The sequence below is a fragment of the Maribacter halichondriae genome, assembly GCF_027474825.1.
Lineage (GTDB): Bacteria > Bacteroidota > Bacteroidia > Flavobacteriales > Flavobacteriaceae > Meishania > Meishania halichondriae.
Map to the genome: position 1 here is coordinate 4,234,384 of NZ_CP107030.1, position 115,343 is coordinate 4,349,726.

At 41.0% G+C, this 115,343-nt stretch carries 99 protein-coding genes, 1 tRNA gene and 14 pseudogenes (2 of these 114 only partly in view); 53 read left to right on the forward strand and 61 right to left on the reverse strand.

Features of this window, described 5'->3' with window-relative positions; translation table 11 throughout:
- The 5 genes from N8A86_RS19875 to N8A86_RS19895 form a co-directional block, all read left to right on the forward strand.
- Positions 1–1,406, forward strand: the 3' portion of a protein-coding gene (locus N8A86_RS19875) for a gluzincin family metallopeptidase (RefSeq protein ID WP_337251677.1). It extends 1,138 nt beyond the left edge of the window; 1,406 of the gene's 2,544 nt are visible here — the last part of the coding sequence; its start codon lies beyond the left edge, outside the window; its stop codon occupies positions 1,404–1,406.
- A gap of 163 nt (positions 1,407–1,569) precedes the next feature.
- On the forward strand, positions 1,570–3,981 hold the full coding sequence (locus tag N8A86_RS19880) for an alpha-ketoacid dehydrogenase subunit alpha/beta (protein ID WP_273566967.1): 2,412 nt from the start codon (positions 1,570–1,572) through the stop codon (positions 3,979–3,981).
- A gap of 729 nt (positions 3,982–4,710) precedes the next feature.
- Complete coding sequence (locus N8A86_RS19885; RefSeq protein WP_273566968.1) at positions 4,711–5,223, forward strand: helix-turn-helix domain-containing protein; 513 nt, start codon at positions 4,711–4,713, stop codon at positions 5,221–5,223.
- Between the two features lie 212 nt (positions 5,224–5,435).
- The gene (locus N8A86_RS19890) at positions 5,436–5,855 is read left to right on the forward strand and encodes a DoxX family protein (RefSeq protein WP_273566969.1); all 420 of its coding nucleotides are present in this window, start codon (positions 5,436–5,438) and stop codon (positions 5,853–5,855) included.
- A complete protein-coding gene (locus N8A86_RS19895; RefSeq protein ID WP_273566970.1) occupies positions 5,852–6,337 on the forward strand; it encodes a hypothetical protein in 486 nt (161 codons plus the stop codon). The genes N8A86_RS19890 and N8A86_RS19895 overlap by 4 nt, the downstream gene beginning before the upstream one ends.
- A gap of 198 nt (positions 6,338–6,535) precedes the next feature.
- On the opposite strand, the gene N8A86_RS19900 is transcribed toward N8A86_RS19895, so the two are convergent.
- Positions 6,536–7,990: a M16 family metallopeptidase gene (locus tag N8A86_RS19900; protein WP_273566971.1), complete on the reverse strand. Its 1,455-nt coding sequence runs from the start codon at positions 7,988–7,990 to the stop codon at positions 6,536–6,538.
- 77 nt (positions 7,991–8,067) lie between these two features.
- Positions 8,068–9,315, reverse strand: coding sequence for a M16 family metallopeptidase (locus N8A86_RS19905; RefSeq protein ID WP_273566972.1), 1,248 nt, complete (start codon positions 9,313–9,315; stop codon positions 8,068–8,070).
- A 167-nt stretch (positions 9,316–9,482) separates the two neighbouring features.
- Between N8A86_RS19905 and N8A86_RS19910 the strand changes: the two genes are divergently transcribed.
- On the forward strand, positions 9,483–9,815 hold the full coding sequence (locus N8A86_RS19910) for a DoxX family protein (protein WP_337251678.1): 333 nt from the start codon (positions 9,483–9,485) through the stop codon (positions 9,813–9,815).
- Positions 9,816–9,832: 17 nt separating this feature from the next.
- Here N8A86_RS19910 and holA read toward each other — a convergent pair whose 3' ends face one another.
- Positions 9,833–10,834, reverse strand: coding sequence for a DNA polymerase III subunit delta (gene holA, locus N8A86_RS19915; RefSeq protein WP_273566973.1), 1,002 nt, complete (start codon positions 10,832–10,834; stop codon positions 9,833–9,835).
- A 26-nt stretch (positions 10,835–10,860) separates the two neighbouring features.
- Between holA and N8A86_RS19920 the strand changes: the two are divergent.
- The 4 genes and pseudogenes from N8A86_RS19920 (at position 10,861) to N8A86_RS19935 (ending at position 15,992) form a co-directional block, all read left to right on the forward strand.
- Positions 10,861–11,306: pseudogene (locus N8A86_RS19920) on the forward strand (type I restriction enzyme HsdR N-terminal domain-containing protein).
- Between the two features lie 12 nt (positions 11,307–11,318).
- Positions 11,319–12,319 (forward strand): annotated as a pseudogene (locus N8A86_RS19925) (glycosyltransferase family 2 protein).
- A gap of 100 nt (positions 12,320–12,419) precedes the next feature.
- A complete protein-coding gene (locus tag N8A86_RS19930) occupies positions 12,420–13,274 on the forward strand; it encodes an OmpA/MotB family protein (protein ID WP_273566974.1) in 855 nt (284 codons plus the stop codon).
- Between the two features lie 138 nt (positions 13,275–13,412).
- A complete protein-coding gene (locus N8A86_RS19935; RefSeq protein WP_273566975.1) occupies positions 13,413–15,992 on the forward strand; it encodes a zinc-dependent metalloprotease in 2,580 nt (859 codons plus the stop codon).
- 3 nt (positions 15,993–15,995) lie between these two features.
- On the opposite strand, the gene N8A86_RS19940 is transcribed toward N8A86_RS19935, so the two are convergent.
- Complete coding sequence (locus N8A86_RS19940; RefSeq protein ID WP_273566976.1) at positions 15,996–16,616, reverse strand: L-threonylcarbamoyladenylate synthase; 621 nt, start codon at positions 16,614–16,616, stop codon at positions 15,996–15,998.
- A gap of 48 nt (positions 16,617–16,664) precedes the next feature.
- Between N8A86_RS19940 and N8A86_RS19945 the strand changes: the two genes are divergently transcribed.
- Together N8A86_RS19945 and N8A86_RS19950 are read left to right on the forward strand one after the other, a co-directional pair.
- Positions 16,665–17,507, forward strand: a complete 843-nt coding sequence (locus tag N8A86_RS19945; protein WP_273566977.1) for an alpha/beta hydrolase — start codon at positions 16,665–16,667, stop codon at positions 17,505–17,507.
- 150 nt (positions 17,508–17,657) lie between these two features.
- Positions 17,658–18,302 (forward strand): NAD(P)-dependent oxidoreductase, encoded by a 645-nt coding sequence (locus tag N8A86_RS19950; RefSeq protein WP_273566978.1) that lies wholly within the window; start codon positions 17,658–17,660, stop codon positions 18,300–18,302.
- A gap of 17 nt (positions 18,303–18,319) precedes the next feature.
- Here N8A86_RS19950 and N8A86_RS19955 read toward each other — a convergent pair whose 3' ends face one another.
- The 7 genes and pseudogenes from N8A86_RS19955 to N8A86_RS19985 all read right to left on the reverse strand — a co-directional run bounded on the left by N8A86_RS19955 (position 18,320) and on the right by N8A86_RS19985 (position 24,204).
- Positions 18,320–18,898: a hypothetical protein gene (locus N8A86_RS19955; protein ID WP_273566979.1), complete on the reverse strand. Its 579-nt coding sequence runs from the start codon at positions 18,896–18,898 to the stop codon at positions 18,320–18,322.
- Positions 18,899–18,999: 101 nt separating this feature from the next.
- Positions 19,000–19,359: a DUF1801 domain-containing protein gene (locus N8A86_RS19960; protein ID WP_273566980.1), complete on the reverse strand. Its 360-nt coding sequence runs from the start codon at positions 19,357–19,359 to the stop codon at positions 19,000–19,002.
- Between the two features lie 4 nt (positions 19,360–19,363).
- Positions 19,364–19,903, reverse strand: coding sequence for an SRPBCC family protein (locus N8A86_RS19965; protein WP_273566981.1), 540 nt, complete (start codon positions 19,901–19,903; stop codon positions 19,364–19,366).
- 10 nt (positions 19,904–19,913) lie between these two features.
- A complete protein-coding gene (locus N8A86_RS19970) occupies positions 19,914–20,204 on the reverse strand; it encodes a DUF6958 family protein (protein WP_273566982.1) in 291 nt (96 codons plus the stop codon).
- 124 nt (positions 20,205–20,328) lie between these two features.
- Positions 20,329–20,907, reverse strand: a complete 579-nt coding sequence (locus N8A86_RS19975; RefSeq protein WP_273566983.1) for a Crp/Fnr family transcriptional regulator — start codon at positions 20,905–20,907, stop codon at positions 20,329–20,331.
- Positions 20,908–20,943: 36 nt separating this feature from the next.
- A complete protein-coding gene (locus N8A86_RS19980) occupies positions 20,944–21,819 on the reverse strand; it encodes a glycoside hydrolase family 16 protein (RefSeq protein ID WP_273566984.1) in 876 nt (291 codons plus the stop codon).
- A 56-nt stretch (positions 21,820–21,875) separates the two neighbouring features.
- Positions 21,876–24,204, reverse strand: a pseudogene (locus N8A86_RS19985) (ATP-dependent helicase).
- Positions 24,205–24,334: 130 nt separating this feature from the next.
- Here N8A86_RS19985 and N8A86_RS19990 point away from each other — a divergent pair.
- The 5 genes and pseudogenes from N8A86_RS19990 (at position 24,335) to N8A86_RS20010 (ending at position 29,230) form a co-directional block, all read left to right on the forward strand.
- The gene (locus N8A86_RS19990; RefSeq protein WP_273566985.1) at positions 24,335–24,880 is read left to right on the forward strand and encodes a DsrE family protein; all 546 of its coding nucleotides are present in this window, start codon (positions 24,335–24,337) and stop codon (positions 24,878–24,880) included.
- Positions 24,881–24,889: 9 nt separating this feature from the next.
- Positions 24,890–26,163 (forward strand): annotated as a pseudogene (locus tag N8A86_RS19995) (amidohydrolase).
- Between the two features lie 71 nt (positions 26,164–26,234).
- A pseudogene (locus N8A86_RS20000) lies at positions 26,235–27,808 on the forward strand (FMN-binding glutamate synthase family protein).
- A 51-nt stretch (positions 27,809–27,859) separates the two neighbouring features.
- Positions 27,860–28,633: an OmpA family protein gene (locus tag N8A86_RS20005; protein ID WP_273566986.1), complete on the forward strand. Its 774-nt coding sequence runs from the start codon at positions 27,860–27,862 to the stop codon at positions 28,631–28,633.
- Between the two features lie 78 nt (positions 28,634–28,711).
- A complete protein-coding gene (locus N8A86_RS20010; protein ID WP_273566987.1) occupies positions 28,712–29,230 on the forward strand; it encodes a DUF7935 family protein in 519 nt (172 codons plus the stop codon).
- 73 nt (positions 29,231–29,303) lie between these two features.
- Here the strand turns inward: N8A86_RS20010 and N8A86_RS20015 are convergent, their stop codons facing one another.
- On the reverse strand, positions 29,304–30,215 hold the full coding sequence (locus N8A86_RS20015) for a patatin-like phospholipase family protein (protein ID WP_273566988.1): 912 nt from the start codon (positions 30,213–30,215) through the stop codon (positions 29,304–29,306).
- A complete protein-coding gene (locus N8A86_RS20020) occupies positions 30,215–32,299 on the reverse strand; it encodes a M1 family metallopeptidase (RefSeq protein WP_273566989.1) in 2,085 nt (694 codons plus the stop codon). The genes N8A86_RS20015 and N8A86_RS20020 overlap by 1 nt, the downstream gene beginning before the upstream one ends.
- Before the next feature lie 78 nt (positions 32,300–32,377).
- On the opposite strand from N8A86_RS20020, the pseudogene recG reads away from it, so the two are divergent.
- Positions 32,378–34,482 (forward strand): annotated as a pseudogene (gene recG, locus N8A86_RS20025) (ATP-dependent DNA helicase RecG).
- 49 nt (positions 34,483–34,531) lie between these two features.
- Here recG and N8A86_RS20030 read toward each other — a convergent pair.
- Positions 34,532–35,641, reverse strand: coding sequence for a DUF2911 domain-containing protein (locus tag N8A86_RS20030; RefSeq protein ID WP_273566990.1), 1,110 nt, complete (start codon positions 35,639–35,641; stop codon positions 34,532–34,534).
- 244 nt (positions 35,642–35,885) lie between these two features.
- On the opposite strand from N8A86_RS20030, the gene leuC reads away from it, so the two are divergent.
- The 6 genes and pseudogenes from leuC to N8A86_RS20060 all read left to right on the forward strand — a co-directional run bounded on the left by leuC (position 35,886) and on the right by N8A86_RS20060 (position 42,031).
- Positions 35,886–37,304, forward strand: coding sequence for a 3-isopropylmalate dehydratase large subunit (leuC, locus tag N8A86_RS20035; RefSeq protein ID WP_273566991.1), 1,419 nt, complete (start codon positions 35,886–35,888; stop codon positions 37,302–37,304).
- Positions 37,305–37,399: 95 nt separating this feature from the next.
- On the forward strand, positions 37,400–37,996 hold the full coding sequence (leuD, locus tag N8A86_RS20040) for a 3-isopropylmalate dehydratase small subunit (protein WP_273566992.1): 597 nt from the start codon (positions 37,400–37,402) through the stop codon (positions 37,994–37,996).
- A 154-nt stretch (positions 37,997–38,150) separates the two neighbouring features.
- Positions 38,151–39,667: pseudogene (locus N8A86_RS20045) on the forward strand (alpha-isopropylmalate synthase regulatory domain-containing protein).
- Positions 39,668–39,726: 59 nt separating this feature from the next.
- On the forward strand, positions 39,727–40,074 hold the full coding sequence (locus N8A86_RS20050; RefSeq protein ID WP_273566993.1) for a four helix bundle protein: 348 nt from the start codon (positions 39,727–39,729) through the stop codon (positions 40,072–40,074).
- Between the two features lie 57 nt (positions 40,075–40,131).
- The gene (gene leuB, locus N8A86_RS20055; RefSeq protein WP_273566994.1) at positions 40,132–41,187 is read left to right on the forward strand and encodes a 3-isopropylmalate dehydrogenase; all 1,056 of its coding nucleotides are present in this window, start codon (positions 40,132–40,134) and stop codon (positions 41,185–41,187) included.
- Positions 41,188–41,425: 238 nt separating this feature from the next.
- Positions 41,426–42,031, forward strand: a complete 606-nt coding sequence (locus tag N8A86_RS20060; RefSeq protein WP_273566995.1) for a DUF4242 domain-containing protein — start codon at positions 41,426–41,428, stop codon at positions 42,029–42,031.
- A gap of 22 nt (positions 42,032–42,053) precedes the next feature.
- Here N8A86_RS20060 and N8A86_RS20065 read toward each other — a convergent pair whose 3' ends face one another.
- The 3 genes and pseudogenes from N8A86_RS20065 to N8A86_RS22100 form a co-directional block, all read right to left on the reverse strand.
- Positions 42,054–42,884, reverse strand: a complete 831-nt coding sequence (locus N8A86_RS20065; protein ID WP_337251679.1) for an IS3 family transposase — start codon at positions 42,882–42,884, stop codon at positions 42,054–42,056.
- A 23-nt stretch (positions 42,885–42,907) separates the two neighbouring features.
- Positions 42,908–43,060 carry a hypothetical protein gene (locus tag N8A86_RS20070; RefSeq protein ID WP_273566996.1) on the reverse strand — a complete coding sequence of 51 codons (153 nt, stop codon included), beginning with the start codon at positions 43,058–43,060 and terminating at the stop codon, positions 42,908–42,910.
- A gap of 11 nt (positions 43,061–43,071) precedes the next feature.
- A pseudogene (locus tag N8A86_RS22100) lies at positions 43,072–43,182 on the reverse strand (transposase); the annotation flags it as partial.
- Between the two features lie 24 nt (positions 43,183–43,206).
- Between N8A86_RS22100 and N8A86_RS20075 the strand changes: the two are divergent.
- The gene (locus N8A86_RS20075; protein WP_273566997.1) at positions 43,207–43,749 is read left to right on the forward strand and encodes a helix-turn-helix domain-containing protein; all 543 of its coding nucleotides are present in this window, start codon (positions 43,207–43,209) and stop codon (positions 43,747–43,749) included.
- Between the two features lie 131 nt (positions 43,750–43,880).
- Complete coding sequence (locus tag N8A86_RS20080; protein ID WP_273566998.1) at positions 43,881–44,750, forward strand: class I SAM-dependent methyltransferase; 870 nt, start codon at positions 43,881–43,883, stop codon at positions 44,748–44,750.
- A gap of 247 nt (positions 44,751–44,997) precedes the next feature.
- On the opposite strand, the pseudogene N8A86_RS20085 reads toward N8A86_RS20080, so the two are convergent.
- From N8A86_RS20085 to N8A86_RS20135, 11 genes and pseudogenes are all read right to left on the reverse strand, one after another.
- Positions 44,998–46,578: pseudogene (locus tag N8A86_RS20085) on the reverse strand (NADP-dependent glyceraldehyde-3-phosphate dehydrogenase).
- A gap of 69 nt (positions 46,579–46,647) precedes the next feature.
- Positions 46,648–48,123, reverse strand: coding sequence for a ketol-acid reductoisomerase (gene ilvC, locus N8A86_RS20090; protein ID WP_273566999.1), 1,476 nt, complete (start codon positions 48,121–48,123; stop codon positions 46,648–46,650).
- A gap of 70 nt (positions 48,124–48,193) precedes the next feature.
- Positions 48,194–48,721 carry an acetolactate synthase small subunit gene (gene ilvN, locus N8A86_RS20095; protein ID WP_273567000.1) on the reverse strand — a complete coding sequence of 176 codons (528 nt, stop codon included), beginning with the start codon at positions 48,719–48,721 and terminating at the stop codon, positions 48,194–48,196.
- Positions 48,721–49,488: a class I SAM-dependent methyltransferase gene (locus N8A86_RS20100; RefSeq protein WP_273567001.1), complete on the reverse strand. Its 768-nt coding sequence runs from the start codon at positions 49,486–49,488 to the stop codon at positions 48,721–48,723. The genes ilvN and N8A86_RS20100 overlap by 1 nt, the downstream gene beginning before the upstream one ends.
- A 37-nt stretch (positions 49,489–49,525) precedes the next feature.
- Positions 49,526–50,104 (reverse strand): O-methyltransferase, encoded by a 579-nt coding sequence (locus tag N8A86_RS20105; RefSeq protein WP_273567002.1) that lies wholly within the window; start codon positions 50,102–50,104, stop codon positions 49,526–49,528.
- A gap of 49 nt (positions 50,105–50,153) precedes the next feature.
- On the reverse strand, positions 50,154–51,887 hold the full coding sequence (gene ilvB / locus N8A86_RS20110; RefSeq protein WP_273567003.1) for a biosynthetic-type acetolactate synthase large subunit: 1,734 nt from the start codon (positions 51,885–51,887) through the stop codon (positions 50,154–50,156).
- 70 nt (positions 51,888–51,957) lie between these two features.
- Positions 51,958–53,634, reverse strand: coding sequence for a dihydroxy-acid dehydratase (gene ilvD / locus N8A86_RS20115; protein WP_273567004.1), 1,677 nt, complete (start codon positions 53,632–53,634; stop codon positions 51,958–51,960).
- 366 nt (positions 53,635–54,000) lie between these two features.
- A complete protein-coding gene (locus N8A86_RS20120) occupies positions 54,001–54,858 on the reverse strand; it encodes a 5-oxoprolinase subunit C family protein (RefSeq protein ID WP_273567005.1) in 858 nt (285 codons plus the stop codon).
- Positions 54,851–55,588, reverse strand: coding sequence for a 5-oxoprolinase subunit PxpB (gene pxpB / locus N8A86_RS20125; RefSeq protein WP_273567006.1), 738 nt, complete (start codon positions 55,586–55,588; stop codon positions 54,851–54,853). Before pxpB ends, N8A86_RS20120 begins: the two co-directional genes overlap by 8 nt.
- Entirely contained in the window at positions 55,585–56,328 is a 744-nt protein-coding gene (pxpA, locus tag N8A86_RS20130) for a 5-oxoprolinase subunit PxpA (RefSeq protein WP_273567007.1), read from the reverse strand. The genes pxpB and pxpA overlap by 4 nt, the downstream gene beginning before the upstream one ends.
- 205 nt (positions 56,329–56,533) lie before the next feature.
- A pseudogene (locus tag N8A86_RS20135) lies at positions 56,534–57,725 on the reverse strand (Nramp family divalent metal transporter).
- A gap of 253 nt (positions 57,726–57,978) precedes the next feature.
- Between N8A86_RS20135 and N8A86_RS20140 the strand changes: the two are divergent.
- From N8A86_RS20140 to N8A86_RS20170, 7 genes are all read left to right on the forward strand, one after another.
- Positions 57,979–58,422 carry a hypothetical protein gene (locus N8A86_RS20140; protein ID WP_273567008.1) on the forward strand — a complete coding sequence of 148 codons (444 nt, stop codon included), beginning with the start codon at positions 57,979–57,981 and terminating at the stop codon, positions 58,420–58,422.
- 10 nt (positions 58,423–58,432) lie between these two features.
- The gene (locus N8A86_RS20145) at positions 58,433–58,996 is read left to right on the forward strand and encodes a hypothetical protein (RefSeq protein ID WP_273567009.1); all 564 of its coding nucleotides are present in this window, start codon (positions 58,433–58,435) and stop codon (positions 58,994–58,996) included.
- Positions 58,997–59,180: 184 nt separating this feature from the next.
- Complete coding sequence (locus N8A86_RS20150) at positions 59,181–60,293, forward strand: pyridoxal phosphate-dependent aminotransferase (RefSeq protein WP_273567010.1); 1,113 nt, start codon at positions 59,181–59,183, stop codon at positions 60,291–60,293.
- Positions 60,294–61,279: 986 nt separating this feature from the next.
- Entirely contained in the window at positions 61,280–62,368 is a 1,089-nt protein-coding gene (locus N8A86_RS20155; protein ID WP_273567011.1) for a Gfo/Idh/MocA family protein, read from the forward strand.
- Positions 62,369–62,373: 5 nt separating this feature from the next.
- Positions 62,374–63,372 (forward strand): AraD1 family protein, encoded by a 999-nt coding sequence (gene araD1, locus N8A86_RS20160; RefSeq protein ID WP_273567012.1) that lies wholly within the window; start codon positions 62,374–62,376, stop codon positions 63,370–63,372.
- 41 nt (positions 63,373–63,413) lie between these two features.
- Positions 63,414–64,241, forward strand: a complete 828-nt coding sequence (locus N8A86_RS20165) for a hypothetical protein (protein WP_273567013.1) — start codon at positions 63,414–63,416, stop codon at positions 64,239–64,241.
- A gap of 111 nt (positions 64,242–64,352) precedes the next feature.
- On the forward strand, positions 64,353–65,780 hold the full coding sequence (locus tag N8A86_RS20170; protein ID WP_273567014.1) for a M20 family peptidase: 1,428 nt from the start codon (positions 64,353–64,355) through the stop codon (positions 65,778–65,780).
- Positions 65,781–66,025: 245 nt separating this feature from the next.
- On the opposite strand, the gene N8A86_RS20175 is transcribed toward N8A86_RS20170, so the two are convergent.
- The 20 genes and pseudogenes from N8A86_RS20175 to N8A86_RS20265 form a co-directional block, all read right to left on the reverse strand.
- On the reverse strand, positions 66,026–66,766 hold the full coding sequence (locus tag N8A86_RS20175; RefSeq protein WP_273567015.1) for a hypothetical protein: 741 nt from the start codon (positions 66,764–66,766) through the stop codon (positions 66,026–66,028).
- Between the two features lie 109 nt (positions 66,767–66,875).
- Entirely contained in the window at positions 66,876–68,417 is a 1,542-nt protein-coding gene (locus N8A86_RS20180; protein WP_273567016.1) for a TIR domain-containing protein, read from the reverse strand.
- 317 nt (positions 68,418–68,734) lie between these two features.
- Entirely contained in the window at positions 68,735–69,070 is a 336-nt protein-coding gene (locus N8A86_RS20185) for a YybH family protein (protein WP_273567017.1), read from the reverse strand.
- Between the two features lie 148 nt (positions 69,071–69,218).
- Positions 69,219–69,806, reverse strand: coding sequence for a hypothetical protein (locus N8A86_RS20190; RefSeq protein ID WP_273567018.1), 588 nt, complete (start codon positions 69,804–69,806; stop codon positions 69,219–69,221).
- Positions 69,807–69,904: 98 nt separating this feature from the next.
- On the reverse strand, positions 69,905–70,267 hold the full coding sequence (locus tag N8A86_RS21825) for a DUF3667 domain-containing protein (protein WP_337251680.1): 363 nt from the start codon (positions 70,265–70,267) through the stop codon (positions 69,905–69,907).
- 259 nt (positions 70,268–70,526) lie between these two features.
- Positions 70,527–72,062, reverse strand: coding sequence for a YifB family Mg chelatase-like AAA ATPase (locus N8A86_RS20200; protein WP_273567019.1), 1,536 nt, complete (start codon positions 72,060–72,062; stop codon positions 70,527–70,529).
- Positions 72,063–72,108: 46 nt separating this feature from the next.
- Complete coding sequence (locus N8A86_RS20205; protein WP_273567020.1) at positions 72,109–73,053, reverse strand: hypothetical protein; 945 nt, start codon at positions 73,051–73,053, stop codon at positions 72,109–72,111.
- Positions 73,054–73,085: 32 nt separating this feature from the next.
- Positions 73,086–73,898: a hypothetical protein gene (locus tag N8A86_RS20210; protein WP_273567021.1), complete on the reverse strand. Its 813-nt coding sequence runs from the start codon at positions 73,896–73,898 to the stop codon at positions 73,086–73,088.
- 11 nt (positions 73,899–73,909) lie between these two features.
- Positions 73,910–74,581: a DUF4249 family protein gene (locus N8A86_RS20215; protein ID WP_337251819.1), complete on the reverse strand. Its 672-nt coding sequence runs from the start codon at positions 74,579–74,581 to the stop codon at positions 73,910–73,912.
- A complete protein-coding gene (locus tag N8A86_RS20220) occupies positions 74,548–75,216 on the reverse strand; it encodes a DUF4249 family protein (protein ID WP_273567022.1) in 669 nt (222 codons plus the stop codon). The genes N8A86_RS20215 and N8A86_RS20220 overlap by 34 nt, the downstream gene beginning before the upstream one ends.
- Positions 75,217–75,223: 7 nt before the next feature.
- Positions 75,224–76,543, reverse strand: coding sequence for a DUF4249 domain-containing protein (locus N8A86_RS20225; RefSeq protein ID WP_273567023.1), 1,320 nt, complete (start codon positions 76,541–76,543; stop codon positions 75,224–75,226).
- Between the two features lie 9 nt (positions 76,544–76,552).
- A complete protein-coding gene (locus tag N8A86_RS20230) occupies positions 76,553–77,287 on the reverse strand; it encodes a DUF4249 family protein (protein WP_337251820.1) in 735 nt (244 codons plus the stop codon).
- Positions 77,284–77,781: a DUF4249 domain-containing protein gene (locus tag N8A86_RS20235; RefSeq protein WP_273567024.1), complete on the reverse strand. Its 498-nt coding sequence runs from the start codon at positions 77,779–77,781 to the stop codon at positions 77,284–77,286. Before N8A86_RS20235 ends, N8A86_RS20230 begins: the two co-directional genes overlap by 4 nt.
- Positions 77,782–77,829: 48 nt before the next feature.
- Complete coding sequence (locus N8A86_RS20240; protein WP_273567025.1) at positions 77,830–80,625, reverse strand: TonB-dependent receptor; 2,796 nt, start codon at positions 80,623–80,625, stop codon at positions 77,830–77,832.
- A 371-nt stretch (positions 80,626–80,996) separates the two neighbouring features.
- Positions 80,997–82,976: a protein-disulfide reductase DsbD family protein gene (locus tag N8A86_RS20245; RefSeq protein ID WP_273567026.1), complete on the reverse strand. Its 1,980-nt coding sequence runs from the start codon at positions 82,974–82,976 to the stop codon at positions 80,997–80,999.
- A complete protein-coding gene (locus N8A86_RS21830) occupies positions 82,973–83,191 on the reverse strand; it encodes a tRNA lysidine(34) synthetase TilS C-terminal domain-containing protein (protein WP_337251681.1) in 219 nt (72 codons plus the stop codon). The genes N8A86_RS20245 and N8A86_RS21830 overlap by 4 nt, the downstream gene beginning before the upstream one ends.
- 221 nt (positions 83,192–83,412) lie before the next feature.
- Positions 83,413–84,333 (reverse strand): annotated as a pseudogene (tilS, locus tag N8A86_RS22145) (tRNA lysidine(34) synthetase TilS); the annotation flags it as partial.
- Positions 84,334–84,410: 77 nt separating this feature from the next.
- The gene (locus N8A86_RS20255) at positions 84,411–85,235 is read right to left on the reverse strand and encodes an alpha/beta hydrolase (RefSeq protein ID WP_273567027.1); all 825 of its coding nucleotides are present in this window, start codon (positions 85,233–85,235) and stop codon (positions 84,411–84,413) included.
- 26 nt (positions 85,236–85,261) lie between these two features.
- Positions 85,262–86,605, reverse strand: coding sequence for an anthranilate synthase component I family protein (locus N8A86_RS20260; RefSeq protein ID WP_273567028.1), 1,344 nt, complete (start codon positions 86,603–86,605; stop codon positions 85,262–85,264).
- A 9-nt stretch (positions 86,606–86,614) separates the two neighbouring features.
- A complete protein-coding gene (locus tag N8A86_RS20265) occupies positions 86,615–87,148 on the reverse strand; it encodes an NADPH-dependent FMN reductase (RefSeq protein WP_273567029.1) in 534 nt (177 codons plus the stop codon).
- Between the two features lie 260 nt (positions 87,149–87,408).
- Between N8A86_RS20265 and N8A86_RS21840 the strand changes: the two are divergent.
- The 3 genes and pseudogenes from N8A86_RS21840 to N8A86_RS20275 all read left to right on the forward strand — a co-directional run.
- Positions 87,409–87,498: pseudogene (locus N8A86_RS21840) on the forward strand (hypothetical protein); the annotation flags it as partial.
- Entirely contained in the window at positions 87,476–88,531 is a 1,056-nt protein-coding gene (locus N8A86_RS20270; protein WP_337251682.1) for an acyltransferase family protein, read from the forward strand. The pseudogene N8A86_RS21840 and the gene N8A86_RS20270, both read left to right, overlap by 23 nt.
- 264 nt (positions 88,532–88,795) lie before the next feature.
- Positions 88,796–89,224, forward strand: coding sequence for a hypothetical protein (locus N8A86_RS20275; protein WP_273567030.1), 429 nt, complete (start codon positions 88,796–88,798; stop codon positions 89,222–89,224).
- 47 nt (positions 89,225–89,271) lie between these two features.
- Here N8A86_RS20275 and lpdA read toward each other — a convergent pair whose 3' ends face one another.
- A complete protein-coding gene (gene lpdA, locus N8A86_RS20280) occupies positions 89,272–90,678 on the reverse strand; it encodes a dihydrolipoyl dehydrogenase (RefSeq protein ID WP_273567031.1) in 1,407 nt (468 codons plus the stop codon).
- Between the two features lie 50 nt (positions 90,679–90,728).
- On the reverse strand, positions 90,729–91,190 hold the full coding sequence (locus N8A86_RS20285; RefSeq protein ID WP_273567032.1) for an Lrp/AsnC family transcriptional regulator: 462 nt from the start codon (positions 91,188–91,190) through the stop codon (positions 90,729–90,731).
- Between the two features lie 150 nt (positions 91,191–91,340).
- On the opposite strand from N8A86_RS20285, the pseudogene N8A86_RS20290 reads away from it, so the two are divergent.
- From N8A86_RS20290 to ribB, 8 genes and pseudogenes are all read left to right on the forward strand, one after another.
- Positions 91,341–92,560, forward strand: a pseudogene (locus tag N8A86_RS20290) (aminotransferase class I/II-fold pyridoxal phosphate-dependent enzyme).
- Positions 92,561–92,634: 74 nt separating this feature from the next.
- On the forward strand, positions 92,635–94,128 hold the full coding sequence (gene nhaC, locus N8A86_RS20295) for a Na+/H+ antiporter NhaC (RefSeq protein WP_273567033.1): 1,494 nt from the start codon (positions 92,635–92,637) through the stop codon (positions 94,126–94,128).
- 106 nt (positions 94,129–94,234) lie between these two features.
- A complete protein-coding gene (gene tpx / locus N8A86_RS20300; RefSeq protein ID WP_273567034.1) occupies positions 94,235–94,741 on the forward strand; it encodes a thiol peroxidase in 507 nt (168 codons plus the stop codon).
- On the forward strand, positions 94,734–95,099 hold the full coding sequence (locus N8A86_RS20305; RefSeq protein ID WP_273567035.1) for a diacylglycerol kinase: 366 nt from the start codon (positions 94,734–94,736) through the stop codon (positions 95,097–95,099). The genes tpx and N8A86_RS20305 overlap by 8 nt, the downstream gene beginning before the upstream one ends.
- A 62-nt stretch (positions 95,100–95,161) precedes the next feature.
- On the forward strand, positions 95,162–97,531 hold the full coding sequence (locus N8A86_RS20310) for an FtsK/SpoIIIE family DNA translocase (RefSeq protein ID WP_273567036.1): 2,370 nt from the start codon (positions 95,162–95,164) through the stop codon (positions 97,529–97,531).
- 5 nt (positions 97,532–97,536) lie between these two features.
- Complete coding sequence (gene lolA1 / locus N8A86_RS20315) at positions 97,537–98,181, forward strand: outer membrane lipoprotein periplasmic chaperone LolA1 (protein ID WP_273567037.1); 645 nt, start codon at positions 97,537–97,539, stop codon at positions 98,179–98,181.
- Between the two features lie 75 nt (positions 98,182–98,256).
- Positions 98,257–99,801, forward strand: coding sequence for an LptF/LptG family permease (locus N8A86_RS20320; RefSeq protein ID WP_430682210.1), 1,545 nt, complete (start codon positions 98,257–98,259; stop codon positions 99,799–99,801).
- Positions 99,719–100,849, forward strand: coding sequence for a 3,4-dihydroxy-2-butanone-4-phosphate synthase (ribB, locus tag N8A86_RS20325; protein ID WP_273567039.1), 1,131 nt, complete (start codon positions 99,719–99,721; stop codon positions 100,847–100,849). Before N8A86_RS20320 ends, ribB begins: the two co-directional genes overlap by 83 nt.
- A gap of 62 nt (positions 100,850–100,911) precedes the next feature.
- On the opposite strand, the gene N8A86_RS20330 is transcribed toward ribB, so the two are convergent.
- From N8A86_RS20330 to N8A86_RS20345, 4 genes are all read right to left on the reverse strand, one after another.
- The gene (locus N8A86_RS20330; protein WP_273567040.1) at positions 100,912–101,289 is read right to left on the reverse strand and encodes a nuclear transport factor 2 family protein; all 378 of its coding nucleotides are present in this window, start codon (positions 101,287–101,289) and stop codon (positions 100,912–100,914) included.
- Between the two features lie 3 nt (positions 101,290–101,292).
- Positions 101,293–102,483, reverse strand: a complete 1,191-nt coding sequence (locus N8A86_RS20335; protein ID WP_273567041.1) for a DegT/DnrJ/EryC1/StrS family aminotransferase — start codon at positions 102,481–102,483, stop codon at positions 101,293–101,295.
- A gap of 42 nt (positions 102,484–102,525) precedes the next feature.
- Complete coding sequence (locus N8A86_RS20340; RefSeq protein WP_273567042.1) at positions 102,526–103,158, reverse strand: NAD(P)H-dependent oxidoreductase; 633 nt, start codon at positions 103,156–103,158, stop codon at positions 102,526–102,528.
- 93 nt (positions 103,159–103,251) lie between these two features.
- A complete protein-coding gene (locus N8A86_RS20345; protein WP_273567043.1) occupies positions 103,252–104,007 on the reverse strand; it encodes a sulfite exporter TauE/SafE family protein in 756 nt (251 codons plus the stop codon).
- A gap of 105 nt (positions 104,008–104,112) precedes the next feature.
- On the opposite strand from N8A86_RS20345, the gene N8A86_RS20350 reads away from it, so the two are divergent.
- From N8A86_RS20350 to N8A86_RS20380, 7 genes and pseudogenes are all read left to right on the forward strand, one after another.
- Positions 104,113–104,197, forward strand: a tRNA-Ser gene (locus N8A86_RS20350).
- Between the two features lie 53 nt (positions 104,198–104,250).
- Positions 104,251–105,258 carry a glycosyltransferase family 2 protein gene (locus N8A86_RS20355; RefSeq protein WP_273567044.1) on the forward strand — a complete coding sequence of 336 codons (1,008 nt, stop codon included), beginning with the start codon at positions 104,251–104,253 and terminating at the stop codon, positions 105,256–105,258.
- 102 nt (positions 105,259–105,360) lie between these two features.
- Positions 105,361–105,900, forward strand: a complete 540-nt coding sequence (locus N8A86_RS20360; RefSeq protein WP_273567045.1) for a BatA domain-containing protein — start codon at positions 105,361–105,363, stop codon at positions 105,898–105,900.
- A gap of 26 nt (positions 105,901–105,926) precedes the next feature.
- Entirely contained in the window at positions 105,927–107,279 is a 1,353-nt protein-coding gene (locus N8A86_RS20365) for a hypothetical protein (protein ID WP_273567046.1), read from the forward strand.
- Positions 107,279–108,531: pseudogene (locus N8A86_RS20370) on the forward strand (dihydroorotase). Before N8A86_RS20365 ends, N8A86_RS20370 begins: the two are co-directional and overlap by 1 nt.
- Before the next feature lies 1 nt (position 108,532).
- Positions 108,533–108,856 (forward strand): hypothetical protein, encoded by a 324-nt coding sequence (locus N8A86_RS20375; RefSeq protein WP_273567047.1) that lies wholly within the window; start codon positions 108,533–108,535, stop codon positions 108,854–108,856.
- Between the two features lie 123 nt (positions 108,857–108,979).
- Complete coding sequence (locus N8A86_RS20380; RefSeq protein WP_273567048.1) at positions 108,980–109,639, forward strand: alpha/beta hydrolase; 660 nt, start codon at positions 108,980–108,982, stop codon at positions 109,637–109,639.
- Here N8A86_RS20380 and N8A86_RS20385 read toward each other — a convergent pair.
- Together N8A86_RS20385 and N8A86_RS20390 are read right to left on the reverse strand one after the other, a co-directional pair.
- A complete protein-coding gene (locus N8A86_RS20385; protein ID WP_273567049.1) occupies positions 109,636–110,130 on the reverse strand; it encodes a hydrolase in 495 nt (164 codons plus the stop codon). The genes N8A86_RS20380 and N8A86_RS20385 overlap by 4 nt on opposite strands.
- Before the next feature lie 12 nt (positions 110,131–110,142).
- Positions 110,143–110,907 carry an MBL fold metallo-hydrolase gene (locus N8A86_RS20390; RefSeq protein WP_273567050.1) on the reverse strand — a complete coding sequence of 255 codons (765 nt, stop codon included), beginning with the start codon at positions 110,905–110,907 and terminating at the stop codon, positions 110,143–110,145.
- Between the two features lie 89 nt (positions 110,908–110,996).
- Between N8A86_RS20390 and N8A86_RS20395 the strand changes: the two genes are divergently transcribed.
- The gene (locus tag N8A86_RS20395) at positions 110,997–112,460 is read left to right on the forward strand and encodes a nucleotidyl transferase family protein (protein ID WP_273567051.1); all 1,464 of its coding nucleotides are present in this window, start codon (positions 110,997–110,999) and stop codon (positions 112,458–112,460) included.
- Positions 112,461–112,538: 78 nt separating this feature from the next.
- On the opposite strand, the gene bcp is transcribed toward N8A86_RS20395, so the two are convergent.
- A complete protein-coding gene (gene bcp / locus N8A86_RS20400; protein WP_273567052.1) occupies positions 112,539–112,991 on the reverse strand; it encodes a thioredoxin-dependent thiol peroxidase in 453 nt (150 codons plus the stop codon).
- 53 nt (positions 112,992–113,044) lie between these two features.
- Between bcp and N8A86_RS20405 the strand changes: the two genes are divergently transcribed.
- Complete coding sequence (locus N8A86_RS20405) at positions 113,045–113,707, forward strand: endonuclease III domain-containing protein (RefSeq protein ID WP_273567053.1); 663 nt, start codon at positions 113,045–113,047, stop codon at positions 113,705–113,707.
- Positions 113,708–113,722: 15 nt separating this feature from the next.
- On the opposite strand, the gene N8A86_RS20410 is transcribed toward N8A86_RS20405, so the two are convergent.
- The 4 genes from N8A86_RS20410 to N8A86_RS20425 form a co-directional block, all read right to left on the reverse strand.
- A complete protein-coding gene (locus N8A86_RS20410; RefSeq protein ID WP_273567054.1) occupies positions 113,723–113,866 on the reverse strand; it encodes a hypothetical protein in 144 nt (47 codons plus the stop codon).
- Positions 113,867–113,942: 76 nt separating this feature from the next.
- Complete coding sequence (locus N8A86_RS20415) at positions 113,943–114,524, reverse strand: RNA polymerase sigma factor (RefSeq protein WP_273567055.1); 582 nt, start codon at positions 114,522–114,524, stop codon at positions 113,943–113,945.
- A 413-nt stretch (positions 114,525–114,937) separates the two neighbouring features.
- The gene (locus tag N8A86_RS20420; protein WP_273567056.1) at positions 114,938–115,081 is read right to left on the reverse strand and encodes a hypothetical protein; all 144 of its coding nucleotides are present in this window, start codon (positions 115,079–115,081) and stop codon (positions 114,938–114,940) included.
- 104 nt (positions 115,082–115,185) lie between these two features.
- A protein-coding gene (locus N8A86_RS20425) for an RNA polymerase sigma factor (RefSeq protein WP_273567057.1) crosses the window boundary here: on the reverse strand, positions 115,186–115,343 show its final stretch. Its footprint extends 424 nt past the window's final position; 158 of the gene's 582 nt are visible here — the last part of the coding sequence; its start codon lies off the right edge, out of view; it ends in the stop codon at positions 115,186–115,188.

Consider the following 115,343-nt stretch of genomic DNA (forward strand, 5'->3'; position numbering starts at 1 on the left):
AAAATATCGATTGGTTCTTTAACAATTACGTTTTTTCGGATAGGAAAATCGACTACAAAATCAAGAAAGTCCATAAAACGGAAGACTCTTTAGCCATCACCTTAAAAAATAAGGAGGGCACCGTTGTTCCGATTTCGTTGTTCGGTTTAAAAAATGATACGGTAATCTCAAAGTATTGGTTTTCGGATATAGAGACCGAGAAAACTTTTACTATTCCAAGAAATGGTGAAGATCGTTTGGTTCTGAACTATGACCAAAAGATACCTGAATTCAATCAAAGGGATAACTGGAAATCTTTGGGTGGTTTTCTTTCCAGCAATAAAAAATTAAATTTTACCTTTTTTCGTGATTCCGAAAACCCATACTACAATCAGATATTCTATGTTCCTATAGTTAACTTCAATATTTATGATGGTTGGACACCAGGAATGCGATTGTACAATAAAACCTTTCTTGAGCGACCTTTTGTGTTCGATATTGCCCCCACCTATTCTTTTAGGGAAAAAACGCTGGTCGGTTCTGGAAAACTGACGTACAGAAAATATTTAAGCAAGACCGGTCTATATGTGGCCAATTATGGAATTCGGGGCTCTACGTCACATTTTGACGTAAATTCACGATATTCTACCTTTACCCCTTCGGTTAGTTTCGGTTGGCGCCCAGACGACCTTATCTCTAATAAACGACAGGCACTTTCCTTTAGGTACATAAATATATTCCGAAACCTTGATGAAAGTCTAAGGGCGGCAGGGCAAGCACCAGAAAGTCCTGATTATAGTGTTTTTAATGCGCGCTATTTTGACATCGACAATCACATCATCGATTATAGGTCATGGCTGATCGACTTTCAACAAGCCAGCAAGTTCACTAAACTCGTATTTGAATTCGAATACCGAAAACTGTTCGAAAACAACCGACAGTTTAATCTACGCTTTTATGCCGGTAAATTTCTTAGGAATAAGACCGAGGGCAACTTTTTCAGTTTTGCCCTAGACAGGCCTACCGATTATCTATTTGATTATAATTACTTGGGGAGGTCTGAGGATTCAGGCCTTTATAGCCAACAAATAATAATTGCCGAAGGTGGATTCAAATCGTTTTTAGACGAGCAATACCGTTTTTCGAATGATTGGCTCAGTACGGTCAATACCAGTGTCAACCTCTGGCGTTGGATTGAACTGTATGGTGATGCCGGCTTCGTAAAAAATAAGGGACAAAAGGGCAAATTCGTTTATGATTCAGGGGTTCGGCTCAACTTGGTGACCGATTATTTTGAATTGTATTTTCCACTTTACTCCAACAATGGTTGGGAAGTTGCACAGCCAGACTATAGTCAAAAAATAAGATTTATCGTCACCGTCGATATTAAGACCCTGACCGGGCTGTTTACTCGAAAGTGGTTTTAACTCATTGACGTATTCCTAAAACAAATGAGGGTTTGCATGTTTTAAATATGAAATACGCATTCAAAATGTCATATTTTTAACAATTATATAATAAATATGCCGATTTATCCGTTGTAAAAATCCAATTGATTCGGTACTTTTGCACAAATATCAAACAATTTAAATGGACATATCTTCCAAAACAAGCAACGACATTTCTTTTGATGATTTTAGGACGCAAATCCTAAAAGATTACGAGGTGGCCGTGTTGAGTAGAACCTGTAGTCTACTAGGAAGGAAGGAAGTGCTAACAGGAAAGGCGAAGTTCGGTATTTTCGGTGATGGCAAAGAGCTTCCGCAATTGGCCATGGCACGCTCTTTCAGAAACGGAGATTTCCGTAGCGGATATTACAGAGACCAAACCTTTATGATGGCCTTGGGGTTGCTAACTCCAAAAAACTTCTTTCATGGCTTGTATGCGACCACCGATATGGAAAAAGAACCCATGAGCGGTGGTAGACAGATGGGGGGTCATTTTTTGACAAATAGCCTGAACGAAGATGGCAGCTGGCGCAATCTGACTGAACAAAAAAATAGCAGTGCCGATATATCTTGTACTGCTGGGCAAATGCCGCGACTGTTAGGGCTCGCCCAGGCTTCAAAAGTCTATAGAAAACTATCTGATATCGATGCTACAAACTTTTCTGAAAACGGAAATGAAGTCGCTTGGGGAACCATTGGTAATGCCAGTACGAGCGAAGGCCTTTTTTTGGAGACCATTAATGCCGGTGGAGTTCTTCAAGTACCCATGGTCATAAGCATTTGGGATGACGCATATGGTATTTCTGTACCCGCAGAACATCATACCACCAAAGAGGATATTTCGAAAATACTTAGTGGCTTCCAAAGAAACGAGACCGAAAAAGGATACGAACTTTTAAAAGTCAAAGGCTGGGATTATACTGCGTTGATGCACGTTTACGAAAATGCTTCCGATATAGCTCGCGAAGAACATGTACCCGTAATCATTCATGTTTCAGAGCTTACCCAGCCACAAGGGCATTCTACTTCAGGGTCTCATGAACGTTACAAATCCGATGTTAGATTGGAATGGGAGCGTGAGAATGATTGCAACAAACGTTTTAGGGAATGGATTCTAGAATCGGGCATTTCGACCGACGAGGAATTATCGGAACTGGAAAAGAAAATATCAAAAGAAGTCAGAACTGCAAAGAAAGAGGCATGGTCCGAATTTTTGGAAAGCCATCTTGAGATGAAAAAAAGCTTGGTGAAACTTTTGGACAATGTTTCCCAAAAAAGCGCGAACAAAAGTTTCATTACAACGATAAAAAATGATCTCATTGCCATTGAAGAACCTGTCAAAAAAGATTTGGCAAAGTCTGCCCGTATGGCGCTACGGTATATTTTGGGGGAGGACACTCCTGAAAAGAACGCTTTGAAACAATGGCTAGACAGTTTTTATAAAAAGATTCAACCGAAATTCAGTGCGCATCTTTATAGTGAGGATAGTGACAAGGCCACGAATATTGAGCATGTAAAACCGATGTATGACCCAAATCCTGAAAAGGTAGATGGTAGAATAATTCTCAGGGATAACTTCGATAGGTTATTTGCAAAGTATCCCGAACTCATGATTTTTGGTGAAGATAGTGGAAAAATCGGTGATGTTAATCAAGGCTTAGAGGGATTGCAAAATAAGTATGGAGAAATTCGAGTCGCGGATACAGGTATCCGTGAAGCTACCATAATTGGCCAAGGCATAGGGCTCGCCATGCGCGGCTTAAGACCTATTGCCGAAATACAATATCTAGACTATATTTTTTATGCCATGGCAACCTTGACGGATGACTTGGCAACGTTACGCTATCGAACCTGTGGTAAGCAAAAGGCACCTCTTATCATCCGTACTCGCGGACATCGATTGGAGGGAATATGGCATTCAGGCTCCCAAATGGGCGGTTTGATTCATTTACTACGTGGCGTATACATTCTCGCCCCGCGCAATATGACCCAGGCAGCCGGGTTTTATAATACCCTTCTGAAGAGCGACGAACCCGCATTGATCATTGAAAGTTTGAACGGATACCGTCTTAAAGAAAGTAAACCTAATAATTTAGGAAGCTTTTGTACTCCGATAGGCGTCGTCGAGAAACTAATGGAAGGTTCTGATATCACCTTGCTTTCGTACGGTTCGACGCTAAGAATTGTTCTCAAAGTTGCAAAACAACTAAAAGAAGTTGGTATAGAGGTCGAAGTTATCGATGCCCAGACTTTGCTTCCTTTTGATATTCGTCATGAAGTAGTAAAAAGTGTTCAAAAAACAAATCATCTGCTAATCATTGACGAAGACGTGCCCGGGGGCTGTTCTGCGTACCTCATGCATGAGATTCTTGAAAATCAAGGCGCTTATAAGTTTTTGGACAGTGCTCCCCAGACCTTGACCGCAAAAGCACATAGACCAGCCTATGGAACGGATGGTGATTATTTCTCAAAACCGAATGCCGAAGACATTTTCGAAAAAGTCTATGCCATCATGCATGAAACCAATCCCCGAGATTATCCCAAATTACGGTAATCGATTTCCCTGTCTAAGATTCTTTATATTTAGGAATAAAAAAGAAAAATGTTTCTGACCTTTCCAAATTTTAATATCTACTCTACACCTTTATTGGTACTGGTTAGTCAAGGCATCATCTTTGGGTTTCTTTTATTGATAAGATATCGACATAAAAAAATACCCTCTGACATATTTCTAGCGTTTTTGGTACTAATTACCTGTTATCATCGAACCACATATACCATTGGTTTTATGGATTGGTACGATACTTTTAGGAATACCAAAATCAATTATTGGCTCATAAACTTAGGGTTTGCCATTGCTCCCCTTATCTATTTTTATGTAAAATCGGTTACTACATCTGATTTCAAGTTTAGAAAAAGGATTTCAAACATTTTCTTCCTGCACTTTTATTTGTGATGTATAAGATTACGCTATTTGTTTATGATGCAAACCAAACGGATTTCGATGCAAATCAGAATGGAATTTTAATGAATAAACTTGAAATGGGGCCAACGGGCACTTTCATTAATGCCCTAAATACCTTTCAACTGTTACTGTATCTGGCTTTTACAATTCAGCTATATTATAGTTATAAAAATAAAATCAAGAATTTTTTCTCCAATACCTATCGATTGGAGCTCAACTGGATCAGGAATTTTTATTTATCTACAGTTTTTTATTTCTATATGCTACTTTACAACAGTTTATCGAGTTGACTGTTTTTGAATTGAGCTGGATACAACGATGGTGGTACCAGTTTTTTCTGCGCTCGCTGTTATTTATGTAGGCATTATGGGATATTTTACTGATACAACGATATTAAAAGGTTTGGCATTTAATCCTGTTTCAAAAGAACAATCAAGTGTATCTTCAAATAGAAGAATAATCCCTTCAGAAGATTTAGAAATAAACCCTGAAATAGAGGCCAGAAGGAAAACCTTATTGGCCTACATGGAGCGTGAGAAACCCTATCTGAATCCAGAATTGAATCTTAAGGATTTGGCTTCCAGCACCAATATGACCCGTGCCCAATTGTCGGAAATCATCAATCAAGGTTTCAATAAAAATTTTAATGACTTTGTCAATGATTATCGTGTAGAAAGTTTCAAAAGAATGTTGGAAACCGATAAACAACAGCAACTTTCTTTCCTCGGCATGGCCTATGAATGTGGATTTAACAGTAAGGCGACTTTTAATCGGGTATTCAAAAAGTTGAGTGACACCTCCCCATCCGAATACTTGAAAAGTATTCGATAAACCATAGATTTTACCATTTGAGACGACTCAAATCGTATTTGGGACGACTCTTTACGTTTTGAAGCGTGCACCAAAAGATTGATTCGCAATTTTGACATGTTCAACAAAAAATCAATCGAAATGAAAAAATTCTTTAAAATTCTCATCACCCCTTTCTTCAAAACCACTGGTCCGCAGATTTTCTGTTCGCCATTCCGAGATTTATATGTGGGATGATGCTGACACTAAGTTTTGGTTCCGATAAGTTCGGAATGCCTTGGACAGCAACGGGTCAAAATTTAAAACTATTCGAAGTTGCCGCCTGGTTCCCTGAAGATGTAGCAAATTTTGGAGGCATTTTTGCCATAGCACCAGTTTTCTTCGCATGGATGGGTGCCTTTAGCGAAGTAGTTGGCGGCCTTTTTCTTGCACTCGGGTTACAAACAAGACTAGCATCCTTTCTAATTATGTGTACCATGCTAGTTGCTATATTCTTTCAAAAATGGGGACAAGGTATGTGGGGAATGCTTCCCGCCATGGGCTTTCTTTGGGTATCCATCTATAACCTATATCTCGGTTCGGGCCGGTTCGGCCTTGATTACCTGATCGCGAAAAACATAAAACTATTTAATCATTTAAATCGAAAACTATGAAATCAATTTTAATCTTTCTCTTCATCAGCTCAATCGTAAATATAACGGCCCAAACTACTGTAGAAATATCAGAATTAATGCCTTGGGATGACAGTTCGTGGACAGGAAAACTTATGTATGTTAATTACAGTGATGGCAAAGAGGTTGAACTACGCACTACAATGCAAATGAAACTTAAAGGAAATCAGGTGATTATGGAAACACAATACACGGATGAAACAGATGCCAATTCCAAGTCCGTAATAAGGCTTAAAAAAGGGGGCACTTACTTTGGTGATGAAGAAATAATTGGCAAAAGGAAAAACAAGGATGATACCCTGACAATTCATACAATGTTTAAGGGCAAGGATGATAATCGTCAAGCAACCATTTATAAGACTTATGAGTTTGGAGCTAAGAACATCATTATAACGAAAAAAGTACAGTACGACGATTCGGAAGAGAAATTAATTAGGAACCGCTATAGCTACTCCCGATTTTAAGGATAAAACTGACAAATTCCACAAGTAATCATAATTCAATTATTTTGAACCCTAAATGTTTATATGTTGGATTCATTCAAGTTGGCAATTTTAAAATTGATGATAGAATCTGAGAAAGAAAACGGAAACAATAGGATTATAAAATCAAAAAGGTTCCCTATGACGGTCATAGGGAACCTTTTTCTGAATGTCTTTACTTTAGTTTTCAATATCCGTATTGGTCTCTTTCACTGCAGGAACTTTGGGATTACCGTCAGCGTCAATTTCAATGATATTATCGAAACCTAGTCCGTCTAATTTATCGGCAATTTTGGCCCTGTCCCCAACCATGAACCAATTCACGGCATCGGGTTTGACAACGGCCTTGCTGACCTCTCGAACATCTTTTAAGGAAAGGTTGCGGACACTGCTGTCATAATTTTGATAATAATCGTCAGGAAGATCGTATTTTATCAAATTGACCATAGAACTGTTTACCGCACTGTTCGTTTCCCATTGGCCCGGCAAACTTAATATTTGGTTGGTTTTTACCTTGTCCAGTTCTTCTTGGGTTACAGGCCTTGTAGTAATGAATTCAGAAATTTCCTTTCGTAATTCTGTTACGGATTCTGCAGATTTATCTGTTTGTACGGGTGCATAAACTATAAAAGGACGCTCGGCCTTTGCGCCCATAACAAAACCACCTGCTCCGTATGCCCAGTGCTTATCCTCGCGCAAGTTCATGTTGATCCTTGAAGTAAAATCACCTCCCAAGATACTTACCATCTGCTCTAAAGCCACTTGGTTGACGTCTCCATACTTGCTTGTCAAATGCCCTGCTAGAATTACGGATTGTTCCGACTCTGGCCTATCCATCAGATATAAAGTGTTCTTAGAATTGACTTTTGGTGTCGTAAAAGTGATTTTCGGAACATCGGCCTTCTTCCACTTTCCAAAAGCTTTTTCTAACTTGCTTTTGAGTGCACCCATTTCAATATCCCCCGTTACCACCAAGGTGGCATTATTCGGCCTGATCCAAGTCTTATAGAATTTCTCCATATCCTCGCGCTTCAATTTTTCCACTGTTTCCTCATAACCGCTACCCGTATACGGATTACTGTAGGGATGTCCTTCCCCATATAGATATTTGTTCATGACCCGAAGTGCCATTGCGATAGGCTGCGCTTTTTCCTGTTTGATGGAATTGACCTGTTCATCCTTAAGGCGCTCAAATTCTTTTTCAGGAAATGCAGGATTCAAAACCACATCGGCAAAGAGATCAATGCTCGCATCCAAACTAGGTTTTAAAGTATTTAGGTATACGTTAGAGTTGTCTTGACTTGAGAAGGTAGAAAGACTTGCACCTAACAGCTGAAGTTGTTCGTTGATCTGCAACGAATTCATTTCCTTGGTACCTTCATCCAACAAATCCATCGCCAACTGAGCCGTACCAGGGCTCGACAAATGATCGGTCTTATAACCCGCATCGAACATCAAGTTCATTACCACGGTAGGCACACCGGCCCGTTGGGCCAAAACCACATTTAGACCGTTCGACAATTTTGCACGCTGCAGTTCTGGAAACTTAGAGGTTTTTGTAGTACCCAATTCAGGTAGTTTAGAACGGTCAACTGTACTCTGCTCAACATCGTACTCAGGGAAAGGTTTGCACAACAAAATATGTTTTCCTTGGGTAAGCCATTTTTTTGCGGTCGCTTGTACATCTGCTATCGTTGCATCTTCGACATATTTTAATACCGTCTTGTAATAGGAAGCATCCCCAAAATAGGTTTCGTTTGAAGCCAGTATATCGGAAATACCACCAAAACCACCAATACGCTCTTGCCCTTTAATAAAACTTGAGAAATAAGCGGCCTTAACTCTTTTAATTCTTCTTCTGTCGGGCCTTCATTGATGAGTTTTTGAATTTCTTCTTCCATAATGGCCTGAACCTTTTCAACATCCTCTCCAGGCTTTACATTGGCCCAGGTAATAAAATTACTGGCTATTTCACTGGATGCCTGAAACGACACTACGGAACTGGCGATTTGATCTTCATATACTAAACGCTTGTACAACCTAGAGTTTTTTCCACTGGTCAAAACGGAAGAAATTAAATCGAAATGTATATCTTCTCTGTTGCCAAATTTAGGGGTATTATAGGCGAACAATATTCTAGCCTCGGGAACTCTATCTTCATATACTTGATATGTATCACCGTTATGGACCGGAATGTTCACTTCGTGTCGTGAAATTGTTGGACCCGAAGGAATATCTCCAAAGTATTTTAGCACTTTTTTAAAGACCTCTTGTGGGTCGATATCCCCGGCAACCGCTACCACGGCATTTGCGGCTCCGTAATATGATTTAAACCATTCTTGTACGTCTTCTAGTGAAGCTGCGTTCAAATCTTCCATTTCGCCGATGACCGTCCATGAATACGGATGGCCTTTGGGGTACATCGCATAGGTCAAGTAATCCCACTGTTTTCCATAAGGTTGGTTGTCTCCTTGTCGTTTTTCGTTCTGAACGACACCGCGTTGCTCGTCCAATTTTTCCTGATCTATGGCACCCAACAAGTGTCCCATTCTATCCGATTCCAAGAATAATACTTGATCAAGGGCCGAGACAGGTACATTTTGAAAATAGTTCGTTCGGTCGCTATTGGTGGTTCCGTTCAAATCGGTTCCTCCTATCCGTTCCAGCGCCTGAAAATAGTCGTCATTGAAATTTTCACTTCCGTTGAACATTAAATGCTCGAATAAATGGGCAAATCCGCTTTTACCCGGTTTTTCATTTTTAGAACCAACGTGATACCAAACATTGACCGCAGCTATGGGGGCCTTGTGGTCTTCATGTACCAATAGTACCAAGCCATTGGGCAATACAAAACGTTCGTATGGAATATCTATCTGGTCGGCTTTGAACTCGAAATTCTGAGACTGAACAGTGTTCACAACCAATAGTAAAGCAAAGCAAAGAAATATTAATTTTTTCATGATCGATGATTTTATGATTTTTGTAAATATAGGGCATCCAGTGAATCGAAACAACCCATTTTTCAAGTCGATCAGGAGTTTAAAGTATTGAAGAAACCCAAAAAAATTAATAGCTTTAGGGTCTAAAAAATCACCATATGAAAAACCCCCTTGTAAAAGACATCGGATTGGCTTTCTTTAGAATAACAATGTCAATATTGCTTTTGACCCACGGTTTTCCTAAATTTCAAAAGCTGATTTCAGGAAATTTTGAATTTGGCGACCCCATAGGTATTGGAGCTGCCCCATCTCTATTTTTAGCTGTAATCGGAGAATTTATTTGCCCGCTCTTGATTATTATTGGTTTTAAAACGCGCTGGGCGGCAATACCTTCTGCCATTACTATGATGGTAGCTGCCTTCATCGTCCATTCCCAGGACCCTTTCGGTACCCAAAGAAAAGGCGTTGTTGTTTTTGGTTTCCTTTATTACCATTTTCCTATTAGGTCCGGGAAAATTTAGTATCGATAAAAAATAGTCTAGATGATTTTTACCAATAGCTCTTTTAGAAGGTCGGATTGAGTGGCTGCCTGTGCTCCTACACCTTTGCCCTTTAAGTCCATTTCGCGTAAATGTGAAATGATCTTACTGACCTTTTTCATAGGATAATTTTTAGCGGCAATTTGAAACTCACCGACAAAATAGGGATTGATTCGTAAGGCACTCGCCACACTTTTAGGGGAATGGTCATTGAGACCATGGTATTGCAATAATTGGTTAAAAAAGGAATGTAACAAGGTAATTGTCAACACAAAAGGGTTGTCTTTCGGGTTTTGTGCAAAATAGTTGATAATTTTTGTTGCCTTCTGAACATTTCGCTCCCCGATTGCCTTTTTCAGTTCGAAATTATTATAATCCTTACTGATCCCAATGTGTTCTTCGATGTCGCTCGGGGTAATTTCGGAATTTTTGGGCAGCACCAATTCGAGTTTTTCAATTTCCTTATCGATCTTGCTCAAATCTGTACCCAAATACTCGACCAACAATACCGAAGCTTTTGGCGAGATACCATATCCTTTGTTTTTTAAAACCTTTCGGATCCAATCGGATACCTGATTTTCATAGAGTTTTTTTCCTTCAAAAATGACACCGTTGCTTTGAATGGATTTATAGAGTTTCTTCCGCTTGTCCAGTTTTTTGTACTTGTAGCAAATCACAAGAACCGTGGTCGGCTGAAGATTTTCGACATAAGAGGTCAGATTTTCAATGGTGCGGGAAAGATGCTGGGCTTCTTTTATGATAATCACTTGATGCTCCGCCATCATTGGGTACCGCTTGGCATTCGAAATTATATCTTCTATCGAAACATCCTTACCGTAAAGTACGATTTGGTTAAATCCGCGTTCCGCTTCGGACAACACATTCTCGACAATGAAATTGGCTATTTTATCAATGTAGTATACTTCTTCGCCGTGCAGAAAATAAATCGGCTTGATGCGACCCTCAAGAACATCGTTTACTATCTGTTTAGCTTCATCCATCCAAAAAAAATTATCAAATTTGCGGTGTGATACCACTACAATTTCCTTCCTATACCTTTCGATTCAAAAATAGAGAAAATAAGATCCATATTTTTGATGTGATCCGTAAAAAATTTGTGGTCTTGCTCCCGAAGAATGGGTGCGTCAACACATCGTACACTACCTCATTAACGATAAAAAATATCCGGCGAGCCATATAAACGTAGAGAAACAGTTGAAGGTCAACTCGTTGAAAAAACGATACGATGTGGTGGTATTCAATTCTGATGGTAGCATTCGCATCTTGGTAGAATGCAAGTCTCCCAATATTATGATCGACCAAAATACCTTTGACCAAATTGCAAGTTATAACCTGAAACTGAATGCCGAATACTTAATGGTCAGCAACGGTCTAGAGCATTTCTATTGTAAAATGGATTTTGAAAACGAAAAATATACCTTTTTAGAAGGTATTCCTGATTTTAGCCGTTAATTTGCCACTGTTTTGCAAATAGCCATCGTCATACTTAATTGGAACGGAGAGGTGCTTTTGGAGCGCTACCTACCCTCTGTTGTCCGGTATTCTCAAGGCTGTGATATTTATGTTGCCGACAATGCATCGACTGATGGCTCTGTTACTTTTTTGAAGCAAAACTATCCCAATATAAAAATAATACAGAACGATCAAAACGGTGGGTTTGCAAAGGGGTACAACGATGCCTTACAACATGTAGACGCGGATATTGTATGCTTGTTGAATTCGGATGTAGAAGTTACGGAAGGTTGGTTAGAACCGATTGTCAAAGTATTTCATGATTATCCGAAAGCGTCTATAGTACAACCAAAGATATTGGATCTACTTCGGAAAAAACACTTTGAATATGCCGGGGCGGCAGGTGGTTTTCTAGATCAACTGGGATACCCCTTCTGTAGAGGCCGTATTTTTCAATCGTTGGAAAAAGATAAGGGACAATATGATGACACTTTAGAGATTTTTTGGGCTACGGGCGCCTGTATGTTCATCAAAAAAGAAGTTTTTCATGACCTTGGCGGATTCGATGAGGACTATTTCGCCCATCAAGAAGAAGTCGATCTTTGCTGGCGAGCCAAAAATGCTGGGCATAAAGTATATTACTCGGGGCAATCTCATGTCTACCATCTTGGTGGATCAACGTTGAGCAATATGAACCCAAAAAAACATATCTCAATTTCAGAAATTCTTTGTTCTCCATAACGAAAAACCTGCCTAGAAGAAAGGCATTTTTGATTATCGGTATACGACTGTTGCTCGACGGGGTAGCCGCGCTTCGGTTTATACTCCAATTCAAACCAAGCCATTGTTGGGCCATATTACGGGCTCATCTTAGCTTTTATAGGCAGTTTAATAAGATGTACAGAAAACGTGAAAAAGCCAATTTTGTATTAAAATACTACATCACAAAGTCCATAGTGTGGTCACATTTCGTACATCATGTAAAGAATTTTAACGATTTAGTAAAAGATTAACTAATTTCGCGGAACGACGGGATTGTGAATTATCTAATTTTATCCGCGATTTCAAACCGATAAAACAAATAACAATCAGTATTAATTAAGTAAAATACCTATGAAAAAAATCATTTTTGCCTGCTTGAGTGCAGCAGTACTTTTAACCTCTTGTGTTTCCTCAAAAAAATTCAAAGATTTAGAAGCTAAACACAAAGAAGCCCAAGACCTTTTGAACTCCGCTACCGTTAAATTAAACGATTGTTTGGAAGAAAAAGCAACAGCTTCTTCTAGATTACAGACCTTAGAAGATCAAAATGCCTTCCTTAAGGCGAATAACCAAGAGCTGATCAACAATATGGGCAACTTGACCACCTTGACAACCAAAGGTGCCGAAAACCTTGAAAAATCACTTGAAAGTCTTCAGGAAAAAGATTTAACCATTCGTAAACTACAAGATGCCATTACCCGCAGGGATTCTGTGAACCTCTCTTTGGTACAAAGCCTTAAAGGTGTTCTTGGAAACTTAGATGACGAGGATATTGAGATCAGTGTCGAAAAAGGAGTTGTATTTGTTTCCATTTCAGACAAACTATTGTTCAGCAGTGGAAGTTACAATGTGACCAGCCGCGCCAAGGAAGTATTAGGCAAGGTAGCCCAAGTGGTGAACAACAAACCTGATTTTGAATTTATGGTCGAAGGGCATACCGATGATGTACCTTACAGGGCAAAAGGTGCTATTTTGGATAACTGGGATTTAAGTGTTAAGCGCGCAACAGCCGTAGTTCGTATTTTACAGAACGATTATAACGTAGATCCGAAACGTATGACTGCCGCCGGTAGAGCGGAGTTCATACCCGTTTCACAGACTGAAAAATCTAAAAATAGAAGAACCAGAATTGTGGTATTACCAAAAATCGATCAGTTCTACAGTATGATTGAAGAAGGAATGAAAGATCCTGCTATCAACAACTAATATTTTTTATATTTTAAAGGCCGTACCTCTGAGAGGTACGGCCTTTTTTTTTGAGCAAAAGATTGTAGTATATTTGAATAACCAAGCCGATATACCCGTACAAAATACTATTTAGATAATAATAGCGTTTTTTCTATTATGAGGATATTTTTTGGATTGATTTTCTTGTTTTTCGTAACAAGTTCATGTAGCATTTTAGGATCGGCAAAAAACGCCAATGATCCTAATGCTGTTATCAATAAGAATAAGGTATCTTCAAAGTCGAAGGCAAATTCGTACAATGCAATTATAACGGATGAGGCGGTTTCCCAGCAGGGTTTGTTTACCGTACATCGCGTAGGCAACAAGCATTATTTTGAAATAGCCGATAGCATTTTAAACCATGAAATCCTGGTTGTCACCCGTTTTGTAAAAACTCCCGCAGGCGCCGGAAATTATGGTGGGGAAGAAATAGGCAAAAAAACGATCATTTGGGAAAAAGGGCCTGAAAACAAGCTTTTTCTCCGTATCGGCACGTTGGTCAGCATGGCCGATGAAAACGATGCGATATCGGAAGCGGTCAATAATTCGAACATCACCCCAATACTTGAGGCATTCGAAATTAAGGCGCGACATGAAAAAAAGAAAACTTCCGTAATTGACGTTACCGAATTTATCAATAGTGAAAATACACTACTTGCGCTTAGTGAGCCCCAGAAAGAATCATACAAACTATCGTCTTTGGAAAAAGACAAGTCTTATATCGAAAAAATCACCTCTTTCCCCATAAATACCGAGGTTCGTACCGTTAAGACGTATAAGGCCAAGACATCGAGCAAAAGTAAAAAAGAACTTCCGGCCGCAGTGCTTTCCGGCGTGGTGACCCTTGAACTGAACAGCTCATTTATTATGCTTCCGAAGGAGCCGATGAAGAAAAGATTCTTTGATGAACGAGTCGGATATTTCGCTAGTTCATATTTAGAATATGGTGATGAACAACAAAAGGTAGACCGAAATACGTTCATACATCGCTGGCGTTTAGAACCAAAACCAGAGGATATTGAAAAGTGGGAAAACGGCGAATTGGTCGAACCAAAAAAACCTATCGTTTTTTATATTGACCCCGCTACTCCTAAAAAATGGCGACCCTTCTTGATCCAAGGTATCAACGATTGGCAGAAAGCTTTTGAACAGGCAGGTTTTAAAAATGCAATCGTTGGACAAGAGTGGCCAGAAGAGAATACCAATATGAGCCTTGAAGATGCAAGGTTTTCGGTACTGCGCTATTTTGCCTCACCGAAGAAGAACGCTTATGGCCCTAATATTACAGATCCCCGAAGCGGTGAGATTCTTGAGAGCCATATCGGATGGTATCATAATTTAATGAACCTGCTGCATAGCTGGTACACCATTCAGGCCGGTGCCGTTGACCAAAGGGCGCAAAGTATGGAATTTGAACCTGAACTAATGGGCGAGTTGATTCGTTTTGTGTCCTCTCATGAAGTGGGCCACACCTTGGGCCTACGCCATAACATGGGAGCCAGTTATGCAACTCCTGTAGAAAAACTAAGGGATGCTGAATGGCTCAGAAAAAATGGACATACAAGTTCCATCATGGATTATGCAAGGTTCAATTATGTCGCACAACCCCAAGATAGCATTCCGCCCAAAGATCTTATGCCAAGAATCGGTGATTATGACAAATGGGCCATTCAATGGGGATACGGCAAACTACCAAGAACCCAAGAATTGGCAGATGAAAGGGAAATTCTGAATCAATGGGTGGTGGATAGTATTTCTACGAATCCTCGATTATGGTTTGGTGGCGAGGGGCGTGATTTTGACCCAAGGTCGCAGACCGAGGATTTAGGAGACAACGCCATGGTAGCCAGTACCTATGGGATTATGAACCTACAACGCATCGTTCCCAAATTGACCGACTGGACCAAAGCCAGAAATAGTGATGATTATTCCAATTTGGATGAGATATATGAGAACCTTGTCAAACAATATGAGAATTACCTCTTTCATGTAGCAAAGAATATTGGAGGAATTTATGTTACCCCGAAGACTATGGGAGAATCTGGTGAAGTATATTGTCCTGTTCCCAAAAACCAACAAAAAGAAGCCTTGGTCTTTTTGAACAACCATATTTTCAAAGAACCCAAATGGTTGATCAATAATGAAATCCTCAACAAGACTTCTTCTCCTCAATCCAAGGAATCGATTACCAAAACCATGGAAAGAGTGCTATTAAATTTGATGGGCGGTAGTCGTATGAGCAGAATGACCTTCATAAATGAACGTTATGAGGATGAAGACGTTTATGCTCCAGACGAGTATATCGATGATTTGAATCAACTGATATGGGGCGAGATGAATGTTTTTTATAAGACCGACTCGTATCGTAGAAAACTTCAAAAAGCCTATGTCTCGAATATGATTACACTATATAAGCCGAGTGAGGCAGAGGGTCTCGTAGAGGGTATTTTAGCAAAAATGTCTGAAGGATATACTTCAAATACCGATGTTCGTTCTTTGGCACTTCATAACCTTACGATGCTTCAACGCAAAATCAAGGGAACTATTCCTGTAATCAACCATCGAATGACGAAGGCCCATTTGCTATATATTCAAAAAGAAATAGAAGAAGTCATAGGAGAAACAAAAGATCCTGGCAATCTTTTTATTCCTGCAAATCCTGATTTAGCGATAGATAAGGGTGAAGAAAAAGAATAGTTTTTAGAAGATATCCAAGCTTCCCTTACCTTCCCTGACTACCTCCGGTTCTAATCCTGATAAGTCGATTACCGTAGAAGCCATGTTGTCGCCGTAACCACCATCAACCACCACATCGACCAAATTTTCCCATTTCTCAAAGATCAGCTCGGGATCCGTAGTATATTCGAGCAGTTCGTCCTCATCACGAATAGAGGTAGACACAATGGGGTTACCCAAGCTCTCTACGAGAGCCTTGGCAATGGCATTATCAGGAACCCGAATACCGACGGTCTTTTTCTTTTTAAAATCTTTTGGGAGATTATTGTTTCCCGGCAGGATAAAGGTATAAGGCCCAGGCAAGGCACGCTTTAATATTTTAAAGGTCGGTGTATCGATTTGACGTACATAATCCGAAAGATTACTTAAATCGGCACAGATAAAAGAAAAATTCGCCTTGGCCAATTTGACTCCCTTTATCCGTGCAATACGCTCCAAAGCTTTGGTATTTCTGATATCACAACCTAACCCATAAACCGTATCCGTAGGATATATGGCAAGCCCACCATTTCGAAGAATATCCACTACCCGCTTAACTTCCTTAGGATTAGGATTCTCTGGATATATCTTTATAAACTCTGCCATACCATTTTCGATAGAATAACGTTATACAAAGTACACACAAATTTTCTTATGTCAAGCTTAAAATATTTAGCGGTTTGTCTCGTCTTCACTTTACTTTCATGTTCAACCGACAATACACCCTCCTCTGACAACGAATCTTTGGAATACAAAGCTTTGATCAATGTAGCGTATGGCAATGACGCCAAACAGGTTTATGATATTTACCTACCTGCGAACCGAACAACCGAATCGAAGGTTGTGATTTTGGTTCATGGCGGAGGCTGGAAGGAAGGCGATAAAACCGACATGAACGCATTTCGTGATTTTATTAGGGAGCAGCTTCCAAATATTGTTATGGTAAATATGAATTATCGTCTAGCGGACGTAAACAATCCCCCGCATCCTATGCAGATCGATGATATCACATCCGTAGTAAACGATTTAAAAGCCAAGCAATCGGAATATCAAATCAGCACCGATCTCGGATTTATGGGTGTTAGTGCCGGCGGACATCTTTCATTGTTATGGGCCTACGAATATGATACTGACAACCAAGTAAATATGGTCTGTAGTATGGTCGGACCGACCAATCTAGCAGATGAGGCCTATATTAATTCGGAGAACCAAGATTTACAGGATTTGATTTTTCAGTTCGGCACCGATATCGAAGTTCTTAAAAACGTTAGTCCATTGTATAAGGTAAAAACAACCTCGCCTCCTACTCTTTTATTTTATGGCGGTCAAGACCCATTGATTCCCAATTCACAGGGAATCGATCTAAAAGATAAGCTGGAAGAACTTGAAGTGGTTTATGAGTTCACGCTCTACCCGAACGGCGGGCATGGTTGGGTCGGGTTAGATCTTTTTGACACCTCGGTCAAACTCAAGGCATTTATAGAAAAACATTTATGATCATCCCTTAGGTTTAAAGATAGTTCTTATCTTTAGCGTATTAGATTCTCTTTGTAACATATTCAGCATAGAGACTACCGTCTCTAAAACAGGCATCATATCTTCATTTGATGCAAATCACTTTATTCCATAAACTTTATAAAGAGAAAAATGAAAGAAAATACAAGAATTGCCGTTGTAGGCGGTACAGGTAAATCAGGAAAATACCTTGTTCGAGAACTAATAGATCAAGGTGTCCATTTCAAAGCACTAATTAGAAATCCGGAAAAATTTATAGTCGAAAGCCCATCGGTTGAAATTGTTTATGGCGACATATGCAATATTGAAACGGTCAGGTCATTGCTTTCAGACTGTGATGCGGTAATAAGTACCTTGGGCATGGGAATTCCTTATAACAATCCCATAGTTTGCAGTACAGGGACAAAGAACATCTTAAAGACGATGGACGAATTGGGAATAGGACGCTATATTGTAGTCACAGGTTTGAATGTCGACACACCCTTTGACAAGAAAAGTCCAAAAACAAAGTTTGCCACCGACTGGATGTATCAAAACTATCCGAAGACCACTACAGATCGACAGGATGAATATAATTTACTTTTAGAAAGTAAGTTGGATTGGACTTTGGTACGACTGCCGTTAATCGAATTGACCGACGAACGTCGAGAAGTCAAACCTGATTTAGAGGATTGTTTAGGAGATAAAATCAGCGCGACGGATTTGGCACATTTTCTAATCGGGCAATTTGATGATAAGACGTATATCAAAAAAGCCCCTTTTCTGACCAATGTCTAAGTGAAATGCCCTGAGGATCAAAACTTCTTGGGGCTTTCCTTAACCAATCTGCTTATTGCCACTAAATGCGAAAACAGTACAATCGGAACTACAAGTGCCGGCAACCAAACCATTGGAAAATACAAGATGGCAATGTTGGGCTGGTCAAAAGCGAATTGTTGAAAGGGTAAGGGAGCCGATAGTATTGCGTTTATAATAATATTCAACAGTAAAAGTAGACAGACGATATTCCAAAATAGAATACCCTTCCTGCCTATCTTACTTTTTACAAAACCGAAATAATAAACAAAAGGTGCCGTGATACCTGCCAGAATATCAAAATTACGGCCTTCATAGGTCATCAGTTCGGGAACCACCTTATTAAGAAAAAGCCAATATAGAACGAATTCTACGGGAATTCGAACACCATGAAGTAAGGTTAAAGTCTTTAAGTCAAGGTCATTCATCCATTTTCTTCCACTCGAGGTCGCAAACAGTGCAATAATCAATAACAATGTAGGTGCAAAAGCAAGGAATATTCGGGGCGGTACGGCTTCTAGATTTTGGTAAAATCCGAAATAAGCCAATAATCCATGAAGGGCGAGCCAACTGGTCAAAACAAAAAAGACCTTTTTTGAATACTGGCTAGCTTTTAAGAATAAAAATAAAGTGAAACAAGTAGTAAGTATAAAAATGATGGAGATATAGCTCGGCAAATTCATTGCCTTTTTGAAATTTCAATGGCTTTCTGTATATACTCTATTAGTACTTTATCTGCGGGTAAATCGGAAACTTTGGTAATCTGTTTTATTCCTTTCATATTTGACTTCTCACCTATGTTTTCCAGCAAGTTCTTCGCATCATCGAGCTGTTTACCCTGATGGAACATAAAATTGACGTGCTTTTTAAAAGCCATGATGTTGCAGATTATTTTACCATTCAATTCAAAACTAGGAGCGTTCCATTTAATGTTTTCCCTTATTTCAGGGGAAGTCCTGTTTATTAGCGATCTAAGATGTGAAATAATGGGTTGCGTACTTTCGGAAGAATTAGCAATGTAATCGTCAACAGTTTTCATTTGTTTAATTTTCAAGTTTGTCCTTTAGGTTCTTTAGTCCGGTCTGCAGGTCATCGCCGATCATTCCCTCAAAATCCATAAACAATAGCATCAGGTTCATCGGGTATTTCATTTTTCCGTCAAAGCCCCATTTTACCTTGGTCTGGTTTTCGGAAATGCTTTCGGTCGAAACATATGCCAAATCGGAAGACTCGAACGGTTCAAAAAAACGGAGTTCCATATCGATCCGTTTTCCTTCGTCGATCTTTAAAATTTCCTGCTCCCCTGAACCCACATCGGGATTGTCGCTTTTCCAAGCCGAAACAAAACCTACGGTAGCGTCAGTTCCACGAAACGATTTTTCCATATCGGGATCCATGCTGGCCCATTTGCTGTACTCATCTTGGTTTTTTAAATATTTTACATATTCAAAGACCTCGTTTTTAGGTCTGTCGATGGTTATTTCTTCTACTATGGTATACTCTTTTTTGGTAAACAAGGCCAAGATTAGCGGAACGGCTATAATTATGGCTAGGGCCAAAAGTAATTTTTTAAGGATTTTCATTTTTGTTGGTTTAATTGGTATTTGATAATCTAATTTTATGTGGACTTGTATTCGCAACACGTTCGATAATATTTCTAGCTTCGAGGTCTAGCTTCACGGAAACAACGTACCAACCAACTTTACCGTCAAAAGAACTCTTCAATTCCTCTACGGCCAACCTATTCAATTCTTGGTACGTTATTTCTTTATTATTTTTCAGGGTGCTCATGATAAACCTCTTAATTGCCTCATATCTTCGTTTCAAAATGTTCACCCCTTTTTTTCCTTGGGGGTGCAGGGTCAGAATTTTTTCCTCTGTCATGATAGATGATTTAAGTTGATCGATGTCTAAACTCCTTGCAATTGACCATAAGGAATAACCTTTTTCAATTACAATACTAACTTAAATGAAAAATAAGAATGTCGACTTACCATATGGCAAGAAATCAAATTTGCGCAGTTTCCTTTCGAATTCTGCTCAAAGAGGTATCGGTAATGCCCAGATAGGAAGCAATCTGTTTTAAGGGAGCGTACTTAAGAACATCAGGTTTATGTTGCAAAAGGTTAAGATAACGATCCGTTGCTGAATCCGTTATCATAGAAACGGAGCGGTTTTTAAATTCAAATAGGCTCTGTGACATCCATGCACGGCCCCATTCCCGAAATCCTTCAATAGAATGAAAAAGTTCTTGAAATATCTGAAATTCGATTTTCCAGCAAACACAATCCGTCAAAGCCTGAATATTCTCGTTGGTCGGTATACGCTGAAATAGAGAAGAAACCTCGATTACTATTTCGTCTTCCGTAAAAAAATTTGTGGTGATGTCTTTTCCATCAAAATTATGGACAAAGGCACGTATCAGGCCTTGTTCTAAAATCAAATATTCATTGGCTATCTGACCTTCTCGAAGCAAGAAGTCGCCCTTATTGAGCATAACTTTTTTGTGGGCGCCAAAAATAGCTTCCAAATCTCCATTTTGAAGCAAGGGATGCTGATAGACTTGTTTTAATGTATTCGGTTCCACTTCTTGATTTGAAGTTTAAGTTGTTCCTATTAATGGCTATTTCACTTGATAGACCCTTACAAAATCCACTTCCATGGTTGCCGGAAAAATAGAGTCATCGACACCTTCGAGTCCTCCCCAATTTCCGCCAACGGCAATGTTCATTAAAAAATAGAAGTATTGATTAAAAGGCCAATTTTCAGAATTGGAAACGGCAGGCCGTGAAAAGTTCAATTTAATATTTTCAGGGTCATCGATATAAAATTTCAAGTATTTATCGGTCCATAGAAATCCATAGGTATGGAATTCCTCTTCGATTGTTTCCAATGGAAGTGCCCCAGAAGTTACTTGGGTACCGATTACATGATTATTGGCCGTACTGTGTATCGAAAAGTGCATCTTATTTGGGTCGAAACTGACATATTCCATAATATCGATTTCGCCACAGGCCGGCCAGCCGACGGAACCTATGTTCGAACCCAACATCCATAATGCCGGCCATATACCATTACCTTTGTAATCGGGTATCTTTGCCCTAATCTCGATTTTTCCGTACCTAAATGATTCCTTACTGTTCAGTCTGGCTGACGTATAGTTCGCTGAACCGCTCGACTCTTTTTTTGCAGTGATCTTAAGTGTGCCCTCGCTAACTTCAACATTGCTATCGGCAACGTAATCTTGAAGTTCATTATTGCCCCAACCGTGGGCTCCGGTCTCAAAGACCCAGTTGTCCGGCGAAAGTTGATTACCGTCAAACTCATCGCTCCAAACCAGTTCTGCGGCATCCCAATAATCTTCTGCAAAGACATCTTTCAGCTCCGCTATTGGTAGGGTGTCTTCCTGGGCTATCTCTTGTCCCGTGGCACTCTCTTTTCCACATCCGACCAGAATAAGAAAAATCAAACATGCCGAAAAATACTCTTTATATATCATGTTGTTTTTAATATAAATTATACATCATTGGCAATTTAAGCAAAAGTCATGTGGCATTATTTCAAGACTTCCAGCTTTGCAAAACGCAATAGAAGCTTCTTTATATCACCTTGTTCAAATTGTATTTCAGCCTTTTTATCATTGCCTACACCTTCGATTTTCATCACCTTACCCCTACCAAAGCGTGTATGGTTGACCAACGAACCTTCCGCTAGGTTTGGGTCAATGGTATTTGTGTTCCCGACGGGCTGGGCCAACTGCGGTTTCAATTTGCGCAATTTGCGTAATTGGGTTTCATTAGGTTTTCGAATGCTTGGGGGCGTTCCGTTCGAAGGCTTTTGCTGTCGAAGTTTTGATTTGTCAACATCACCAAAAATATCAGTATCGATCAAGGATTTATAACGATACTTATTATCAATCGGGGTCAAATTCTCTATATACTGCTCATCTATCTCCTCGAGAAAACGACTCGGTTCGGCATCTATCAATTTTCCCCATCGATATCGGTTTTGCGTATAAGTCAAATAGGCTTGTTTTTCGGCCCTGGTCAAGGCTACATAAAAATAGTCTTCGCTCCTCTTCCAGTTCGCTTCTGGTATTCATGCTCATCGCAGATGGAAATAAGTCTTCCTCCATTCCTACAATGTAGACATATGGGAATTCCAGTCCTTTGGCCAAATGTATGGTCATTAAAGCCACTCGATCATCATCTCCCGTGTCTTTATCCAAATCTGTTGCCAAGGCAACATCTTCTAAAAACTCACTAATATTGCCCGTTGCATCTGCCAATTCCTTTTGACCCTCGACAAAATCCTTGATACCATTGAGTAATTCCTCGATATTCTCCATTCGGGCAATACCTTCGGGGGTACCATCTTTTTTGAACTCAAGCAAGATTCCCGTTTTTTTTGCCACATGCTCCGCTAAGGTAAAAGCATCCGCTCCTTCGTTCATAATCTGGAAGCTTTTGATCATGGTCACAAAATCTTCTAATTTCCGTTTGGTACCTGAATTGATTTTTAGATCGATGCGATCCAAATTCTCTATTACTTCAAAAATCGAACGATTATAATGATTTGCGGCAACCACCAATTTATCGATGGTGGTCTGACCAATACCCCTCGCGGGAAAATTGATGATCCGCTTCAAAGCTTCCTCATCCTTCGGATTGATAACCAAACGTAGATACGATAGTACATCCTTGATTTCCTTTCTTTGGTAAAATGACAATCCCCCGTAAATGCGATATGGAATATCCCGTTTTCGCAAGGCATCTTCTATGGCACGTGATTGGCTATTGGTGCGGTACAGTACTGCAAAATGTCCGTTGGACAATTGGTTTTGCATGCGGTTTTCCCAAATGGAACCTGCCACGAAACGACCTTCTTCGGCGTCGGTAATACTGCGGTGTATTTTTATCGAAGCGCCTTCATCATTGGCCGTCCATACGACTTTTTCCAATTGATTTTTATTTTTTGCGATAATGGAATTAGCGGCGTTGACGATATTCTTGGTAGAGCGATAATTCTGTTCTAAACGGTACATGCCCACATCATCGTAATCTTTCTGAAAATTCAGGATGTTCGTAATATTCGCTCCTCTGAACGAATAAATACTTTGAGCATCATCGCCTACGACACATATATTCTGGTATCTGTCGGCAAGTGCTTTTACAATCAGGTATTGTGAGTGGTTCGTGTCTTGGTACTCGTCGACCAAAATGTATTTGAACCGTTCTTGATATTTCATTAACACCTCAGGAAATCGGTTCAACAATTCGTTGGTGCGCAATAAAAGATCATCAAAATCCATAGCCCCTGCCTTAAAACAGCGTTCGACATAGGCTTGATATATTTCTCCAGTCCGAGGACGCTTTGCCATGGCATCGGCTTCTACCAATTCTGGATTATTGAAATAGGCCTTTACGGTAATCAAACTGTTCTTATAGGAGGAAATACGGTTTTGGATTTGTTTGTACTTATAAATATCCTTATCAAGGCCCATTTCCTTGATGATGGATGCAATAAGTCGTTGCGAATCTTGGGTGTCATAGATTGTAAAGTTGCTGGGAAAGCCCAATTTATCACCATCGAAACGCAACAACTTGGCAAATACGGAATGAAAGGTTCCCATCCACAGATTTTTTGCCTCAGAACTACCAACAATATCGGCAATTCGTTTTTTCATTTCCCGGGCCGCCTTATTGGTAAACGTCAGGGCCAATATATTGAAGGCATCGACCCCTTGCTCCATGAGGTGTGCAATACGGTAGGTCAATACCCTGGTTTTGCCCGAGCCAGCACCTGCAATGACCATTAACGGCCCATCTTTGTGCAACACGGGAGCCTTTTGGGCATCGTTCAGATCATCTATAAAAGTTTTCAAATGCTATGCTATTTAAAAGTGTGAATTTAGCCATAAATAGGATGATCCAAAAGCGGTATCTGCACAATTATGAGTAACACAAAGATAATTCTATCGAATTTGAATATATTTAGGCAGTTAATATAAGCGCATGTTAAAATCTCTAGTTTCCCTTACGACCGCTTGCTTTCTTTTAATAGGCTCTAGCTCCTTTTCCCAGAATAAATCCAAAGGTCCGATTATCACAGAATATGGCGAGGTTTTCGAAGTCAAGAACCCCGAGTTCAAGGTCGACACATCAAAAGAGTACAGGGCGGTGTTCGATATCATGAACTCCCCGGAATCTCATACGGATTTAAATAAAAGTATCGAAACCGCCGCTCGGTTTCTAAATATGCATGCCCAAGCGGGAGTTCCGAAAAATCAATTGAAGGCCACTTTGGTGGTACATAATGCTGCTTCAAAAGATATTATTACGAACGAAGCCTACCAAAAAAAATATGGAACCGATAACCCCAATCGAGAATTGATTCAAGCTTTACTCGATGCGGATGTACAAATCATCTTTTGCGGACAGTCTTCAGCAGCGCGAGGTTTTCCGAAGGAAGAGCTCATAGAAGGGGTGCAACTATCATTATCGGCGATGACGGCACTCATCGAGCTTCAAAACCAAGAATACAGACTCATTAAATTTTAATATACAATTATGAAAAAGCACCTATGTATCGGAGCGTTCTTTTTAGGGTTTTTGGCAATGGGCCAAGGACCAAAATTGGATAAGGACTATTCCGCGGTTGAATCCAAAGTCATCGAATGGCGACGAGACATTCACCAAAACCCCGAACTTTCGAATAGGGAGTTCAAAACCGCGGAAAAAATAACCGAACATTTAAAATCGTTAGGCATAGAAATACAGACTGGTGTGGCCCATACGGGTGTTGTAGGTATCCTAAAAGGTAAAAAACCTGGAAAGGTCGTAGCCCTCCGTGCGGATATCGATGCGCTACCTGTACTTGAAAGAAATGATTTGCCTTTCAAGTCTACGGCAAAAGGCGAATATATGGGCGAAGAGGTACCTGTCATGCATGCGTGTGGCCATGACACCCATATTGCTATTTTAATGGGGGTTGCCGAGGTACTATCAAAAAATACTGATAAAATCAAGGGAACCATTAAATTCATCTTCCAGCCCGCTGAGGAAGGTGCACCTCCGGGAGAGGAAGGTGGTGCCGAGCTAATGGTCAAAGAAGGCGTACTCGAAAACCCCAAAGTCGACGTTATTTTCGGATTGCATATCAATTCGCAGACCCCGGTCGGCGTCATTGGATATAAACCTGGCGGGGCCCTAGCCGCAGTAAACAGCTTTGAAATCCATGTGAAAGGAAAGCAATCCCACGGCTCGCAACCCTGGTCGGGCATAGATCCCATCTTGATAAGTGCCAAAATTATCGATGGCCTGCAGACCATTATCAGCAGAGAGGCCGAACTCATTAATGAGGCCGCGGTTATCACCGTAGGTAAGATTTCAGGAGGCGTTCGCTCGAATATTATACCCGAATCAGTAGAAATGTTGGGAACCCTACGTACTTTGGATTATGGTATGCGGGAAATGATCCAAAGAAGGATGAAGGAAATGGTACCCGCTATTGCCAAGGCTTATGGTGGAGAGGCTATCCTGGAATTCAATCTCGGATATCCAATCACCTATAACGACCCTGAACTGGTTGAACAAATATTACCTAGTATTCAGAGAGTAGCGGGTTCGGAAAATGTAAAACTTAAAAAGGCGACCACCGGAGCGGAAGACTTCTCTTTCTTTCAGGAAAAAATTCCCGGTTTTTCTTTTTTCTAGGTGGGATGACTCCGGGCAACACCGAATCTTTTCCACATCATACTCCCGATTTTTTTATTGACGACAGTGGTTTGTTATTAGGGGTAAAGGCCCTAACGGAAATGAGTTTGGATTATCTTAATAAGTAGTCGGTTACAGTAAAGTATTTTAGTTGATATTTAATAAAACTTGAAATATATATAAAGTCGCATAGCTACAAATGGAATCTATTTTAGATGTATTAAGGAGTGTACCTTGGTGGGCATATGTTTTAGGTTTTCTTGGCTTGGTCGCAATCCGCGATATATTTTTCCAGCGAGCTCACACGATTAGCCACAACTTTCCGATAGTAGGTCATTTACGCTATTGGCTGGAAAGTATTGGTCCTGAAATGCGCCAGTACTTTGTGGCCAACAATAGGGAAGAACTTCCCTTTAACCGTTTCGAAAGGGGATGGATTTATGCCTCGGCCAAAAAGGAGAACAATTACGAAGGTTTTGGTACGGACCGTGACATTTATGCGCATCAGCACATTTTCATCAAAAATAGGATGATGGCTTACAAGGTACCGGAACAGCATCCGAATACAACGGATGCTTCCTTTGTACCCTGCGCCAAGGTTATTGGAGCCTATAACAAAAGAAGAAAACCTTTTCGCCCCAGTTCGGCAATAAATGTATCGGCCATGAGTTTTGGATCCTTATCTGCAGCGGCCATAGAAGCTTTGAATAAAGGTGTCGCAAAGGCTAACGCCTACCATAATACCGGTGAGGGTGGACTCTCTCCCTACCATCAAAAAGGTGGTGATGTTGTCTTTCATTTTGGCACAGGTTATTTTGGGGTACGAACGCCGGATGGAAATTTATCCATGGAAAAATTGAAGCAATTGGTCGAAGAAAACCCATGTATAAAAGCCATTGAAATAAAACTGTCCCAAGGGGCCAAACCCGGTAAGGGTGGCGTGCTTCCTGGAGCAAAAATCACTCAAGAACTTGCTGAAATTCGAGGTGTTGAGGTAGGTAAAGATGTACTTTCACCTGCAACACATAAAGCATTTGATAATGTGCCCGAACTCCTTCAATTGATAGAGGACATCGCCGAAGAGACCGGACTCCCAGTTGGAATAAAAGGTGCAATAGGTAAACTGGATCAATGGGAAGAATTGGCCGAATTGATGGTCGATACGGGTAAAGGCCCTGATTTTATAACCGTTGATGGTGGTGAAGGTGGTACGGGTGCCGCACCACCCTCTTTTGCCGACCATGTATCGTTACCATGGGTGTATGGCTTTTCGAGTCTGTACAAAGTTTTTCAAAGAAGGCATTTAACGGATCGTATCGTATTTATAGGAAGTGGAAAACTCGGGTTCCCGGCCAAAGCCGCTATGGCATTTGCGATGGGGGTCGATTGCATCAATGTCGCCCGCGAAGCGATGATGAGCATCGGTTGCATACAAGCTCAGGTTTGTCATACCAACCGTTGCCCTACAGGAGTAGCTACGCAAAACAAGTGGCTGCAAAAAGGAATCGATGTCCCCTAAAGTCAGATCGTTTGGCACAATACTTCAAAAATTTCCGAAAAGAATTTCTTGAAATCACGCATGCCGCGGGGTATGAACATCCCTGTCAATTCACCATGGACGATGTGCAGGTCAATGTGGACGATGATGAACTACATCGAACTTTGCGCTCTTCATACGGGTACAATAAGAATCCCGTTCCGTTTGGCAACATGCAAGAACTCTACGATTGTGAATATTTGGGAGGAAATATTTCCCAAAAAGTATCGGTTTGATATACCTTTGCTACGTATCGAACGTTATTAAACAAAATTTTACTTAGGCATATGAAGAAAATTATACTCCTATTTAGCATGTTATTTTGCTTTACGGCACTTACCCATGCCCAGAAAAAAAGTGAACTGATCGCCGAAATCGATGGTCTGAAAAAAGAACTTGACTCGGTGAAATCATTGGTGACCGTGGCCCAAAAAAATGAAAGAGTGGCTACTGTAAAAGCTGAGTCTTTTGAATCACAGGTTCAAGAACTGCAAGATGCCAACGCCACCTTGATGAAAAACCTGAATAGTTTTGCAGAGGTTTCCAATAAGAATTCGAACATTGTAAATAGTGCCATGGCAAGTCTAGAGGCTAAGGAAAACCAGCTTAAGGCCATTAATGATGCCATTAGCAGCAACGATTCCACCGCTTTGGTCGTTTTGACGAACGCTAAGCAGACCTTGGGCGAAAATGCCAAAATAGGCGTAGCCGATGGTGCTGTGATTATTTCTGAAAAATTGGACGCACTTTTTACCAGTGAGACGGGTTTCGAGGTAAATGCTACCGCTGAAGCATTTTTGGGTAAGATAGGTGAAATATTGAAGGCAAACCCTACGGCAAATCTTACTATAGAAGGGCTCAGTATGACCGGTGACCTTGATTTACCTGCCAAACAAGCTTCTTCTGTAGCTGATATTTTACAGAACAAATTTGAAATACAACCAGAACGTATTGAAACCTTGGGCAGGGATGGTAATTTAAAAGAAGGCGTATTGTTGAAAATTCGACCTGATTATAAAGCTTTTTATTTGATGGTACGTGAGAGTATGAAGAATAATTAGAGTTTCTTCCCTGTTTGTTTTATCGTATAATTTTTATAAAATTCCGACGTTCTACTTCCGTAACCAAAAACCAAAAACATGTCAGAAGAGGGAATTTTACAAATGTTCGGCTTTTTATTGCCTGCCGTAGTTACCGGTGTAGTCGCCTTTTATTTTTTCAAGCTACATACTAAAAATGAAGACGGCAGACGTCGTTTTTTACTCCATAAAGACACCCAGAAAAACACTTTGCCCATTCGCCTACAAGCCTATGAACGTATGGCGTTGTTTCTAGAACGCATTTCGATACCAAGTTTGGTCGTGCGCGTGGCCCCCAAATCTGCGGACAAAGCGGAATATGAAAATCTTCTGATAAAAAGTATCGAAAACGAATTCGAACACAATCTATCGCAACAAATCTATATCTCTGACGAGTGTTGGAACATCATCAAGGCGGCCAAAAGTGCAACCGTTCAAATGATACGTAAGGCCGCCATGAGCGAAACCGATTTAGCAGATAAGTTAAGGGAAGATGTACTTACCGAAACCATGGACAAAGCTTCCCCATCGGCTACTGCCCTGTCATTCGTCAAAAAAGAAATCGGTGAGCTTTGGTGAAAGATTCAAGCGCAAGAACAATACTACGCAGGAGTTTCTTAAACTTTGATGTCTTACTGCAACTGCCAGCCGGCTACTCCCCTTCTGGTTCGATTTGATTTAGTTCGATGTTCTTGAACTTCGCAAAATTGAATCCGCTTTCCCACCATGCGGTCATTTTTTCTTTGTTAAAGATCAACGAGTTGGTCGTCAACACCGTCGGTGTATAGTAAAAATTGATAATCGCATCGTTATGGGCGGCCACAAACTTCCCGATTCGCACATTTTGACTTTCAATGCGGTCCAACATAAAAGCGAACATACTTGTAAGAAGCGCAAAGGCATTCTTTGAAGGCATTCTATTGAACAAAGTGGTCTCGGTCTGAAGTATGATTGCATCCACTTCGGTCGCGCCGCGTTTTATCGCTTCTTCGATAGGTACCATGTTGCCCAACCCCCCATCGGCATACTCGCATCCATCTTTTTGAACAAGTGACATGAAGGGCGTGTAATTGCATGATATCCAAATCCATTCACAAAATTCTTCATAGGTACAATCATTTATCGACTTGTACTCAACTTGATTCAGGGATAAGTTCGAAACCGTCACTATAATTTCTTTTGGACCAGTTTTTAGGTTCTCAAACTCCTCAACAGTCAAAGTGTTTTTAATAAGTTCAAGTAAATTGTGGCTTTCTCCAAAAGTCTTGCTGCCATTGTAAAAATTTTTAAAAACGTTCCAGTGATCAATGGCGATATCTTCAACGCCGTGCTTTTTTTTAATGAGAAACGGGCAATTGCTAAAGATGCTATCTTGATTTACCGAAGTATATACCTCTTTTATTTTTTCAATTTCTTGAAGTGCCAGATGTGAGATCAAAAGGCTTCCTGTAGAGGTTCCCAGAAAAAGGTCGTAACTATGGTCAAGTTCTTGCATTAGGTATTGCGCGACGCCCCCCGCAAAGGCACCCTTGCTACCACCTCCAGAAATAACCAATGCTCGCATTATTCTTTTAGTTTCGTATTGATATAACGTAGTTCGTCGTCTTTTAGTTCTTTGGCCAACCCTTGAATTCGTTTTTTATAATCAGTGTCCTGCAACAGCTTTTCCAATAAATTTCGCGCATATTTCTTGAACTGCCAACTGTGGTGCCCCGCCGCATTCATCAAATTCTTTAGACTTTCGTCGGTAAAACCAATTTCGCTTACGAATTGAAATGCCCCCATTCGTATTTCCCATCCATACTCTTTGCCGGTATACCCACTCAATTCCTTAAAATAGGTTTGGGTATTTTTGGCATCGTAATCATTGGTCAATATGGCCAAAGTCAACCATAATAAGCGGACATTTTTGTTCGGGAGTCCGATAACATCCTTAGTTTGTTCCAGATATTTTTTTTGGTCTTCAGGATATTTTTGCCAAAGTACAATTAATGCATTTTCTTTTGTGATATAACTTTCATCTTCCAAAAGAGATTCCAATCTTTCTTTAGTAAGATACCGCGATAAGTCCCTGCCTGATAAAAACACCTGACGAATAGGTATTGTATCGGACTCAAAAGCTTTGGAATAAATTTGTTCAGGAAGCGAAGTATGGTAATTTTTTAACAAATGCTTTTTTAGGTGGATGGATTTTGTCGTATCCCAATAGCTTTTACAATCGATATCATCGCTTTGTGCAGTTTTTAAATCAGCTCCGATGTTCGATAATATTTTCAATGAAAGAGATTTATCGGCCAATTGCTTTTTAGATTTTTCAAAAGGAAAATTTTTATTCTTCAACCACTCTTCTTTGAAGTCAGTTAAGTCTTCACCACTAGCAGTTTCCATTTCATTTAAAAAATTATCAATGGTCACATTTTTAAAAGAATATTTATTTAAATATGATTTGATTCCTATTTTGAAGGCAGAATCCCCAATTTCATTTCGTAGCATAAACAGTGCCCAAGCTCCCTTTTCGTAAAAGGTCAAGCTACTTGCTTTTGGGTCGAGTAAACTTTGCCCTTCGTCCCTATCAACAATATCTTTCAACTGATCGAGCGAGTTGTAAAGTTTCCAATAAAAATGGTCATCGCCAAATAAGTGCCGTTCAGCCAGATAGGCGTAATAGGTGGCGAATCCTTCATGTAACCAATGATGGTTTCCATCTTTTTCGGTCACCAAATTGCCAAACCATTGATGCGCCAGTTCGTGGGCGTTTACGTTGACATAGTTCTTATCGACAAATGCAGTGGAATCGATGACATAGCCGTCGGAAAAGATAGTCGTTCCCGTGTTTTCCATACCGGCATACAGAAAATCACGAACGGGAATCTGCTTATAATTCTGCCATGGATAGGGCACACCGATTTCGATTTCCAGAAAGTCGAAGATTTCTTTGGTGTAGCGATAAGTGGGTTCGACACGCAAACTATCTTGAGGGTAATAGTAGTTTTCTATAGGAATTCCACTTGCAGATTTTAGTTCGTGCTTTTGGTAATTGCCTATCGCAAAGGCCAATAGATAGCTACTCATGGGTTGCAACATATCAAAATGCCATTCATCTATTTCGCTATTTCTAGTAGTTGAGGTATAAACATATTCGCCATTTGCAATCACGGTTTTTTCATTCTTTACAGCTATGGTCAAGTCAAACTCCACTTTTTCTTCCATATCATCGAAGCTAGGAAGCCAATAACTAGTATATTTTCCTTGACCTTGCGTCCATATTTGTTCATTACCTTCGATACCGTCTTCCCAACCTAAAAAATAAGCCGTTTGTTTAGGTTGCACATGATACTCAATTGCTATTCGGTGTTTCATCCCAGCTTCGAAGTTGTTATAAATGGTAATCGTTTTCTCGGTACTAGAATACTTGACACTTCTATCATCTAAACTTATCTTTTCAAAATCCATGTTCTTGGCATCAAGGAAAACTGAATCCACATCTTTTAAAACGTCGAACTCATAAGCGACACTACCAGATATAGCTTTTTCCAATGGATCGGGCACCACGAAAACCTCACCACGAATAAAATCAACCTTATCTTGATGTTGGGCAATTCCCAAAAAAGAAATCGAAAGGGAAACAAGAAGTAAAAGTCTTTTCATGCTCTTATGACTACAAAGTCTAGACCAAATTTAAGGTTTTAGATTGCACTTGATTGGATGAACCCCTAATTTAGTCGAATGAACGCCAATTACCTTCAAACCCCAATTACCTATCTCAAAGGTGTCGGCCCTAACAGGGCCGAGAGTTTGCAGTCAGAATTGGGCATTCATACCTATCAAGACCTACTCAATCTCTTTCCCAACCGGTATTTGGATAAAACCCAATATTACAAAGTTGCCCAACTGCAACGCAATAGTTCAGAAGTGCAGATTATTGGTAAAATAATCAATATCAAAACGGTGGAACAGAAAAAGGGAAACGTTTGGTCTCCACCTTCTTGGACGATACCGGGAAAATGGAACTCGTATGGTTCCGTGGACAAAAATGGATTCGAGAAAATCTCAAGCTGAATACTCCGTATGTCATTTTCGGTAAATGCAATTGGTTCAATGGGGTATTCTCAATGCCCCACCCTGAAATGGAACTGCTTTCAGAACACGAACAAGGGCTCAAGGTCTTTATGCAACCTATTTATCCGTCTACCGAAAAACTCAGCAATAAGGGCATTACCAACCGTGTGTTAAGCAAGTTGATACGGCAACTTTTTATTGAAACCCAAGCCGATTTTTCGGAAACACTTTCTGATAGCGTATTGCACGAGCTACGGTTGATGAACAAAAGCGATGCGTTGTTGAATATCCATTTTCCTAAAAGTCAGGAGTTGTTGGCGAAGGCCCAGTTCCGCTTAAAATTTGAGGAACTTTTTTACATTCAAATGCAGCTTTTGGTCAAAAAAATGCTACATAAACAAAAGATAAAAGGCTTCAGTTTTGACCAAGTGGGCGAACTCTTCAATGATTTCTATAAAAACCATTTACCTTTTGAGCTAACGGATGCACAAAAACGGGTCATAAAGGAAATCCGTCAAGACTTGGGCAGCAATGCACAAATGAACCGCTTGTTGCAGGGCGATGTGGGTTCGGGAAAAACTATTGTCGCTGTAATGATTATGCTATTGGCCATCGATAACGGATATCAAGCATGTTTAATGGCTCCCACAGAAATTTTGGCAAACCAACATTATTTCGGAATCAAAGAACTTTTGGACAAGGTCGGAATCCATTGTGCCTTGCTTACCGGCTCCGTTAAAAAGTCTGCGAGAAAAACTATTCATGAACAATTGGAAAATGGCGAGCTGCATATTCTAATTGGCACCCATGCCCTACTCGAAGATAAAGTACAATACAAAAATCTAGGACTCGCCATAGTTGATGAACAACATCGATTCGGAGTGGCGCAACGTTCGAAATTATGGCACAAGAACGAGTATCCACCGCATATTCTCGTTATGACGGCTACACCCATACCTAGAACGCTGGCTATGAGTTTATATGGAGATTTGGATATTTCGGTCATTGATGAGCTTCCTCCCGGTCGTAAACCGATTAAAACAGTGCATCGATACGACTCCAATCGCTTAAAGGTTTTCGGGTTTATCAAGGATGAAATAAAAAAAGGAAGACAGATTTATGTAGTATATCCCTTGATCCAAGAATCGGAAGCGATGGATTACAAAGATCTTATGGATGGCTATGAGAGTATCGCGCGCGACTTCCCACTACCCGATTATCAAATATCCATCGTTCATGGTAAAATGAAACCTGCCGATAAAGATTATGAAATGGATCGTTTTGTCAAAGGCGAAACCCAAATTATGGTGGCCACAACCGTAATTGAGGTTGGAGTCAACGTGCCGAACGCTTCGGTCATGATTATTGAAAGTGCAGAACGCTTCGGATTATCACAATTACATCAATTACGAGGTCGTGTAGGCCGAGGAGCGGACCAAAGTTTCTGCATTCTGATGACCAGTCATAAATTATCCTCAGAAGCGAAAACAAGATTGGAAACCATGGTACGTACAAATGATGGTTTTGAAATTGCAGAAGTAGATCTCAGATTACGTGGCCCAGGTGATTTGATGGGTACCCAACAAAGCGGAATTCTGAACCTGAAAATCGCCGATATCGTCAAGGATAATGACATTCTGAAAACCGCGCGATATCATGCCATTCAATTGTTGAAAAGTGACTCTTCCCTAGAGAAACCGGAAAATTTGGTCGTTCGACATGCATATGCACAACTGGTCAAGTACAAGAATATTTGGAATTACATAAGTTGAAAACAGCCCACCAAAAGGCGGGCTATTATTAATATCATGAATTCAAAAATTAATTGATATCCTCGTTGTTTTGAAGTTTTACCATAAAACCTGCTATCGCATCTTTGTTCGGTTGATCCGGAGCTCTATTAGCAGCAATTTTTAGATGCTTAAGAGCGGTTTTATATTCTCCCTTAGAGGCGTATCCCCTTGCCAATCCGAAATCAACAGGCCATTGTCCCTTGTTCGTTTTAGCATTTTTCTTGAATACCTCCAACGCTTTATCTTTTTGTCCTTGAGCTATTAATTGTCTGCCGTAGCCATGAATATCGAAAACGGTTCCAATCGACATGGCATCTTCCATTACCTTGTTCGCCTCATCAGCTTTACCTAGTTTAGCGAGAATTTGTGCCTTCGTGCTCAGGTTATTAAAATTCTTTTGGCTGTAAAACTGACCTGCGATGGCATTGTCTATCCAACCAAGAGCTTCGTTAAGGTCACCGTCGTTATTCAAAGAAAATGCGGCGGCTTGTTCCCAAGTCTGTCGGTTAAACCCAGGGGAGTCTTGAAGCTTTTTGCGGATATCTGCCAGTACTACATTGGTGACATCGACTTCGATTTTAAAAGGAATTTGCTTTTTCTCCCAATTCAGTGCAATAATAGCGGAATTGGCATCCACTTCATTGAATTCAAAAGTCAATTGTTCGGTATGTGGTGTCTTTTCTGTAGCTACATCCACTTTTAAGGCATCTCGAGAAGGGTCATAAAAATAGCTTCCCCACGCCTCATGGTCCTTAGAAAATATAATAGTCGCCCTATCCTCTTGGTGAACTATCATATGAAGGCCATATTTCCCAGCAGGCAAGGATTTCTCTTCAATTTTTACATCATCAGAAAATTTAATCACTGTATTTTCATTGGCTCCAGCACGCCAAGGGGACTCTTTTGCGGTACCAAAACCCAGGTTATTCATTCCGTAAGGAACCAACTTACCCCAAACCTCCCTCTCATTCACGCTGGGGCGAGAATAAACGATTGTTACGTCGGTAATACCGATTCGCTGCGACACCTTGGCCATCTGGCTGCCTCTTGGAAGGTCAAGTTGTCCGGTTGCATTGCTACTAAATAAGAGCAATCCCATCACTGTTATAAACAGACTTTTTTTGTAAAATAGTTTCATGTGTTCATTTTTTGATTAATAATCGATTAGATGATGACAACAAGATATTTAATAGGCGTTCTCAAAAACGTTACTATTCTGTTAAAATAAGAGTGCCATACGTTAAACCATAAGGAGCGGTATATTTTCAGACTGGAATCATTCGACTAAAAAATCCGCAACTTTGAACATCGTAATTTCTTACTGCAAAAATTTCCAAAAACTACTACTTTCCTTAGCTTTGTCAGCTTAGAAATGAAAGAACATGAGTGCAACGAAAACACTATTTGACAAAGTTTGGGATTCCCATGTTGTCCATCAAATTGAAAACGGTCCAGACGTACTGTTTATCGACCGTCACATGGTCCACGAGGTTACAAGTCCGGTAGCTTTTTTAGGTCTTAAAAATCGAGGGATTCGGGTAATGCATCCTGAAAAAACATTCGCAACCGCAGATCATAACACCCCTACCATCAATCAACATTTACCTGTTGCGGATCCTTTATCCGCCAATCAATTAAAAATGTTGGAGGAAAATGCCAATGAATATGGTATTTCCTATTGGGGATTGGGCCATGAAAAAAACGGAATCGTACATGTCGTAGGTCCGGAATATGGTATAACCCTTCCAGGGGCGACTATTGTTTGCGGCGATTCGCACACCTCTACGCACGGAGCTTTCGGAGCCATCGCTTTCGGTATCGGAACTTCAGAAGTTGAAATGGTTTTGGCGACACAATGTATAATGCAACCCAAACCAAAAAGAATGCGCATCAATATCACAGGTGAGCTTCAATATGGAGTCACCCCAAAAGATGTGGCGCTGTTTATCATATCACAATTGACTACCTCGGGCGCTACTGGGTATTTCGTGGAATATGCGGGAGATGTTTTCAAGAATATGACCATGGAAGGCCGAATGACGGTCTGTAATCTCAGTATCGAAATGGGTGCCCGTGGCGGAATGATCGCGCCCGATGAAACTACGTTCCATTATATAAAAGGAAGGGAATTCACGCCCAAAGGCGAAGCATGGGATAAGGCAATGGACTACTGGCAAACGCTTTACACCGATCCGGATGCAATTTTCGACAAAAAATTGACCTTTGACGGCTCATTGATCGAACCCATGATTACCTATGGAACGAATCCCGGCATGGGCATGGGAATCAAAAATGACATACCCACCGCCGATATGGTGCAGGGCGGAGCTTCGACTTATAAAAAATCTTTGCAATATATGAAGTTCGATGAGGGCGACTCCATGATCGGCAAACCTATCGATTTTGTTTTTCTCGGAAGTTGTACCAATGGTAGAATTGAAGATTTCAGGGCTTTTGCGTCCATCGTAAAAGGAAGAAAAAAGGCAGACAATGTAACCGCATGGTTGGTACCCGGAAGTCATAAAGTAGAATCCGCCATCAAAGAAGAAGGTATTTTGGACATTCTTACGGACGCCGGTTTCGAACTCCGGGAACCCGGATGCTCTGCCTGTTTAGCAATGAACGACGATAAAGTACCTCCTGGAAAATTAGCGGTCAGCACCTCAAACCGAAACTTCGAAGGAAGACAAGGACCTGGTTCAAGAACCTTATTAGCGAGTCCACTTGTTGCGGCTGCCGCGGCAGTTACTGGAAAAGTTACTGATCCCAGAGAATTAATGCATGAAATAGTTGCTGGTTGATAGTTGTCGGTTGATAGTACGAAGTACATCAACCAACCATATGACCATCAACGAATAACCATCAACGAACAACCATCAACGAACAACGAAACAACATGGCATACGATAAATTCACAACCTTAACATCAACAGCAGTTCCACTACCCATAGAGAATGTTGATACTGATCAAATCATTCCCGCACGTTTCTTAAAAGCTACGGAGCGTAAAGGTTTTGGCGATAATTTATTCAGGGATTGGAGATACAATCAAGATAACTCTCCCAAGGAGGATTTCGTTCTAAACCATTCAAAATACAGCGGAAAAATTCTTGTCGGAGGAAAGAACTTCGGGTCCGGATCATCACGCGAGCACGCTGCTTGGGCGGTTTACGATTACGGATTCCGTTGTGTGATTTCGAGCTTTTTTGCTGATATCTTTAGAGGTAACTGTTTGAATATCGGGGTATTGCCTGCTCAGGTTTCGGCGGAATTCCTTCAGAAAATATTTACGGCCATCGATACCGACCCAAATGCCAAATTCGAAGTAAGTTTGATCGAGCAAAAAGTAACCATTTTGGCTACAGGCGAAAGCGAGTCTTTTGATATCAACCATTATAAAAAGGACAATATGACCAATGGCTTTGATGATATCGACTATTTATTGAACATCAAAGGCAAGATTCAGGAGTTTGCGACAAGTAGGCCACTATAAATACGTTATTGCGAGGAGCATTTTCGCGACGAAGCAATCTGTTGAATCCTTGCTATAGACTTCAAAAGATTACTACGTCAACAAATCCTCTTTCAGAGATTTGATTCCTAGCAATGACGAACACCAATATTATACTGAAACAAGTTCAGGATACATGAAAAAAAGAGTTTTGGAAATCATGGATACCACACTTCGCGACGGCGAACAGACGTCAGGTGTGTCTTTTTCCGCTTCCGAAAAATTGACCCTTGCCAAGTTATTACTTGATGAGCTGAAAGTCGATCGCATTGAAGTAGCCTCAGCTCGGGTTTCCGAAGGGGAATTACAAGCCGTACAACAGATTACGGAATGGGCGGCAACTAAGAACTATTTAGAAAGAGTTGAAGTACTCACCTTCGTTGATGGCGGTGTTTCCTTAAAATGGATGGAAAAAGCGGGCGCAAAATCGCAAAACCTACTGACAAAAGGCTCTTTGAACCATTTGACGCACCAACTTAAAAAGACGCCAGAGCAGCATTTTAAAGAAATCGCAGCTGTTTTCAAATCCGCGAAGAAAAAGGATTTATCAATAACATTTATTTAGAAGACTGGAGCAACGGTATGCGAAACTCCAAAGATTATGTTTTCCAATTTTTAGATTTCCTATCTACCCAGCCGGTCAAAAGGATACTGCTACCAGATACCTTAGGTGTTTTGACCCCAAGGGAAACCTTCGATTTTCTATTAGAAATCATCCAAAGATATCCGGACCTGCATATCGATTTCCACGGCCATAACGATTACGATTTAGGTGTAGCGAATATTATGGAAGCGGTCAAGGCAGGTTGCCATGGACTCCACCTTACCGTAAACGGAATGGGCGAGCGTGCCGGTAATGCCCCTATGGCCAGTGCCATCGCCGTCATCAATGACTTCTTACCAGAAGTAAAAATCGGTGTTAATGAAAAGGCATTGTTCAAAGTGAGCAAGTTGGTATCGGCATTTACCGGAGTTGGTATACCATCAAACAAACCGATTGTCGGAGATAATGTGTTTACACAAACGGCGGGCATACATGCAGATGGAGATAACAAGAACAATCTTTACTTCAGCGACCTAATGCCGGAACGTTTTGGCAGAAAACGAAAATATGCCCTGGGTAAAATGTCCGGTAAAGCCAATATCCAAAAGAATTTACAGGAACTTGGTTTGACGTTGAACGATGATGAACTTAAAAAGGTAACCGCCCGTATCATAGAACTTGGCGACAAAAAAGAACGGGTAACCAAAGAAGACCTGCCTTATATTATCTCCGATGTACTGGACACCGATTTTAATCAGAAGGTCTTTGTGAAATCGTATGTACTAACACATTCGAAGGGATTGAAGCCCTCTACTACCTTATCTGTAGAAATAGATGGCAAAACTTACGAAGAGCACGCCCAAGGCGACGGACAGTACGATGCCTTTATGAACGCCTTGCGAAAAGTATATCAATCGCGAAAAATGGAATTGCCCAAATTGGTAGATTATGCGGTGAGAATTCCGCCAGGAAGTAATTCCGACGCACTATGTGAAACTGTCATCACTTGGGAATCATCAGATGGTAAAGAATTCATTTCAAGAGGATTGGATTCGGATCAGACCGTTTCGGCGATCAAGGCGACGGAGAAGATGTTGAATATTATTTAAAACGCCGCACGCTATACGCCAATCGCAGATTATTGCAGAAATTGATATTCTAGAATTAAATGAGAAATTATAGAAAGTACACGGTCTGGGAAATGGGACATGAGATAACCTTGGAAATCTATAAACTAACCCAAAATTTTCCAAAACAGGAAATGTACGGTCTAACGAGTCAAATGCGAAGGGCATCATCATCGATTCCGGCAAATATTGCTGAGGGATGTGGAAGAGAATCGGATGCCGAATTCAAACGATTTCTTATTATCGCCCAAGGTTCTGCAAATGAATTAGAATATTTCACATTACTTGGTAGAGACCTTGGCTATATCAAGGAATCTATTTTTATCCAACTAAATGATAACGCTGATAAAATCAGAAGAAGTTTAAACAGTTTAATAAAGAAATTATAAACAGAGCGTAAAGCGTGCGGCGATAGGCGTACAGCATTTTCGCAAAGCGAACAAACCATGAAACTAAACATAGCCCTTTTAGCCGGCGACGGAATCGGCCCTGAAGTAATCGACCAAGCTGTAAAAGTTTGCAATGCCATTGCAAAAAAATATAATCATGAAATCACTTGGAAACCGGCATTGACCGGTGCAGCTGCCATTGATGCCGTCGGTGAACCATATCCTGATGAGACCCATGAAGTTTGTGCAAATGCGGATGCAGTATTATTCGGAGCTATTGGCCACCCTAGATTTGATCATGACCCTACGGCAAAAGTGCGTCCCGAACAGGGTTTATTGAAAATGCGACAGAAATTGGGACTTTTTGCCAATGTAAGGCCGACATTTACTTTCCCTTCCTTGATTGATAAATCCCCTTTGAAAAGGGAGCGTATCGAAGGGACCGATCTAATCATCCTACGCGAATTGACCGGAGGAGTCTATTTCGGGGAAAGAGGTAGAAAAGATGACGGCAATACCGCTTTTGACACCATGACGTACACCCGCGCCGAAATTCAGCGTTTGGCGAAAAAAGGGTTTGAAATGGCGATGACGCGGTCAAAAAGATTATGTTGTGTGGATAAAGCCAATGTTCTGGAATCATCAAGATTATGGCGCGAAACCGTGCAAGCTATGGAAAAGGACTATCCAGAAGTGGAAGTATCCTATGAGTTTGTAGATGCGGTCGCGATGCGTTTGGTACAATGGCCAAAAGGCTATGACGTCATTATTACAGAAAACCTGTTTGGCGATATTTTGACTGACGAAGCTTCTGTAATTTCTGGTTCTATGGGATTGATGCCTTCTTCCTCGGTAGGTAGTAAGGTTTCTTTATACGAACCTATTCATGGATCGTATCCACAGGCAGCAGGTAAAGATATTGCCAACCCGTTAGCGACCGTACTATCGGCCGCCATGCTTTTTGAGGATATGGATTTACAACAGGAAGCCGATGATATTCGCCGTGTCGTCAACAAATCACTCGCCGAAGGTATGGTAACCGAAGACTTGGCCGATGGCGGAAAAAGCCATAAGACTAGCGAAGTTGGGGATTGGTTGGCGGAAAACATTTAAAACTCCCCACGTTCCTACATAAAGGTAATTTCTAATTGGCCCAAAGACTATTTTTTTTGGCTTTTTTTAGTTGTAATGTCTAAAACTATTAAAAATTTAGTCCGTAAATTCTTGAATTTAAAACAGAAATCGTCGAACTTCGTTATCGACCACCTTTACCGAGCCTTTCGAATTATTAAAACTCCTCTTAGCTCAAAGTTGTAGGTAATTTTAGAAAATAACAATAAAAGAAGATAGCATGCCATTATACATGGATATCCATACTGTTGATTCTGACGAGTTCTCTGCAGAAGATGTTGTAAAAGCACATATGGAAGATCTTGCCATAGAAGATAAATTCGGTGTAAAACAATTGAAATATTGGGTTAATGAACAAGGTAAAACAATCTTTTGCTTGATGGAAGGACCGAGTAAAGAAGCCTGTAATCAGGTTCATCTTGAATCACATGGAAACACAGCTTGCAATATCATTGAAGTAGCAGACGATGAATACAACCTCTTCATGGGACAAGGTACCGACGTTAATGATTTAGCAAAAACTGATTCTGGAGATCTTGATCCTGGCTATAGAACTATGCTTCTTTCCAATATCGTATGCTTTTCTCAAAATAGTAATGGATATTTTAAAAAAATAAAAGATCTAGTTATTGAACATAACGGAGTAATTATCCGTGAACCAACTAACCAAATAATGGTTACGTTCATGTACGCAACAAATGCCATTTCTTGTGCAACATCAATAATGGAATTACTTGAAGTTACTTCCAGTAAATTAGAATTTAATTTAGCAGTAGTAAGTGGAAATCTGAACATCCCCCCGTCTTTAGGACAGGTTTTGCTTTAAATTAAGTTCTGTTTATTATTAATCATGCTACTTTTCTTTGTTCTGTCAAATACCTTTTAAAAGGTATTTGATTGTCGATTCCCTGATGTCTTCTTCTGTTATTGTAATAGTCAAAATACTTTTTCAATTGTTCGTACAGGTCGATTCCCGAATCGGGTGGGTTAAGGTATATACTTTCGTATTTGACACTTCTCCACAGTCTTTCTATGAAAACATTGTCGATAGCCCTTCCTTTGCCATCCATGCTCAGTTTTATTTCGTTGGATAGGACCGAACGGGTAAATACCTCGGATGTGAACTGGCTTCCCTGATCGGTATTGATAATCTCCGGTCTGCCGTGCACTGATATGGCCTCTTCCAAGGTCTCTTTGCACCATTGGGCATCCATGGTGTTCGATACCGACCAGTTGAGTACATAACGGCTATGCAAATCTATGATGGCCGCCAAGTACATAAAGCCCTTGCGCATCGGTATGTATGTGATGTCGGTCGCCCATACTTGGTCAGGTCTTTCAACTTTCAGGTTACGTAAAAGGTACGGATAAACTTTATGCGCCTTGTTGCGCCTAGAGGTATGTTTGCCCGGCATAATGGCTCTTAGCCCCATTACCTTATAATATAACCGGTCTATACGCTTTTGGTTTACCTTGTACCCTTTGTCCATGGTAAGCCAAGTGTGCATTCGCTTGGCCCCCTTGAAATAATGGTCGGCGTAATGTTCGTCCATAAGGCGCATAAGCTCTAGGTTGAGTTCGCTTTCACCTTTAGGTCTGTAATAGAACCCCGAACGGTGAAGCTGTAAAAGTTTTGACTGCTTTACGATGCTTAGGCCGGAATGATCCTTGCTTATCATTTCTCTTCGTTCTTTGATGGGTCTTAGCGCAAGGCGTTCTTTAAAAAATCAAGCTCCACTTTTTGCTTGCCGATTACTTTCAGCAACCGGTCTTCCTTTTCCTCGGCCTCGCTCTTGGGAGATCTGCCTCCTTGGTGAACACGGATTCGGCCTGTGATAGAAACTCCCGTTTCCATAGATTGACCTGCTGGGGCGATATTTCGAACCTTTGTGCGAGTTCCTTTGCCGTTTCACGCTCCTTGAGTGCCTCTAAAACTACCTTGGTCTTGAATTTTGAAGTGAATTTTCTTCGTGTCATATCAGTAAATTTAAGTTTCTTTTTATGAACTTAATTTACTGTCCTATTTTCGGGGGGATGCTCAATCCTGTTGATGAAGAAGGTACTACATTCTTTGAAGAAACAAAAAGTAAAATTAATAGCCTTTGTTCTTTAGGCCTCAATAAAAAACTTTATTTAGATAATAAAACTGTTGCACTTTCAAAAAAAGAATTACAGGAACAACAAGAAATACAAACCAACTTTACCCCAGTCAACAATGACGACTTTGTCTTTTCTTTGATGCTGCATAATACAATAAACAAACATTTCAACCGATCCGACTTTAAAAGTGATGATTTATTTGCTGAAATCGGAATGAGTAAATCTCAAACAAGTCGAAAGATCAAATCATTAACAGGACAAACTCCAAATCAACTTATTCAAGAGTCCCGACTTCAAAGCGCATTGAATAAAATGTCGCAAAACCAAAAAACAATTGCCGAAATCGCTTACCAATCTGGATTTAATAGTCCAACGTACTTTACCCGTCTTTTTAGGAAAAAATTTGGAATTTCTCCAACTGAATTCGTAACCCAACTCACTTAATTTCAAAAAAATATTGTGATTGAATCAATTGTTTCAGGATTTGAATCAATTGTGAAATACTTTTGTTTCTATGTGTTTCATATTTGCATCATAAAGTATGATAAATATTTAACACATAAAAAATTTCAATCATGGAAACAGTAAAAGTATTTAATCCAGAACATTACAAAACAACAACTAGAGAGCAATGGCAAACGGCCGCAGAAGCATGGCATCGTTGGCGTCCAACCTTAAAAAATTGGCTAGGACCCGCGACTGACCTCATGCTCGATATGGCAGAGGTTAAAGAAGGATATCGTGTATTAGATATTGCAGCTGGCGCTGGAGAACAATCAATCACCGCTGCGGAGAAGGTTGGACCAAACGGGTATGTTCTAGCAACTGATCTAGCGCCTAAAATTCTTGATTTTGCATTAGAACTTGCCTCTGATAAAGGAATTAATAATATTGAAACGAAGGAAATGGATGGTGAAAACCTAACCGTTCCTGATAATTCCTTTGACACCGTGATTTCAAGAGTTGGATTGATCTTCTTTCCTGACCAACAAAAAGCGCTTAAAGAAATGAAACGAGTTTTAAAACCTGGTGGATTTGTAGCTGCTATTGTTTATTCTACCGTTGATAAAAACCTGTTCTTTTCGACTCCTGTTTCAGTGATTAGGAGGCGTGCTCAACTTCCTCCTCCCTTTGCTGGACAACCCGGTCCTTTTAGCCTTGGTGCGGAAGGTGTATTAGATAACGCGTTCAATCAAGCTGGTTTTATCAATGTTCAATCCAAAACGGTAAGTGCTCCAGTAAAGATGGACAAGGCAGAAGACTGTGTTCAATTCGAGTATGAATCTTTTGCTGCACTCCATCAAATGCTTGGGGGCTTATCAGATAGTGAAAAAGCTGCAGCTTGGGAAGAAATTCGTGTTGAGTTATCAAAATTTGAAGATGAAAATGGTTTCTCAGGGCCATGCGAGTTAGTAGTAGGGGTTGGCCAAAAACCACTAGAGTAATAACTACCTACAACAACGTATATAAAAAGTAGCTATTCAAGCGCAAACCACGAGGTTTGTGCTTTTTTATTTTCTTAGACTAATTCATTAGTATGTAATTGTTAATCCGCTACTTTTCATATACAAGAGCGATAACGAAACTTTCTCAATCCTATATTTTGCTGCATTATTACCTCGTATCAAAACAACAATAAACAAAAAGGCCCCACCAATTAAATCGCGAGGCCTTTTTCGAATTAATAATCTCTTATAATATATAATCCGTACTCACAAAATTAGAGAGTTTGGTCTCCAACAATTTTTCTATGGTCTCATTGTTCAGCTCATTGTCCTTAAAGGCGACAAACGTACGTATGGAGAAAGAGCGCAAGGCATCGTGAACGCTGAGAGTAGCTTGTGCCGAATCTTTTTCTTCCCGTAAACGGATAGACATCCGGTCCACGTTGGCAAGAGCTATTTAAATTGACACGACAGACCAAATTGACCAAGGTATCGATTAGCGGGGCCAAGGCGTAAACATCTTTCCCGAATAAACTGACTTGCTGTCCATAATTGCTTTCCGCCATGTCATCTAAAGGTTCCTCAATATCGGAAAACGATAGTACAGGAATCACAGGCCCGAACTGTTCCTCTTGATAGACGCGCATATCTTTGGTAACGGGATATAATACCGCAGGCCAAATATAATTTTCGAATCTTTGCCCGCCCTTTTTATTCATAATCTTTGCGCCCTTGGCCAAAGCATCGTCAATCAATTCTTGAATATAATCCGGTTTGTTCGGCTCCGGAAGTGGGGTCAGTTTTACCCTTTCATCCCACGGGTTCCCAAATTTCAAACTATCCACGGCCTCAGAAAAATCCTTTAGAAAGTTTTCGCTGATGGCATCATGTACGTATACCACTTTGAGGGCCGTGCAACGTTGCCCGTTAAAAGAAGTAGTGCCCGCGACCACCTCATTGATAGTAAGCTTCATATCGGCATCCGGAAGTATTATAGCAGGATTTTTAGCTTCTAGCCCTAATACCAATCGCAATCGATTACTTTTCGGATGCTGGTTCTGTAAGGCATTCGCCGATTTACTATTGCCAATCAGTGCCAGAACATCGACTTTTCCCGTTTGCATGATAGGTGCTGCTACGGCCCTACCCCTTCCAAAGAGAATATTGATGACTCCCTTAGGAAAACTATTTTGAAAAGCCTCCAACAAAGGTGTTATCAACAACACGCCATGCTTGGCCGGTTTAAAAATGGCCGTATTTCCCATAATGATAGCGGGAATCAATAAGGCAAAAGTTTCATTCAGGGGATAGTTGTACGGCCCTAAACACAACACCACGCCCAAGGGGCCTCTTTTTATATGGGCATAAACCCCATCGTGCTTTTGAAACTTGGCCGAATTGCGGTCCAATTGTTTATACTCCTCCAGTGTATCGTAGATATAGTCGACCGTACGGTCAAATTCCTTTTCGGAATCGGGCAAGGATTTGCCAATTTCCCACATCAACAACTTCACGATTTCTGCGCGTTTGGTCTCCATTTGAGTCACAAACTTTTCCATGCACTCGATTCTATCTTTAACATGCATCGTCGGCCAAACTCCTTGGCCCCTACCATAAGCTTTCATGGCCGCATCTAAGGCATCTAAAGCTTCCGGCTCACCCATATCGGGAATACTACCCAGAAGGGTCGGGGTATACGTATCCGAAGCAGAGATGGTGGAAAAAACTTCGGTTGTCGCACCTTTCCACGCTTTTAGTTCACCATCGACCAGATATTTTTTTGGTCGATGACTTCGGTTATCTTAAATTCACTGGGTATTTTATTCATAGTTGAAAGCGTATTAAAATTCTAAAAATGGGGAAATGAAAAATCCCTGATCACTCAGGGATTTAGTCGTTATACAATCGGTTTCATTGCGGTCATTGAAGCTCTTAATCGGGCCCCGACTATTTCTACAGGATGTTCCCTAAGTACTTTGTTTACGGCAATAAGTTTTGCATTATCGACCTGGTTCGACTTTCCTTCTCCGTATTTCTTACCGATGACATCAACATCCACCTTTTTCATAAAGTCGGCCAACAAAGGCTTACAGGCGTGGTCGAACAAATAACAACCATATTCGGCCGTATCGGAAATTACCCGGTTCATTTCGAACAATTTCTTTCTAGCTATGGTATTGGCAATCAAAGGTGTTTCATGTAAGGACTCATAGTAAGCCGATTCACCGATAATACCTGATTCGGTCATGCTCTCATAAGCCAACTCAACACCGGCTCGCACCATGGCCACCATCAGAACACCATTATCGTAGAACTCTTGCTCGGAAATTTTATCGTTTCCGGCAGGGGTCTTTTCAAAAGCGGTTTCCCCTGTTTCGGCACGCCAAATCAATAAATTTTTATCGTCATTGGCCCAATCTTCCATCATGGTTTTTGAAAAATGCCCGGTCATGATGTCATCCATGTGTTTATGGAACAGCGGGCGCATAATCTCCTTTAGTTCTTCGGATAGCTCAAAAGCCTTGATTTTAGCAGGATTTGAAAGACGATCCATCATATTGGTGATTCCCCCATATTTCATGCCCTCGGTGACGGTCTCCCATCCATATTGGATTAATTTGGATGCATATCCTGAATCTACCCCTTTCTCGATCATTTTATCAAAACACAATATGCTTCCCGTTTGCAACAAACCACACAAAATCGTCTGCTCGCCCATAAGATCCGATTTTACCTCGGCGACAAAAGAGGATTCCAACACACCGGCCCGATGTCCGCCAGTAGCCGCAGCATAAGCCTTGGCCTGTTCCAATCCCTTGCCCTGCGGATCATTCGATGGGTGTACCGCTATTAAGGTTGGCACACCAAATCCTCTTTTATATTCCTCCCGAACCTCGGAACCAGGACATTTGGGTGCCACCATGATGACCGTTAAGTCTTCACGGATCTGCATGCCTTCCTCTACAATATTAAAACCATGGGAGTACGAAAGCGTAGCACCCTGCTTCATCAAGGGCATAATCGTGCTTACAACGTTGGTATGTTGTTTATCGGGTGTCAGATTGATGACCAAATCGGCGCTCGCAATTAGATTTTCATAGGTATCCACTTTAAAACCATTTTCGGTGGCATTGATATATGATTGTCTCTTTTCTTTGATAGCCGCCTCACGCAGGGTATATGAAATATCAAGACCTGAATCTCGCATGTTCAATCCTTGATTCAGGCCTTGTGCCCCACAACCAACGATTACTATTTTTTTGCCTTTCAATGCAGCTACACCATCTGAGAACTCACCAGCTTCCATGAAGCGACATTTTCCAAGTTGGGTCAATTGATCTCGTAATGATAGTGTATTAAAGTAATTTGCCATGAATAAATAATTTTTATGTCATTCCCATGATGATGGAAATCTGTTTATGTAATTACGTATTGATTATGATTTAACTGTTCTGAAATTCTTTAAGAATGGCCGAAATCTTCATTTCGTCCTTAGTGACGGCGATTCTACCCGATCGTACAAACTGCATGATGCCAAACGGTTTGAACTGTTCGTGCATTTCATCGATCTCACTTCTTCGACCAGACTTTGCCAAAACAAAAAAGTCGCGTGCCACCGTCACAATCTGAGAATTACTATCTTTAATAATATTTTGAATTTGTCGCTCATCGAACAGTAAATTCGATGCAATCTTGAACAAGGCCGATTCTTGATAAATAGTCTCGTCATCGGTGTGATAAAATGCCTTGATGACTTCGATTTGCTTTTCTATTTGCCCTACAATGTTGCGCACCCAATCCTCCGTCGTGTTTACGACAATGGTGAATTTAGATACATTATCAATTTCTGACTTAGAGACATTTAAACTCTCTATGTTAATGTGACGCTTTAAAAATATACCTGATATTCTGTTAAGCAATCCAACATTATTTTCGGAGTATACCGAAATGGTGAACCATTGTTTTTTCATTATCTATGTGCTACAATTCTAATTCTTTTATAATCTGCAAACCATTTTCCGTTTCTGAACAAATCAGATCGAAGGCTTTCTTGTACTTCTATCAGTATATCATGAACATCTGAATCATCGACATCTTTGAAAAATGGAGCTGCGAACATGGTAAGCCAATCCATAATACCGGTGTTTTTATCCGCCAATTCAGTCGGACGGTCATACAATTCTGAAAAGCTAACCTTAAACCCTGCCGCCTCAAGTTCTGAAGTATACTTCCCGATAGAAGGAAAGTACCATAATTGCAATTTAGCTTGCTCCCCATACCCCCTTATTAAAAGGGATTTTCTCAACTGATCGGTTATTGTCCGTACATTGTCTTTACCTCCAAACTCAACGACCATTCTTCCGCCAGACCTTAAGCTTTTATACATACAACCAATTGCCGCTTTGTGGTCCACGACCCAATGTAAGGCCGCGTTTGAAAAAATAGCATCAAAAGGTTCATAAAACTCAAAATCACCGGCATCGGCTACTTGAAACTCGCAAAGTGGAAAACTGAACTTTGCCTTTTCAATCATCTCAGGCGAATTGTCAATACCAACTACACTTGAGGCCATCTCGTTGATTTTATTGGTCAACTCTCCTGAACCACAACCCAAATCAAGGATTCTTTCATGCGATTTCGGATTTAATAAATCAAATAACGCGACGCCATAGTCATATACGAACGAATGCTTGTCGTTGTATAATGCAGAATCCCATTTGTGTGCTATTTGTTGCATTGCCCCACCTTAACCCCTCTCTGGGGAGTGCATTTTTTTATTTTCTCACTGAGATAATCAATCCGGTTGACCAGTTCAATTTGGTCAAAGTGAAATCCTCTCGCTTTTCCAAGTAGTCTATCAACCCATCCACATTATTTTGATGGCCATCGGGCCAATTGGGTTGGGCGGTCATGTCATCAATGATATAAAATCCGCCTGTTTTGACCATATCCAAAATTTCGCTGATTTCACTATACTTCCCTGGCCAAGAATCGGCAAAGATCAAATCGAATTTTTCTTTTTGATGATGCTTAATCCATTCCGTGCCGTCCCTACCAACAATTTCAATTCTTTCGTCCTTTCCAAAGTACTGTTCTGCAATGCCAATCAATTCAGGGTCATTGTCAACCGTTATCAATTTCGAATTAGTGTCCATTCCATCGACCATCCATGCAAGACTTAAACCGATTCCCGTACCCAGTTCCAAAAACCTACCCTTTGGTTTTGAGGAAATTAAGGTCTTCAGTAAGGTACCAATGAATACGTCGGAAGGCATGGTAAATCCGATTTCTTCGGATTTCCTATTTATCTCCTGATGGATTTTAGGTATGTCAAGTATGTTTGTGTCGTTCATTGGTCATTAATGCTTGTAAGACCTGTCAGGTTTTGGAAACCTGACAGGTCTACTTCAATCGAATATCAGAAACCGAGGCTCCAGAAGGAATCATCGGAAAAACATTATCTTCTTTCTCCACTTTTACTTCCAAGAAATAGGGTTTGTCCGAGGCAATCATTTCCTGGATCGTAGCCTTTAAATCCTTTCGTTCACTGACCCGTTTGGCCTCGATGTGATATCCCTCCGCAATTTTCACAAAATCCGGATTGGTCATAACGGTCGAAGCATATCGTCTTTCAAAAAAGAGTTCTTGCCATTGACGGACCATACCCAAGTGATCATTGTTCAATACAACAATTTTTACAGGAACCTGATGTTGAAAAATAACCCCAAGTTCTTGAATGGTCATTTGATAGCCACCATCGCCAATAATCGCGACCACTTCACGATCCATGGCACCCATTTTGGCGCCAATGGCTGCCGGAAGGGCAAAGCCCATGGTTCCCAATCCTCCAGAGGTAATATTACTTTTGGAATCCTCGAACTTGGCATAGCGACAGGCAACCATTTGATGCTGCCCAACATCGGTTACGATGACGGCCTTGTTTTTCGAAGCAATATTGATTTCTTCGATGACCTCACCCATAGTCAATCCTTCTTTTGTCGGGTGGATATCATTTTTAATAACCTGATCAAATTCAATTTGATATTTCTTCTTGAACTCATTGTGCCAAGCCTCATGATTGTTTTCATTAATCAAAGGAAGTAATAATGCTAAGGTTTCTTTTGAGTCGCCAAGAACTGCGACATCGGCCGTTACATTTTTATTGATCTCGGCCGGGTCGATTTCAAAATGGACGACTTTGGCCTGTTTGGCATAGGTATCCAAACTGCCTGTCACACGGTCGTCAAACCGCATGCCTATGGCAAGTAGCAAATCGCATTCGTTAGTTAGCACATTGGGGCCATAATTACCATGCATCCCTACCATGCCTACGTTCAATGGATGACTAGTCGGAATGGCCGATTCGCCCATGATGGTCCATGCAGCAGGAATTCCCGCTTTCTCTATCAAGGCCGTCAACTCTTTTTCTGCTTGGCCCAAAATAATGCCCTGTCCCCAAACGATATAAGGTTTCTTTGCTATATTTATCAGTTCGGCAGCTGCCTCAATGGCCTTCATATCAGGTTTTGGCACAGGATTATAACTTCGCACCCCTGTACATTTTTCATAGACAAAATCCAATTCGTCGAACTGTGCATTTTTGGTTATATCGATGAGAACCGGTCCTGGACGACCCGATTTGGCAATATAAAAGGCTTTTGCCATAACTTCAGGAATCTCTGAAGCCTTGGTTATCTGATGGTTCCATTTGGTCACTGGGGTAGAAATTCCGATAATATCGGTTTCCTGAAAAGCATCGGAACCCAGTAAATGTCGCGGTACCTGTCCCGTAATACAGACCATGGGTGTTGAATCGATCTGTGCATCGGCCAGACCCGTAACTAAATTCGTAGCGCCAGGACCTGAAGTCGCAATGGCTACCCCGACCCTTCCCGAAACCCTGGCATAGCCTTGCGCGGCATGCGTAGCTCCTTGTTCATGGCGGGTCAAAATATGTGTCAACTTATCCTGAAATTTGTAAAGCTCATCGTACACGGGCATAATAGCCCCGCCCGGATAGCCATAAATTAAATCGACTCCTTCAGCCAACAAGCAATGGATAATAGCCTCTGCACCACTGATTTTCTTACTGGTCGGCTTTTTAGCTTCTGTCTTCTTTTCTTTTAGTGTTTCCATTTTAAAACTCAAGTTCAAGTGTCAAGTTCAAATTCAAAACATTGCTCACTATAATGTTAACCTACTACTTCTATATTTCATCAGTAACACAGCCTTGCGAGGCTGAAGAAACCGTTTTTGCATATTTATACAAACTTCCCCGTTTCACTTTTAATGGGGGTTGTTTCCAATTGGCTCGTCTTTCCGATATTTCTTCCTTAGTCAGCGCTACCGAGATTTGATTTTTTTCAGCATCTATGGTAATTACATCACCATCTCTCAAAAGACCGATGGCGCCGCCTTCTTGGGCTTCCGGGCAGACATGGCCTACTACAAAGCCGTGTGTTCCTCCTGAAAATCTTCCGTCGGTAATCAAGGCCACATCTTTACCCAATCCAGCTCCCATAATGGCAGCGGTCGGTTTGAGCATTTCAGGCATTCCAGGGCCACCTTTTGGGCCTTCATAGCGAATAACGACTACATCACCTTTTTTTACTTCGCCTCTTCCGATTCCGGCATTTGCCAAGAACTCGTCGTCATAAACCTTGGCCGGGCCTGAAAAATGAAGTCCTTCTTTGCCTGTAATTTTAGCTACCGCCCCTTCTTCTGCTAGATTGCCATATAAAATTCTTAGGTGCCCGGTTTCCTTAATCGGATTATCCAAACCGTGAACGACTTGTTGTCCTTTTTTTAAGCCAGGTAGTTCGGCCAAATTTTCGGCAACGGTCTTTCCTGTTACAGTCAAACAATCCCCATGTAACATACCGTTTTCGAGCATGAATTTCATTACGGCCGGTGTTCCTCCTGCGTGATGCAAATCTTCCATCAAATATTTTCCACTTGGTTTCAAGTCGGCCAAGAATGGAGTGGTATCACTGATTTTTTGAAAATCATCGATGGTAAAATCCACTTGTGCAGCTTTGGCAATTGCCAAGAAATGTAGCACCGCATTCGTAGAACCGCCTAAAAGTGTCAACAGACGAATGGCGTTCTCGAAGGATTTTCTGGTAATAATGTCACTTGGTTTGATATCATTTTCGAGCAAGTGTCGTAATGCAAAACCAGCATTTATGGCATCTTTTTGTTTTTCCTTACCAATTGCAGGATTTGAAGAATTAAACGGCAAGGCCATTCCCAATGCCTCGATTGCGGAAGCCATGGTATTCGCGGTGTACATGCCACCGCAAGCCCCTGCGCCAGGGCAGGCATTTTGAATCACACCTTTATAATCTTCTTCGTTCATCGTTCCCGCAACTTTTTCGCCCCACGCCTCGAACGCAGAAACGATGTCCAATTTTCTATCCTTGAAACATCCGGAAGCGATTGTTCCTCCATAAACCATTACCGATGGCCTGTTCAAACGGATCATCGCCATCAAGGCTCCTGGCATATTTTTATCACATCCCACAACGGTTACCAATCCATCATAGTTCATGGCCTGTACGACCGTTTCCATAGAATCGGCAATAATATCACGCGAGGGCAAAGAATAGCGCATGCCGTAGGTACCCATAGAAATGCCATCGCTCACACCGATTGTGTTGAATACCAAACCTACCAAGCCACCTTTTTCGGTTCCTAATTTAACCTCCTGTGCCAAATCGTTCAGGTGCATATTACAAGGGTTGCCTTCGTAACCTGTGCTGCCGATTCCGATCAGTGGTTTTTTGAGGTCATCTTCATTCAGACCTATGGCATACAACATAGCTTGCGCAGCTGGTTGGGTAGGGTCTTGGGTAACATTTTTACTGTGTTTGTTCAGTTCCATCTAAGCGTGTTCTTCTTTTTATGAAATCCGTGGTATTTACTAAGGTTATCAAAGATAATTGTTTCGATTGCCCTTGGATTTTAACAATTGATGCTGATTTAAATTCAATTGACATTATATTAATTTAAGTTTTTGATAATCAAATAGATAACCTCATTTTTTTATCATATTCAATAGTTCTTGTAGCAGTAATAAAAAACTTAATTGCATAAAAAAGCCTGTGTCAAATTGAGGTCTGATACAGGCTTTCTTAAACGATAAAATCTATATCATCCGCTTTGAGGGGTGATATGAACCACATTGTACATGTCTCTTTTTATTTTCAATATTACAATGCTAGAAAAATAATTTTGAATAATAATTTAATTATAAAGGCTTACAAATTTTGAAGCAGTTTGAAAGAAACAATATCCCCGAATTTTTTTGCGCCAAGATTGAAATTGCCTTATCGGTAAGTTGTAATATTCTTGGGTATCCACCCGTCGTTTGGCCATCTTTCATAAGTAAAATAAGTTTTCCCGCAGGGGTCAACTGTACCGTACCTGGTAGTGTGGCCGAGGTAAGCATGGAAACTTCATGCCCATGAATAGTTTCATTCAACTGATAGGCCATGCGGTTATTCTCTTTTGCAATCGAAAAATCGTAACCAAAGAGTTTTTCCAATTGCTTATCCCCCAACATATTATATTCTGGACCTTTTGCAACTTCCAATACTTTTTCCTCAAAATAGGAGTCAATCTTAATTTCTTCTATTTTAGGTTTAAAAATTGAACAAGGCGTATAAGGTAATATACTCCTGTCCTTTAAATAGGTTACTCGGGTCAGCGCTTTTGAAAATGAACGACTGCCCAGTACTTTTGGAGTCGTAAAGCCATCTTTCACGGCAAGATAACTTCGAAACCCATTTTCTAATTTGCCGTAAGACAAAATATCGCCAATGCCTACTTCATGGACCTTGTAGTTAGAAATAGGTTGATTATTCAATGTAGCGGACATCTTAGCTCCGGTAAGTACTATAAAAGTATTCTCTTCGAACTCGATCGTGGGACCGGTCATCGTAATCTCAAGAACTGCGGCATCCTCCTCATTTTCCAGAAGTGCATTCGCCATTGATAGCGCCAGGCCGTCCATGGCACCCGAGACGGGTACGCCCTTGTCTCGATAGCCGAATCTCCCCTTATCTTGAACGGAAGTGTAAAACCCGGACTTTAAGAGCTTAAGCATCAATTTTTGTTTTTTCCACTTTATAAATACCTACTTCGCTTTCAATTTTATGCAGATCATATTCCGCCCTAGAAATGGAATAAAATTGAATCTTATCCCCAACGCTAACCAAACATGGTTCTTTACGTTCGGCATCGAAAATGGGTACGGAACAATTTCCAATGATATTCCACCCACCGGGGGATTCTTGAGGGTAAATCCCTGTTTGTTTACCGGCCAGTCCTACGGCTCCTTTTTCCACTTTTAAACGGGGCGTGTCTTTTCGGGGAATTTCCAATGATTCTGGTAAACCACCCAAATACATGAACCCTGGAAGAAATCCGATACCGTAAACCGTATAGATAGAGGCGGTATGCTGTTCTATAATCTCATCTATTTCCATGTCCAGTTTATCAGCTACTTCTTCAAGGTCAATGCCGAAATTCAGGTCATAGCAAACGGGCAACCTCCATAAAAATCGTTGTCTTGGTTTTACCTCCCCTTTTTCACCATACCAGGTATACAGCTTTTTACTAAAATCTTGAAAATCAACGCTCTTGTCATTTTGAACCAAAGTCAATGAATTGTATGCGGGAATCATCTCCCACCCACTTTCTTTAAGGCAATTATTTTTTAGATATTGATAGAATCGGAGTATGTCCTCTAAAATAGCTTCCTCTACCGCATTGGGCCATTCGATTAAAACGGCATGGATTCCAAAGGGCCTTATTGAGATTTCGTAGGGGCTCATTTTCTAAGATAAATATGTTGATCAGGCAATGTTCTGGAAAGGTAATTTAAAATTTGTAAAGCGGAAACCGTATCGCCATGAACACAAAAAGTTTCTGCCTTAATTGGCACGTCACTGCCGTTGACCGTTTTGACCCTACTATTTTTTATCATTCTGACGATATGGTCTAAAACCTCCCTAGGTTCTTCTAGTAAAGCATAGGGGAGTTTTCGTGATACTAGACTTAAATCCGGATTATAATTACGGTCCGCAAATGCTTCCCTTTTAATGCTCCAACCTTGTTCCAAAGCTTTTTGCTCAATGACGGAGCCGTATGGAACATATAGAAAAATATTGTTTTTAAAGGAGTTGATTGCTTTTAAAAAGGTCCTTGCCAGTTCTATGTTTTTGGCAATATCGTTATACAGGGCGCCATGTGCCTTAATATGATGTAAGGGTACATCTTCAGCTTCCAATATTCGGGAAAAGTCTTGAAGTTGCCTTTGGATACTTTCCCTTAATTGTTTTTTCGAAATATCCATCGAGACCCTTCCAAAATTCTTCTTGTCAGGATAAGAAGGATGGACGCCGACCTTGACCTGATTTTGTTTTGCCAATCGAACCACTTCCGACATGGTATTGTCATCACCAGCGTGACCGCCACAAGCTATGTTGCAAGAAGAAATCAACGGCATGAGGTCACGCTCGTTTCCAATGCCTTCACCTACATCACAATTGATATCGATAAAAAATTCCTCCATTTAGAGCCGTTTAAGATTTTGTCGATTATTTTTTCATGTCCCTTTTTCCGTACTTCTTCGTTAAAATTTTAGACCGTAGCTAGCTCCTACGCTAAAGCTTCAGCGGCACGCGTAAGGCTATGCTAGAAAATTTTGCCTAAAAGGTCAAAAAAATGACCTATAATTCCGAAACTTCGGGATTAATCACAAAATCCTAAACAGGCTCTTAGAAAAATCCAAAGACTTTAAAAATACTTTTTGCCCCTAAAAAAATCGACAAGGCAATAATAAGTATTCCAACTACATTCTGAAATGGCTTATTCTTGTATTCGCCCATAACCGATGCTCGATTCACCACCCATAAAAGAAAGACCGCAATAATCGGTAACAAAATACCATTGGCCACTTGAGCGAATTTGATAATCTCGATAGGTTTAATTCCGAAAGAAAGGAAGAAAACTCCAAGACCCAGAATAATCATCCACACACTTTTAAATCGGATATCCTTCAAATCGGCATTCCATCCAAAACAGCTGTTCGCCACATAAGCGGCCGCCAATGGGGCCGTTATAGCCGAAGTAACACCCGCGGCAAAAAGCCCGATACCCATAAAATATTTAGCACTCTCACCATATAGGGGCTCCAAGCCTTTTGCAAGATCCATGACACCATTGACTTCCCCCGGGAATCGCCGATGCAGCAATAATAATCGCCATAGAAACCACTCCACCCAGGGAGATCGAAATAAAAGTATCCCGTCTAACACTACCAAGGTCATCTTTTGACTTCCATTTTTCACTGATCAAAGAGGCATGTAGGAATAGGTTATAGGGCACAACCGTTGTACCTACCAAGGCGATGACCATCAACAAACTACCGTCGGGCATTTTTGGGAAAAAAAGTCCTTCCAACACTTTTGAAACATCTGGTTTGGTAATGATGGCGGTCAACAAAAAAGAAATACTCATGACCAAAACCAATGAGACGAACACTTTTTCCAGCGTTCTATAATTACCTATATATAAGAGGAAAAACGCAAGTCCACCTATGATAAAAGGGTAAAATGAGCTGAATTCACTTCCGAACATGGCTTCCAAACCCAATGTGGCTCCACCGATATTACCTGCCTCGTAGGCAGCATTCCCAATGACAATAGCACATAAAATAATTCCTATAACCAACATTCGAACCCACGGGGTTTGCAGTTCTTCTTTGATAACATCCGCCAAACCCCTTTGGGTAATAATGCCCAGTCTAGCGGACATTTCTTGTAATACAATAGTCGCCAAAATCGACAAGAGCATCGCCCAAAGCAGTGCGTGGCCGAATTCCACCCCGGCCAAAGTACATGCCGTCACGGTTCCGGGGCCGATAAATGCAGCGGCAATCAAGACCCCAGGGCCAATTCTCTTGAACATAAGATATTCGATTTTTCGTCTTCCGTAAATATAGTTGGTATAGGTCAAAATATATAAAACCGAGTGGTCGAATTACACCACAGTTTTAACAGTTGTACATGTATTTCATCTAAAAATTTGCAGTTCGTCTAAAAACAGGGTGTCATACATCGATGGTTTATACGATTCGTAAAAACACAGGGTTATTATTATCCCAAATCGAACCAAATCAATCTTTCTCGCCACCAACGGGAAAATAAATTAACCTACTTGAATGAACTGTTTAGAATGTAACAAAGAACTTGGCTATCTAGACCACAAAAACGCTATGGATTCCCTTGGTGTTGAACTGTGCGAAAATCATTTTTCGCGAATGCAAAAGTTGATTGCTCAGAATGAGACCCCCTTAGAGGCTATTCAATTGTATTATGGTCTAAAACAAGCCAATGTAAATGCCATGTTGGAATGGTGGGACGGGAAAAAATCGGTAGACATTGCGATTTCGCGCGTGAAGCTCAATATCGAAATCGACACTAAATACCACATGCTCACCCATGAACAGGCGATAAACGATTTAGAGGAGGCGATGCACTCCTTTAAGAATGGATTTACTACCATCCGTATTCCGCATGTATTGATCAAACATTATCTGAAGGAAACCGTGACCAATATCCTCGGAATCATGGAGGGCCTAAAGGCCAACATCAAAGTAATTTAAATGTAAAGTCATGACAGCTGTAAAAAAGATTTTAAAGACTCCTTTACGAATATCCATTGCAGTTTTATTGGTCGGTATGACGGCAAAAATTATGCAGTGGCCTTTCGCAAAAGAGATTATGCTCATCAGTTTTGTAGCTATTGGCATCTTGTACACTGCTCGCTTCTGGAAAAAATCCGAAAAACAATATGTCGATTATGTCAAACTCATTTTGGTCATGTTCTGGACTACGAACGGCATACTTCGTATACTTGATTTTCCATATACCCTGTTCTTTCAAATCGTTACCGCGATTACCTTTGTCATCTGGTTTGTTATGGAAGGAACGGCCTATTTCATGGATGAGGACCGAAGGGCGAAAAACACCCTTTCCCATATTCTATGGAATTGTACCCTTGTCGCCGGAACCTTAGGTATAATATGTGGTAGCCTTCTCAAAATACTATATTGGGAATATGCAACCCATCTTTTATCATTGGGTATTACCATGGTAGCCGCCTATATTCTCAAAGATATCTTTCTGCCAAGTTCTACGGAGGATGAGGAAGGTAATAACGAAGAATTCCAATTATAACATAAGAAAACTTGATTTTTGGATAAATGGATGCTAGATATCTAAAAATCCCACTTTTGGAACTACCCAAACTCTTTTGCAGTATTTCGGCCCTACATGGATAAGACATTCTCATTGTCCTAACTTCATTTTGTGCTCCCTATAGAATTATTCGTATCTTATTTCTCGAAATAATCATCCAAAAATGAGAAATTTAGATCGTAGGAATTGGCTCCGTACGGTTGGCCTATCCAGTGGATTTGCCTTGTTGGGCGGATTCGAAAGTTTTGCCCTTGAAACTTCGATAAAATCCCCAAAATTAGAAGGACTTGTACGTTTGAGCTCCAACGAAAACCCATACGGTCCCTCAAAAAGGGTTCGTGAAATCATTACCAATACTTTTGACGATGCCTGCCGATATCCCTTTGGCGCCTTATCTAGTTTGGTGGAGATGATCGCCGAAAAAGAGGGCGTTACCAAAGACCATGTGGTCGTTACAGGCGGTTCGACCGAAGGATTAAAGGCAGTAGGCCTAACATACGGGTTGAACGGCGGTGAACTTATTGCTGCCGACCCCACATTTCAGAGCATGCTTACCTATGCCGAGACCTTTGGCGCCCATGTACATCGCGTTCCTGTAAATGAAAATATGGAGCATGACCTAGAGGCCATGTCTAAAAGAGTGAACAATAAAACCAACCTGATTTTTATTTGTAACCCGAACAATCCTACGGGTACTTTGCTCAACAAAAATGCCTTAAAAGACTTTTGTGCGTCCCACGATAATCAGGCGATGATTTTTAGTGATGAGGCCTATTATGATTTTATCACGGAGCCCGAATATCCTTCCATGACAGAATTGGTCAAAGAAGGTCGAAATATTATTGTTTCAAAGACCTTTTCAAAAGTATTCGGTCTCGCAGGAATGCGCATCGGATATTTGATAGCACGACCCGACATCGCCAAAAGATTAAAAGCCAGCGTTATGGCAAATACGAATATCCTGGCTATCGAAGCCGCCAAAGAAGCATTAAGGGATAATGAGTTCTACAAGTTCAGTGTACTGAAGAACAAAGAGGCGAAAGACCAAATCTATGCGACCTTGGATGGATTGGGACTGGAATACATTCCCTCACATACCAATTTTGTATTCTTTAAAACGGGTCGTCCAGTAGATCAAATCATTTCGGCCATGCAAAGAGAAAATGTATTGATCGGTAGGCCTTTCCCCCCATTATTGGATTGGGCAAGAATAAGCACGGGAACGCTGCCACAAGTAGCTGAATTTAGCAAGGCCTTAAAAAAGGTTATGGGCTAGTTTCAGATTTGAATCCTGAGTTTTTTTATTTTTTTTGATTCTACCCTCATTTTAACGGGAATATTAAAATTGTCCCACAAAGTAATATTGATCAAATGGTCGATCTGCTCGAAATAAGCTTTCTTGGTCTGTGGTTTGTTTACTATATCCTGTTCCCTTTAAAATGCAATGAGGTAAAAGTCCCTCCTTGGGAGGGATTTAGGGAGGTCGCGTCCGAATAAGAAATCCCGATAAGCGATTTTGGTTTGCCAGACTAGTACGCTGACCTCCCCTTACCCCTCCCAAAGAGGGGATAGCTCACAGTCGGGATTGGAATTTCTCAAAACTATGAACGTTACAAATTATTCATAATGTTAGCTGTAGAACCAACTCTTTAAATCACCTTAAACGTCCTTTTTCAGCTTAAAAATCACTTACCTTTCATCGATGAAGTACTATTTTTAAAGGTTTTAGCGTTTTTCTAAAATTTCTTTTCATAGAAGATTTCTAACATTTTAACCTAGTAGGCGACCACATGTCGAATTTTCTCACGTTACATGGGAGGCCAAATCCTTTTACGCCTATCTCAGGGTTTTATATATATAGAATTTAAAACCCGATCTTATGGAAGAAAAAACTACCCTGAACGATTACTTGGTTTATAGTTATTGTTCTTTTTGCTTTTTTTGGTCACTGTATATTCTTTTTCTTCAGTAGACCATAGTACCGTTTTAAACAAGAGTCCATCCCAAAATGTTTTGGGATGGACTCTTTTGCATTATATGTTGAACTCATTGAACTCGTCTTGAGTTGTTGTTTGACACCGAAATTTTTGGCTTTTGTGCCCTAATGAAGACTTTTTTGAGCAGCATAGCCGTAGCTACGGTGGGAGGAAAAGACAAAATTAGGGTGCAAAATGTGAAAATTGCAGGTAAAAGAATAACTCAAGACGGGTTCATTGATATATTCGGAATCTTGTCGTAATTTCTGTCCTTAAATTTTCAAAGATGGAAAAACAAAGACGAGCCTTTATGCAACAGGCGGGAATCATCGCCGCCTCTACCGCCGTTATGCCAAGCATGGTATTTTGCTCCCCTAGACCACAAAAAGAAAAACTAGGTATCGCCCTGGTCGGATTGGGCTATTACAGTACCGATCTGTTGGCCCCTGCCCTACAGCTCACAAAACATTGCGAATTAAAAGGAATCGTAACGGGCAGTCCTGAAAAAATTCCGGATTGGAAAACCAAGTATAATATTCAGTACGAAAACATCTACAACTATGAGAATTTTGATGACATCGCTAACAATGATGCCATTGACGTGGTCTATGTGGTACTGCCACCTTCGATGCATGCGGAATACACCATACGTGCCGCCAAAGCGGGAAAACATGTTTGGTGCGAAAAACCTATGGCCCCATCCGTAACAGAATGTGAGGCGATGATTAAGGCCTGTAACGATAATAAAGTAAAACTCTCCATAGGATACCGTTGCCAGCACGACCCCAACATACAAACTTATATGAAAGTAGCTAAAGAGCAGACCTTTGGAAAAGTAAAAATGGTTACCTCCGCAGCAGGATATTTTGATGGACGTACCGACCACTGGAAACAGAAGAAAGCCATGGGTGGTGGTGTTATGGGCGATATGGGCGTTTACGCCATTCAAGGGGCTCGCTTGGCCACAGGGGAAGAACCCATCTCCGTTTTGGCCCAAACGTTCACCACGAGACCAGAAATCTATCATGAGGTCGAAGAGACGGCAATGTTCCAATTAGAATTCCCCAGCGGTGCCCGAGCCGCCTGCCATACGAGTTACGGTATGCAAATGAATTATTTGAAAGTAACCTATGAAAAGGGTTCTTTGCAGATGGAACCCCATTCATCCTATAGTGGAAATAACGGCAGTATGTCCGACGGTACCCTAATTAATTTTCCTTTGGAAAACCAACAGGCAAAGCAAATGGACGATGACGCCCTCGCCCTCATGAACAATAGTGATTTGCTCGTGCCCGGCGAAGAAGGACTTCGAGATATTCGCGTGGTCGAGGCGATTTATAAATCCGCTGTCATGAATTGTGAGGTGAAAATTTAAGTGGTATGCGATTAGTACAACTTGTCCATGAGACTTTGGGTCGTAAAGTAGCCCTTGTGGAAGAACCCAACGTAAGAGTGCTTATCAATTTTACTTCGGTCTATAAAATCGCCACTTCGGCGATCAAGGCCGGTGGAACACTTACCAAAATTATTCTTGAGAATCGCTCCGATGAACTCTTGGATTATGATTCAATCTATGAAGGAAAGTCCGAATGGAAACTCTTACCCGCTTTCGACCACCCCACCGATGTTACCAAACTCATGCTCGCCGGAACAGGCTTGACACACAAGGCCAGTGCTGAAAATCGCCAGAAAATGCACGAGGCGGAGTCCGAAAGTGAACTGACCGATAGTATGAAAATGTACCTGATGGGAGTTGAGGGAGGGCATCCAAAAGAAGGTGAAATCGGAATACAGCCAGAATGGTTCTATAAAGGCAACTGTTCGGTGCTACGGGCACATAATGATGATTTGACCATTCCCGATTACGGGGATGACGGGGGCGAGGAGCCTGAAATTGCCGGAATCTATATCAATGATTCAAACGGAAGCCCATGGCGTATCGGTTTTGCGACGGCCAATGAATTCTCTGACCATGTTATGGAACGGAAAAACTATCTGTATTTGGCTCCCTCAAAGATTCGTAATTGTTCCCTGGGTCCCGAATTGGTCATCACGGATGATTTTAGCGATATCGAAGGAACAGTCCGTATCATTAGGAATGGAGCAGTTCTTTGGGAAAAGACCATACGAACAGGCGAAGTTAATATGTCGCATAGCTTGAATAATTTGGAATATCATCATTTTAAATATGCTAACCATCGTATTCCCGATTTGGGGCACATCCACTTCTTTGGTGCGGATGCCTTTAGTTTCGGGGAGAAAATCACCTTGAAAAACGGGGATATTATGGAGATCCATTGGAAAAACATGGGAAGACCATTAAAAAACCGACTGACAATTTCGGAAAAAGAGGAATTCACTATTTCCCACTTTCGATAAAAAGTATACTACGCAGCCCCGATTTTCGTTTATAAAGTATCATGAAAAGAATATTTTTTCTATTGATGGCTATATGCTTCGGCTTACCTAACCCGCTTCAGGCAGGTGAAATTGATTTTAATCATAAAGCCGAATGTACTTCTGAACCCTCGTTGGCAAAGACAGCCATTACCATTACCTCTCCGAAAAGCGGAACAATTTGGACGGCACCAGGCGTGGTGACCTTGGAATGGGTTACCAAGAATATACCCGCCAACAAAACGATAAAATTTTACCTTTCCAAAGACGATATGGTCGTTCAGGAGTTAGGTGTTTTCAAGAATATCGGATTTTCGGAAGAAATAAAAATCTCACCGGGCCTTCAGACCGGAAATAACTATCGGGTCGTAGGGATCGAGCTTTTTCCCGATGACAAGTACAGTATCGCAAAATATGCCACGGGACTCTTTACCATCAACAAATTGCCGAGAGAAGTAAAACCCATAGTTCAGACAGTACCTGAAATAGAACCTTTGCGAGACACCTTCGACGGAAGGGCCTTGAACTATGTTCAAGAACTGGAAGTGACCGGCACAAGCATTCAAATCAATCTTTGGGACCATAGCCGAAAAGATGGGGATATTGTATCAATATATTTAAATGGCGAGGCAATTGTCTCAAAGTATGCCTTGGAATACCACAAAAAGAAGGTAGAAGTTGTTCTAGACCCTTCAAAACCGAACGACCTATTTTTGTATGCCCATAATTTGGGTGAATTTCCGCCCAACACGGTCTCCATTGAAATTGTGGACGGTTCTTCCACCGAAAACATCATACTCAACTCCGATTTGAAAAGTTGTGAGGCGGTTTCGATCAACGTGAAAAAATAACAATTCGCTTCATGGGAATTTTGTAAATTGGACCAGCAGCAATCCTGGAGTCCCGTTGATGCTTTCAAGTTGCAGTCCAAACCGAATAAGTCTATCCTTAGAACCGCCTGAATGAAAAAAATTCTATACGCCCTGTTGGCCATACTAGCTGTACTGGCCGGTATTCTCATATTCAATACCTTGGCCCTCACCTCAAAACAAATCGACCCCGAACCCTTGGAAAAATTGGATATCCCCGATGCAGTCTTGCAAAACCTTTCAAAGGCGGTGCAGTTTCCAACGATTTCCTATAGTGAAGAGGCCATTCCCGATTCCACGGCCTTTAACGGATTTCACAGATTTTTGGAGGAGACCTTTCCTTTGACCCATGAAAATCTTTCCTTGGAAAAGATTAGCGATTATAGTTTATTGTATACGTGGAAAGGATCTGATTCATCGAAAAAACCCATCATTCTGATGTCACACCAAGATGTAGTGCCAGTGGATGAACCCACCCTTGCCGATTGGGAAGCAGGACCGTTCACAGGAAAGATAACCGCAACGGATATCGTTGGCAGAGGCACCATGGACGACAAAAGTTCGTTAATGGGATTGATGGAGTCCGTTGAAAGATTGCTAAGCGAATCGTTTACACCTTCACGTACCATTTACCTTGCCTTTGGCCATGACGAGGAAGTAGGTGGGGAAAATGGTGCCGGCCAAATCGCCGAATATTTAAAGAAAAAAGGAATTAAGGCCGCAATGACACTTGATGAAGGTGGTTTTCTTGCAGAAGGCATGGTTCCCGGCATCGATAAACCCGTAGCCATGGTAAACTTGGCAGAAAAAGGGTTCGCCTCTTTCCGGTTGATTGTTGAAACAACAGGAGGACACAGTTCGCAACCTCCGCGTGAAAACACCATCGGAATGCTTGCCAAAGCCATCGTTGACCTTGAAAACAACCAACTACCCTATAAACTAGTTGAACCCATTAACTACCAATTCGAATATTTGGGTGCCGAAATGCCATTTTTTCAAAGGTTGGCATTTGCCAATCCGTGGTTGTTGAAATCGCCTGTACTGAAGGGGCTGAATGCCCATACTACGACGGCTCCAACTATTATAGATGGCGGTGTCAAGAATAATGTGATTCCTACGGTAGCGGAGGCGACCATTAATTTCAGGATTCTTCCTGGTGAGACCATTGAATCCGTTAAGCAGCATATTCAGAATACTATCAGCGATAAAATTCAGGTAGAACCTGTAGGTTTCCTGACGGAACCCTCACCTGTTTCGAGTATTGATTCCGAAAATTTCAAAAACTTAGAACAGACCATACGATCCGTCTTTCCAGATGCAGTTGTAGTTCCTGGGCTTGTTGGTGGAGGCACCGATGCCCGTTATTTCTATGATATTTCAGATGATGTATATCGGTTTTATCCTATGCGAATCAATCCTGAGAACTTGACAGGTTTTCATGGTATTGACGAAAAAATCAGCAAAGAAAACTATAAGGAAATCGTTGCTTTTACCTACCACTTGATCAAGGGATTCGATTAGATAAGATTGATTTTGAGCGTTGTGAATCTTGAGAAATTCTGGCCTGATCTCGTATCCATTGAAATTATTGATGGTTCGAGTACCGAAAACATTATTCTAAACTCCGATTTAAAAAGTTGTGAGGCGGTTTCGATTAAAGTTAAGAAATAATCAAGATTCTTGTAGAAGTCAGGAGCCTTTGCGCTGTATTTTTTGATAATTTAAATTCTAGGTAGCTCGTTGAAAACGAGCGATATCTAGGTCATTCAATCGCGGTCATCCATAACTATTCTAAATTTATCGAATGTTAAACCACCAGTACTTGGCGCGAGCAAAAACTCAGTATTAATATGTTTCACAACTTGCTTACCACTATAACTAGTCTTTATAAAGCCCGATGTTATTATAGTCTTACTCTTGACGGCACTTAATATCGCAGGGTCAATTTTAGATTCATAAAAAATGGGCTGCCGACCTAAGGTTATAATATCACCTTCTTCTAAAGAGTTGAAATTATCGGATAAATTTGTAGGGGAAAACTTATATGATGCATTAAAAATGGCATAATTATCATCGATTATATAGTCGACATAGGTTAAATTAAAATAATTACTTATCCCAACATTATTACTATTGTGTATGAATTCGTCATTGCTCAGGGCATAAATTGCAATGGGTCTATTTTTATCACTGCCCCTTCGAGCACTAAGTGTATAAGTAAAACTATTAAAAAAGGCTCCTAATGCCTCTCTCGTTCTGATTTGATATCCACTTGTTGCATCTGAAGGGAGGAATTTAAATGGAATTTTATAAGAGATTGAAAGCCATAATGGTTCTTGTAATCTTAATTGTCCAATTGTATATTTAACGATTTCTTCCGTATTACTTTTTATTTCTTCCTTTGCTGCTTGAGCTTTTTTCTGTGATCCAATATGTAATATTAGAAAAGAAGCCCCAAGCAATATGACAGAAAAGATTACATGTAAATTATCTTTTATTATCTCCATTATTTTTCGTAACAGCATTATATTTTTTGAATTTACTAAAGTAAAGATATACCCACTGCGCAAAGTCACCCGACTTTGAGCCGCTAACAACTGGATAATCATAAATATACTATAGACTAAAATCACGGACAGCCCGAACCAGAAATCTTCTGCTTTCGACCTCCTTGTTATAATGATACGAGGTGTTGCCATCACGGAATCGTAGAAGACGCGCTTGGTATTGATCATAGTCCGTGGCACTCCAGTAGAGTCCATCGGCAAACTCACCGCTATTGTCAGCGCCCTGTCCGATGTTCTTGTACATAAGCCGCAGTTCTTCTAAAGTTGGTAACCGCCATCCGTCACCGAGTTGGTCATGGATTATCATGGCATCTTGCCAAGGCATGGGGCCCGCATCATCTACATGGGCTATTTTGCCCGTTTTGTTGGCGGAATCCATTGAAAAAATAATTCCGCCTTCATGCCTATCGCCGATATTAAGTTTTGAAAATGCATCTTCAGTGCTGGGGGTCTCAACTTCAACTTCTTCGGAAGGGAGGGCATTGTTTTGTTCAGATACTTCATCTTCGCTTTTCTCAACTGCACTATTTTCTTCCAAAGGGGTTATATCTTCTTCGGTGCTGCTATTGAATATCGAGAAGGCAATTACTGCAAAAATAGCAAGTAAGGCCACTACCGCTCCAATGAGCATCCTTTTTTTTGTGTTGGTCTTTTGACCGTTTCCAGATTCTTCAAACGCTGCGTTGGTCTCGGCCGCATGTTCTGCTTGTAGTGATGTTTCGATCCTAAGCCTCGCTTCTTCTTCCCGAAGTCGGTTCTCTTCCGCTCTGTTTTTTGCTTCGGCCTCTTGTTGTAATCTATGTTCCTCTTGCGCCCGTTTTTTGGCCTCCGTTTCTTCCTTCAGCCTTTGCTCCTCATCGGCCCTTTTTTTTGCGTCAGCCTGTTCCTTCAGTCTTTTTTCCTTTTGTTCTTTTTGTTTTAACGCGACCTCTTCCCTTTGCTTTCTATCCTCTTCTGCTTTTCTTTTGGTTTCGGCTTCTTCCTTAATTCTAATTTCCTGCTCGGCCTTTATTTTTGCTTCCTGTTCTTCGGAAAAAGGTATTGCCAATTGATCCTCCGTATCGCCATTGGTTTTCTGCTCTGCTACGTTGTCGTTCGATTGTCTTTGGTCTGAACTTTTGGTAGATGGAGCTACTACCCATTTCACGCGGTCAGCAATATGCTTGATTGCTTGCTCGGTCGAGTCCCAATCACTTAGTGGCTCCGCTCCTTCGGGCAAAACTTGCAGTTCCTTAAAATTAAAATTATAATCATCCGACTTAAAATCGATATCCCAAGGACAATCATCGAGAATTATCGGAATAACAATTGTACCGTCTTCTTTGTATCGGTCGATAACTCTTTTGAATTCCAATTGTTGGATGAATTCAGAATGCATAAAGGCATTACTTACCAAAAGAAGGAATATATCGGCTTTATTCAATCGAGATTCATCCCGAGGTTTCCAGGGTTGCCCAGAATCAATGGGGTCATCGTGCCAAAGGGTTATATTGTGGTCTTCTTCCAATGGCCCCAAACGATGCAAAATTGGAAGCACCATTTCTATATCTTCACTGGCATATATTGCGTAAATGTTCTTTGTAGAATCCATTTCACGAACAAGTTAATGATTATTGCGCAAATTTTAAGATACTCCGCGACCTAGCCTTTCCTAATTCAAGCAACGCAGCAAAAATTTGGAAGGTTTAACTGCAATGGGTTGGCTTTGTCAAGGGTAGACTTTGCGTTGTGAGGGTTATGATTATCCAACCCATTGTTTTGCTTGTACTTCGAAGCTCCTTTCTGTGAACAACTGAGTCCGCCATAGGCAGACTCGGTTGTATTTGGCTTAATTCTTAAAAAGATTACAAACTAGAGGTAGTGGGTTTTGTTGTGGTAGTCATGTCGCGAACACATTGATAGTTACCGTCAATATTTTTTTTGGAAATAGGACCTATAATTCCCATTTTCCAATTTTGTGCTTGAAGAATCGAATTCTGTCCAATATTCGATCTCTAACGTTGTATACCCTTCTGCGAAGATGTCGACCTCCTTGTACACGTTATAATTTCCCGTAGTACCTTTTGCAATATTCTCGACGATGCCTTCACGTACTGCTACTTTGCCCTTGCGAGGTTGTTGATTTCGGCCATAACTGATAGCGTCGTCACTGTAATAAGCAACAACAGCATCGGCATCCTTGGCCTTTTCACCGGCAGCAAATGCATCTTCCATGGCCTGTATCTTTGCCTTCAAGCTCGCCATATCGGCCGTATTTATTTATCCAATTGGTTGATAAACTGATTAAAATCATCGTACACACCCTTTCTTGTCCAAACTTCGATATTGAACTACTAAAGTTATACGGCTTAAATGCTATTTGGCATAAGCGGATTAAGTAATATTTTAAAAATCAATAAAGCATAAAGGCCACCGTAATAATTCCTATGGCAGCCACTGGCACAATAATGAGCATGTAGAGAAATGAGATAAAACTGGCTTTAAAAAAAGCGCCAACCCATGAACTCCTGTAAAAATTTCGCAAGGCCAGCATTAGGTAAACAATAAAAGAGAGGTAAATAAGCACTTCAATCCAAGTTGGAATCTCCCATACTTTATTCACTAAAAGAATGACACAAAACGAAGTGAAAATAAAAGTGAAGAAATAAAAGCTAAACACCAAATGGTGGGCAAAAGTGGCCGGTTTCCAATAAAAAAATTTCAGAAATACGGCAAAAATTGGTAAAAGTAGAAACATGGCAATAGGAATAGTATCATATAAAACCTGAAGAATACCCCCACCCTGTTTTTCATAAAACTTCAGCATTTGGGCATAGAACCTGCGGCTAAAGGCATTTGCATCTTCCTTCATTCCCATGGCCTTAAATTTTTGACCTAACGGGGCTCCAATAGCGATGAGGGAGTCCAACAACTCGCGCTCAAATCCTAATGATAAATTGACTTCCTGCGGATCTGAGGTCATTACCGAATCCAATTCCATTAATTCTTCGTCCGAGATACCAATAACCTTTTGATTTTTTTTTAGGGCAGCTTTGGCTTTGGCTACCTCAAGAGAATCTGCATTAACCGCAAGTGAATCTAGATTGATTTCCTGTTCAAAACCTTTTTTAAATGCCTCAGAAACTTCATTATCTGCTTTCCGAACGGTAAAAGAAAAGATGAAAAAAAGACTACCGAGATAAAGAGGTAAAACTGGGCAGGATGTAAGTATTTGAGCCGTTTCCCATCTATAAAACGCCGAGCAAGAACACCTGGCTTTAACATAAGCGTTGCAAAACTCTTGAAGAACCGAGCATCTATAGAGAAATAATTTTCTATCGTATTACTGAACAAGACACCAAAAGTGAGATTGTCCGTGGCTTTCATACCACAGTGAGGGCAGTAGTCAAAAGATGAATCAAAAGTTTGTTCACAGTTTTTACATTGTTCGGTGGTTGGCATATGAAAAGCTTTGACTAAAATTACAAAATAGATAAGATAACGCACGATGTGTATATATCAACTTTAGAAATAAGCAATTGATTTCTACAGCCATGTCTATTGCAGTACTACACTACCTTCTTGTACATGAGGGGTTTATACCCCCTTGGTATAAACGACTTAGAAAGAACAACCAACAAAATCTTTCCATACCAATTTTCAAATTCCAATGCTGATTGAAGGTATTACAAATGCATTGCTTGGGACTTGGTTTTTGCGATTAGCCGAGCCATCCTTCACGGTCCAAACTCCGATATTGAATGGCCTCCCCTATATGGTTCCCGTTTAAGTCTGTCGTGTTCTCTAAATCGGCAATAGTACGTGCCACCTTTAATATGCGGTCATAGGCACGGGCGGAAAGGTTCAGCCGCTCCATGGCGTTTTTCAACATGGTTTTCGAGGCTTCGTCCAGTTTGCAATGCTCACGAATCTGCTTGGTGTTCATTTGGGCGTTGTAGTGCACATTATCCAATTCGTAAAAGCGTCTACTTTGTATTTCCCTTGCCGCTGTAACACGTTTTCTAATATCAACACTGGGTTCCCCCTTGCGGTCTTCTGAGAGTTTTTCGAAAGGTACCGGAGTAACCTCAATATGAATATCGATGCGATCTAATAGGGGGCCAGAAATCTTACTGAGATACCGTTGCATTTCTGCAGGGGAAGAGGTTACCGGGGCATCCGGGTCATTGAAATATCCACCCGGACTCGGATTCATACTCGCCACCAACATAAAACTACTTGGGTATGTTACCGTAAACCGTGCCCGTGAAATGGTCACTTCGCGATCTTCCAACGGTTGGCGCATCACTTCGAGCACGCCTCTTTTGAATTCGGGCAGTTCATCCAAAAATAAAACTCCGTTATGCGATAATGATATTTCACCCGGCTGAGGATAGGCCCCTCCACCGACTAGGGCGACGTCGCTAATTGTATGATGCGGACTTCGGAAAGGCCTTTGACTCATCAGCCCCATATTCTTGATCTTGCCGACCACGGAATGGATCTTGGTCGTTTCCAAGGCTTCCTGCATGGTCATTGGCGGTAGAATCGAAGGCAATCGTTTGGCCAACATGGTCTTACCTGCCCCTGGTGGACCAATTAGAATAATATTATGTCCGCCTGCGGCAGCGATTTCCATACAGCGTTTGATACTCTCCTGTCCTTTTACATCGGAAAAATCAAATTCAGGAAAATCGAGGTTTTTATAGAATTCTTCTTCGATATCGACGATGGTGCGTTCCAAGGGTTCGCCCTTGTCAAAAAACTCGATGACCTCGGAGATATTTTCGATTCCGTAGACTTCCAATCCATCAACAATGGCCGCTTCTTTAGCATTTTCCTTGGGTAAAATAAATCCTTTAAAACCTTCTTCAAGGGCCTTTATAGCAATGGGCAGGGCTCCTTTTATAGGTTGCAGGCTTCCATCCAACGAAAGCTCTCCCATGATGATATATTTCTCAATGTTCTCGGATTGTATCTGATTCGATGCGGACAAAATACCCAGCGCTAAGGTCAAATCGTAGGCGGAGCCTTCCTTTCTCAAATCGGCAGGGGCAAGATTCAATGTGATTTTCTTACCTGGAATTTTATACCCATTGTTTAAAAGGGCCGCAGCTATCCGATAGTTACTTTCTTTAATCGCGTTATCCGGAAGGCCTACCAAGTGATATCCTACACCGATGTCTACATTTACCTCCACGGTAATGGTGGTGGCCTCTACCCCAAAAACGGCACTTCCGAAGACTTTTGTAAGCATAATTCTACTTTATGCCTAAATGTAAGTGTTTTTATGAAAAAATAGGCTATTCGACCAGTATCGTTTCTCGTACCGAAATCGGCTTCCCGTAAGAGGTGAATCCTTCAAGAACAATTTCATATTCCCCGGGGATATCGGAAGTATAAAATTCATAAGCTAATTGCTCTCCTTGTACAGCAACTTCAGGTTCCCAAAAAAGTTGGTACCTAAAATCGGGAATTCGTTCATAATCATTGTCGGAATCTTGATATCGCTGCTTAAAATAATTTTTCTTTGGAGCGGGAAGTGTCATGGACTGATTTGCTATATCCTTGGCCTGTTCGGTTTCAAGAAAATCGCCGTTGGTCGTTTCTATCGCCACCATACCATGATATTTTTTATATCCCATAATCAATGGATCACGTAATATGCTCATTTTTTCGACCGTTCGGGCATTAAAATCAAGCAAGTCGTCATGATTGGGAATGAATACGCCATCTACCAAAACCAAAGGCGGATCGCCCGCATAACTGTCATCATACGATTCATTATCTTCTTTTACCCAAAAGGTATATTTCCCGCTTGGTAGTTTTTTTACCCAGACATTTTCAACAATTTCCACCAAGGTCTCTCGCAAGGTGTTGAATCGGGTATAATCATCGAGCATAAAAATTTCGGGTACTCCCCCATCAAAAGGATCTTTTTTGTTTATGGATAAAATGGAATCGGGCTTTACACTATAATAACCATTCTCGATCTGGTTGTATACGCTACGTTGCACAATGGTCTCTTCCATATCGGGCGAAATAGTATGGTCTGCAAATTCAATTCCGTTATACTTCAAATCATGTTCTTTTAAAAATCGAACCGTGTAGTTTTCCGGATTATCATCCGCGACCTGCGCCAATATGTTGGTAACATCATACTCCTTGCGCACGTAGGTGTAAAAATTGCCATCCTTATCGGTAATGGCGGATCGTATTTGAAAATTCGTGCCGGGGATGGATATCACTAACGTCTTTCCTTCAACAGGATTGCCCCCGGCTATGGCGCTGACATTCCCAAAAAAAGTTCGCCCCGTTGTTCAGGAAGAAAAATAGAATCGTTAACGGTTTTCCCTATTGTTTTGTCAACACTTAAATAGGCGCTGGAATAATCCACCGCGTCTAAGGGTCTATCAATGCTCAGCGCATCGATTTTTCGCACACTTATGGAATAGTTGCCATAGCCCAAAGGGCCCTTGAAATTTCTAGGAATCAAGGCTACTTTTTCGCGTTGGCCATACTGTTTTTTATCAGTTAGTAACACTATAGTGCCATCATCCTTCTTCTTTTGGTCGGTCTGCCCAGGCCGCGTTTCTACGTTAATATCGGATATAGAAGTGGAGTCGATCTCACTGGCTAGTATAGCCTCTTGATCACTACGATACGGGTTTATAATGGTAATATCATCTTTAAACAATTGCCCTTGCCCTGCATTTTTCATCCATTTCGTATAACCGATAAGTTTATAGTTTCCCGAAGGTATCGACACCGGAATAAAAAAATCACCTTGGCCCCTTCCTTTTTCCAAGCGCACCTTTTGAACGAGTTGGGTAGGCAGGTCTTCACCTACCAATTCGATATAGGCCATGCTGCTGATCGTACTCAACTTGTTGGTCTGGGCGTTGATACAATAAAAGCTATAATACACATATTCACCGGGAAGCAGTACCGATGCGTTGTAGTGCACAAAGACCTTTTCCAAAGGCAATTTTTTTAATTGCTGTAACTCATCTTGGTTCTTTACCACATATTGTGCGGAAACCAAACCACATTGCACAAAAAGCAAACCAAACAATAGCGTTATTTTCTTCATAATTTTTTAATTTATTCAATCCAAAAATCAGGTACTTCATCACTGCCAAAAAGCGTACAATCACCACAGGCACGGGGAACTGTCGTTGCCGAAGAAAGTCCTCCATTCGAATCAACTTGTGTACTATAGTATGCCACTAGTTCTCCATGTATACTTTCAATCAAAGATAAGGGGCTAAGCGTGGCACCCGGCCCCGGGTCACAATACGAACGATGCGAAATGCTTCGCACGGTCGGAACACAACTTATGGGGTATACTGGCAAAGGCTCACCCGGAAACAAGTCTTCGTAATCGAAATAAATGCGCTGCTGTGATACCGATGCGACCTCAAAATAGCCAAGTGCGTTTTGACCTGTTGCACTTGCCGATTTTATATTACCTTCCAAAAAACCCGGTTGCACTTCGGAAAAAACACTTTCTGAGTTCGAAAAACTTTTAAGCGTATTGTAGTAATTATAGGCTTCTACCGATTGCACATATTGTTTCACCAAAATACTATAGCGATGGCTAATGATAAAATTGGATCGATCGATAAAACGTACAGGATTCCTAAGTATCCTATTTTCCTGTAGTCCGACGGTTGTGGCCTGGATGATTTCTTCGGAAGGTTTGGTTTGATAACAAACTCTTTGTTCATCTGGACCCCGAACTATAAAGTCAAGGTCAAAGGTCGGTACGGGCAGCGCACAGGATCATAATTGGTCAAAACGTAATCGAGTGGTCTCCATTCAGGGGCGATGATCTTATAGGTTTCTTCGTAATCGTAACGGAAATACTGGGTGTTTGCAGCGGTTCCTAAACCATCTACATGGATAAATACCCCTTCAGTATTGTTTTCGTTGCGACCACGCTCAACATTTACATTCTCGAGTACAGATTCATTTTCATACTTTTCCTGATTTGAAATATAAGAAGCACCACTTTGTGTATCAAGCCTCAAGGTATAAAGTACACCGGGCTGCGCTGCAAATTCACTATCCGATACATATTTTCCCGGTTCAGACTCGCTAAAGGCATACACGTTGCCTAGTTCATCCTCGACACTTACACTTGCCTTTTCTTCGGGTTCAAACGTGCTGCGTCCCAAGTTCTGCAAATCAGGTCGAAAAGAAGGGTCATAAATACTATCTACTTCGTTGACCACAGCAAAATCACGTGGACGGCTAAGACGTACAAATTGCCTTTTTATTTCATTGGTTAAGGTCGCCTCGACGACCAACCCGATTTGCTGATCCGGAATTTCGGTATTGATGTCAAACGGTTCGATACAACCCATGAAGGTTGAAAACAAAATGATATAGAAAATAGGTCTCTTCATTGTTAAATTATTCTTCCCAAAAATCAGGTACTACATTACTTCCAAAGATGGTGCAATCACCACAAATTCTCGCTGTTACCAAATATGGACCTTCACAAATTTCCGGTGGAATCGAATTATCTCCAAAATACTCAATACTTTCTCGCTGAATCTGTGGAATCAATTTTTCGGGACAATGTAAAGGAGGCGGCGGACTTGGCCCATCACGTTCTGGATCCCCTAATTGGGGACTAAAAATGCGGTCGCAATTAAACTCTTCTTGAAAATACGGTGGTAAATCTTCCCCCGGAAAATAATCCACATAATTGAAAAACAATCGTTTTTGGTCGACGGCCACAACATCGAAAAAGCCTAGAACATTTGAATCTCCACTTACCGAACGGATATTACCCTCTAAAAAACCCGGCTGAACCTGACTGAAAACATTTTCGCTACTAGCAAAACTATTTAACGATTCATAATAATCATAGGCTTCTTGAGATTCTAAATATTGTTTGACCAAAATACTGTAGCGATGCGACATAATGGGGTTATTGCGATTGATAAAACGTACGATATTTCGTTGTGAACTAGAAATTTCTAAATTGACGGTATTCTTTAACTGAATCTCAGAAGAAGCAACGGTATTATAGCACACTTGCTCTTCTTTAGCTCTAGGCACCAAGCGTACTGCCGGTACCTCGAGCGGTACATTGCCGTCATTCAATATTTCGAATTCAAAAGGCGTCCATTTTGGGGCAATTATCTTGTATGCTTCCTCGTAGGTATATCTAAAATTATTGGATTGGTTCGTGGGATCCGAACTATCGGCATAAATAGCAATTCCGTCTTCACCAAAATCATTAATAATTCGTTCGGCATAGAGCTCATCAATACGGGATTGACCTGAAAAAGACATCTCTTTTGACTCATAAATCTCACCATTTGAAGTGATAATATTCAGACTATATCCGATATTCTCTACCGCGGCGAATTCAGAATCGGATAGGTAAACTCCCGGAGTGATTTCGGAAAAAGTATGTACCATTCCAGAATTTTCCGCTATTTCAACCATTGCCCCAGATTCGTATTCGACAAACGAAGGTTCTATGGAGTCGAATCGAACACTGGGTACAAAACGTACTTCTGGGTCAAAATTGATAATACTATCCTGACTCAAAGAAATCGTTCTACTCAACTTCACTTTTTGTTTTTTTACCTCATTCGTTAGGGTTGCTTCGGCCACCAAAAGCGTATCGGTTGTTTCGATTTCCGTAGTAAAGTCAAACGGTTCAATACAACCTATAAGCAGCACTAAAATTGATATTTTAAGCAAATATCTGTTCATATACCTTGTTTATTCTTCCCAAAAATCGGGTACAACATTACTACCTAATTTAGTACAATCACCGCAGGCCGTCGGTAGTGTAAAATACGAGCCAAATTGGTCCATAGTCGGGTTGTCGTTCGTTGAATGATATACCACGATCCCTGCCAAAATTGCTTCAATCAAAGGCGATTCACAGGCCCCATCGCACTCCCTAAAACCAGCGCAGTGATAGCCCAAACTGTATAACAAGGGATTTCCAGGTGTTCCGCAATTAATGACATATGGAGGAAGCTGCTCATCAGGAAATAAATCGGCATAGTTAAAATACATGCGTCTTTCACTTACTGCGGCCACTTCAAAATACCCGAGCACATTCTCGTCTTTATCGGTTGCCGACCTTAGATTACCTTCTAAAAAACCTGGTTGTATTTGCGAAAAAATATTATCCGAAGAAGAAAAATCTCCCAATCGTTCATAATATGAGTAAGCATCCTGAGTCTGGGTAAACTGTCGCACCATAAGACTATATCGATGTGAAATGATATAATTTTCCCGATTGATATACCTTACACTAAAATCATCCACCTTGTTTTCGGTCAAACCGACGGTGGAAGTTTGTATCAATTCGTTAGAAGAAGCCCTGCCAAAACAAACACGTCGCTGCTCGGTACGTGGTTTTAAATCGACCTGATAAGGTATTGTATCACAGGCGATATAATGAACCACTTCGAATTCAAAAGGGTCATAGTTGGGCGCAATTATTTTATATGTCTCATCATATTCGTACCTAAAGTATCGAGGGTTTCCGGGGAAGCGATATTATCCAAAAGAATGCTAACACCTTCTTCACCTTCATCATTGACTAGCCGTTTGGCGATAACATCTTCTATCGGAACATTTTCGGGTGTCGTTACGGTTGTTGATCGATACGATTTGCCATCGGTGGTTTCTACATTCAGGGTATAACTGGCTCCGGTTTGAGCTGCGAAGGAAGTTTCGGAAAGATAGACTCCCGGTTCAGTTTCATTAAATCGATATATATTTCCAGTATCATCCTCTATTTCGACCCGCGCACTTTGCTCGGTGGCTGGGCCTTCGGCCTCAAAGGAATACGTGCGGAATAAGGTCACTTGGTGTTGTTTGAGTTCAGTCGTTAATAGGGCATCTATGACCAGGGCGTTTTCAAAATCGTCCGTCTTTGCGTCGAAAGGTTCAACACAACCCAAACAACAACATCCGACCAAAACAATGGCCAAACTAAATCTTATTATTTTCCTCGTTTCAAACACCTTGGGACGTTTCTCTTAAAACTTAAAATTATACGTAATTGAAGGTATCGGCACCGCAAAGATGGAACTCTGAAGTGCTTTGACTTCACCGCCCTCCGTTACAAAAAATACGGAATAGGGGTTGTTCCTGCCCAAAACATTATAGACCGAAATCGTCCAAAAACTATGGGCCAGTTTGTTCTTTTTGTGATTGCCTTCGATGTTGATCCCCAAATCCAATCGATAGAAATCTGGAATCCGGAATTCATTGCGATTACTGTAATACACATACTCCGCATTGTTGAACTGATAGGTTCCGATAGGATAGGTTACCGGGCGACCGGTCTGATACACGAAATTGGCCGAAATACTGTAACGCCTCGTAAACTTATAGTTAGTGATAAGACTGACATCGTGCGGTTTATCATAGTTCGAAGGAAAGAAATTTCCGTTATTGATGCGCTCTTCGCTGAACTCACTATCGAACTTTATCAACGAGCGGGAATAGGTATACCCTAGCCAGCCATTTAATCTGCCTCTGCTTTTGCGCAATAATAGCTCTACGCCATACGATTGACCCTCCCCTTGTAATACTTCGGTTTCAATCGTTTGATTTAGCAGTAACTGGGCCCCGGTCTTAAAATCAAGCACATTTTGGGAAGTCTTGAAGTAGCCTTCCAAACTAAGTTCATATTCGTTCTCTTTTAGGTTTTGATAAATTCCCAAAGAATACTGGTTACCGCGTTGGGGTTTTATATTGGTGTCCGACAATTTCCAAGTATCAATGGGTGAAACCGTAGTATTGTTCGAAAGGGTGTGGATAAATTGATAGCCATTGTTGAAACTGGCCTTCAACGATAGGTCGGGTTTTAGAAAATATCGGGCCGACGCTCGTACCTCTGGACCTCCATAAGTCTTGATTATTTCGTTATTTCCATATTGAACGGAATCTATTCGCGTACCCTCATTGCGCGGAACCCCATCTTGGTAAATACGCTGTTCCGATGCGCCGAGGGCCGCATAAAAAGAATAACGAAGTCCGACATCGACCAAGAGCCTGTCGGTTATCTTGAATTCATCCGAAATGAACAAGGCGGATTCCAATGCTTTTTCCTTGGGAATGGAAAGCGGTTGAATGACCGATTCGTTTCCTTCGGGAGAAATGAAACCGGGTTTTACGCCATACACTTTTCCGGCAAGGCCATAGTTCAACGTATGCTTATCATTTAGAAAATAATTCAAATTTAATTTCAGTTCGGTCTCGTCGATGCTATAGCCCAAACCAAAATCATTATTGGATTCCCCGTCAAAATCGATATTGAATCTATATTGACTGTTCGCTACAATAAGACTACCGGTATTCTTCTCATTGAATTTATGGTCCCATCGCAACGAAAATCCGCGGTTGCTATAGTTATACAGTGAATCGGATGTAATACTAAAGGCATCACGACTATAATATCCCGTAGCGCGAACATCGTTGTTCTCATTGATTTTGTTGTTGTATTTGATGATTCCGTCGTAGAACGATGCAGAACTGTTGCTTAACGATTCCTCATCCAACGACCTTAAAATCCAATCGGAATAGGCACCCCTTGCCCCTACCATCAATGCTGATTTATCTTTGGTCAACGGAATTTCCAAGGCCAGATTCGCGGTAACGGGTCCTATGGATGCCTCACCGGCAAATTTCTCCACATTACCGTCCTTGGTCTCGATATCGAAGACCGAGGATAGCCGTCCTCCGTATTCCGCAGGAATATTTCCTTTGTAAATATTTACTCCTTTCGTTGTAAAAGGGTTCAATGCTTGAAATATTCCAAAGAAATGTGAGGGATTATAGATGACGGCATCATCCAAAAGAATGAGGTTTTGATCCGTCTTTCCACCGCGGACATTGAATCCCGTTGCGCCTTCGCCGGCGGAAGTAATTCCAGGTAATGCTTTCGCCACTTGTAAAATATCGCGCTCGCCTAAAACCAAGGGAATATTTTTGGATTCTTCGGATTCAATTTGCGTAGTACCTGTATTCGCTTCTTCGACGTTTTTCGCGGCATCGGCCTCGACCACGACTTCTTCAAGCATTTCGAGACTTTCCGACATTTCGAAATCAAGCGTTCCGTCATTGTAGATGATGACTTCACGTTCAGCCGACTGAATGCCCATTGCCCTCGCCTGTACTACATTCTGACCCGGAGGAAGCTGTATTCTATAATAGCCATTCGCATCTGTAACCGTGCCGATACCTCTACCTTTCACAAGCACCGAAAGATCAGGTACGGACTCCCCATTTTTGGTACGTACATAACCCTGCAAGGTGTACCGAGATTTTTCAGAATCTTTATCCGCTTTACCAATACGAACGGTTTCCAGTTTCCGATTGCTTGAGGCCTGTTGTGTGTTGTAAAATACAGGGTTGATGACCTGTTTTTCTTGAACTATTTCCTTTTCGACTTCCTCTTTTTCTTCCTTAAAAAAGCCTTGTGGAAGTTCATCGTAGATGATATTATTGTTCGTAAGGATGATTTTCTGCCCATCCAACAGATAGAAATTTAACGAAGTATCCTTAAAAATATCGTTCAATATCGTTGCCGTAGGCGCTTCATTGTAGTCACCGGAAACAACTTTGTCGCCCAACCATTGCTCGGCATAATAAAATTTGTAGTTGGTCAGACCTTCAATTTGGCCGAGCACCTCTTTTATAGGAGTGTTTGTGAACTGCAATGAAATTTTCTGGGTACGCTCTTGATCTTCATTTTGCCCGAAAGTCAGCAAACAAGAGGTTAGTAAAACAATATAGAGTAAGTTGGTCTTCGCGTAGTGTTTCTTCATTTCGTGGTCTATACTAGTATTCAAAAACGTTAAAAGTTGGTTTCCAAATGAATATCGACGACGGTAATCTACCTGATTACTGTAAATGAAAAATAAAGGAGTATTTGACTAGCTATCAATACCTATTCGGATATTAAATCTAAGGAATTTTAATGAATCTAATATAGGGATTACTTGTATTAACGGTCCTAAGACCTATGAATTGGAGTATTGAATAAATATAGACTCCAAATTTATGATTTTAGTAATTTAACCGATAAAAAGACCTTGGTTCCGCTAATTACTTTGGGACGGTATTTCCTTTTTATTCTTTTTGAAAGTATCATACACCTTATTGAAGTTGCTCAAAATCGATAGGATATTTGCCCCAACTATTTTATAGCCAAGGATTCATATCGACGCAGACCCGTTCTCAACCAATCTTGATACGTTTCTACATCGACTTGTTGTATGGAACTATTCAATACCTCCAATTCAGGGGAGAGCAATACATAAAAGGGCTGTGAAGCGGTATTAAAATTCAAGGTCTGAAATGTGCCCCATTTTTGGCCTACGGTTTCGATATTTTTCACACGCCCCGAATCGAATTTAAAATCGAACTGCCCCGATTCGGGAAGCTCTTTTCGATCGTCTACATAGAGCGAAATCAATACATAATCGTTCTTGAGCATCGGAAAGATACTAGGGTCACTCCAAACGTTTTCTTCCATTTTACGGCAGTTCACACAGGCCCAACCGGTAAAATCAAGTAGAATGGGCTTATTGATCCGTTTGGCATGTGCCACACCTTCCTCAAAATCCTTAAAGCAATTGATTCCTAAAGGACAATCACTTTCAGTTTCTTGAACACTGTAGAAATCTGGGGGTGGAAAGCCGCTTAAAAATTTAAGATTCGTAATCTGAAAAAGGCCCAATATCAAATAAATCGCAAACGCAGCACTTACCAGACCCGTTGCTTTTCTTCCCAAGGATATTTTTCCTTTCGGGCCATCATGTTTAAACTTGAATATGCCGAATAAATATAGTGCCAGCAAAATTGCCAATACAATCCAAATGACTAAGAATACCTCTCTTTTCAAGAGTCCCCAATGACCTACTAAATCGGCGTTGGAGAGAAATTTCAATGCCAGCCCCAATTCAAGGAAACCTAAAACGACTTTCACAGTTGTCATCCATCCACCAGATTTGGGAAGGGAATTCAACCATGCCGGAAAGAGGGCAAACAAGGCGAACGGCAACGCCAATGCCACTCCAAAACCCGTCATACCGGCAGATAGATTTGTCGCAACATCACCTTGAGCCAAAGTGGTACTCCCCAAAAGTCCGCCTAAAATAGGGCCCGTACATGAAAAGGATACAATAGCGAGTGTGACGGCCATAAAAAAGATTCCTAGAAATCCTCCCACTTTGCTAGAGGCGGCATCCATTTTATTGGCCCAAGAACTCGGTAGGGTCAATTCATAATATCCAAAAAAGGAAAAGGCGAAAAAGACAAAAATCAAGAAGAAAGCTATATTCAGCCAAATATTGGTTGCTATTGTATTGAGTATTTGTGAATCGACCGAATCAAAAAGATGAAAAGGAAGGCTCAACAAAAAGTAGATGAGAACGATAAAGAAACCATAGAGCAAGGCATTGACGATACCTTTGGATTTCTTTTCAGAATGTTTTGTAAAAAAAGATACGGTCAACGGAATCATGGGAAACACACAAGGTGTAAGCAAAGCAATTAGTCCACCTAAAAAACCAAGACCGAAAATAGTCCATAAGCCAGATTTGGAGTCCAAGGCATCCCCTACCGAATTGCTTAAAAGCTCTTTGTTCTTTAAATCGATTTTTAAGGCCGAGGTCATTGTCAAACTTCGTTCATCGACCGTTTCTTCTTCCTTTACAACGGCACCACCATCTAACGGAAAACTGAAATCATGGTCCACGGGAATACAGACTTCCTTACAGACTTGATAAAATAAATTGACATCGATTTGGCGAACGTTCGGGTCAAGAAGTTTCACCTTTTGCCTAAAAACGGCCTCTTTCTTGAAAAAGGTCTCTTCGACTTCGAAAATATCACTGAATTCTGTTTGAGTCTCGCTCTCTTCGGTCTTGCCGATCAGCTTATAATCCTCTCCGCTTTTTTTATAGGTAAATTCACTGGGCAAAGAACCACCATCGGCTGTAAATTGGGAATATACATGCCATTCATAAGCAATTTTACCGCGCATGGTAAGCTCATACTCCGAATCAGAAATTTTATTGAGCTCTTGTGACCAAACGACGGGATTATCATCATCTTGCGAAAAAACCGCAAACGTCTGACCTAGCAACAAAAAAAGAAGAAACAAATGTCTCATGTATGTAATTCAAATTTTAATATCGTTCGCTTGCTGTCGGTTACTTTAAAACGTTCATCCGCCCTGCGGCCAACCACCCATATGATTTCATCCTCAGAGCACAATAACCATTGTGCGTCTTTCGAAATGATGTCAATTTTTTCGTCCTTAAAGAACTTGGAGAGCTTTTTTTGCCCTTCATTCCCAAGGGATAAAAATAGTCGCCTTTTTGCCATTTTCTTAACAGCAGGGGATAGTTTAACGTTTCTTTATCTACAAATAGTACATTTTTACCCTGCCCATCAATATTCGCAACTTCTTGAATCGTCAAGCGAAGTGGTCTCTGGACTGAAGTTTGATTTTCTTCGATCGAATAAATCTTAGCGGTATCGTCAACGAGCTCAGAGAGGAGCAAAAAATCCCTATCCTTAACTAAACGATGGGTCTTCGACCGGACTTCCTTGCCGCTCATGGCCGTTAACAGGGCCAAGACATTATTCCATTCCGTAAATCCATATTCCTTAAAAAGTGCATAAATGTAGGCTTTTAGAGGATTTAGTTTCTGCAGTTCCACGATGTTAACTTTTATAATGACACCCTCTTTTTCGAAAAGAATCGGGCGCAAACTTTCAACATGGTTTTTCGCGATATCGGAAGTTTGCTGCAAATACTCTTGGGACTGGAGAAAATTTTGCAGAAATGTGGGATGCAGTTCCTTTAACCTCGGTACGATTTTCTCACGGATTTTATTCCGAAGGTACTTGGTTTCTGCATTACTGCTGTCTTCGCGCCATTGCAAGCCTTCTTTTTTGGCATAGTCCAAAATTTCATGCCGAGAAAACTTCAACAAAGGCCGAGCAATGGTTTCGTTTTTCGCCGGAATTCCCGTCAAACCTTCTATTCCCGTTCCTCTGGAAAGATTGATCAGGAAAGTTTCCAGATTGTCATCGGCGTGGTGTGCTGTCACTAGGGTTTTCATTCCGTTTTGTTGCATGATTTCGGCGAACCAGTGATAGCGAAGTTCTCTCGCGGCAACCTGAACCGAAACTTTATTTTTATTCACATAACCAATTGTATCAAAATGGGTTATAAAATATGTTTTGTTCAATTGATTGGCAAGGTTCCTTGCAAATTCTTCGTCTCCCTCGCTTTCAGCGCCCCGCAATCGAAAATTGCAATGGGCGATACTAAAATCCATTTTTAGGGCATGGCAAAGATGTACCAAAACCACACTATCCATACCACCACTGCAGGCCAAAAGAAATTGCTTTTTTGGCAATTCGGGGAATTCCTGTTCGATATGACTTTGGAAAGAAACTAACACCTTACAAAAGTAATGAAGAAGTACGAGGTAAAAGGTACGAGGTACGATTTGCATAACGCATATCGAATTGTGATCAGACCCTATCGTTCGGCGGTTCGTTGTCTGGCAAATTCTTTTAGTTGGCTTGCTGGCTACATCCTTTCTTGCAACCACTTCTTAACGGTTTCCAACATTTCCTCCTTACACAAATCATTATGAAGTTCATGATACCCATCCTCGAACAATTTTAAGGTCGTTTCGGTAGCGTTTTTATGGAATTCTTCTGTGCCACGGTAATCGATGATAGGGTCTCCGGTACCGTGTAGCAAAAGGGTTTCTACTCTTAGAGCCCCGGCATGAGCAATGGCCCACTCCCCTGCTTCAATTATTGGAAAAGAATACATCGGACTCACTTTGTCATGCACTAGCTGGTCGGACTTGTATTTTTCAACTTCTTCTGGGATTCGAGAAATTCCATTCGGATCAAGTCCCGAAGGCATCGTGATCGACGGTAGAATATTCAGCAACGCTTTTCCCAATATCATTTTCCATTGAGGTGGCTGAAAGGCCAATCTCAAATACGGACTCGTGGCCACAATACCTTTAATTTTCGGTTCACGGCGTAAGGCATAGTTCAATATCAAATTCCCGCCCATGCTATGGCCATAAAGAAATATCGGCAGTTTGGGATACAATTCAACGGCCTTCTGAATCGTCAAATCCAAGATATCCAACAACGATTTGTAACTAGGGCAATGTCCTCTATTTCCACTGGACTTTCCATGGCCGATGTTATCGTACATTACAACAGCAAGTCCTGAATCAAGCAACATCGGAACCACATTCTCCAAATAACGGCCCGAATGTTCGCCAAAACCATGAACCAAAACGATAACCGCCTTTGGGTTTTCGGGCTTCGTATGGAACCCTTGGATTTTGGTACTGAAGGCCTGGAATGTGAATTGTTGGAGATTCATTTTAGAAATGAGTTAACTGTAAGGTTTTAAATTACGCTTGGAATTTGGAATTTCTTTTTTGGGATTTGAGCCCCCCCCTCTAGTACTTCCCGCATTGCCTTGGCCTTCAAAAGGCATTCCTCATATTCTTTTTCAGGTATCGCTTTGGCCGTAATGGCACCGCCAACTGCATACGAAACATACTTTTCTGTTGCATTATATAAAATACTTCGGATTACTACATTAAAATCAAAATCATTGTCCGGCGTGAAATAGCCTACGGCACCACTATACAGTCCGCGTTTGGAGGATTCGAGGGTTTCGATGATCTTCATGGCCGAGACTTTGGGAGCGCCCGTCATGCTACCCATGGGGAAAGTTTCCCGTATCAATTCTACTGGGTTTTTACCTTCTGGGACTTCCGAAGTAATGGTCGAAATCATCTGATGCACCTGCTCAAAAGTATAGACCTCACAAAGTTCTTCGACGGTCACACTTCCTTTTACCGCGCTTTTGGATAGATCGTTGCGCACCAAATCGACGATCATAATGTTTTCGGCACGTTCCTTCACATCGTTTTTTAAATCCTCGATTAGGCTTTTGTCATCATTTGGTTTCGATGCGCGTTTTGCGGTCCCTTTGATCGGCCGGGAAATAACTTTATTGCCCACTTTCTTCAAATAGCGTTCTGGAGAGGCCGAAAGCAAATACTTGTCGTTCAATTTCAGGAAAGTAGCAAAAGGTGCTTTAGATATTGTATTCAATTTTCGATACGTCTGCAAGGGGTCGATTCGGGTGCTTTCGGCATAAAATTCCTGGCAAAAATTGGCCTCATAGATATCCCCACGGTGAATATGGTGCAACATGCGGTCAATCCTTCTAAAATATTCATCCTTGAAAATGCGCAGTTTGATACGGACATCCTGTGTGACCGAATTATTTCCCTCCCTTGGAAAATTACCACTCGAAATGAATTCAAAATCCGATTCGATTTCATCGTCAACCATATTTAAATAGATGAACTCGGCACTATTTCCTGTAATCCGGATAATCTTTTTAGGCTGGAAGAAAAACAAATCCGGAAAATGCAATCCGTCAAAATTATTCGATTGCAAGGCCTCTACATCGTTCTTTAGGTCGTAGGAAAGATATCCGAAAAGCCAATCACGGGTTTCTGATTGGTATTCCCGAAGATTTTCAAATGCATTCTCGCAATCGGTTATGATAGAGGTCAATCCATCAACTGCCAATAAAGCATCGAACGAACCATAGGTGTCAGCGTGGGCGTTGCTATCCATCCAGACCACTTCGTCGAACTGCCGTGCCCATTCCAATAGGGCGTTCTTGAATTTTGAGACCTCAGAAACCTGAAAAGAGACTGTTTTCCGCAAGAATACTGCTTATAAGGAGTTTAGGAACCCATCAATTGCCTTTTTATGCTCCGCAGCAAGGTCAGCATCTAAAATACCTTTTTCCAAATCAAAATTCTCATGGAAGGAGGGCAGTGAAAAAGTGATGCCAATTTTTGCCCCAAAGCGCGGGAGAAAATTTTTCGTCACCTCCAAAGCACTTGAACCTCCACGTTTACCTCCGGAAGTAGACATCAATAGCACATTAGTGTTCTCTAAAAACTTCCGCTCTAGCCGAGATAGCCAATCGATTACGTTTTTAAAATAGGCAGAGGGATTGCTATTGTGCTCGTTAACCGAAAGAATGAGTCCATCTGCCTTTTGAATATCGTCTTTCAACTCGATCAAAGAGTTTGAATAGCCCTTTTCTTTCTCTTGGTCTTCGTTGTACATCGGGAAAGGACAATTCGCCATATTCATAACTTGAATTTCATATCCCGAGATAAGCGAAACGGTATGTTTTACCAATTTGAAGTTGATCGAGGTCGATGAATTACTGCCTGCAAATGCCAATATTGATGCCATGGTTACGTTTTAAGTGCTTACAACTGAGCAACGAAAATACCGCAAATCGTATTGACTTGCGAGTATTTTGTATAATTTTGCGGAGCAAAACATCCGAACACACTGTTTGACAAGTATATAGATAGATTCAAGTTATGAATTTTGAGTCATCGGCTCAGAGTAATCATAACCATCGTAGTTAAGTTATAGTTTAAGAATTGGAAACAAAGACCAACAGATTATATTTTATCGATGCCATGAGGGCATGGGCGATTCTCATGATGCTACAAGGGCATTTTGTGGATGGGTTGCTTGATAATACATTTCGCGATATTAGTTACACTCCATATGCCATTTGGAGTTATTTCAGGGGGCATCACCGCACCCGTTTTCTTTACGGTCTCCGGGTTTATTTATACCTATCTCTTGATTCGCGTTCCCCAAAAGGGACTGGAAAACCCCAGGGTCAAAAAAGGCATCAAGCGCGGACTTGAGTTGTTATTGATAGGGTATCTGCTTCGCATGAACCTTTTTGGGTTGTTGAAGGGTGAGATTTATGACTCTTTCTTTTTTGTGGATGTACTCCACTGCATCGGGCTTTCTATTTTAGGCATCATCGGGGTGTATCTCTTGACGCAGCACCGTAAAAGATTCTTGTTCCCATCGGTTCTGGTAGGAATTACAGTATTGCTTTTTCTTTTCGAACCGCTTTACAAGTCATTTAGCTATGGGTTTTTACCGGATGCCTTTGCCAACTATTTCACCAAGGCAAATGGTTCCGTGTTTACAATTTTCCCGTGGTTCGGCTATGCCTCATTTGGTGCGTTTCTTTCGATTCTTTTTACCCGATTTAAAAACTTTAAACACCTTTACCCAATCGCAATGGCCATCTCGGTAGTTATGGGCTCATTGTTGATTTTCTTTTCGTCGGATTTCTTTTTAGCGCTTTCACAAGCCACAGGCATTCAATTGTTCGCCGATATCTTTTTTAATAACTACCTCTTTATTCGGTTGGGCGATGTGTTTTTAGTCTTTGCCGTCTTTATGCTATTTCGAAGTTTAATGACGAACAAAACCATGTTGGCAATCGGTTCAAGTACCCTTTCGATTTACGTGGTGCACTTTATCATCCTCTATGGTAGCTTTACTGGATTGGGACTTTATGGCTTCTTTCATCATTCCTTATCGCCAATGGTGGTAATACCTGCAGCCATTCTATTTATGGTCGTCTGCACCTATTTGGCCTTGCAGTATGAAAAACATAAGGTTGAAATCAAATCTAAACTAAGGGTCGCTCAAAAATGGTGTTTGGCCCAGGCAGAAGTTATTTTGACTTTTGCTTTTGAATTAACTAAAAACATCTTTCTTAAAGTACTTCGGTTGCTGGGATTGGTTAAGAATTAGTTGTACGTTGTTTTGTTTTTTATCAACCGTAAGCTCCAAGTTGGATTTGCAAACCCGCACTTTTGTTTAAAGCCATCTAAAGTCAAAAGCGCCAGTCGTTTCTAACCATCGGTTAACACGAAAGACAACATTGGGAAGTCCATTGAAGTAAATTATCGTTTAGACTCCGCTTTTGACGAGTATGTTTGGAGCCAAGACAATTTTAATAGATTTTACCAAACTCATGTTTTTATATCGAATACGGTCAATTCAAAAAAAATAAATATGAAAAAGTTGATTTGCTTTTTTGCCGTTGCAACCTTATTCTCCTGTAGTAAAAATGAAAGTGAGGGACGGGCAAAAGAAATACTCGGAACTTGGCATGGGGTTCGAACTGATTTCATCGTTGACGGGCAACCAGACCCCAATTCTTCAAGAGATGGTATTTATTCCGTAGCTTTTGCTTATGCCAATGGCTTAGAAATTTTTGATGATGGAACTTTAAAAGGACTCATCAAGAATTTTGACAATGATCTTCAGATGGATGTTTGGATTCCAACAGAGTATGTCAGTACCTGGGAACTACTTAATGATACCGAAGTCAGATTGAACGATTTAACTTATAAATTAGTGTTACTTACTGAAAACGAACTTGTTATACAGTTTGAGAGTGCTAATACTATTAAAGAACTCAAGCTAGTCAAGAAAGAATAAATAGCTAAAACTTCCCAGTTCTACTAAATTAGTAGCTATTCAAAATTCTAAACATGCAATGCCCGATCGTCGGTCGCAGCCAACGCAGCTTCTTTGACCGCTTCGGCATAGGTCGGGTGGGCATGGCTCATACGAGCCATATCTTCCGCCGAAGCCCTAAACTCCATTGCCGTTACCGCTTCGGTAATCAAATCGGCACATCTAGCACCAATCATATGCACGCCCAAAACTTCGTCTGTCTTTTTATCGGCCAGTATTTTGACGAATCCGTCGATATCGCCACTAGCACGTGAACGACCCAAGGCCCGCATGGGGAACTGTCCCACTTTATATTCGACACCAGCCTCTTTTAGTTCTTCTTCAGTCTTTCCGACCGCAGAAACTTCGGGCCAAGTGTAAACCACCCCAGGGATCAAGTTGTAATCGATATGCGGTTTTTGCCCAGCTAAAATCTCGGCCACCAAGGTTCCCTCTTCTTCTGCCTTATGGGCTAACATGGCACCACGAATTACATCGCCAATGGCATAGATGTTCGAAACATTGGTCTGTAGGTGGTCATTTACCTCGACCTTGCCTCGATCGTCGATTTTGACTCCAGCAGCTTCCGCATTCAATCCATCAGTATAGGGGCGACGGCCTACGGAGACAAGGCAGTAATCCCCCTTAAAGATAACTTCCTCTCCTTTTTTGTCATCCGCTTTTACAATCACTTCTTTGCCCTTGCGTTCAACGGACTTTACTTTATGAGATAGGTGGAACTTCACTTTTTGCTTTTTCAGCACTTTCATCAATTCTTTTGAAAGTGCTCCGTCCATAGTGGGAATGATACGATCCATATATTCCACGACGGTCACCTCTGCTCCAAGCCTTTTATAAACTTGACCCAATTCGAGCCCGATAACTCCGCCTCCGATGACGATCATATGTTTGGGAATTTCCTTGAGTTCCAAAGCTTCGGTCGAAGTAATGATACGTTCTTTATCGATTTTTATGAAAGGAAGCGTTGAAGGTTTGCTTCCGGTAGCAATTATAATATTATTTGCCTCAATTGTTTCGGTCTTTCCGTCGTTCTTTTTGATATTGACATGGGTCGCATCCTTAAAACTTCCCAATCCTTCAAAAACTTCGACCTTATTTTTATCCATCAAAAACTGGATTCCCTTGGTAGTCATATCGACCACGTTCTGCTTCCGGGCAATCATTTTTGCTAAATTGACCTTTACCTCCCCGGGAATCTCAATACCATGATCCTCAAAATGCGAAACCGCATCCTCATAATGATGAGAAGAATCCAACATTGCTTTTGAGGGAATACACCCCACGTTCAGGCAAGTGCCGCCTAGGGTACTATATTTTTCAATGATCGCGGTTTTCATTCCCAATTGTGCGCAACGGATCGCTGCAACATATCCACCGGGTCCAGAGCCGATAATGGCCACATCGTATGAACTCATAAAAAGTCTTTAAATTAATGAACTACAAAATTAGTACTATTTTTTCGGTTTTACAGGTCGATTGCGGTCGTATGCTTGACTTCGTTGATAATAAATGAGCTTTGTGTGCTTCCGATATGTTTGATGGCAGTGAGCTTATTTACCACAAACTCGCGATAGGCATCCAAGTTGGTAACATATATTTTTAAAATATAATCATAGTCGCCGCTGATATGGTAGCATTCAACCACTTCTGGTAATTGCAAAACCTCGCGTTCGAATTGTATCACAAACTCCTTGATATGCTGTGCTAATTTTACGTGGCACAACACGACAAAGGCCTTGTCCACTTTCTTTTTATCCACAAGGGCAACATAACGAGTGATGACCTGTGATTTTTCAAGACGCTTGATCCGCTCATACACGGCCGTAACTGAGAGACCTAAATGATTTGCATATTCCTTTGTGGTCCTTTTGCTATCGGCCTGCAATAAAGCCAATAACTTCTTGTCGGTGGCATCTAGTTTCAACATGATTTAATTTCGTTTTTAGGATGTGAAATTCAAGACATTAAAATATATAATCTATATAATGTAATTATCATAGTTTTATTTTCTATAAATACAAATAATCATTGACAACATATCCATTTAAAGGTAATTTTATAGTCTAAATCTACAATTATGGACTACAAATCATCGGATAATTTACAGGACTTACAGTATTTTGGGGAATACGGGGGCGTGAACCCTTCGATTTCAGATTCCTCTACCTACACATTTCTTTCGGCAAAAACCATGTTCGATACGTTCGAGGGGAATACCGTAGGTTGCTACCTTTATAGTCGGCACTCCTCCCCTAGTAATCTGTATCTCGGCGAAGCTTTGGCCGCCATGGAGGGCACTGAAACCGCCAATGTTACCGCCAGTGGCATGGGGGCAATTTCGGCGGTGATCATGCAATTGTGCGATGCGGGAGACCATATTGTCAGTAGCCGCACCATTTATGGAGGGACCTACGCGTTCATGAAGAATTTTTTAAAAAGTTCAACATCAAAACGGACTTTGTCGACATTACGAATCTTGAAATTGTCGAAAATGCCATTACTCCCGATACCAAAATGATCTATTGCGAATCGGTCAGTAATCCCCTTTTGGAGATTGCGGATTTAGAAGCACTTTCCAAATTGGCTAAGAAGCACAATACTCCCCTAGTGGTAGATAATACCTTTTCTCCGTTATCCATTGCTCCCGCGAAGTTAGGTGCAGATATCATCATCCATAGTCTTACCAAATTCATCAACGGCACAAGTGACTGTGTTGCCGGTGTCGTTTGTGGCACCAAAGATTTTTGTCTTGCTCTAAAGGACGTCAACAATGGTGCGGGAATGCTGATGGGAAGTACTTTGGATAGCCTTCGGGCGGCCTCCATCCTAAAAAATATGCGCACACTGCATATCCGGATGAAAAAGCACAGTGAAAATGCCATGTATCTTGGCCAGAAGTTCGAAAAGGATGGGTTGCGCGTTGTTTATCCTGGACTAAAGTCACATTCCGGTCATGAAGTGATCAAACGACAGATGAATCTCGAATACGGTTTTGGTGGATTGCTAACACTGGATGTTGGTTCCTTGGAAAATGCGAATGCCCTCATGGAAATGATGCAGGATAAAAAGCTTGGCTATTTGGCCGTAAGTCTAGGTTTCTACAAAACACTCTTTAGCGCCCCGGGCACTTCTACTTCTTCCGAGATTCCTTTGGAAGAACAGGAAGCCATGGGCCTCGGCGACGGACTCATTCGTTTCTCAATAGGTCTGGACAACGATATACACCGAACCTATGAAATGATGAAGTCGTGTATGACACATTTGGACATACTAAAAGATGTTCCCGCTCAGGTCTAGTTTGAAACTGCTCGACCAATTTGCACAGCCCTTGCCAAAATCGTAATATTACGGGATAACCAAACCCGCTTTGCATGAAAGACAAGGACTCGAAAAAATTCCGTCAGAAAGAAAACATCGTAGAAAATCGAGAACTGAACATTTGGGAGGCCTTGATCCCGGTGTTTGCCCTGGTCGGCATGTTGGCCTATAATGTCTATGTCTTCGGAGACGATGCGATAAGCGGTTCCAATCAGTTTATTCTACTTTTAGGAGGTGCCGTAGCCGCCATAGTCGGGTTTTTCAATAAGGTAACCTACAAACAAATGCTGGCCGAAGTGGCCGAAAATGTGAAGTCCACTACGGGTGCGCTCCTTATCCTATTAATGGTCGGTGCATTGGCCGGCACTTGGTTGATCAGTGGAATTATTCCCGCGATGATCTACTACGGACTGCAGATTTTGAATCCCACTATATTTTTAGCGGCCTGCGTGATTATTTGTGCGATTATCTCCATTGCCACCGGCAGTAGCTGGACAACAGCCGCCACGGTCGGAATTGCCCTTATCGGTATTGGTGATGCTTTAGGAATTTCTTTAGGAATGACCGCAGGAGCTGTGCTTTCCGGAGCTTATTTTGGGGATAAGATGTCACCATTGAGCGATACAACCAATCTGGCACCCGCCATGGCCGGAGGCGAACTTTTCGACCATATCAAGTATATGACGATTACCACTATCCCAACGATTTCGGTAACCTTGATAGTTTTTATCATCATGGGTTTTATGATAGATACTTCCGGATCGGCAGATACAGCGGCCATATTGGATTCCATCGATGCTACCTTTAATATTAATGGTTGGTTATTTTTAGTTCCCTTGGCGGTCATATTTTTAATTGTCAAAAAAACACCACCATTGGCCGCTTTACTTATTGGTACCCTGCTTGGAGCCGTTTTTGCCCTGATTTTTCAACCAGGAATAGTAGCGGGAATCACGGGGGTTTCCGAATTGACCTTCGAATCGGGTTATAAAGGAATTTTGAAGGCGATTACTACGCAAACATCGATTCCTTCTGACAATGCCGCGCTTAGTGATTTATTCACCGCCAAGGGCATGGCCGGAATGCTCGGCACTATTTGGTTGATAGTATGTGCAATGGTCTTCGGAGGAGTTATGGATGGCATCGGAGCGCTTTCGAGAATTACAAAGGCCTTACTTTCAATGGCCAAAACTACTTTCGGACTTTTCGCCAGTACTGTTGGAAGCTGTCTGGCATTGAATGTAACCGCTTCCGACCAATATCTCGCGATTGTCGTTCCTGGAAAAATGTTCGCTAAAGCATACAAAGACAGAGGGTTGGCGCCCGAAAACTTAAGTCGAACTTTAGAAGATTCAGGTACGGTGACCTCAGTCTTGATCCCGTGGAATACCTGTGGAGCCTACCATAGCGGTGTCTTGGGCGTGGGTGTTGGTGAATATTTCGTTTATGCAATTTTCAATTGGATGAGCCCGATGATGACCTTATTATTCGCCGCACTTAAAATCAAAATCAAGCAGTTGGCTCCTGATAAATCGGTCGTCGAATAAAACAAAAGAGTAAAACCCTTTTGAATTTTTCAGTTACTTTTCTCGGGTAAGGCTTCCTAATTTGGGCTATTCTTTCTAATTTCACGCCGAATTTAAAATACTTCATATGGCTACGGTAACACTTAAGGGCAATGCAATTCACACACTGGGCAATTTACCCGAAAAAGGTGGCAAAGCTCCTGATTTTCAATTGACTAAAAATGACTTATCATCCACTTCATTATCCGATTACAGCGGAAAAAAAGTGGTTTTGAATATTTTTCCAAGTGTTGATACGGGTACATGTGCAAAATCCGCTAGAGAGTTCAATAAGGCGGCGGCCGATTTGGACAATACTGCAATTCTTTGTGTCTCAAAAGATCTTCCTTTTGCGCAGGCACGTTTTTGTGGTGCCGAAGGAATTGACAAAGTTGAAATGCTTTCCGACTTCAAGGATGGGAGTTTTGGAAAATCCTATCAAGTGGAATTTACAGATGGCCCCCTACAATCATTGCTATCGAGGGCAATCGTTGTTTTAGATACCAATGGAAAGATAATTCATACCGAACAGGTACCTGAAACAGTCGATGAGCCCAATTATGCCGCGGCACTTGAAGCTTTAGGAAATGCCTAAGGAGTCTTTTCTGAAAAATAGATTAAAAGCTGTTCGATACGCGGTGCGAGGAGCGATTCTACTTATCCGCACCGAAGCCAGTATAAAAGTACAGGTGGTGCTGGGCTTATTGGTCACTGCACTGGGTTTCTATTTTGAAATCTCGAATATGGAATGGATTGTCCAGATTCTGGCCATTGCCATGGTTCTAGGCACTGAAGGTTTGAATACGGCCATTGAAAAATTGGCAGATTTCTGCCAGCCTGAATTCGATGATCGCATAGGCTTCTTAAAGGATGTTTCTGCAGGAGCCGTTATGTTGGTTTCCACGGCGGCGGCAATAGTTGGACTTATAATCTATATTCCAAAAATTTTTTAGAAGGAAGCCGCTCCGGCCTTAGACAGTAAATTTGTATTTTTACCCCCAGAATCGATGATTTAATGGCAAAGAAGGTAAGGAAGGCTAAGCCCAAAACCACCAAAAAGGGCAGCACTTTTAAGTTATCCAAGCAAAATAAAATTATACTGGGAAGCCTTTTGATGCTTTTCAGCATCGCATTGTTTTTTTCCTTTGTCTCATTTTATTTTACCTGGCAAGATGACCAAAGTTTACTCACCGAATTCGCCAATCGCAATAAGGAAGCCGAAAACCTGCTGAACAAGTTCGGGGCCAATGTTAGTCATTTCTTTGTATATCGAGGATTTGGCTTGGCTTCGTTGATTTTTCCATTTCTGCTTTTCGTTACAGGCCTCAACATGTTCATGAGTCTAGCTAAGACCGGACTTTTAAAAAAGTGGATTTGGGGTTTGATTTTTATAATCTGGATTTCCATAGCTCTAGGTTTCTTCGCTGTGGAAAAACCTTTGTTAGGCGGATTAGTGGGCTATGAAATGAATGATTTTTTACAAGATTATACCGGAAAAATCGGTGTTTTCTTATTACTCCTTTTTGGATTGATTTTCATACTCGTTCGCTTTTTTAAACTTACACCAGATGGAATAGCGGGATATTTTCAGAAAAAATCATCTGTTTTGGCTTCCGAGTTCAAGAGTAAAACCAAGGAAAACTCTACTAAATTTGATTTGAGCACGGAGGATGAAACACCGGTAGTCATCGACACCTACACCCATAAAAAGGATATTCCGACCTTAAAAAATGAGGAGGAAGTAAAGGATACATTCGAAGTCACTGCTCCTGTTGAGGAAGAGACTAAAGACGACCTTGCCATGGAAGTCGAAAAAATAGTCGTAGAAAAAGAAGAGAAAGACAATATCGCCGATAAGCTGGTAGAAGACTTTGGTGAATTTGACCCAACCTTAGAACTAGGCAATTACAAGTTTCCGCCCATTGACCTTTTGGATCAACATGGTGCCACTGGTGGTATTACCATCAACCAGGAAGAGCTCGAAGAGAACAAAAACAAAATTGTCGAAACGCTGCGTAACTACAAAATCGGCATTGCGCAAATCAAAGCGACTATTGGGCCGACCGTGACCCTTTACGAAATTGTACCGGAAGCTGGTGTTCGAATTTCTAAGATCAAAAACCTAGAGGATGACATCGCGTTGTCTTTGGCGGCTTTGGGCATCCGGATTATTGCGCCAATTCCCGGTAAAGGAACCATTGGTATCGAAGTACCGAATAAAAATGCGACCATCGTTTCGATGCGGTCCGTAATCGCTTCCTCAAAATTCCAAAAAGCGGAGATGCAACTTCCCATTGCCTTTGGTAAGACTATAAGCAACGAAACCTTTGTTGTTGATCTGGCCAAAATGCCACATATGTTGATGGCGGGTGCGACGGGTCAAGGTAAATCCGTAGGGCTAAATGCGGTACTGACCTCCCTCCTTTATAAAAAGCATCCCGCCGAGGTAAAGTTTATACTGGTCGATCCCAAAAAGGTAGAGCTTACGCTTTACAATAAAATCGAACGTCATTTCTTGGCCAAACTACCCGATGTCGATGAGGCGATTATTACCGATAATACCAAGGTTATCCATACATTGAATTCCCTATGTATAGAAATGGACAATCGCTACGAACTCCTCAAAGTGGCCATGGTGCGGAATATCAAGGAGTACAATGCCAAGTTCAAATCCAGAAAGCTAAATCCGAATGACGGACACAAGTTTTTGCCCTATATTATATTGGTCATCGATGAATTTGCCGATTTGATCATGACCGCAGGAAAAGAAGTGGAAACTCCGATTGCACGCTTGGCACAATTGGCAAGAGCTATTGGAATCCATTTGATAATTGCCACCCAGAGACCTTCGGTCAATGTTATCACAGGTATTATCAAGGCCAACTTTCCGGCACGAATCGCTTTTAGGGTAACCTCGAAAATCGACTCCAGGACCATTTTAGATACCCAAGGCGCGGACCAGTTGATCGGGCGCGGCGATATGCTGTTCACCCAAGGAAACGATGTGACACGACTACAGTGTGCCTTTGTCGACACACCTGAAGTAGCAAAAATCACCGAATATATCGGCAGTCAAAGAGCCTATCCCGAAGCCTATGAATTACCCGAATATATTGGCGAAGACTCTGGCACAAGTCTTGATTATGATATATCGGATAGGGACGCGAAGTTCCGGGAAGCCGCCGAGGTCATCGTGACAGCGCAGCAAGGTTCGGCATCCTTGATACAACGAAAGTTGAAGTTGGGTTACAACCGTGCGGGGCGAATCGTCGACCAATTAGAAGCTGCCGGCATCGTGGGGCCTTTTGAAGGCAGTAAGGCCAGACAGGTACTTGTGCCTGATTTGACATCCTTAGACCAATTATTGAACAACGAACTAAATTGAACATAATGAAGAAAATTTCACTTTTTATATTGGCATTAAGCACTTCAATGCCCTCAATCGCACAGAACTCGGACAAGGCAAAGGCGCTATTGGACGAGGTATACAACAAAGTAAAAAGCTACGATAATATCGTTGTCGATTTCAAATATGTACTGAATAATACCGAAGCCGATATCAACCAAGAAACCCGAGGTGATGTAACCATGGAAGGAGACAAATATCTTGGTAATTTTTTCGGGGCCACCCAAATGTACGATGGCAACAAGGTCTACACCATTGTGCCCGAAAATGAAGAAGTTACCATTGAGAATAAATCCGAGGACGACAATACGTTGACACCCTCTAGAATGTTGACCTTTTACCGAGAAGGACACAATTACGAATGGGATATTTTACAGACCGTAAATGGAAGGAAAATTCAGTATGTAAAATTGACCCCCATTGATTCTAATACTGAGGTAAAATCCAGATTAATTGGTATCGATGCCGAGACCAAGCATATCTACAAATTAATCGAGACAGGTAATAACGGAACGACGACGACAATTACTGTTAATTCTTTTAAAACAAATCAACCTTTATCAAAAACCTTATTTACTTTTGATGAGAACAAGTACAAAGACGACGGGTACTATATCATAAGAAATTAACACACTTTGAAACTCCTTGACCGATATATTTTATCGAGATTTCTATTCAATTTTTTCAGTGCCTTTGTCATTTTGATGTTCATCTTCATATTTCAGGCTATCTGGCTGTTTATGGATGATTTGGCCGGTAAGGGCCTCGATATGCTCGTCATCGGAAAATTCTTTTTCTACAAAATGCCCGAACTTACCGAAAAAGTGTTACCGCTTACGGTCATTCTTTCCTCTATTCTGACATTTGGTACATTTGCGGAGAATTACGAGTTCGCGGCCATGAAGGCCTCCGGAATTTCCCTAAGACGCGCTATGTTTAGTATTATTGTCTTCGTACTGATCCTAGGTGGGGTAACCTTTTATTTCGCCAATAGCATCATACCTGTTTCCGAGCAGAAAATCTATAACATGCGCCGCAATATCGCCCAGGTAAAACCCGCTGCCGCCATTGAAGAAGGTGTTTTTAGTGATTTTGAAGGCATGAGTATTAAAGTAGATGAAAAATACGGGGACAAGGACAGATTCTTACGAAAAGTGACCATTCATCAAAAGACTAATCTAAAAGTAAACAATACGGTCATTAAAGCAAAAACCGGGGAATTGATCAGTAGCGAAGACAGCGATATCATTCAGTTGGTTTTGAGGGACGGACATTATTATGAGGATATCGAGACCCAAAAAAACAAGGACAAGCTGAAAGAACCTTTCGCCAAGGCCAAATTTGAGATTTATCGAATGAATATCGAGATCCCTGAAATGGATATGGATTTGGAAGAGGACAGAAACATTAGTACCGATAAAATGAAAAATGTTTCTCGTTTGAATAAGGATATCGATTCCCTAAAAAATGATAACCTGAGGGTGGTCGGCGCTTTTTCCAAAAATATCAATAACCGTATAGGTGCTTTTGTGCCGGTAGCACCCGTTGACAGTTTCATCACGAAAAAGCAAAGGGAAATGATGCGGGTAGATAGTTTACGAGAAATTGGGATAACTAAATATGACAAGGATGGTGTTAAAAAGGATTCATTACCACTTAAATCCTTCGATGATATTCTTGAGCTTTTTCAAGACTGGCAACGAATCCAGATATTGAATTCAGCCAAGAACAACGCCACCAATGTCTTAACATCTGTAAAGGCCAAAAAAGACGAAATCGACCGAAGATATAAAATCTACAACCTGCATATTTATTCCCTGCATGCCAAATTTGCCCTTGCACTTTCATGTGTTGTCCTGTTTTTTGTCGGGGCGCCCTTAGGTGCGATTATTCGAAAAGGTGGTCTTGGATTGCCTATGGTCATTGCGATAATTCTGTTTCTAGTTTATTATTTTGTTGGGGTATTTGCGAAGAACTATGCCGTGGAAAACAACATACACCCTATCTTTGGTGCGTGGCTTCCTACATTGATCATGTTGCCGTTAGGCATCGTCCTGACCAAACGGGCAACGGCTGACAAAGGATTAATGAGCATAGGAAACGCATTCGATCGGATCAAGGAATTTTTCAAAAAAAGAGCAAAGCCACTACGACATGATTTTAAGTATGGAGAAGCGCACACAATTGAATACTATAGAAGAAGCCATTGCCGATATTCGACAAGGAAAGGTAATCATTGTTGTCGATGACGAGAATCGCGAGAACGAAGGCGACTTTTTGGCCGCTGCGGAATTGGCAACACCAGAAACGGTCAACTTTATGGCCAAGCATGGCCGAGGATTGATTTGCGCCCCATTGACCGAGGGAAGGTGTCGCGAACTTGGGCTCCACATGATGGTCAACAACAATACCGACCCCCTTGAAACCGCATTTACCGTATCCGTTGATTTGAGAGGAAATGGCGTTACCACCGGAATTTCCGCCTCCGATCGCGCTAAGACGGTTTGTGCATTGACCGATCCAGAAACGAAATCACATGATTTGATGCGACCCGGGCATATTTTTCCCTTGGTCGCCAAAGAAGGAGGTGTACTTAGAAGAACCGGTCATACCGAAGCTGCCATCGATTTTGCAAGACTTGCCGGGCTCCAGCCTGCAGGAATCATTGTAGAGATCATGAATGAAGATGGATCCATGGCACGCCTACCCGAACTTCTCGAAGTAGCCAAAAAGTTCAATCTTAAAATTGTTTCCATCGAAGACTTGATTGCCTATCGCATGGAGCACGATAGCCTCATCGAAAAGAAAGAAGATTTTGAGATTACCAGTCGTTTCGGAAAATTTAGGCTTCGTGCGTATAAACAGACAACCAATAATCACGTTCATATCGCTTTGACCAAAGGAAGCTGGAAAAAAGATGAAAAGGTCTTGACCCGTATCAATTCCACCTTGGTGAACAATGATATTTTAGGCACGTTGACCAATGATCCGAACCAAAAATTGGAGGATATGTTTGCTGCCATCAGTACTGAGGGCAAAGGTGCCATCGTTTTTATCAATCAAGATTCCGAATCATTGAACTTGTTATCCCGTTTGTCTGAATTGAAAGAGTTACAAAAGCAGGGCATTCATAAAGCCCCAAAAATAGATATGGATGCCAAGGATTTTGGAATCGGTGCCCAAATACTGCATGATCTGGATATCTCAAAAATGAGATTGCTCACGAACGGATCACAGACCAAACGTGTCGGCATTGTGGGTTATGGACTTGAAATCGTGGAATACGTAGCGTATTAAAATTCGAGCTATTTGGATGAAGTCTTAGGCACCCCTACAAATATTGGCTATACCCTATTTTTTCAGTACATCGCATTCGGATTATTCGAATTTTTAGGAATCTGTTGAATGGCATCCCAATGCTCCACTATTTTTCCATTTTCATCAAAACGAAAAAAGTCCATGGTAACATATTCGTCAAAGTCGGGCCAAGTTTGATGCGTATGTAGGGCTACAAGATCACCCTCGGCGATGCATCGCACAAACTCGATAGACTTCTCGGCGTATTCTTTTTGCATCCGTTCAAAATAGTCTATAAAACCCTGTATGCCGTCCACTACATCAGGGTTATGCTGAATGTATTCCGAACCGACATAAAGCTCGACCGCCTTTGATGGGTTGCCTTCGTACGCCATTTTATAAAAGGCTATGGCATTTTTTTTATTTTCCTCTAAAGACATTATTCAGCAACTTTCTATCACATTAACTATTTTTCTTGCCCTTTCCCTTACTTCAATTTCACTCCAACCCAATTTTATCAAACAGGATATATTTCGCCCTACCCAATGATCAGACTTGGAAAAATCGATTTTTGAAAAATCTTGCAACCCGTTTAAAACTTCTTTTGGTAAGTTGCCCAACGATTTCCGGTCGGTCAAATGTTCCCATTTTCGATAATAGTGCCAATTATTGTCATACCAGTAAAAACAGCCGTCCACGCCGTTTTCCCCTAGTGCTTTATGGGCTTTCTTGGCCGATAATTCATCAGGAAGGAAAAAATTTAGAAAAGCACAGTTCTCTTCTCCCCCTTTTGGGACTCTTCTGAAAGTGACCCCATCAACTCCTTCCAATGCTTCCCTTAAAATAGAATAATTTCTTTTTTGAATCGCCAAAAACTCGTCCAAGCGCTCAAGTTGTGCAAGGCCTACCGCAGCGTGGAGTTCGGAAATTCGAAAGTTATATCCTAGAAAAGGGTGGCCTTCCGCTCCCCTATCCTTTCCGATATGGTCATGGCCATGATCTGAATAATGGTCCGCGTTTAATTTATATTCTTCATGGTTTGTAATCACAGCACCTCCTTCCCCGCAGGTAATGGTTTTTACATAGTCAAAGGAAAAACAACCTAAATCTCCATAACTACCAAGCGGTTTTCCTTCGAAAGTACCTCCAATGGCCTGACAGGCATCCTCCAACAAAAGGAGATTATATTTTTCACAAATAGATTTCAAGGCTTTCAAATCGGCCATTGATCCGCACATGTGCACGGGCATTACCACTTTAGTTCTTTGGGTAATTGCATTTTCAACAGCTTTGGGATTTAACGTCAATGTATCGTCTACATCTACCAATATCGGCACGGCGCCCAAAGCTAAAACGGATTCAAAACTGGCAACGAATGTAAATGTGGGCATGATTACCTCGTCACCCGCCCCTATTCCGGCACTTACCAAGGCGACAGTTAAAGCAGCCGTACCACTACTGACCACTTGGGCATGTTTTACCTGCATTTTGGATTCCAAGGCTTTTTCCAGCTCAAGTGCCTTCCATTGACCGCCTCGCATGCCATCAAATCCATAGCGCATCAAGACTCCTGTATCCATGACTTCCTGTACTTGTGCTCTTTCTTTATCTCCGAAAAGTTCGAATCCAGGCATTTTTTAGGTTTATGGTTTATGGTTTATGGAAACTATCTATTTTCATTTAATTTCTATGACGCTTTCGCTCATATTCTTTCTCACTTTTTTGAATCCCGAGAACATATCGTCTTCTGCTCGATAGCCTACCGGTAACACTAATATCGAGGTAAGTCCTCTTTCTTCTAATTTCAAGATGTTGTCGTAAGCTTCTGGTTCAAAGCCTTCCATGGGACAAGAATCTATTTTTTCGAGCGCACAGACGGTAAGCAAATTGCCCATTGCCAAATAGCCCTGATTGGTAGCCCAATGCTTAATCTCATCTTCCTCTTTTTCGGAAAAATTATCGATTAAGGCTTCTTTAAAAGGATCTAAAATGGCATCACTTGTTCCGCGAACTTTTCCAACCTGTTCGAAATATTTAGCAATATAATCCTCATCAACTTTCCGCTGAATACAAATGACCAACACATGGGATGCCTGGGCGACTTGCTGTTGTTCATAAGAATGGGGAACCAAAGTCGACTGTAATTCCTTGTTTTGAATGACCAGTAAAGTTACAGGTTGAAGCCCATATGAAGTTGCGGTAAGGTTGAAGGCTTCCTTCAGTCTTTCTACCTTTTCATCGTGAAGTATTTTTTCAGAATCGAATTTTTTAACGGCATAGCGCCAATTCATCTGTTCTATTACATCCATCTTCATAACTTTTTAGATTCTCGCCTCTGCGGGAATGATATTTACTCTTGATTAGATTCCCGCCTACGCGGGAATGACAGTAAACGGAATTTTTCAATTGAAAAACCAAAGTTTGATTGCCATAATAATAACCATAATGACCAGAAAAGTCTTGATAAAGCCATCACCTTTTTCCGCGGAAACTCTACTGGCCACCCATGCGCCGGTTCCGTTGCCAATTGCGAGAATCAATCCAACTTTCCAAATTACCTTATCATTAAGGATAAAAACGATCAAAGCAGCGAGCGTATAAATCAAAACTACGACCACTTTGGTGGCATTTGCCCTCACCAATGATAACTGATTTACATAATGCAAAAATAGGATAATTATGAACCCGAGACCGGCATTGATAAAACCACCATAAATTCCGAAGAAAAAGAATGCTAGAATACCGATCCAAAGATGCTTGCCGGTCATCTTCTCATGAAGGTCATCAAACTTCATTTTGGGCTTAAAGAGAATTATCAAAACAACAATGACCATAATGATGGCGAGAATTCGATTAAAGGTCTCACCCTTGATATCGACCGCTATATAGGCCCCCAAAATTGCCCCGAACAAAGCGGAAATACCCAAATATATATCGAAAGGAAAAGTAGACACTCCTTTGCTCTTGAAGCCCGCGGTGCCCATCATATTTTGTATCACCACGGCTACCCGGTTCGTGCCATTCGCCACACTCGGAGGCAGCCCAAGAAATATAAGAACGGGCAGGGAAATCAATGAGCCCCCTCCGGCGACGGTATTGATAAACCCAACGACAAACCCGACCACAATTAAAAGAAGATAATGATACCATTCTTCCATTTGGCAAAAATAGGGTCATAAACGGAATTATTGGATACTAGACCGAAAATAAAATCAGGTTCTTTTTATGGTATTGAAAAAGGTTGTTATATTTGCAACCGCTTAGGAGGAATGGCAGAGTGGTCGAATGCGGCAGTCTTGAAAACTGTTGAGGGTCACACCTCCGGGGGTTCGAATCCCTCTTCCTCCGCGATCAAAGGCTTCACTTTCGTGAAGCTTTTTTTGTTTGCGTAAATTGTGCCCATGCAACAACCCTTGGTCAGCATTCTTATTCCCTTTAAGAATACAGAAATATTCTTGCCCGAATGCCTTGATTCCATTCTATCACAACGATATGAACATTGGGAGGTTTTGGCAGTAAACGACCATTCGAGCGACGAAAGCCGGTCTTTGGTGAAAAGGTACTCGGAAAAAGATGCTAGAATAAAAGTTTTTGACAATGAGGGGAAAGGTATCATCGACGCCTTAAACACCGCATACAAACATAGTCACGGGCAATTGATCACCCGCATGGATTCTGACGATATAATGAAGTCCGATAAAATCAAGGTTATGGTCGATTCCCTCATAAATAGAGAAAAAAATCATGTTGCCATCGGACAAGTAAAGTATTTCTCTGATAGGGGAATTAGCAACGGTTATGAACGTTATGAGCGATGGTTGAACAATTTAACGGCCGAGGGTGCCAACTACTCCGAAATCTATAAAGAATGTGTCATCCCCTCCCCTTGCTGGATGGTCCACAGGAATGATTTAGATTTTTGCGGAGCCTTTGAATCCAATAGATATCCCGAAGACTACGATCTTACGTTTCGATTTTATGAAAAGGGCCTCACATGTATTCCTTGTGAACAAGTTTTACATCTTTGGCGCGATTACGATACTAGAACTTCCAGAACCAGTGAACACTATGCCCAAAACTATTTTTTGGATATCAAACTGCACTATTTTCTAAAACTGGAATACGATCAAAATCGACCTCTAACAATTTGGGGTGCGGGAAACAAGGGAAAAGAAATTGCCAAGGGGCTTTTGAACAAAAATATCAATTTTTACTGGCTCTGTGATAACCCTAAAAAAATAGGGAAAGAGATATACGGAAAAAAAATGTTGCCCTACACGGTTTTGGAAGTATTGGACAATCCCCAGAGCATCGTTACCGTAGCCAATGAAGAGGCACAAATAATGATTCATGATTACTTTCTAAAACTAGGGCAATCGCATATGAAAGATTATTTTTTCTTTTGCTGATCGGCTATTTAAAGTTCAAGGTTTCAGGATTAAGGAAACTTTTGCATTGAACTTTGAATTTTGAACCTTGAATTACCTAAATTTGCCCAATCTTATATAGGAATGCAGTTTAAACATCCAGAACTTCTTTGGGCCTTATTGCTACTACTGATTCCTATTTTTATCCATCTTTTTCAACTTCGTAGATTTAGGAAGACCCCTTTTACCAATGTGAAGGTCTTACAGCGTATTCAGTCGGAATCCCGAAAAAGTAGTACCCTTAAAAAATGGCTCTTGCTACTTTCAAGGCTGGGCTTGCTCGCAGGTTTGGTCATTGCATTTGCCCAACCTTTTACCGCTTTAGAATCCGCACTTCGCGAAAAAGAGACGGTCATCTACTTGGATAATTCTTTTAGTACACAGGCCAGGGCCGATAACGCAACGGTATTCGAAAATGCAGTTCAGCAATTGATACAGTCGATTCCTAAAGATGAAGTTTTTTCGCTCTTTACAAATGATCGCACTTTCAAAGCGGTAACCGTCGATGACATTCAAAATGATCTATTGACTTTGAAACATACGTCCGATCAATTGAACTTATCCGAAATATCTTTGAAATCGAGCACTTTTTCAGTAAGGAAGAAGCAACCGAAAAAAACCTGATTCTCGTTTCCGATTTTCAAGACCGTATGGCTTCGCCCGAGATGGATTCGACCGGTTCGGTACGGAAACATTTTGTAAAACTCGTTACCGGTGAGCTGGTGAACAGTTCCGTTGATTCGGTCTATGTCGATAATTCGGAGGCCGACATTATTGAGCTCACGGCCCTATTAACGACCAACGGTACAATGGAAAGTACGCCGGTATCATTATATGATGGGGAAAAGCTTATTGCCAAGACCGCTGCGATATTCGATACCGATAAAAAAGCCGAGGTAAAGTTTACGATTCCGGCGAACCAGCAGATTAAGGGAAAGGTTGAAATTACGGATGTCGGTCTACCCTATGACAATCAACTGTATGTTACCATTGACCAAAGGGACAAGATTAAGGTACTTGCCATAGATTCAGGCAATAATCGCTACCTGAAACGCATCTTTACCGATACCGAATTCGACTTCTCGCAATTTGATATCCAGAATCTTGACTACGCAAAGCTAGGAGAACAAAACCTTATTATTTTAGGCGAATTGGAAAGTATACCGAATTCGCTGACCACAAGCCTCAATTCTTACGCCGATTCAGGCGGTAACTTAACCGTTATTCCTGCAGAAAATATTACACTTGAATCATATAACACTTTACTGGCCAATTTGTTCGGGTCCTCGATTACTCAAAAAGTAAATGTCGAGCGGAACATTACCAAAATCGCTTTTTCGCACCCGTTGTACCAAAATGTGTTTGAAAAGAACGTAACCAATTTCCAGTATCCGAGGGTATCGAACTATTTCAGAATAAAGTCATCGCTGCCCACGGCACTCTCCTTTCAGGATAATGACCCGTTTCTTGTAGGCACGAATGGAAAATACTTGTTCACAGCCTCGATCAACGGTCAAAATTCAAATTTTAAGGAATCCCCCTTAATAGTGCCCACGTTCTATAATATGGGAATCAACAGTCTCAAGTTGCCAGCACTTTATCAGCTAATCGGTGGGAATGCGACCATCGACATTCCTATTACATTGAGCAAAGACGGCATCTTAAAAGTTACGGCCGAAGGTTTCGAGTTTATTCCACGACAGCAGATAAGGGCCAACAAAGTTTCTCTAACTTTTCAAGACAATGAGATACCTGACGGGATTTATGGAATAACGGATGACGAAAAAATAATAAAGAACATCAGTTTTAATTACCCTCGTGACGAAAGTCAATTGAACTACATGGACCTTAACGGAATGAACCCAGCAAGTGTGCAAAGCTCGGTAACATCGCTGTTCGACTCGATACAAAAAGACAATTCAATCAACGCCCTTTGGAAATGGTTTGTTATTTTAGCGTTGCTGTTTCTGGTGGTCGAAATAATCATTCAAAAATACCTTTGATGAATATACTTTTGAAGTCCGCAAAAATCGTTGACAAATCCAACAAAGAACTGCATTTAAAAAAGCGGGACATTTATATTGTCAATGGGAAAATTGAAAAGATAGCTACCAAAATTGATGTTACCGGCAAAACCAAAGTAATCGATATCAAGAACCTTCATGTTTCCTTGGGATGGTTCGATAGTGGCGTTTCATTTGGCGAACCGGGATATGAAGAACGGGAAACTATCGCCAACGGACTGCGAACCGCAGCCCGAAGTGGATTTACCGCTATTGTCTTGAACCCCAATTCATACCCTGTACCTGATAGCAGTTCGGATATTGTTTTTTTGAAGAACGCATCAAAGGGGCATGCTACACGATTATATCCCCTAGGCACGCTCACTAAAAGCGCCGCGGGCCAAGATTTGGCGGAACTATATGATATGAAGAATGCCGGTGCGGTCGGGTTCTATGATTTTAAACATCCTGTTGCAAATCCGAACCTATTAAAAATAGCCCTTCAATATGCACAGAGTTTTCAGGGATTAGTATGTTCTTTTCCCTCGACAACGATATTGCAGGAAAGGGTGTCGTCAACGAAGGGGCAGTTTCCACGACCTTGGGATTAAAAGGCATTCCGGCCCTGGCCGAAGAACTACACATAGCAAGAGATCTTTTTATTTTAGAATATACCGGAGGGAAGTTACATGTACCCTGTATATCGACCGCAGAGTCCGTAAAACTGATCGCCGAGGCCAAAAAGAAAGGCTTAAATGTGACCTGCAGCACGGCCATCCATAATCTGTGGTTCACGGATTCTGTTCTAGAGGAATTTGATGCACAATATAAAGTGCTTCCGCCTCTACGATCTGAAAGTGACAAGAAAGCCTTGTTAAAAGGTCTTAAGGACGGTACTGTTGACTTTGTAACCGCTGACCATATACCGATGAACATCGAACAAAAACAAGTGGAATTCGATAATGCAGCCTACGGTACGATCGGACTTGAAAGCGCGTATGGAATCTTGAACCAACTTTTCGACCTAGAAACAACCATTGAGATACTTACCAGAGGAAGGGCCCGATTTGGCATCAACCCACCTTCTTTAAAAGAAGGATCGGAAGCATGCCTATCCTTTTTTGATCCCAACAAGAAGTATACTTTCGAAAACGAGAATATTTTATCTACCTCAAAAAATAGCATGTTCTTAGGAAATGTCATGAAAGGCAAGGTCTTCGGGGTAATCAACAACGGTCAACTACTTAGCTAAAATGGAATCCGAAACTTCAGGCCGTACTACGGCAATTGTAGCCTACCTTACCATGATCGGTGCATTGATAGCCATTACCATGAACGCCGAACCGAAACATGAGTTTGCTCGATTTCACACACGACAGGCCTTTGGCCTACACCTGTTTTTTTTAGGCTTTGCCATATTTCTGAGTCAATGGTTCAACGAGTACGCCTGGTATGGTCTCTACATATCGTATATTGTCTTATGGGGCTATGGTTTTATCGGAGCGCTGCAGAACAAAAAACTGTCGGTACCACTATTGGGTTCCTATTTTCAAAAATGGTTTACTTTTATTAATTGATTTTGGAAGATGGATGTTGTAGGTAGGGTGATGGATGCAAGCTTTCAATGGACATTATAAGATTTTCGCTATTGCATAAAACTAAATTTCGGACTATTTAAGACTCAAAACCAAATACCAATCATGACCACCGCCCCCCTATCATTGGAACATCTAATCCGACCTTCTTCGCTGACCTCGGGGAAAATTCCTGTGCTGTTTATGTTCCATGGTTATGGAAGCAATGAGGAGGACCTTTTCTCGTTCGCACCAGAATTGCCCGAAAAACTATGTGTCATTTCGGCCCGTGCCCCCTACCCCATGGAACCTTTTGGACATGCTTGGTATGCCATCAATTTTGATGCGGTACAAGGTAAATGGAGCGACAACGAACAAGCGATTGCGTCCCGTGAAAAGATTATCGCTTTTATCGATGAGGCCTGCAAGACCTATGGATTAGATTCTGAACAAATTACCTTACTAGGATTCAGCCAAGGCACTATTTTAAGTTATGCCGTAGGATTATCGTATCCCGAAAAAATAAAGAATATTATCGCATTGAGCGGTTATATCAATGAAGACATTCTATTGGACGGGTATCGTAACAAAGAACATTCAAAACTAAACGTATATGCTTCCCACGGACAGGTGGATCAAGTAATTCCCTCGGAATGGGCGCAAAGGGCTCCCGGTTTTTTAAAAGAACTCGGTATAGCGCATGTATATGAGGAATTCCCCGTAGGGCATGGCGTTTCGCCCGAGAATTTTTATTCCTTTAAAAAGTGGTTGGAGGAACGGATTTAATTACTCCTCGTATACAGCAAATGATCCATCAAGGTAAAATCTACGCCCAAATCATCCTTTAGTTCATAATTGATTAGTACTTCGCCCCAATATTTACCATCGGAGAAGTCGGCCAGAATCCATTTATGATTTAGAATCTTGATTTTATTGATCTTAAAATCGCTCTCCATACCTTCATAAGGTATTAAAGGGTTGTCCCCTTTTTGCTCATTGGTCTCCAAGAGCTTATCGGCAATATATCGTGAAGGATCTTTAAGTTCAAGATGGTCATAATAGGCCAGAGCATCATCATTGTTTTCCAAAGAAAAATATTGCATGTTCAGCACCCGCAATTGTGTGTTTCTAACGGAATCTTCTAATTGCACTACCTGATTTTCAAGTTTTTCGATTTTATTCGCCTTCGACTCCTGCATCTTCCCGTTGCTCACAAAAAGATAGAGACATATCAAAGCCATGAAAACAAAGAGGTACAAGAAAATTTTACTTTTCATCTAATATCGTTTTTAAAGAGTTATAACTAAGTTGTCATAGGCCAAATGAACATTTTCGGGCAATTTTTTTTCAACGTCTTTGTGAAAGCCCAAATAATGGCTGATATGGGTAAAATAGGTAGTTTTTGGTTGAACTAAATTCACAAATTCCAAAGCCTCGGAAAGATTAAAGTGGGAATGGTGGGACTCTTCACGAAGTGCATTAACCACAAGTACTTCGGAGCCTTTTATTTTTTCGACTTCATCATTCTCCATAGATTTTACATCCGTCAGATAGGTAAAATCATCGATTCGAAAACCGAACACTTGCAAGCGATTATGATAGGCCTCGATAGGAATTACCGTTTTTCCACAAAAAAAGAACGGGCGATCATTTTCAATCTCATGGACCGCTACAGCAGGAGCTCCGGGATATCGGTTTTCTCCTGCAAAAATATAGTCAAATCGCTTTTGTAATGACATTATCACCCGCTTATGCGCATAGATGGGCACATCACCCTGACGAAAAAAATAGGGTCTAATATCATCTAGGCCCGCAACATGGTCTGAATGTTCGTGGGTGAAAAGAATGCCGTCCAATTTTGAAACGTTATGGGTCAACATTTGTTGTCGAAAGTCAGGGCCGCAATCGATAACCAGATTATGATTGTCCCATGAAAGCAAAACAGAAACCCGAAGTCTCTTATCTTTTGGGTCGGAGCTTAAGCAAACAGGGTGCTCGCTTCCAATTACAGGGATGCCTTGTGAAGTTCCCGTGCCCAAAAAAACAATTTTCAACGTCTCATCTATTTAATTCAAAATTATAACTTATTTATTTAATAGAATGCCCGATCTTATTAACTTTGTTCAACTACAAAAAACATAAAATGGCTTCAGTTCTAAAAAGGGATACTGCATTTGAGAACATTCCTTCGATCAAATCAAAAACCCTTAGGATCAATTTAAATCCTGATATCTATGGAACCTTTGCCGAAATAGGCGCAGGTCAAGAAACGGCACGCCACTTTTTTAGATCGGGCGGAGCTTCGGGTACCATTGCAAAAGCCATGAGTGCATATGACAAGGATTTCAGCGATGCTATTTATGGAATAGAAAAAGATGGACGTTATGTAACCCAGCCCCGTCTCAAAAAAATGCTTTCCCACGAGATGCAGCTTATGGAAGAACGTATCAGCAGGGAAAAACATCCAGAACGATTATTTTTCTCCTATGCCAATACGGTCGCCACAATAGATTTTTCAAAACGATACAAAGGTCATGGATGGGTAGGTATCCGTTTTCAATTGGATCCCAAGCAAAAGGAGTATGATGAGATTATTCTACATATCCGTTTCAAGCAAAACGAAGCAAGACTACAGCAAGAAACTTTGGGTACCGTTGGAGTCAACCTAATCTATGGGGCTTTTTACAAATACCACAAGCCCAGAAAACTATTAAAATATTTGTACGACCATATCGATAAAGACACGATCGAGATTGATATGATCAACTTCTCAGGGCCTAACTTTAAGGATGTCGACAATCGATTGATGAGTCTTCAACTTATCAAAAATGATATGACCGACGCCGTCATGTTCGGCTCTGACGGCAACAATTTGCTTCCCGCAACAGTATTGTACAAGAAGAATATCTTGGCGCTACGCGGTAGTTTTAGACCGGTGACCAAGGTCAACATGGACATGTTCGAAAAGTCGATGAATATTTTCATACGTGACCAGTCCGTCGAACAAGAAAATACCATTGTAATTTTCGAGATTACCCTTGCCAATTTAAAGGCATCGGGCGAAATCGACGAACAAGATTTTATGGACCGGGCCAAACTTTTATGCTCATTGGGCCATACCGTGATGATCTCGAAATTTCAGGAATATTATAAACTAGTAGAATATTTCAACAACTATACGAAGGCGAAAATTGGCCTGACCATGGGGGTCAACAATCTGGTCGATATTTTTGATGAAAAATACTATAGACACTTGAGCGGAGGTATTTTGGAAGCTTTCGGAAAGTTATTTTTCAAAGACCTTCAAGTGTATCTATACCCCATGAAAAATGCTGAAACCGGTCAAATTATGACCAGTAACAACATTAAGGTACATCCGCGGATGAAGGAACTTTATAAGTTCTTCAAATACAACGGTAAGGTGATGGATATTATCGACTATGACCCCGAAATCATGCATATCTTCTCTCGTGACGTTCTGAAAAAATTAATGAACAACGAAGAGGGTTGGGAGGATATGCTACCCGAAGGCCTAGCAGAATTAATCAAAGAGGATAATTTGTTCACACGAAAATTGGTAAAAGAAACTGAGGATAAAGTTCAGTAGTCTTTACCTTCAGAACATAAAAGCCCTTAGAACATGATTTCATGTTCTAAGGGCTTTTTAATTATCTATAATACTTTGTCAATCAAGTATTTGCGCAGCGTGGTCTTTAGTCTTTACTTTATCGACAACCTTTTCAATAACCCCGTTTTCATCGATGATAAAAGTAGTTCGCAACAGACCGTCGAACTCCCTTCCCATGAACTTTTTAGGACCCCACACACCAAAGGTATTGATGACCGTATGATCTTCATCGGCCAGCAAAGGGAACGGTAAATCATATTTATTCTTAAAATTGGATTGTTTTTTGGAAGAGTCTTCGCTCACACCTAACAATTCATAGCCCTGTGCCTTTAATTCGGAATAGTTATCCCGTAAGTTGCATGCTTCGGCCGTACAACCCGGAGTATTCGCCCTAGGATAGAAAAAGATAATCAGTTTTGTTCCCGCGTAATCGGAAAGTTTGATAATCGTACCATCTTGGTCTTTTGATATAAAATCGGGCACCTTATCCCCTACTTTCAACATGTTCATAGCTTAATTTTCTTTAAATTCGTACACTCAATTTTTAGCGAAACTAAGCAAAAATGACCAAAGCCGAAAGAGTAGCATTTACTATTAGAACGCTTGAAGAAATCTATCCTGAAATTCCTGTTCCGTTGGAGCATAAAGACCCTTATACGTTGTTGATCGCTGTATTGCTTTCGGCTCAAAGTACTGATGTACGCGTCAACCAAATTACCCCGTTATTGTTCGCCCGGGCCGATAACCCGTATGATATGATCAAATTATCGGTCGAAGAAATTCGGGAGATTATAAAACCCGTTGGCCTTTCCCCCATGAAGTCAAAGGGAATTTACGGGCTATCAAAGATGTTGGTGGAAAAATATGATGGAATCGTTCCTAAAGAGATCGAGTTGTTGGAAGAGTTTCCTGCCGTGGGCCATAAAACGGCAAGTGTCGTGGTATCACAGGCTTTCGGAATTCCTGCTTTTCCCGTTGATACCCATATTCATCGTCTGATGTACCGATGGGGATTCAGCAACGGAAAAAACGTAGTTCAGACCGAGAAGGATGCAAAAAGAATATTTCCCAAGGAATTATGGAACGATCTGCACTTACAGATTATATGGTACGGTCGGGAATATTCCCTGGCAAGGGGCTGGGATTTGGATAAAGACATTATCACTAAGACGATTGGTAGAAAAACCGTCATTAATGACTACTATAAAAATAAAAAGACCCGCTAATTGCGGGTCTTTTTATTAGTTCAACATACTTTCGAACTGGAATTCTTCATGTTCCAGCACATGTAGCGACCTTGAATAATCCAGCAGAAAACGTACTGTTTCAGGGCAAGCTTTGAAAAATTTGTTCTTTCCTACGTGTTTAGTGTAAATTTTTTCCATATTAGTAATCGTATATTGTTATGATAAGATAACGCAACTAAAATGGAAATATTGTTTTTACATAAATTACAAAAAACTAGTTGGTCAGAACGATATTGTTTTTTTCGATTATTTTTCGAAGATTGATGAGTGCATAGCGCATTCTACCAAGAGCGGTGTTTATACTTACACCAGTGTTTTCAGAGATTTCCTTGAAGCTCATGTCCTTATAGATACGCATCAGTAGAACTTCCTTTTGATCGTCGGGTAATTCTTCGATCAACTCCTTTAAATCAGAATCGATCTGGTCTTTAATGATTTGTTTTTCGATATTCAATTTGTCATCGCCGATAACGGAGAAGATATTGAAATCATCATTGCCTTCGAACATTGGCATTCTCTTATTCTTTCTGAAATGGTCGATGATCAGGTTGTGCGCGATGCGCATGACCCAAGGTAGAAATTTACCTTCTTCACTATAAGACCCTTTTTTCAAGGTCTTGATTACCTTGATGAAAGTATCTTGAAAAATGTCTTCCGTAATGTCCCTATCCAATACTTTTGAGTAGATAAAGCTTGAGATACGCTGATTGTGTCTGTTGATCAAGACTTCGAGTGCCTTTTCGTCTCCGCTGATGTAGTCTCTTACTAGTTCTGAATCTTCAATTTGTAGTTTCATACAAAAAACTTTAGGTTAAGATTGGGCTCAAAATGAAGAAAGCCCGGTTAGTTACTATTTTTTGAGTTTACTTTTTTGAAGTCCTTTTGAGACTTCTTTTGTTTTGAATTATGAGATAAAACTAGAGAAAAGGGGGTGTTTGGAAAAAACTATGTTGTCAAACCACTTGTTTTTGATGTGAAACAAGCAATTTTCATTTGTGAGCTGTTTTTCGGCACGTGGAATAGGAAAGAAAATGTATATACTCTAATGAATAATCAACTGATATTATTCTAATTATGTGCGTTAAAGGCAATTTTTACGGATGGTAAAAGAAAACTCTAGAAATAAATTAAAGAAAATAGATACGTTTAGAAGAAAGAAAAAACCCTCAATAGTTAAAGTATTGAGGGTTTTAAAAAAATTTATCAAGTTTAATTCATGTTGCTTTCAAATTTGATGCCTTGCGCTTCGTTAATTTTTAAAGATTTAGAATAATCCAATAAAAACTTCACGGTCTCGGGCTTCGCTTTTGCCAGTTCACATCGGTCTTGATTCTTTGCGTAAATTTTTTCCATAATTATTTCAGTATTGTTTCACTATGATAACGCAACATGAAATAAATATAATGAATCCGTTCGACCTGACGTCTAAAAATTCGTTAATTAGACCTATGGGTCGATTAGTTCGTTAAAACTATATTATTCTCTTCTATGATCTTTCGAAGGTTGATCAATGCATAGCGCATTCTACCCAGAGCCGTATTGATGCTTACCCCAGTGTTTTCCGAAATCTCCTTAAAACTCATATCGCGATACATGCGCATGTGAAGCACTTCTT

Coding starts and splice junctions, on each gene's coding strand:
- N8A86_RS19880 (WP_273566967.1), top strand. CDS start 1,570: ATGGACATATCTTCCAAAACAAGCAACGACATTTCTTTTGATGATTTT.
- N8A86_RS19885 (WP_273566968.1), top strand. CDS start 4,711: ATGGTGGTACCAGTTTTTTCTGCGCTCGCTGTTATTTATGTAGGCATT.
- N8A86_RS19890 (WP_273566969.1), top strand. CDS start 5,436: ATGATGCTGACACTAAGTTTTGGTTCCGATAAGTTCGGAATGCCTTGG.
- N8A86_RS19895 (WP_273566970.1), top strand. CDS start 5,852: ATGAAATCAATTTTAATCTTTCTCTTCATCAGCTCAATCGTAAATATA.
- N8A86_RS19905 (WP_273566972.1), bottom strand. CDS start 9,315: ATGAAAAAATTAATATTTCTTTGCTTTGCTTTACTATTGGTTGTGAAC.
- holA (WP_273566973.1), bottom strand. CDS start 10,834: ATGGATGAAGCTAAACAGATAGTAAACGATGTTCTTGAGGGTCGCATC.
- N8A86_RS19930 (WP_273566974.1), top strand. CDS start 12,420: ATGAAAAAAATCATTTTTGCCTGCTTGAGTGCAGCAGTACTTTTAACC.
- N8A86_RS19935 (WP_273566975.1), top strand. CDS start 13,413: ATGAGGATATTTTTTGGATTGATTTTCTTGTTTTTCGTAACAAGTTCA.
- N8A86_RS19940 (WP_273566976.1), bottom strand. CDS start 16,616: ATGGCAGAGTTTATAAAGATATATCCAGAGAATCCTAATCCTAAGGAA.
- N8A86_RS19945 (WP_273566977.1), top strand. CDS start 16,665: ATGTCAAGCTTAAAATATTTAGCGGTTTGTCTCGTCTTCACTTTACTT.
- N8A86_RS19950 (WP_273566978.1), top strand. CDS start 17,658: ATGAAAGAAAATACAAGAATTGCCGTTGTAGGCGGTACAGGTAAATCA.
- N8A86_RS19960 (WP_273566980.1), bottom strand. CDS start 19,359: ATGAAAACTGTTGACGATTACATTGCTAATTCTTCCGAAAGTACGCAA.
- N8A86_RS19965 (WP_273566981.1), bottom strand. CDS start 19,903: ATGAAAATCCTTAAAAAATTACTTTTGGCCCTAGCCATAATTATAGCC.
- N8A86_RS19970 (WP_273566982.1), bottom strand. CDS start 20,204: ATGACAGAGGAAAAAATTCTGACCCTGCACCCCCAAGGAAAAAAAGGG.
- N8A86_RS19980 (WP_273566984.1), bottom strand. CDS start 21,819: ATGATATATAAAGAGTATTTTTCGGCATGTTTGATTTTTCTTATTCTG.
- N8A86_RS19990 (WP_273566985.1), top strand. CDS start 24,335: ATGTTAAAATCTCTAGTTTCCCTTACGACCGCTTGCTTTCTTTTAATA.
- N8A86_RS20005 (WP_273566986.1), top strand. CDS start 27,860: ATGAAGAAAATTATACTCCTATTTAGCATGTTATTTTGCTTTACGGCA.
- N8A86_RS20010 (WP_273566987.1), top strand. CDS start 28,712: ATGTCAGAAGAGGGAATTTTACAAATGTTCGGCTTTTTATTGCCTGCC.
- N8A86_RS20015 (WP_273566988.1), bottom strand. CDS start 30,215: ATGCGAGCATTGGTTATTTCTGGAGGTGGTAGCAAGGGTGCCTTTGCG.
- N8A86_RS20020 (WP_273566989.1), bottom strand. CDS start 32,299: ATGAAAAGACTTTTACTTCTTGTTTCCCTTTCGATTTCTTTTTTGGGA.
- N8A86_RS20030 (WP_273566990.1), bottom strand. CDS start 35,641: ATGAAACTATTTTACAAAAAAAGTCTGTTTATAACAGTGATGGGATTG.
- leuC (WP_273566991.1), top strand. CDS start 35,886: ATGAGTGCAACGAAAACACTATTTGACAAAGTTTGGGATTCCCATGTT.
- leuD (WP_273566992.1), top strand. CDS start 37,400: ATGGCATACGATAAATTCACAACCTTAACATCAACAGCAGTTCCACTA.
- N8A86_RS20050 (WP_273566993.1), top strand. CDS start 39,727: ATGAGAAATTATAGAAAGTACACGGTCTGGGAAATGGGACATGAGATA.
- leuB (WP_273566994.1), top strand. CDS start 40,132: ATGAAACTAAACATAGCCCTTTTAGCCGGCGACGGAATCGGCCCTGAA.
- N8A86_RS20060 (WP_273566995.1), top strand. CDS start 41,426: ATGCCATTATACATGGATATCCATACTGTTGATTCTGACGAGTTCTCT.
- N8A86_RS20065 (WP_337251679.1), bottom strand. CDS start 42,884: ATGATAAGCAAGGATCATTCCGGCCTAAGCATCGTAAAGCAGTCAAAA.
- N8A86_RS20070 (WP_273566996.1), bottom strand. CDS start 43,060: ATGGAAACGGGAGTTTCTATCACAGGCCGAATCCGTGTTCACCAAGGA.
- N8A86_RS20075 (WP_273566997.1), top strand. CDS start 43,207: ATGAACTTAATTTACTGTCCTATTTTCGGGGGGATGCTCAATCCTGTT.
- N8A86_RS20080 (WP_273566998.1), top strand. CDS start 43,881: ATGGAAACAGTAAAAGTATTTAATCCAGAACATTACAAAACAACAACT.
- ilvC (WP_273566999.1), bottom strand. CDS start 48,123: ATGGCAAATTACTTTAATACACTATCATTACGAGATCAATTGACCCAA.
- ilvN (WP_273567000.1), bottom strand. CDS start 48,721: ATGAAAAAACAATGGTTCACCATTTCGGTATACTCCGAAAATAATGTT.
- N8A86_RS20100 (WP_273567001.1), bottom strand. CDS start 49,488: ATGCAACAAATAGCACACAAATGGGATTCTGCATTATACAACGACAAG.
- N8A86_RS20105 (WP_273567002.1), bottom strand. CDS start 50,104: ATGAACGACACAAACATACTTGACATACCTAAAATCCATCAGGAGATA.
- ilvB (WP_273567003.1), bottom strand. CDS start 51,887: ATGGAAACACTAAAAGAAAAGAAGACAGAAGCTAAAAAGCCGACCAGT.
- ilvD (WP_273567004.1), bottom strand. CDS start 53,634: ATGGAACTGAACAAACACAGTAAAAATGTTACCCAAGACCCTACCCAA.
- N8A86_RS20120 (WP_273567005.1), bottom strand. CDS start 54,858: ATGCTTAAGCTCTTAAAGTCCGGGTTTTACACTTCCGTTCAAGATAAG.
- pxpB (WP_273567006.1), bottom strand. CDS start 55,588: ATGAGCCCCTACGAAATCTCAATAAGGCCCTTTGGAATCCATGCCGTT.
- pxpA (WP_273567007.1), bottom strand. CDS start 56,328: ATGGAGGAATTTTTTATCGATATCAATTGTGATGTAGGTGAAGGCATT.
- N8A86_RS20140 (WP_273567008.1), top strand. CDS start 57,979: ATGAACTGTTTAGAATGTAACAAAGAACTTGGCTATCTAGACCACAAA.
- N8A86_RS20145 (WP_273567009.1), top strand. CDS start 58,433: ATGACAGCTGTAAAAAAGATTTTAAAGACTCCTTTACGAATATCCATT.
- N8A86_RS20150 (WP_273567010.1), top strand. CDS start 59,181: ATGAGAAATTTAGATCGTAGGAATTGGCTCCGTACGGTTGGCCTATCC.
- N8A86_RS20155 (WP_273567011.1), top strand. CDS start 61,280: ATGGAAAAACAAAGACGAGCCTTTATGCAACAGGCGGGAATCATCGCC.
- araD1 (WP_273567012.1), top strand. CDS start 62,374: ATGCGATTAGTACAACTTGTCCATGAGACTTTGGGTCGTAAAGTAGCC.
- N8A86_RS20165 (WP_273567013.1), top strand. CDS start 63,414: ATGAAAAGAATATTTTTTCTATTGATGGCTATATGCTTCGGCTTACCT.
- N8A86_RS20170 (WP_273567014.1), top strand. CDS start 64,353: ATGAAAAAAATTCTATACGCCCTGTTGGCCATACTAGCTGTACTGGCC.
- N8A86_RS20175 (WP_273567015.1), bottom strand. CDS start 66,766: ATGGAGATAATAAAAGATAATTTACATGTAATCTTTTCTGTCATATTG.
- N8A86_RS20180 (WP_273567016.1), bottom strand. CDS start 68,417: ATGGATTCTACAAAGAACATTTACGCAATATATGCCAGTGAAGATATA.
- N8A86_RS20185 (WP_273567017.1), bottom strand. CDS start 69,070: ATGGCGAGCTTGAAGGCAAAGATACAGGCCATGGAAGATGCATTTGCT.
- N8A86_RS20190 (WP_273567018.1), bottom strand. CDS start 69,806: ATGGAATTGGATTCGGTAATGACCTCAGATCCGCAGGAAGTCAATTTA.
- N8A86_RS21825 (WP_337251680.1), bottom strand. CDS start 70,267: ATGCCAACCACCGAACAATGTAAAAACTGTGAACAAACTTTTGATTCA.
- N8A86_RS20200 (WP_273567019.1), bottom strand. CDS start 72,062: ATGCTTACAAAAGTCTTCGGAAGTGCCGTTTTTGGGGTAGAGGCCACC.
- N8A86_RS20210 (WP_273567021.1), bottom strand. CDS start 73,898: ATGAAGAAAATAACGCTATTGTTTGGTTTGCTTTTTGTGCAATGTGGT.
- N8A86_RS20220 (WP_273567022.1), bottom strand. CDS start 75,216: ATGAAGAGACCTATTTTCTATATCATTTTGTTTTCAACCTTCATGGGT.
- N8A86_RS20225 (WP_273567023.1), bottom strand. CDS start 76,543: ATGAACAGATATTTGCTTAAAATATCAATTTTAGTGCTGCTTATAGGT.
- N8A86_RS20240 (WP_273567025.1), bottom strand. CDS start 80,625: ATGAAGAAACACTACGCGAAGACCAACTTACTCTATATTGTTTTACTA.
- N8A86_RS20245 (WP_273567026.1), bottom strand. CDS start 82,976: ATGAGACATTTGTTTCTTCTTTTTTTGTTGCTAGGTCAGACGTTTGCG.
- N8A86_RS21830 (WP_337251681.1), bottom strand. CDS start 83,191: ATGGCAAAAAGGCGACTATTTTTATCCCTTGGGAATGAAGGGCAAAAA.
- N8A86_RS20255 (WP_273567027.1), bottom strand. CDS start 85,235: ATGAATCTCCAACAATTCACATTCCAGGCCTTCAGTACCAAAATCCAA.
- N8A86_RS20265 (WP_273567029.1), bottom strand. CDS start 87,148: ATGGCATCAATATTGGCATTTGCAGGCAGTAATTCATCGACCTCGATC.
- N8A86_RS20270 (WP_337251682.1), top strand. CDS start 87,476: ATGCCATTTGGAGTTATTTCAGGGGGCATCACCGCACCCGTTTTCTTT.
- N8A86_RS20275 (WP_273567030.1), top strand. CDS start 88,796: ATGAAAAAGTTGATTTGCTTTTTTGCCGTTGCAACCTTATTCTCCTGT.
- lpdA (WP_273567031.1), bottom strand. CDS start 90,678: ATGAGTTCATACGATGTGGCCATTATCGGCTCTGGACCCGGTGGATAT.
- N8A86_RS20285 (WP_273567032.1), bottom strand. CDS start 91,190: ATGTTGAAACTAGATGCCACCGACAAGAAGTTATTGGCTTTATTGCAG.
- nhaC (WP_273567033.1), top strand. CDS start 92,635: ATGAAAGACAAGGACTCGAAAAAATTCCGTCAGAAAGAAAACATCGTA.
- tpx (WP_273567034.1), top strand. CDS start 94,235: ATGGCTACGGTAACACTTAAGGGCAATGCAATTCACACACTGGGCAAT.
- N8A86_RS20305 (WP_273567035.1), top strand. CDS start 94,734: ATGCCTAAGGAGTCTTTTCTGAAAAATAGATTAAAAGCTGTTCGATAC.
- N8A86_RS20310 (WP_273567036.1), top strand. CDS start 95,162: ATGGCAAAGAAGGTAAGGAAGGCTAAGCCCAAAACCACCAAAAAGGGC.
- lolA1 (WP_273567037.1), top strand. CDS start 97,537: ATGAAGAAAATTTCACTTTTTATATTGGCATTAAGCACTTCAATGCCC.
- N8A86_RS20320 (WP_430682210.1), top strand. CDS start 98,257: ATGTTCATCTTCATATTTCAGGCTATCTGGCTGTTTATGGATGATTTG.
- ribB (WP_273567039.1), top strand. CDS start 99,719: ATGGAGAAGCGCACACAATTGAATACTATAGAAGAAGCCATTGCCGAT.
- N8A86_RS20330 (WP_273567040.1), bottom strand. CDS start 101,289: ATGTCTTTAGAGGAAAATAAAAAAAATGCCATAGCCTTTTATAAAATG.
- N8A86_RS20335 (WP_273567041.1), bottom strand. CDS start 102,483: ATGCCTGGATTCGAACTTTTCGGAGATAAAGAAAGAGCACAAGTACAG.
- N8A86_RS20340 (WP_273567042.1), bottom strand. CDS start 103,158: ATGGATGTAATAGAACAGATGAATTGGCGCTATGCCGTTAAAAAATTC.
- N8A86_RS20345 (WP_273567043.1), bottom strand. CDS start 104,007: ATGGAAGAATGGTATCATTATCTTCTTTTAATTGTGGTCGGGTTTGTC.
- N8A86_RS20355 (WP_273567044.1), top strand. CDS start 104,251: ATGCAACAACCCTTGGTCAGCATTCTTATTCCCTTTAAGAATACAGAA.
- N8A86_RS20360 (WP_273567045.1), top strand. CDS start 105,361: ATGCAGTTTAAACATCCAGAACTTCTTTGGGCCTTATTGCTACTACTG.
- N8A86_RS20365 (WP_273567046.1), top strand. CDS start 105,927: ATGGCTTCGCCCGAGATGGATTCGACCGGTTCGGTACGGAAACATTTT.
- N8A86_RS20375 (WP_273567047.1), top strand. CDS start 108,533: ATGGAATCCGAAACTTCAGGCCGTACTACGGCAATTGTAGCCTACCTT.
- N8A86_RS20380 (WP_273567048.1), top strand. CDS start 108,980: ATGACCACCGCCCCCCTATCATTGGAACATCTAATCCGACCTTCTTCG.
- N8A86_RS20385 (WP_273567049.1), bottom strand. CDS start 110,130: ATGAAAAGTAAAATTTTCTTGTACCTCTTTGTTTTCATGGCTTTGATA.
- N8A86_RS20395 (WP_273567051.1), top strand. CDS start 110,997: ATGGCTTCAGTTCTAAAAAGGGATACTGCATTTGAGAACATTCCTTCG.
- bcp (WP_273567052.1), bottom strand. CDS start 112,991: ATGAACATGTTGAAAGTAGGGGATAAGGTGCCCGATTTTATATCAAAA.
- N8A86_RS20405 (WP_273567053.1), top strand. CDS start 113,045: ATGACCAAAGCCGAAAGAGTAGCATTTACTATTAGAACGCTTGAAGAA.
- N8A86_RS20410 (WP_273567054.1), bottom strand. CDS start 113,866: ATGGAAAAAATTTACACTAAACACGTAGGAAAGAACAAATTTTTCAAA.
- N8A86_RS20415 (WP_273567055.1), bottom strand. CDS start 114,524: ATGAAACTACAAATTGAAGATTCAGAACTAGTAAGAGACTACATCAGC.
- N8A86_RS20420 (WP_273567056.1), bottom strand. CDS start 115,081: ATGGAAAAAATTTACGCAAAGAATCAAGACCGATGTGAACTGGCAAAA.